The organism is Kitasatospora sp. YST-16 (assembly GCF_026802215.1).
GTDB lineage: Bacteria > Actinomycetota > Actinomycetes > Streptomycetales > Streptomycetaceae > Kitasatospora > Kitasatospora cineracea.
The window spans coordinates 6826817-6941581 of the sequence record NZ_CP113837.1 but is presented as its reverse complement, the minus strand read 5'-3'; the positions used below and the strand labels follow the sequence as shown (position 1 = coordinate 6941581).

Genomic DNA, 114765 nt, shown 5'->3' with positions numbered 1-114765 from the left:
CCGACCACTACGGGCGGGTGCGCACCATGCTGCTCGCCGCGACGCTGTTCGCCATCAGCGGCGTCGGATCGATGTTCCCGCCCAGCATCGAGGTGCTCGGGGTGTGGCGCGTGCTCGGCGGCATCGCCATCGGCATCGCCTCGGTGATCGCCCCCACCTACATCGCCGAGGTCGCGCCGACCGCGTACCGGGGCCGGCTGGCCTCCTTCCAGCAGATGGCGATCGTGCTCGGCATCACCGTCTCGCAGCTCGCCAACTGGGCGCTCAACCAGGCCGCCGGCGGCGAGTCCACCAACCACCTGGCGGGCGTCCAGGCCTGGCAGTGGATGCTCGGCGTGGAGACCGTGCCCGCCCTCGTCTACGGGCTGATGGCGCTGTCCATCCCCGAGTCGCCGCGCTACCTGATCAGCGACGGGCGCGAGGCGCAGGCCCGCAAGGTGCTCGCCGAGGTCGAGGGCTCGGACGTCGACCTGGACGCCCGGATCGCCGAGATCCGGCGGGTGCTGCACACCGAGCACAAGCCGCGGCTCAAGGACCTGCTCGGCGGGCGGTTCGGACTGCTGCCGATCGTCTGGATCGGCATCGGCGCCTCGGTGTTCCAGCAGTTCGTCGGCATCAACGTGATCTTCTACTACTCGTCGTTCCTGTGGCAGTCGGTCGGCATCGACGAGTCCAACTCGCTGCTGATCTCGCTCTCCACCTCGATCGTCAACGTGGTCGGCACCGTGGTCGCCATGCTGCTGGTCGACCGGATCGGCCGCAAGCCGCTGGCGCTGGCCGGCTCCGCGGGCATGGCCGTCGCGCTCGGGCTGGCCGCCTGGGCGTTCTCCTTCCGGCACGGCACCGGCGACAGCGCGACCCTGGCCGACTCGTACGCCACCGTGGCGCTGGTCGCCGCGCACGTCTTCGTGTTCTGCTTCGCCTTCTCCTGGGGCGTGGTGGTCTGGGTGCTGCTCGGCGAGATGTTCCCCAACCGGATCCGGGCGCTCGCCCTGTCGGTGGCCGCCTCCGCGCAGTGGATCGCCAACTGGGCGATCACCGTCACCTTCCCCAACCTCTCCGACTGGAACCTGTCGGCGACGTACGTCATCTACGCCTGCTTCGCCCTGCTGTCCATCCCGTTCGTGGCCTTCTGCATCAAGGAGACCAAGGGCAAGGCCCTGGAAGAGATGGGCTGAGCGGCCCCCGTCGGCCCGCCGACGGAACCGCCCCCGGCGGGTGGCGGCCCCGGTGGCCGCCACCCGCCGCGCCCGGAGTACCAGTCGAACCCCCCGCTGCCCGCCGCGAGCTGCCGCACGCGGCCGTCCCGACGGAGAGGCCATGGGCGCCGCCCGCCAGAACACCAGCTTCCCCGGCCCCGGAAGCACCCTGCACGGCTACCTCGCCCTCCCGCCCGCCGGCACCGGCCCCGGCGTCCTGGTCGTCCAGGAGTGGTGGGGCCTCACCCGGCACGTCGCCGACCTCACCGACCGCTTCGCCGCGGCCGGCTTCGTCGCCCTCGCCCCCGACCTGTACGGCGGCACCGTCACCCACGACCGGGCCGAGGCCGCGAAGATGAAACGGGCCCTGCCGGTGGACCGCGCCGCCGCCCAACTCTCCGCCGCCGTCGACCACCTGCTCGACCACCCGGCGACGGTCGGCGACGCGATCGGCGCCGTCGGCCTCTGCATGGGCGGCGCCCTCGCCCTGCACCTCGCCACCCGGGAAGGCGACCGGATCGCCGCGGTCGTCCCCTTCTACGGGCTGCCGGACCAGGACCACTCCTACACCGGCCTGACCGCCCACGTCCTCGGCCACTACGGCGAACAGGACGCGTCGCTGCCGGTCGAGACCGTCGACGAGGCCGCGATCCGGATCGGCGAGGCGACCGGGCGCCGACCCGAGATCCACTTCTACCCGGCCGGGCACGCCTTCCTCAACGACGAGAAGACGCCCAGTACGTACGACCCGCTGCAGGCCGAGATCGCCTGGCGGCGCACGGTGAGCTTTCTGTGGGGGCACTTGGGGTGAGAGGCGCCTCCGGCGGGGGGTAGGGGTGGGAGCCGCCTCCGGCGAGGAGGGGCGGGGGAAGGGGGAGATCGCCTGGCGGCGCACGGTCAGCTTTCTGTGGGGGCACCTGGGGTGAGAGGGGCGCCTCCGGCGGGGGGTAGGGGGTGGGAGCCGCCTCCGGCGAGGAGGGAGAGGGAACCGCCTGGTGGCGTGGCAGCCTACGGCGGGGGAAAAGTGCTGGACAGTGGGGGTGGGGTGGGGTCATGGTCGGGCGGTGATGTTCCTTGATTCGGCCTGGGCTGGGCGTAATTACCGTATTCAGACTGCGGCGACGGTGGTGAGTGGGCTGGGCAATGCGGCTGCGCCGATTGCCACGGCGTTCGCGGTGTTGCACTCGGGGGCCGGGTGGGGCAGTGCCGAGGTGGGGTACGTGACGGCGGCTCGGACGGTGCCGTTGGTGGTGCTGTTGCTGGTGGGCGGGGCGGTGGCGGACCGGTTGCCTCGGCACTGGGTGATGGTCGGGGCGAACGTGTTCAACGCCGTCTCGCAGGCGGTGCTGGCGGCGTTGGTGCTGCTGGGGCAGCCGAGTCTGTGGGCGTTGATGGTGCTGTCGGCGGCGGGTGGGGCCGGGCAGGCGTTCTACGCGCCGGCCGCGGAGGGGGTGATCCTGCAGGCGGTGCCGGTCGAGCACGCGGCGAAGGCGTTCTCGGTGTTCAAGATGGCGATGAACGGCGCGTCGATCGCGGGCGCCGCGCTCGGCGGGGTGCTGGTCGCGGTGATCGGGCCCGGGTGGGTGCTGGCGGTGGACGCGGCGTGTTTCGCCGTGGCGGCGGCGCTGCGGGTCGGGCTGGAGCAGGTGGCCGTCGCGCGGGAGGCCGGCGGGCCGGGGCTGGTGCACGAACTGCGGGTCGGCTGGCGGGAGTTCCGGGCCCGGCGGTGGCTGTGGGCGATCGTGGTGCAGTTCGGGATGATGAACGCCTGCGTGCTCGCGGTGGAGGCGGTGTACGGGCCGGTGGTCGCCGAGGACCGGATGGGCGGTGCCGGGGCGTGGGGTGCGGCGATGGCCGCGCTGAGCGTCGGCATGGTCGCGGCGGGCCCGTTGATGACGCGCTGGCAGCCGCGCCGGCTGCTGCTGGTGGGCAACGGCGGGGTGTGCCTGTTCGGGCTGCCGCCGCTGGCGCTGGCGCTGGGCCTGCCGCTGGTGCCGGTGGCGCTGGCGATGTTCCTGGCGGGCGTGGGGACGACGGTGTTCGTGGTGGGCTGGATGGTGACGCTCCAGCAGGAGATCCCGGAGGAGCTGCTGTCGCGGATGTCGGCGTACGACTCGTTCGGCTCGTTCGCGCTGCTGCCGCTGGGCACCGCGCTGGCCGGTCCGGCGGCGTCGGCGTTCGGGCTGTCGGGGGCGCTGTGGGGGTGCGCGCTGATCTGTGCGGTGCTGGCCGGGCTGGTGCTGCTGGTGCCGGAGGTGCGGCGGTTGGAGCGTGCGGTTCCCGCGGCGGCCAGCGGGGCGCCCGAACCGGAACCCGTCACTTCCGGGTGACAGTCGCTGACAGCTTGCAACCTCCCGGGGTCCCGGCTCGTCCGATCAGGTAACCGGCCGCGACCCTGGGAGGCCCGGATGGGCAAGCCACTGCTGTACCTCGACGTCGACGGGGTGCTGAACCCGGTGTTCCCGCACCCCGACGGCGACTTCGACACCCACACCCTGCTCGGCTACTCCGTCCTGCTGTCACCGCGCCACGGCGACTGGCTGCGCGAACTGGCCGACCACTACGAGCTGGTGTGGGCCACGACCTGGGAGGAGCGGGCCAACGAGCACATCGCGCCGCTGCTCGGGCTGCCCGAGCTGCCGGTGGTGGTGTTCAGCGGGTACGTGCCGCAGCCGGGCGACCCGCGGGTGCCGCTGATGGAGCTGTTCTCGGCCGCCAAGTGGGCACCGATCCTGCGGCACGCTCAGGGCCGCCCGTTCGCCTGGGTGGACGACTGCATCCCGCCGCGGCTGGTGCGGCGCAGCGTGCTGCGGGCGGACCGGCTGCTGCTGCCGGTCGACCCGGCGCAGGGGCTGCAGCGCGAGCACGTGGACCGGTTGCTGCGGCGGCCCCCGTCGCGGGCCTGGCCGAACCCGTGGGCCTGCTGAGGAGCGGCGCGGTCAGTTCCGGGGCGGGTCGGGGCGGTCGGCGATCTCGACCCAGACGTGCGGCCAGCGGGCGTTGTCGCTGTGGCCGAAGCGGTCGCCGAGGCCGAGGACGCGCAGCACCGCCAGGGTCTGGGTGCGGTCGGGCTGCTCGACCACCCGGACGGAGAGCCGGGTGGCCCCGGTGCGGGTGCGGTCGACGACCGGCGGGCGGCCGGTGAGCTTGTGCAGGGCGTCCGAGATCCGGCGCACCCGTTCGCTGCTGCTGGCCGGTTCCCCGTCCATCCGCCGCTCCCCCGTTCCGCGTAGCCGTCCTCGTCCGGGACACCCTACCGCCGGGCGGTGACGGGGTGTCAGGTCGTAGGCGGCGCGGCGCGGCGGGGGTGGGTCAGGGCAGCCAGCTGACGTGGCCGGCCAGCAGGGCGTAGCCGACGAAGGCGGTGGTGTCGATCAGGGCGTGCGCGGCGACCAGCGGGCCGACCCGCTGCCAGCGGCGGTAGAGCAGGCAGAAGACCACGCCCATCACCATGTTGCCGACCAGGCCGCCGACGCCCTGGTAGAGGTGGTACGAGCCGCGCAGTACCGAGCTGGCGACGATCGTCGCGGGCCAGCTCCAGCCGAGTTGGTGCAGGCGGCGCAGCAGGTAGCCGACCACCACGACCTCCTCCAGGATGGCGTTCTGCCAGGCGGAGGCGACCAGGACCGGGATCCGCCACCAGACGTCGGGCAGGCCGGAGGGGGCGACGGTGAGGTTGAAGCCGGCCGCCTGGGCGCCGAGGTAGAGGGCGAGGCCGGAGCCGCCGATGCAGGCGGCGACCACGGCGCCGCGGCCGAGGTCGGAGAGCTTGTGGCGCAGGTCGAAGCCGAGGACGCGCAGCGCGGCGCCCTCGCGGACCAGCAGGTAGCCGACCAGGACGACGGGCATCAGGCCGCGGGCGACGTAGTAGAGCTGCCAGGCGAGGTCGAGCCAGGGGCGGCCGGGCGCGCGGGAGGCGTTGAGGGTGGCGACCTGGGTGCCGAGCGCGGCGGGTTCGGTGAGCGAGCCGACGAAGCTGATCAGTGAGCTGATGCCGCTGGCGCCGAGGGAGAGGCCGAGGACGATCAGCAGTTCGGCGGCGAGCAGCCGACGCGAGGGGGTCTGGGGCGTGGTGGCGGGCTCGGCCGAGGCGGTGGTCACGGGTCTCCCGGGGGCGGACGATCGGCCCGGGGCATGCTGCTGCCCCGGGCCGATCATCCTTTCACAGGAAGATGAGGCTCCCGTGAAACGCCGCAAGTGGGGGGAGGGAGAGGACCGGGCAGCCCGCGGCGCGAGGGCCGGAGAGAAGAAAGGGCAGGAAGAGGAGGAACGCGGAGGAGGCCGGAAGACGAGGCTCCCGTGAAACGCCGCAAGCGGGGGGAGGGAGAAGACCGGGCAGCCCGCGGCGCGAGGGCCGGAGAGGAGAAAGGACAGGAAGAGGAGAAACGGGGAGGAGGCCGGAAGACGAGGCTCCCGTGAAACGCCGCAAGTGGGGGGGGGAGGGCTGGGGGTCAGTCGAGGGGCCAGGTGTGGACGGGTTCGCCGGTGCGCATGCAGTCGATGTAGCGGCGGGTCATGGCGGCGATGGCCTCGTTGGGGTCGAGGTTGTGGTGTTCGCGCAGGCGGTGGACGGTGGCGGCCTGCCAGGCGGCGCCGTTGGTGCGGCGGAGGCAGCGTTGTTCGATGATGCCGAGGTAGCGGTCGCGGTCGCGGGGTTCGATGCCCCACTCGTCCAGGCCCTGGTGGGCGAGCGGGAGCAGTTCGTTCAGGACCAGGTCGGTGGCCGGGAGTTCGACCAGGCCGCGGGCGCCGCGGCCGCTGCGGGGCCACCACTGGACGGCGTCGATGCCGTGGCGGGCGCCGTTCTGGAAGTTCTGGTCGGCCCGCTCGAAGGGGAGCCTGGTCCAGATCGGGCGGGGCTGTTCGGCGAGCACCCGGACCAGGCCGTAGTAGAAGGCGGCGTTGGCGAGGGTGTCGACGACGGTGGGGCCGGCGGGCAGGCAGCGGTTCTCCACCCGCAGGTGGGCGACGCCGTCGGCGACGTCGTACACGGGGCGGTTCCAGCGGTAGACGGTGCCGTTGTGCAGGCGCATCTCGCCGAGCCGGGGGACGCCGCCGGAGGCCAGCACCTTGACCGGGTCCTCGTCGTCGCAGATCGGGAGCAGGGCCGGGAAGTAGCGCAGGTTCTCGGCGAACAGGTCGAGCGCGGAGTCGACCCAGCGCTCCCCGAACCAGGTGATGGGGCGCACGCCCTGGGCCTTGAGCTCGGCCGAGCGGGTGTCGCAGGCCTGCTGGAAGAGGACCGGGCGGGTCTCGCGCCACAGTTCGCGGCCGAACAGGAACGGGGAGTTCGCGCCGAGCGCGAGCTGGGCGCCGCAGATCGACTGGGCCGCGTTCCAGACCGAGGCGAACCGGGCGGGGGTGACCTGGAGGTGCAGTTGCAGCGAGGTGGCGGCGGCTTCGGCGACCATCGACACCGAGTCGACGGCGAGGCGTTCCACGCCGTCGATGTCGAGGGCGATGTCCTCGCCGCGGGCGGCCAGGATCTGGTCGCTGAGCAGGGTGTAGCGGTTGTTGCGGCTCATCGCGTCCAGCCCGGCGTGTTCGAGGCCGAGGGTCGGCAGGATGCCGACCATCACGATCCGGGCGCCCGCGGCGGCGGCCCGGCGGTCGGCGTAGCGCAGGCCGGTGTCGAGTTCCTCGCGGAGGTCCTCGAAGACGTGGCCGCCGAGCCGGCGCGGGGCGATGTTGACCTCGATGTTGAACCGGCCGAGCTCGGTCTGGAAGTCGGCGGAGGAGATCGCGTCCAGGACCTGTTCGTTGCCGAGCACCGGGAGTCCGCGCTCGTCGGCCAGGTTGAGTTCGATCTCCAGGCCCATCATCGCTTTCGGGCGGTCGAACCGTTCCTCCCTGAGCATCCGCCCCAGCACGTCCTGGCAGGACTGGAGCTTGCGGCGGTACAGCTGCCGGTCGGCCAGTTCCGCCCGGGTCGCCACGACCTTCTCGCCCACGGGTGCCTTCCCCCCCTCGGTCGACAGTGCCTGAGCATCATGCCCAGGTCGAAGATCGATAGCCCGCGATGCGAACACCCGGACGAGACAGGCTTTCTGACGGTGGATCAGGTCGGACTCGAGTTGTGCTGGACAACGGAACGTGATATGAAGGTCACCCTGCGCACCTGTTCGAATGAATTCGCACGCCGCTCAGGCCCGGTCCAGGCCGTCCGAGACGCCCACGATGTCGAGGGAACTCGTCGACGACCCGCCCACCCACTCGGCGCTCATGCACAACCGGACACGGCCAGACCTCCCTCACGTCGGCGCCATGCCGGTATGCCGCATCGCCCGCCGATCTCGCACGGAGAGGCGACTCAGCCATGACCTTGCACCTGTCCCAGCCCCCGGCCGGCGCACTGCGCGCCGCGCTGTCCGCCCTCGCCCCCGAGGCGGCGCTGTCGCCGCCCTCGGCCGCCGTCCTGCGGCGCGGCGCCGGGCGTCCGCGCCCGTTGCTCGCGCTACCCGTCCACGCCCTGCGCGGGCCCGCACCCCGGCTGGCCGGGGCCGACTGCACGGGCTGGCGCTTCCTGCTGGGTGGGGGCGGCGCCGAGGACGCCGCGCCCTCGCCCTGCGGGCACGACGGCTGCACCGGCGGCAGCCGGAGTGCCGACGGCGGGCCGGAGTACGGGCCGCTGGCCGTCGGCGAGTTCACCGAGGACGGACTGGACGGGGTGGTGGCCTCCGCCGAGGTGGTCAACGGGCCGGACGGCCCGGTCTTCTCCCACCTGAGCGCCGGCCCGTTCCTCGACTCCACCGTGCGGGCGCTGCGCCAGGCCTGGCAGCTGACCCACGGCACGCCCGTCCGGTACGAGCCCCGGCTGCTGCCGCTGCCCGAGCACTACGCCTCGGCGCTGTGGCTGCACGGCGGCCAGCCCGGGGAGGACCTGCTGATCCCACTGGCGCCCTCGCCGCTCGGGGTGGCGGCGCACCAGGCGCTGCCCGCCGCCGAGTTGCTGGCCCGGCTGGAGCGCTCGCCGGTGGCGCGGCCGACCGCGCTGATCGGCTGACGTCCGCCGCCGTCCGCCCGGAACCGACCCGTACCACCCGGACGGGCCATGCCGGGCTGATCCGATCGGATCAGCCCGGCATGGCCCGTCTGTGCGTGGATCGGGGCGAATCCCGCCCGCTCGGGTGATCTCGCGCGTTCTTCTGTGGCGCATGTCACCAAATGGCTGCGCGAGCGCCCGTGGAGTCGGACACTGGTGTCGGTTGGGTGGAGGACCCATCGTCCTACCCGGCTGACGCCGTTTCACACCTGATCCGGTGCAAATTTTCAGCGAAGCGAGGTACAAGGATGTGCCAGCACCGAACCGAGTGTCCGTCCTCCGACTCGGCGGACCGTGAGGCGGCCGTCCCGGTCGCCCGCCACCCCGAGCAGGGCTGGAGCCTGCTGTGCAACGGGGTGCTGCTGTTCGACGACACCGGTGAGCTGCTGCCGGACGGCCGGGTGATCGCCCCGCGCCGGAGCCTGCTGATCGCTGCCTGATCCTCCGCTCCGCTCTTCTGGTGCCCGCCCGGAGTTGCGCCCTCCCGGCGGGCACCGGCGCGTCCGGGCGGAGGCGGCGGGTCAGGAGCCGCCGGGCGGGCGGCCGGTGGGGGTGGCGGGGTCGTACCAGAGGCTGGCCATCGGGGAGCGCAGCGTCCAGCCGAGGCTGGTGTAGAGGGCGCGGCCCTCGGTGGTACCGACCAGCAGGGCGGTGCGCGCGCCGGCCGCGTGCGCCTCGTGCTGCAGGGTGCGCATCAGGAGCGAGCCGAGGCCGCGGCGGCGGTGCTCGGGGGCGGTCTCGATCTGGTCGGGGACGGCGACCAGCGGGGCGTCGGTGCGGCCGCCGAGCGGGACGGCGGGGGCCAGGCCGAGCTGGCCGCGGGCGGCGAAGGCGCCGTCGGCGGTGCGGACCAGGGCGCGGACGGTGCCGCCGCGGTGCCAGGTGGTGATCCGGTAGCCGGCCGGGACGGCGGGGTGCTCGGGGCGCAGCGGGAGGGTCATCAGGTACCCGGGGACGTCCTGGTGCCAGCCGGGGCCGACCCAGGGCAGGACGCGCTCCTCCTCGGCGAACAGTTTGAGCCACGTCCAGGGGACGGTGGTGCCCTCGGTGAGCTTGCGGACGTCGGCCTCGGCGGGGGCGGGCAGCACGTGCCGCCACACGTGGCGCGGCTGGCCGACGTCGATGCTCCAGCCCCAGGGTTCGGGGGCGGGGTCGGCGGCGCCGCGGGAGACCGTCCAGCCGCCGATCCAGGCCCGGACGAGTTCGGGGACGGTCGCTTCGTCGGGCACGGGCACGCTCCAGGGCAGGTAAGGGACGCTGACGGAGTTCGGAGCTTACCTGGTCGGATGCGGGCAGGTCACGGGGGTTTCCGCAGTGGCGGTGGCGGGGTCAGATCCGGTGGGCGGCGACGTAGCGGGCCGGATCGGCGCGCAGGTCGCCGTGCCAGCGGGTCAGGCACTGGTGGGCGGAGGTCCGGCCGGTGGCGGCGATCTCGTCGAGCGGGTCGAGGTGGGCGGGGACGTGCGGGGGTTCCAGGCCGGCGGCGACCCGGGCCTCCAGGCCGGCCCGGGCGAGGCGGAGCAGCTCGGCGGCCAGGGCCCGGACGGGGGTGTCGCCGAGGCGGGTGTCCGGACCGCGGGCGGGCAGTTCGGTGCGGGCGGCGCGGTGCTCCTCGGCGGTGTGGTGCCGGGTCGACTCCCAGGCGGCGCGGCAGGATTCGGGGTGGTAGGTGAGGCCGGTCCACAGCGCGGGCAGCGCGGCGAGGTGCGGGGCGGGCGGGCCGTCGGCGCCGCGCGGTTCCAGGGTGCGGCGCACCCGGGTGTCGGTCCACAGCTGGGAGAGGTGGGCGGACCAGTGCGCGGCGGTGGGCCCGGTGCCGTCGGGCAGGCCGTCGCGGAGCAGGTCGGCGAAGGTGCCGCCGGGGGCGCGGTGGTAGCGGCCGTCGGCGGTGCGGTAGTGGATCAGCGGGATGCCGAGCGCCCAGTCGACGAGGTCCCCGGCGCTCACGTCGGCGCGCAGGGCGGGCGGCAGCAGGCCGGTGCGGAGCGGGTCCGTCCGCAGCCAGGCCCAGCCACGGTGGGACAGCAGGCCGCACGGACGGCCTTCCAGCAGCGGGGAGTTGACGAGCAGCGCGGAGACCGCGGGGGCGACGGCGGTCTGCATCCGCAGCTTGCGGGTGAGGTCCTCGGGGCCGAGGAAGTCGAGGGTGGCCCGGGTGGACAGCGAGAGCGCCATCATCTGCGGCGCCCCGCTCCCCCGCCGGTCCGAGGCCGGCGAAGTAGCGGCGCATGGCCGCGCCGCGGGTCATCGGCACCCGTTCGACGTCGGCGAGCCGGCCGAACGGCAGGTTGCCGCCCGGGACGAGGGCCGGGCCGAAGCCGGCCGCCAGGTCGGCGAGGCGCTCCAGTGCCGCCCGCACCTCGTCCACGGCGCCGCCGACGCCGGGCGCGGGCATCGAGGAGTACTCGATCCGGCCGCCGTGCTCCAGGGTGACGCTGCCGCCGCCGGGCAGCCGGACGCCGGTCAACTGCCGGGTGTCGTACTCGGGTTCGCCGCCCCAGCGCTCCAGCACCGCGGCCCGCACGGCCCGCACGCCGCGCGGGCCCGAGTAGCGGGCCCCGATGCCGGTGACCGGGTCGAGCAGGGCGCACTCGACCTCCACGCCGACCCGTTCCGAGGCGTCCGGCGCGGGGGTCAGCGGGGCGAGCAGGTCGGCGCGGCCGAGCGGCTGCGGCCGGCTCACCGGGCCCGCACCGGCCCGGCGGTGCCCGCGCCGATCACGGCGACCCGGCCGCCCGGGCCGGCCACCGGCCGCAGCAGGTCCGCGGGGAAGGCGAAGCCGGTGTCGGACATGGGTGGCGGCCCTTCGGTGGAGCATCGGGGGGATCGGCGGTGGGGGGGCGGTGCGGGGTTTCGCGGAGCGGTGCGGCTGCGCGGGGTCCCGGTGGTGGCGCGGGTCAGGCCTTCTTGTTGAGGGAGGTGTTGTTCCACCGGCCCTGGCGGCCGGCGGCGAAGGGGACCGGGCGGTCGCCGGTCTTCCCCTCGCAGCGGGTGCCGGGGGTCGGCGGGCTCTTCGGGGCGGCGCCGTGCGGGTCCTTGAGCGAGGGGACGGTGAGCGTCGCGGCTGGTGCCAGGTCCGCGGACTGGAAGCCCCGGGGGGCGGGACGTATGACAGGCCGAGGTGGGAGCTGGAGACGGTCTTCTTGCCGATCAGCAGGAGGCGGTGGCCGTGCCGGTCGGCGGCGTCGGTGCTGACGGTGTCGGCGAGGGGTGCGGTGCTCATGCGCGGGCCTCCTGGGGGGCGGGGGTGTGGCGGCGCTGCCAGAACGGCCGGTCGGGCCAGCGCTGTTCGGCGGCGTAGTGGGTGCGGTGGTTGCGCAGGTAGGTGGCGCGGACCTGGTCGACGGTGCGCGCGTAGCCGGGCAGGGCGCCGGGGTCGCCGGCCAGGTGGGCGTGCACGGCCGTGCCCGCGCTCAGGCCGGTGAACAGGGCGGTGAGGATGCCCTGCGAGGACAGCGGGTCGAAGGCGAGGGCGGCGTCCCCGGCGGCGGTCCAGCCGTCGCCGTGGACGGTGTCGAGGCGGGCGGTGTGGGCGGGCGCGCGCCGGGGCGCGGCGGCCGGGGGCCACGGGTGGGCGGCCGCGAGGGGGCCGATGTGCCGGGTGGCCGCGAGGCCGGCCGGCAGGGCGGTCCGGTGGGCGGCGGGCAGGTCGGCGTCGGTGTACCGGGCGAGCAGGCGGCGGCCGGCGGGCAGCGGTGCGGTGTACCACCAGCCGTCGGGGGCCGCCTCGACCGTGGTGGTGGTGTCGGCGGGGTGCGCGGTGGGGCCGAGGGTGAGGTGGACGGCGAGCAGCCGGTCGCTCACCAGCCGGCGCGCCCCGCAGGCGGTGGCGACGGCGGCCCGGCGGCCGGTGGCGTCCACGATCCACCGGCAGCGGACCGGCTCCCGGCCGCCCAGGGCGACCGTCCACCCGCCGTCGGCGGTGCGCTCCAGCGGGCGGGCCGCCGTCCCGGTGGCGAGCGTGACGCCCTGCGCCCGGGCCCGGTCGCGCAGTCGGCGGTCGAACAGCGGGCGGTCGAGGTGCCAGCCGTGGCCGTGCGGGTCGAGGATGCTGTCCGTCGAGCCGAGGGCCGGGCCGCCCCACGCGGAGCGGTTGGCCAGGCACGGCAGGTGGCCGTGCGTCAGGACGCCGTCCGCGCCCAGGTCGCGCAGCAGCACCCGGGCGGCGGCGGGCAGTGCCTCGCCGACCGGGGCCGGGCCGCGTCCGGCGTCGGCCAGCAGCACCGTCCGGCCCGCCCGGGCCAGGGCGAGGGCGGCGGCCGCACCCGCCGGGCCGCCGCCCGCCACGACCACGTCGAAGAGCGGGACGCGGGAGGCGCGGGGACGCGGGGCGCGGCGGGTGCGGCCGGGCTCACGCGCCGCCGTCCGCGGGGCGGGCGCCGCCGCCGTTGGCCGACTCCTCGCCGAACGGGTCGAGCTTGTCGATGTAGCCGACCGTGATCTCCTCGGCGCTGTAGCCGGTCCGTTCGGCGACGCCCCCGAGCACGCCGCTGTAGGCGGCGCTGTCGAGTGCGGTGGCCTCCGGGACGTGCACGGTCACCAGGTTGCGGTCCGGCGAGACGCCCTCCAGCGGGAAGCCGGGGACGGACTCGACCTGGACGGTGGCGGGGAACTTCCCGTCGCCGACCGTGTAGCGGCGGGTCTCCACGATGCCGAAGTGGTACCACTCCTTGGCCGCCTGGGCGAGCTGCTCCTTGTACTCGCCGCGCAGGCCGCGCAGCCAGGAGGCCCGGCGGGCGAACGCGTCCAGCCGCTCGTCCTCCGAACTGCCCTCCCTCCTTCCTGGTTGACGATCCGGAAGTCCTCCTCGGTGAGGACGTGGTTGGGCACCCGGGCGGGCCAGAAGGTCGGCAGGTGCGGGTCGTAGCGGCCCTTGGGGAGGGCGTTGGACTCGTAGCCGGAGCGGCAGCTGGCGGTGTCGGTCTGCCAGGGGATCGCCATCCAGCGGGTCAGCCCGCCGGGCGGCTGGGCGTGCAGCGGGCCGTCGGCGCCCAGGGCCTGCTCGGCGCTCAACTGCGGGCCGTAGTCGGGCTCGGGGTCGTCCTCGGCGCGGTGCAGGATCCGGAACGGCTCCTGGTACAGGCCGGTGTGCCGGATCGGCCAGGTGACCTCGCAGCCGGGGTGGAAGGCGTCGGCCAGGCAGAAGTCCAGGGCGGCGCGGTCCAGCAGGCCGGGCTGCTCGGCGATCGGCGCGTCCTCGATCCGGCTCGGGAAACCGGGCACGGCGGCGGTGCTGAACTCCCCGTTCGCCCACTTCTCCAGCTGCGCGATCTGGGTGTCGGAGAGCGTCATGTACTGCAGCTGCGACTTGGGCTTGCCGGCCATGCCGTCGCCGTAGAACCACGGCCAGGGCAGCGGGGAGCGGCCGCCGTCGCGCTCGTAGTCGCGCATCGCGGTGAACACCTGGCGGCGCAGCTCGCGGTTGCGTTCGGCCTTACTGGCCAGCCGCTCCAGCAGGGCGGGGGCCATGAAGTCCTCGGGGCCGCCGAAGCCGTGGTGGGTGGCGTAGCCCTTGTTGACCCACTGGAGTTCGCAGAAGCGGTGCAGGATCGGCTTGATGTCCCGCTCGAACACCACCTCCTCGCCCGCCCCGACCGGCCGCTCGGGCCGGAAGACGTCGTGCAGCAGGTCCCACAGGGTGCGCGGGGTCTTCACGTCCGGGGCGAAGTTGGGCGGGCCGACCACCACCCAGGCGCCCTTGACCTCGACGTCCCTGCCGTCCAGCTTCAGGGTCGCGGTGACGGGGCCGTCGGAGGTGTCGTCGTACCAGCCGTCGTTGTTGCCGAAGGACACCAGCGGCTCGCCGCCGGGCGAGGCGGAGGTGCCGCTGCCGCCGAGGACGACCAGCCGGCCCTCCTCGTCGGTCCGCATCCGGCCCAGCGGGACGGGGACGCCGAAGCAGGTGCCGCCGGTGAACTCCACCTCCTGCTCGCCGCCGGGGACGAGGGTCTTGCGGCCGGGGTCGATGACCAGGTGCGAGCGGTCCGCGTCGCCGGTCTTGCCGTTGCGGCGCAGGGACGCCTTGCCCTGCATGTCGGGGATGTCGAGGGCGAGGTCGAAGTTGTACCAGGCGGCCTTCCGGTTGGCCACGTGCACGGCCCACTCGACCTCCACCCCGGCCTCGGCGGGCTTCAACTCCCGCACCACCCGGCCCTGGGCGTCGTAGCCGTAGAGCCGGAACCGGGCGGCCTGGCGCTTGACCGCGCCGGTGGCGTCCTTGTAGAAGCCGACCGGCGCCGGCTCGGGCGCGGGCGTCTCGGGGCCGTGGAACCAGCCGTCCGCGGCGGTGCTGTTGCCCACGCGGGCCACCCCGATCGCGGGGTGGATCTTCGCGTAGGCGATCTCGGCTGTCATCGGTTGCGCTGTCCTCTCGTGGACGGGCGGTGGATGGGCGGGAGGGAATCCGCGGGTCGCCGACGGGCCGGCCCGTCGTGGCGCGCTCTCCTCGCCCCCGGAAAGGCCGTGCGTAAACGATCAGCTGGGCGACACCCTGCCGCGACCACCCCTACGGCTATCAGGCGACACCCCCCGCCACCCGCCACCGACTACGCAATGTCATCCCGATGGGCGGCGCACCGGCGCGCGGCCACCTCCGGCACCGCCAGGGCGCGCCCGGGCCGCACTCCCCCGCGAAAAGCGCCGGTCCTCCCCGTGGGGAGGCCAGTTGCGGCAGCCGGGGCCAGAGTCCGCCGCCGCGCGGCTGCCAGCGCTTCGGCGCGGCTAATAGCGCTTCGGCGCGCTCAAGGGCGGCTACCTCTCCGACCCCGGCACCCCGTTCGCCCGGCGCTCGCCGACGCCCGACGTGTCCGGACGAGGGGCGGGGCCGGGCGCCCGGGGCGTCAGGTGTTGGTCGTGACGCCGGTGCAGGCGAGGAACTCGGCGCGGGTGCGGGGGTCGGTGCGCAGGATGCCGAGCAGGGTGGAGGTGAGGGTGCGGGTGCCGGTGGCCTGGACGCCGCGCAGGGTCATGCAGGTGTGCTCCGCGTTGATGACCACGCCGACGCCCTTGGGGTCCAGGTTGTCCTGGAGCCAGTCGGCGATCTGCTTGGTCAGGCGCTCCTGCACCTGCGGGCGGCAGGCGAAGTGCTCGACTATGCGGGCGAGTTTGGACAGGCCCAGGATGCGCGCGCCGGGCAGGTAGCCGACGTGGGCGGTGCCGACGAAGGGGAGCAGGTGGTGCTCGCAGACCGAGCGCAGCGGGATGGCGCGGGCGAGCACGAGTTCGTCGTAGCCCTCGTCGTTGGGGAACGTGGTGAGGTCGAACGGGCGCGGGGTGAACAGTTCGGCGTAGGCGCGGGCCATCCGGCCGGGGGTGCCGCGCAGGCTCTCGGAGTCGGTGGACACGCCCAGGGCTTCGAGGAACTGCGCGGCGGCCCGCTCGGCGGCGGCCAGGTCCCTGCCGCTGGTGTCGCGCACCACGTGCAGGGGCGGGAACGGGGTCGCGCCGTCGCCGGGGACCGGCTCGGTGGCGGGAGTGCTCCAGGGGGACATGTCAGCTGCCTCCGATGCTGAGCGCGGACAGTAGGACCAGGACGACGGTGACGACGGCGAGCAGTCCGTGGCCGAGGACGACGGCGACGGGGAAGCGGCGCTCCGCCGGGACGCCACCGGCCGGGGCGGGAGTCGCGGCCGGGGTCGCGCCGGTGGCGAGGTCGCCGACCGCTCCGACGGCGATCAGCCACATCGACCTGCGGGCCAGGAACCCGGGATCGCCCACGGCGTGGGGGGCGATGTCGAGGACCAGGCTCCCCGCCCAGGCGCCGATCGGCACGGTGACCAGGATCGGGTGGAACGGGTGCCCGTACGGCCCGGTCAGGGCCGCACTGACCGGCTGCTTCGCCTCCTGGCGCCACCGTTGCGCGCTGCTGCTCATGGCGCACCGCCTCCCTTTTCGCCAACAAGTCTTGTCGTTATTCCGGCCACCCGTCAAGCGCAGGACCCTCACCCGGTCGTGCGGGAGTTATCGTGGGAGCGTGACGGACCAGGACACGTCCCCCCAGCAGCCCGAACCGATCGACGGGATCGAGTCGGTGAGCGTGCTCGGCGAGGAGTCCCGCCGCCGGATGTTCGCCTTCATCCGGCGCGCCGGGCACCCGGTCACCCGGGACGAGGCCGCGGCCAGCGTCGGCATCTCCCGCAAGCTGGCCGCCTTCCACCTCGACAAGCTGGTCGCCGCGGGCCTGCTGCGCGCCCGCTACGGCGCCCCCGGCGCCCAGCGCCGGGTGGGCCGCCAGCCGAAGGTCTACGAGCCCACGGACGCGCAGATCGCGGTCACTATCCCCGAACGCCGCCACGAACTCCTCGCCGACCTGCTGCTGGCGGGCGTGCTGGGCGAGGGCGGGGGCGCAGCGCCGCCGACGCGGCGACCGTCGCGGCCGCGGACCGCGGCCGGCGGCTGGGCGAGCAGGAGCGCGAGCGCAGCCGGCCCGGACGCCTGGGCGCCGAACGGGGCCTGACGCTCTGTGAGCGGATGCTCGACGCGTACGGCTACGAGCCGGTCCGCGAGGGCCCGACCGAGGTCCGGCTGCACAACTGCCCCTTCCACCCGCTCGCCGCCAAGGCCACCGACCTGGTGTGCGGACTCAACCGGGCCTTCCTGGACGGCTACCTGGCCGGCCTCGACACCACCGCCGTCCGGGCCGTGCTCGATCCGCGGCCGGGCGAGTGCTGCGTGGTCCTCACCGACACCGGCCCGGGGCCCGGCCAGGATGGGCCCCGGTAGTCGGCGGCGCGGGTATCGGACATCCTGTTTTCCGTTATCCGGACGATGGTGGCGGGCGGCGGGCGGGTCCGAGGGGACCGTAGGGTCAACGTGCCGGCGGGGCAGGAGAGTTGGCGCGCCGGGCGGGGGTCAGCCCTGGCGGCCGGGGAGCATCGACAGAGCACGGGCGCGCTGGGCGACCAGGTCGTCGTAGGTGCCGTCGCGCTCGGCCCAGCGGTGCATCCGGACGCCCTCGACCAGGATCTCGTGCGGGGTGGGGTCCTGGGCGAGCAGCTCCATCACCTCGGTGGCGAAGCCGTCGAGCGGCAGCGCGTGCGGGTTCACCCGCTCCTGCCCGGCGGTGGCGACGGCCGGGGGCACCAGCTCGACCACGTCGACGCCGGTGCCCGCCAGCTGCGCGCGCAGCGCCTCGGTGTAGGCGTGCACCCCGGCCTTCGAGGCGGCGTAGCTGGGCATCGGCGGGAACGGCAGGAAGGCGATGCCCGAGCTGACGGTGACGAGGGTGCCCGCGCCCCGCCGGACCAGGTGCGGGGTGAAGGCGTCGAGCACCCGGACGGTGCCGAGCAGGTTGGTGTCGACGGTGGTCCGGGCCGCCGCGAAGTGCGCGGGGTCGCGCAGGTCCTCCAGCAGCATGACGCCGGACATGGTCACCACGGTGTCCAGTTCCGGGTGGCGGGCGAGCACGGCGTCCCGGGCGGCGGTGACGGAGGCGTCGTCGGTGACGTCGACGGCGAAGGCGTCGAAGCCCTCCCCGGCGAGGTCGGCGAGCGCCTGCGGGTCGCGGCCGCCGACGGCCACGGTGCTGCCCGCGGCGGCGAACCGGCGGGCCAGTTCGCGGCCGATGCCCGAGGTGCCGCCGACGACGAGGACGGTGCGCTTGGAGAGGTCCACGGGGGTCTTCCCTTCGGTGGGGCGCCGGGGCCGGGCGGGCCCGCGGCGCGGGCGGCGGGGTGCCGCCCGGGGTGTCCGCCGCCCCTCGGCCGGGGCGGCTCCGCTCTCCAGCCTGGGCGTGTTCCGGCGGGCGCGGGGAGGCCCCCGTCCTCCCTGGTCCTGACAGGGCCCCCGCTGGACGGCGGGCGCCGCACTACGGTGGCGGTATGAAGGACGAGGAATCCGGCAACCGGCTCGGCCGCTACCTGCGGGCCCGGCGCGAGCTGGTCTCCCCCGCGCAGGCGGGGCTGCCGCCGGGCGGGAACCGCCGGGTGCCGGGCCTGCGCCGGGAGGAGGTGGCGCTGCTCGCCGGGATCAGCCCCGACTACTACCTGCGCCTGGAGCGGGGGCGCGACCGGAACCCCTCGCCGCAGGTCCTCGACGCGCTCGCCCGGGTGCTGCGGCTCGACGACGTCGAGCGGACGTACCTGCTCGGCCTGGTCGCGGCCCGTCCGCGCGCACCGCGGCGCCGGCGGCCCGAGCAGGTGCCGGCCCGGGTGCACCAGTTGCTCGCGCACCTGCCGGTGCCCGCGTTCGTCGAGGGGCGCGCGTTCGACGTGCTGGCCGCCAACCCGATGGCGCTGGCGCTCTCCCCGCGCCTGCGGCCCGGCGAGAACCGGCTCCGCTCCCTGCTGCTCGACCCGGCGGAGCAGTCCTTCCACCAGGACTGGGCGAAGGCCACCGCCGACTTCGTCGCCGCCCTGCGCACCTCGATCGGGGACGACACCGACAACCCCCGGTTCGTCGAGCTGGTCGGGGAACTCGCGCTGTCCAGCCAGCGGTTCCGCACCCTGTGGGCCCGCCACGACGTCCGCGACCTCGGCGGCGGCACCACCACGCTGCACCACCCGGTGGTCGGCGAGCTGCGGCTGCACCGCGACAAGCTGCCCGTGGACGACGTCATCCTGGTCGTCTACTACCCCGACCGGGGCAGCGACAGCGACGGGAAACTGCGGCGGCTGGCCGAGCTGGCCGAGGCTTCCGAGGCGGCCGAGCCCGCCGGGGAGGGGGAGGGCTGACGGCCCGTGCCGGGTCGGGGTGGAGGTGGCACGGGCCGCCGGGCGGCGTGCTGCGGTCAGAGGATCTGGATGGACTTCACCCGGGGCGGGTGGTTGGGGAAGGTGATGTCGTGCCAGCGCTCGATCTTCACCGAGTCGCCGTTGACGTCGTAGTAGACGAGGTCGTTGTTGCCGGTGGAGATCCGGTCGATCCACCAGCCGCCGAAGTCGGTGCGGCCGGCGTTGGCGTAGCAGTCGACGCTCTGCTGACCGTCGAGGTGGGACCAGATCTTGAGGTAGTTCTCGCCGCCCTTGCACTCGATGTGGTCGATGGCGTAGGCGTTGCCGCCGGGCACGGCGACGGTGAAGGCGGCGGCAGCGGCAAAGGCGAGCGTTGCCGAGCAGGCGGCCCGCTTGGTCCTCGAGAACACGGAGTCTCCTTGGGTGCGAGGCCCGCTGACACACCGTCAGCGGGCCTGGGAGACCTCAACGTACCGAGGGGCGGCGACCGTCCGGGCACACCACTCCGAACACGAACCAGGGTTGCGCCACTTCACCCGTTCGTGTTCGCAGCGTAGAACGGCGACTGGTCGAGGGGGCGGGCCAGGAAGGCGAGTTGGAGGCCCTGGTCGAGGCGCAGGCGCAGGGCCTGGTCGGTGGCGAGGGCCTGGCCGAGGCGGTTGGCGAGGGCCTGGACGGCGGCCGGGTCGGTGGCGGGGTCGGCCAGGACCAGGGCCAGGGTGGCGTCGGCGTCCGCGGCCGGGGCGAGGTGGGCGGCGGTGACGGCCGGTTCGGCGGCGAGCAGGGCGCGCAGGGCCCGGTGCACCTCGGGGTCGCGGTGCGGAGGGAGGTAGCGGCGGTTCTCCGCGACGGCGCGCAGCCGGGCGCCGGAGAGCTGGTAGGTGACCGGGCCGGCCGGGTCGATCAGCAGGGTGTCGGCGCGCTCGGCGAAGGCCACCATCGCGGCCTGCGGGGCGACCACCGGGGCCGGGCGGGCGTCCGCGCGCCAACTGGCCATCGCGGCCAGCGAGGTGAACGCGGGCAGGGCGCGCCGGCCGTCCGGGGCCTCGACGAGGGGGACCGCCATGTCGCTGGTCTTCTCGTGCTTGTGCCCGTCGGCGCCCACCTCGACCTCGCCGAGCAGCGCCACGATGGGCACCATCAGCCGGCTCGGGGTGAGGGCGGCGAGCAGGTCGGGCTCGGTGGCCGGGTCCTGCTGCCAGGCGGTGAGGGCCGCGACGAGGGCGGGGTCGGCGGTGCCGTCGTCCTCGGCGAACCCGGGATTGGGGATGTTCTTGCGCTCCACCCCGAGAGCGTATGCCACGTTTACCCCGGGGCCGGTCGGAGTCGCGGTGCGGTGCGAGGCGGTGCGAGGCGAGGCGGTAGCGGTGCGGGGTGGGGTGGGGCGGGGTGGCCGGGATTGGGGGTCCGATGGATCTACCGTCCAGTAGGGGGATGTGGCAGTCTGCGCCCATGGCACTCGTTGAAGCCGCCGCGACCGGTGGCACCGTCTCCGACCGGGCCCGTTACGACCGGGCGACGGCGCACCTGGACACGCCGCTGGCCGTCGTCGACCTGGCCGCGTTCGACGCCAACGCGGCGGACCTGGTGCGGCGGGCGGGCGGGAAGCCGATCCGGGTGGCGTCGAAGTCGGTGCGGTGCCGGGCGCTGCTGGAGCGGGTGCTCGGGATGGACGGCTTCGCGGGGGTGATGAGCTTCACGCTGGCGGAGACGCTGTGGCTGGTGGAGTCCGGGTTCACCGACGTGCTGCTGGCGTACCCCTCGGCGGACCGGGCCTCGTTCGGGCGGCTGACCGCGGACCCGGAACTGGCCCGCCAGGTCAGCGTGGTGGTCGACGACGTGGCGCAACTGGACCTGATCGACGCGGCCCGGGAGGGTTCGGCGACGGTGCGGGTCTGCCTGGAGCTGGACACCTCGCTGCAACTGCTGGGCGGCCGGATCCGGGTGGGGGCGCGGCGCTCGCCGCTGCGGACGCCCGAGCAGCTCGGCCGGTTCGCCGAACTGGTGGGCCGCCGCCGGGGGTTCGAGGTGGTCGGGCTGATGGCGTACGAGGGCCACGTGGCGGGCGTCGGGGACGCGGTGGCGGGGCGGCCGCTGCGGTCGGCGGCGGTGCGGCTGATGCAGGCGAAGGCCCGCGCGGAGCTGGCGGTGCGGCGTGCCGAGGTGGTGCAACGGGTGCGCCAGGTGGCCGAGTTGGAGTTCGTGAACGGCGGCGGCACGGGCAGCGTGGAGTCGACGGTCGCGGAGCGCGCGGTGACCGAGGTGGCGGCCGGGTCGGGGCTGTTCGTGCCCCGGCTGTTCGACAACTACCGCGCGTTCCGGGGCCGTCCGGCGGCGCTGTTCGCCCAGCCGGTGGTGCGGCGGCCGGGGGTGGGCGTGGTGACGGTGCTGGGCGGCGGCTACCCGGCGTCCGGCCCGGCGGGGGCGGACCGCTCCCCCGTCCCGTACCTGCCGGCCGGGCTGCGGTACGACCCGCAGGAGGGCGCGGGCGAGGTGCAGACGCCGCTGCTGGGGTCGGCCGCGGACGACCTGCTGATCGGCGACCGGGTGTGGTTCCGGCACGCGAAGGCCGGTGAACTGTGCGAGCGCTTCGAGCAGTTGCACCTGGTCGAGGGCGACACGGTCACCGAGACCGTGCCGACGTACCGGGGCGAGGGGCACACCTTCCTGTGACGGGCCCCGGGGTGAAGTGACCGGGAGGACGGGAGGAATCGGGGTGCGCCCTCGGCCCTCCGGCTGGGAGGGTGGGCCCGGGCGCCTGGAGGTGGCTGCGCGGTGGCGTGCGCCGGCCGGCGGTGAGGTGAGCCGTGGCGCGGTGCACGCGTGGGCGGTTCCGTGGGTGGAGGGCCCGGGCGCGCGTGCCGACTTCGAGGACCCGCTGGTGGTGACGGCCCTGCAGTACCTGCGCGGTTTCGACCTCTGCCGGGGTCCGGACCGTCCCGGCGTCCACTGGCACGGGAGGCCCGGTGCGGGCGAGTGGCTCCGCTCGCTCGACGAGATCGCCGACGGGCTCGGCCGGTGGCTGGAGGAGTGCGCGCGCCACGACGCGGATCCGCGGGGCTGGATCCGCTCGGCGCGGGAACGGGCGAGGGCGTACGTCCGGGCCGAGGAAGCGGAGCGCGGCCCCTCCTGACCGTTCCCCACGGGCGGAGCCGGTCAGGCGGCCCGGCCGGCGGCCCGTGCGGCGGCCCGGAAAAACTCCGGAAGTTTTTCTCCGCGTCCGTGTCGAGAACCCGCGAGCGGCTCCGTCCCAGGGGTGGAGGCGGCCACAATGGGCCGCACGAGGACCGAGGAGTGAGAACCATGGCGAAGTACCTGCTGCTCAAGCACTACCGCGGCGCGCCGGAGCCCGAGGGGTTCGTGCCGATGGACAAGTGGACGCCGGAGGAGGTCACCGCGCACATCCAGTACATGCGGGACTTCGCGGCGAAGCTGGAGGGGACCGGCGAGTTCGTGGACGCGCAGGGGCTCGCGCCCGAGGGGACGTGGGTGCAGTACGGCGGGGAGGGGAAGCCGCCGGTGACCGACGGGCCGTTCGCGGAGACCAAGGACCTGATCGCCGGCTGGATGATCATCGACGTGGACGGCCGGGAGCGGGCGCTGGAGCTGGCCGCCGAGCTGTCGGCGGCGCCGGGCGCGGGCGGGGAGCCGATCCGCGAGTGGCTGGAGCTGCGCCCGGTGATGTCCGAGCCGCCGACCGTCACGGAGTGAACGGGATGGCGTCCTCGGCCGTGGACGAGTCGCTGCTGCGCGTCCTCACCCCGGAGGTGCTGTCCGTCCTGGTCCGCCGCGGGGCCGACTTCGCGGCGGCCGAGGACGCCGTCCAGGAAGCCCTGGTGGAGGCCGTCCGGCGCTGGCCGGACGAGCCCCCGCGGGACCCGAAGGGCTGGCTGGTGACCGTCGCGTGGCGGCGCTTCCTGGACGCGGCCCGGGCCGACACCGCGCGCCGCCGCCGCGAGGACGCGGTGGAGGAGGAGCCGGGGCCAGGGCCGGTGCCGGACCGCGACGACTCGCTGCGGCTGTACTTCCTGTGCGCGCACCCGTCGCTGACGCCGTCCTCGGCGGTGGCGCTGACGCTGCGCGCGGTCGGCGGGCTCACCACCCGGCAGATCGCCGCCGCGTACCTGGTGCCGGAGGCCACCGTGGCGCAGCGGATCTCCCGGGCCAAGCGCACCGTCTCGGGCGTGCGGCTGGACCGGCCCGGGGACGTGGCGACGGTGCTGCGGGTGCTGTACCTGGTCTTCAACGAGGGCTACTCGGGGGACGTCGACCTGGCCGCGGAGGCGATCCGGCTGACCAGGCAGCTGGCGGCCCGGATCGACCACCCGGAGGTGTCCGGCCTGCTGGCGCTGATGCTGCTGCACCACGCCCGCCGGGCCGGGCGGATTGCGCCGGACGGCAGCCTGGTGCCGCTGGCCGAGCAGGACCGGACCCGCTGGGACACCGCCGCGATCACCGAGGGCGTCGCCGTCCTGCAGGCGGCGCTGGCCCGCGACCGGCTCGGCGAGTTCCAGGCCCAGGCCGCGATCGCCGCGCTGCACGCGGACGCGCCGACCGCCGCCGAGACCGACTGGGTGCAGATCGTCGAGTGGTACGACGAACTGGCCGCGCTGACCGACAACCCCGTGGTGCGCCTGAACCGGGCGGTCGCCGTCGGCGAGGCGGACGGCCCCCGCGCGGGCCTGGCCGCGCTCGCCGCGCTGGACGGGTCGCTGCCCCGGCACACCGCCGCCCGCGCGTACCTGCACGAGCGGGCCGGCGACCTGCCGACCGCCGCCGAGCTGTACGCCCGGGCCGCCGGGGCGGCCGGGACGGAGGCCGAGCGGAACCACCTGATCCGGCAGGCCGCCCGGCTCAACACCCTGCTGCGCGACGGGGGTTGAGCGTCCGGACGGCAAGGCTGCGGCCCGGCGCGGTGCCCCCTCCGGGTGGTGGGGGCGGTGCGCCGGGCCGTGGTGCGGACAGCGTGGTGCGGACAGGGGACCGGTCAGGTCGTGGTGCCGCCGGTCAGGTGGTGGTGCCGCCCGAGCCGCCCGCGAAGGAGCCGGCGTCGACCTTGGTGATGCTCTTCAGGATGCTGTCCATCTGGTCCGGGCCGGGGGCCTTGTCGGCGATGTCGAAGCCGAAGTGGACGGCGGTCAGCGCCTTGCCGTCGGCGGTCGGGAAGACCACCGTCTCCACGTAGCCCGGGTTGCCCTTCGCCGCGTCGACCTGCCAGCGCACCAGGTAGCCGGAGCGGCCGGCCACCGTGACCGCCTCGTTCTTCAGCTCCTTGTGGCCCTTCAGGTCGCCGTAGGAGTCCTTCGCGGCGGCGGCGATGTCGTCCTGCGCGGCCTGCTTGGCGTCGGTGCCGCTGATCTTGCCGGTGGTGACCCCGCCCAGCGAGCAGTTGTCCGCGCCGTCGACGCAGGTGTAGCTGCCGGTGTAGATGCCGGCGTAGCCGTCCTGGGTGGTGCCGCCGGTCCAGCCGCTCGGGATCGGCAGCGAGATGCCGTTGACCATGTCGATCGCGGTCTTGGCGTTCGTCCCGCTGCCGCCGCCGTTCCCGCCCGGACCGCCGCCCAGTCCACCGCCGCTGCCTCCGGTGCCGCCCTTGCCGTTCCCGCTGCCGCCGCCGAAGTCGAACGGGTTGCTGGGGTTGCCGTTCTCGCTGCCGTTCCCGTTCCCGTTCCCGTTGCCGTTGCCGTTCCGGCTGCCGCCGCCCTGGCCGCCGCCGAAGCCGTTGCCGCCGTAGTGGCGCCCGTCCGAGCTCGGGGCGGCGGACTTGGTGCCGTCCCGGTGGCCGTCCATCGCCAGGTAGGTGACGCCGGAGCCGACCGCGAGGCCGAGCACGGCGGCGACCGAGGCGGCCACCAGTACCGGCTTGGACGGCTTGGACGACTTGCGGGGGGCCGGCTCGGCCGCGAACTGCCCGGCGTACGGGGGCAGCGGCGGGTAGTGCACGGTCTGCCCGGAGGCGTCCAGCACGGTGCCCTCCAGGACGGCGGTGTCCTCGGGGCCGGGAGCGCCCGTGCCCGCGGCGGGGCCCGGGGCCGGTGCGGCGTCCGCGGGCTCCGGCTGCGCTGCGGGGGCCGGGCGGGTCTCGGCGGTCCAACCCTTGCCGTCCCACCAGCGCTGGGGGCGGGGGTCGCTGTCGGTGTCGACTGGGTCCGGGTACCACCCGGCCGGAATCTGCTGCTCGCTCACGGTAGAGACCCTAGGGGGCTGCGGATAAGCGGGAAATCAGCGCGGGGCCGCAAACGGGTGTCCGGCGATGAGATTCCGGTGAGAATCGCCCGCTCGCCCCCGCCGGGCCCCGCCGGGCCGTTCCCGGACCGCTCCCGGGGCGGTCCCGAGACGGCCCCTTGTGCCGTCCCGGCTCCAGTGGGGGGCGTGTGCTGTGCTCCACGCGCCTGATGGGGCGCGTGCGGGTGGTGGGTCGCGCGGCAGGGGGCGCGCACGGGCGGCAGAATGCGCGCCATGACTTCTCGCCCCGTGATCGGCATCAGCACCTTCCTCATCGACGCCGGCTGGGGGCGGTGGGACAGCATGCGCTCCGTCCTGCTCCCCGCGCGCTACCCCGAGCTGGTGCGCGAGGCCGGCGGGATCGCCCTGATGCTGCCGCCGGACGCCCCGGAGCACGCCGCGGCCGTGGTGGCCCGGCTGGACGGCCTGGTGATCGCGGGCGGCGAGGACGTCGACCCGGCCCTGTACGGCGAGCGCCCCCACCCGGCGACGGTGGCCTGCGCCCCCGAGCGCGACCTGTGGGAGGCCGCGCTGATCCGCGCCGCGCTCGCCGCCGGCACCCCGCTGCTGGGCATCTGCCGGGGCATGCAGCTGCTGAACGTGGTCTGCGGCGGCTCGCTGTTCCAGCACCTGCCGGACGTGGTCGGCGAGGAGCTCAGCCACCTCGGCGAGCCCGGCGAGTACGGGCGGCACGCGGTCCGCCCGGTCCCCGGCACGCTGCTCGCGGACCTGCTGCCGGAGGAGTCGGTCTCCGTCCCGACCTTCCACCACCAGGCGGTGGCCCGCCTCGGCGAGGGCCTGACCGTCAGCGCGTACGCCGAGGACGGCACCGTCGAGGCGGTCGAGGGCGCGGGCTTCACCGTCGGCGTCCAGTGGCACCCCGAGCAGGGCGAGGACCTGCGGGTGGCCCGCGCCCTGGTGCACGCGACCCGGCTGGCCCCGCTCACCGCCCCGGCCGCCCCGGTCGTCCCGGTCGCTCCCGTGCGCTGAGGCCCCGCCCGCCGGGGCCCCGCGTCCGGTCGGCCCAGTGCGGTGTCCCCCGTTGGGCTGGTTCCCGCCGGGGTGCGGTGCGGGCTGCGCCGATGCGGGGCGCGCGGGAGAACGACAACGGTCACCACTGCAGCCTTTGGATCTTCCTCCGATCTGGGGTTCACTTCCGGTGCGGACACCAGAACGGAGGGATCCCGATGGCCGGGCAGGACCACGACCACGAGCACGAACACGGCGGGCACGGCGGGCACGGCGGGCACAGCCACGCGGTCTCGGCGGACGCGGACCGCAAGTGGCTGTGGAGCGCCCTGGTCCTGCTGGTGGTGTTCATGGCGGGCGAGGTGGTGGTCGGTTTCGCGGCCCGCTCGCTGGCGCTGATCTCGGACGCGGCGCACATGCTGACCGACGCCGCGTCGATCGCGCTGGCCCTGGTGGCGATGCGGCTGGCGGCGCGTCCGGCGCGCGGCGGCTACACGTACGGGTTGAAGCGGGCCGAGATCCTCTCCGCGCAGGCGAACGGGGTGACGCTGCTGGTGCTGTCGGCCTGGCTGGGCTACGAGGCGGTGACCCGGCTGGTCTCGCCGCCCGCGGTGCAGGGCTCGCTGGTGCTGGTGACGGCGCTGGTGGGCGTGGTGGTGAACGTCGCGGCGACCTGGTGCCTGTCGAAGGCGAACCGGTCCTCGCTGAACGTGGAGGGCGCGTTCCAGCACGTGCTGACCGACCTGTACGCGTTCGTGGCGACGGCGGTGGCGGGCGCGGTGGTGCTGTTCACCGGCTTCGTCCGGGCCGACGCGATCGCCTCGCTGGTGGTGGTGGCGCTGATGCTGCGGGCCGGGATCGGGCTGGTCCGGGACTCCGCGCGGATCTTCCTGGAGGCCGCGCCGGCCGGCATCGACCCGGACGCGGTGGCGGACCGGCTGGTGGCCGTCCCGCAGGTGGAGGAGATCCACGACTTGCACATCTGGGAGATCACCTCCAACCAGCCCGCGCTGTCGGCGCACGTCCTGGTCACCCCGGGCGGCGACTGCCACGCGGTGCAGCACGAGCTGCAGCGCCGGCTGCGCGAGGAGTACCGGATCACCCACGCCACCCTCCAGGTCGACCACGTCGGCGAGGACGGCCCGGACGGGCTGCTGCAGATCTCCCCGAACAGCGCGGCCGCCGCGGCCTCGGCCGGGGAGCAGGGCCGCGACCACTGCGGGGACACCCACGGACCGGTGCACCGCTCGGGCCCGCACCCGCACTGACGGCGCACCGCCCCGGGGCTGTCGGCGGGATGCGGCATGATCGGGGGGTGACCGCACCGACCGCTCCGAGCGTCCCGACCGCGCCCCGCCTGATGCTGCTGGACACCGCCAGCCTCTACTTCCGCGCCTACTTCGGCGTCCCGGACTCGCTGCGCTCCCCGCAGGGCGAGCCGGTGAACGCGGTGCGCGGCCTGCTCGACTTCATCTCCCGCCTGGTCCACGACCACGGCCCGGACCAGCTGGTCGCCTGCACGGACGCCGACTGGCGCCCGCAGTGGCGGGTCGACCTGATCCCCACCTACAAGACCCACCGGGTCGCCGAGGCCGCGCAGGACGGCGAGGAGGAGGTCCCGGACACCCTGGCCCCGCAGGTCCCGGTGATCGAGCAGGTGCTGGACGCCCTGGGCATCGCCCGGGTCGGCGTCCCCGACTACGAGGCCGACGACGTGATCGGCACCCTGGCCACCCGCGCCACCGGCCCGGTCCGGATCGTCACCGGCGACCGGGACCTCTTCCAGCTGGTCGACGACGCCCGCGGCGTGCAGGTCGTCTACCCGGTCAAGGGCGTCGGCGCCGCCCAGCTCGTCGACGAGGCCGCCCTGTTGGAGAAGTACGGCGTCACCGGCGCCGAGTACGCCGACATGGCCGCCCTGCGCGGCGACCCGAGCGACGGCCTGCCGGGCGTGAAGGGCATCGGCGAGAAGACCGCGGCCCAGCTCATCCGCGAGTACGGCGACCTGGCCGCCATCCGCGCCGCGGCGGCGGACTCCGCCTCCAAGCTCACCCCGGCCCGCCGCAGGAACCTCATCGAGGGCGCCGCCTACCTCGACGTCGCCCCCACCGTCGTCCGCGTCGCCACCGACGTCCCGCTCCCGGAGTTCGACCCCGTCCTCCCCCGCGAGCCCCGCGACCCCGTGGCCCTCGAAGCCCTCACCGCCCGCTGGGGACTCGGCAGTTCGGTGACCCGCCTGCTCGAAACCCTCGCGGCCGCCCGCTGACGACGCGGTCGGGCAGCGCTCTCCGCGCGCCCGGGAGCACCCGCCCGGATTGCGGCCCGGCGCCGACCTGACGGACGCCCCGCCCGGTCGGCGCCCGGGCGACTGATGATGCGTCAGAGGCGCAGCAGGTTGCGGGCGTTGGTCGAGCCGATGCGGTGTTTGACCTCCTCCGGGAGGCCGGTCCGTTCCAGGGCGGCGACCGCGGCGGCGGTCTTCTCGTAGGGGTAGTCCACGGCGAAGAGCACCGCCTCGGGGCCGAGCACGTGCACCAGCGCCTCGACCGCGGCCGGGGACAGCACCCCGCTGGTGGTGGCCAGGACGTTGCTGCCGAAGTACTGCGAGGGGCGGCGCAGCAGCGGGGCCGGGGGGCTGAGGGTGGCGTACCGCGAGTCGAAGCGGGAGAGCTGGAAGGGCAGGAACTCCCCCGCGTGGCCGAGGATCATCCGGGCCGCCGGGTGGCGGTCGAAGACGCCGGAGAGGACGATCCGCATGGCGTGCCCGCCCGTGGTGGCCTGCCAGCTCCACAGTGCGCCGTCCATCTCCGGGTGGCCGGACAGCACGTGCCAGGAGTCCGCGGGCGGCATGCCCGGGTGCAGGTAGAGCGGCACGTCGAGTTCGGCCAGGGCGGCCCAGAGCGCGTCGAAGGCGGGGTCGTCGAGGTACCTGCCCTGGACGTGGTCGTTGACCAGGGCGCCCTTGAAGCCCAGTTCCCGCACCGCGCGCCGGAGTTCGGCGACGGCGGCGGCCGGGTCCTGGAGCGGCAGCGCGGCGAAGGCGGCGAACCGGTCGGGGTGCGCGGTGACGATCGCGGCCAGCGCGTCGTTGGCGTAACCGGCGTTCGCCACCGCGCGGGCCGGGTCCGGGTCCGCCTCGATGCCGGGGACGGTCAGCGAGAGCACCTGGACGGCGATGCCGTTGGCGTCCATGTCCGGCAGCCGCAGCCCGGTGACGTCGGGCAGCCGCCGGACCACGTCGGCGACGAAGGCGGGGTCCAGGCCGGCCGGCACCGGGAACGGGGGGCGGCGCTCGGCGAGGCCGGGGATCGCGACGGCCTCCTCGATCGCGACGTAGCCCGCCCTCACGCCGCACCCGCCGTCGGGACGAGGATCCCGGCACCGGCCGTCGGCGCCTCGGCCTCGTCCAGCATCAGCGCCGCGACGGTGGCGCGGGAGGCGTGCGGCGGCAGCAGCGGCCTGGGGTACTGCGCCAGCGGGACGTTGCGCCGGGCCGCGCCGACCTCGCCGACCCGCAGGTCGGGCGCGTGGAAGACGGTGGCGCCCCCGGCCAGCACGATCGTGTCGGCCGCGCCCTTCTCCGCCAGCTCCTTGCCGACGAACAGCTTCAGCACCCCGTGGTAGATCCCGCCGCCGGCGCCGGTCGAGGCTCCCGAGCCGAGCGCTCCGAGCCAGAGGGTGCGGACCGGCAGCCCCGCCACCAGCCGGGCGCCGGCCAGCAGGGTGCCCGGGCCGTCGCCCTTGCCGATGCCGAGCGCGGAGACGAGGACGTCCACGTCGGCCAGCTCCGGGAACTCCTGCGGCCTGGTCACGTCCGCCTGCCGGACCTCGACCCCGCCCCGCGCGGGCGGGGCGTACCGCTGCGGGCTGCGAACCAGGGCGACCACCTCGTGGCCCCGGTCGAGCGCCTGTTCCGCGACCAGGCGGCCGACCCGCCCGGTCGCGCCGAGGACTGCGATGCGCATGGCGACTCCATAACTGAACAGGTGTTGGTTAAAGTGAGTGAACACGTGTTGGTGATGGGTGTCAAGGCGGGTCCGGACGGGTTGGGGCAAGGTCAGAACGGGTTGGGGCAAGGTCAGGACGGGTCGGCGGCACCGAAAGGTAAGGTGATCTCCCGTCGCCGACAGGGAGGATCCGGGACATGGGCGGTGAGGAGGCGCCGCGCCGCCGGCGCAACCCCCGCGGGCAGGGACAGGTGCTCAGGGCCGAGCTGATCGAGGCCGCGGCCCACCTGCTGGCCACCCTCGACCAGCCCGAGACGCTGACCCTGCGACAGGTCGCCCGCGAGGTCGGGGTCGCGCCCGCCAGCATCTACAGCCACTTCCCCGACCTCGGGTCACTGGTCCGGCACGTGCTGCGCCTGCGCTACGCGGAGCTGGCCCGCCTGATGGACGAGGCCGCGGCCGCGGCCGCCGACCCCCTCGACGACCTGGTCGGCCGCTGCGCCGCCTACGTGCGCTGGGGCGTCGAGCACCCCGGCGAGTACCGCACGCTCTTCGGCGGCCGGATGCCCGCCGACCTCGCGCTGCTCCAGGACCACGGCGCCGGCGAGGCGCTCCTGGGCTCCGTGATCGCCTCGCTCGCGGCCGTCCGGGAACGCGGCGGCGAGCAGTCCGCCCCCGCCCGGCAGTGGCAGGACGGGCTACTGCTCTGGACCGGGCTGCACGGCCTGGTCGTGCTCTACAACGACCACGGCGAGCTGCCCTGGCCGCCGCTGGACGCGCTGGTCGCCGACCTGCTCGGCCTGCACGCCGGACGGCCAGCGGAGGAGGTCGCGGCGCGCCTCGCGGCGGGCTGAACCCCGGCGGTGCTGCGCAACGCCGGACGCCAGGAACCCTTCACACCCCGCGGGATCGCGAACCCAAACCCTGTTCAATATCAGCCACGGGAAAAGCTCTTGACGGGGCGCCACCGACAGACCCCCAAGTCGCAGGTGGCCTGAACCCGCGATGCAGCTCCTGAAAGGCCGTCGCACCCTGGAGCATCACCCGCGACCGGAACCTCTTTCAGCTGGTCGACGACGCCCCGACGTGCAGGTCGTCTACCCGGTCGAGGACGTCGGCGCGGCCCAACTCATCCGCGAGTGCGCTGAAGGAGGACCGGATCTGCCTCAACGGCTCACTAGCCTCGGGCTTTCATGACGGCTGCCCGGCTGGCTCGTCGTAGATCCTTGGGATAGCCCGTGATCTGGGCATTTCTGTCTCTGGCCAGGTGTCAGCTTGAGTGTGGTGCGAACACCTCTGGGGTGAACTCTCATCTGTCGGACGCAGTAGCTGGCACGCTGTCTCCATGGACATGGAGGCACTCAGCGTGGATGACTACGAGTCGGTGCGTGCGAGTCGGAGATTGGACGCCCGAAGCGGAGTGGTGACGCTCAACGCCATGATGGAGGCGTGGGAGGCATTGGTGCAGGACGTTGAGGAGGGGTTCGACGCCGAACTCGTCTGGGAGTACCCGCAGATGCTTCGCTGCCGTGCCTGGTTGGCAGAGGCATGGCCCGGGTTCACCGACAGGATTCGGGCCGAGCGGCAGGCGGAACTCGAAGCGCTGGACGCCCGCTTCGAGCTGGCTACCGTGCCACTGCACGGCCAGGCCGACAAGGCGAAGTGGCACTCCCGCCGACCGCTGCGGATTGTCGGGGACACTTCGCTGGAACTACCGGCGTCCTGGTGCCTGTGACACGTTCCAGCCGGCGTCCAGGAATCGGGCAGGATCCCGGAGAGTGCCGCTGAGCTGGGAAGACAGGGATTGTCTAGGGTCCTGTCCGACCAGCGAAAGAGGCACTCTCCGGGTGAGTAAGCGTATCGGGTCGTACCCGCGTGTGCGGGTGTCGGATGGCGGCGGTGGGGTGGTCTCGCAGGTCGGCGGGGTGCTGCTGGTGGAAACGGCCCGAAAGACGGGGCTGGCCGATGCGCTGTCGGTGACGCTCGCGCCGTGGCGCAAACCCAGGGCAGTGCACGACCCCGGCAAGATCCTGCTGGATCTCGCGCTGACGGTGGCGCTGGGCGGTGACTGCCTGACGGACGTCGCGATGCTGCGGTCGGAGCCCGGTGTGTTCGGGCCGGTGGCCTCGGACCCCACGGTCTCCCGGCTGGTCGACACCCTTGCCGCAGCCGGACCACGGGCACTGGCAGCCGTTCGGCGGGCACGGGCCGAAGTTCGCGAGCGAGTCTGGCGGTTGGCCGGCCGGGCCGCTCCGGATGCGGGCGGCGACGTGGTCGTGGCCATCGACGGTGTGCTGGTCCTGGCCCACTCCGAGAAGGAGGATGCGGCCTCGATCTGGAAGAAGACCTTCGGCCACCACTCGCTGCTCGCGTTCGTCGACCACGGCCGGGAAGGCCCCGGCGAGCCCGTCGCCGGTCTGCTGCGGCCGGGGAAGGCGGGCAGCAACACCGCCGCCGACCACATCGCCGCCGCCCGTCTGGCGCTGGCCCAGATGCCGAAGAAATATCGGCGCGGACGGCGCACCCTCATCCGGACCGACTCCGGCAGCGGGACCCATGAGTTCCTCAACTGGCTGACAGTGCGCGGGCGGTGGCTGTCCTACTCGGTCGGGATGACCATCACGGAGGCGATCCATCAGGCGGTGCTACTGGTGCCCGCCTCGACTTGGACTCCGGCCGTCGAACCTGACGGCGCCATCCGCGACGGCGCCTGGGTCGCCGAGCTCGCCGGCGATGTCCTCAAAGGCTGGCCAAAGGGCATGCGACTGGTCGTGCGAAAGGAACGCCCGCACCCTGGCGCCCAGTTGCGCTTCACCGACGCCGACGGGATGCGGCTGACCTGCTTCGCCACCAACACCGTCGACGTTCCGATCGCGGCCCTGGAGCTGCGGCACCGCCAGCGGGCCCGCACCGAGGACCGCATCCGCGCCGCCCGCGACACCGGCCTGCGCAACCTGCCTTTGCACGACGCCACACAGAACCAGATCTGGCTGGAGATCGTCCAGCTCGCTCTCGACCTGCTTGCCTGGATGCCGATGCTCGCCCTGGACGGGCCCGCGCGTCGCTGGGAGCCCAAACGCCTGCGACTGCGACTGTTCTCCGCCGCCGCCCAACTCGTGACCACCGGCCGCCGCCGCTATCTCCGGCTCACCCGCCACTGGCCCTGGACCCAGACGATCACCACCGCCTTCGAGCGACTGCAAGCCCTGCCGAACCCCGGCTGACCAGCAACGACGCCCTCTCCCGACGAGTCATCCCCCGGCCGGAGCAGTGGAACCCGGCGCCCAACCGACGCGACAACCGGGTCGCAGACATGCTCACCACCAGCCCGAACACCCGAAACAACCCGCCGGATGAACCGACGGACCGTCACGAAAGATCGAGGCTAGTCTTCCAGCCACTGAGCACCCGCCGCCTGCAGGGGAAGGCCCTCGATGATCCTGCGGTCGATCTCGACTTCAGGATGGCCTTCCCCGTAGCGTTCCATATCGAGGTCCAACGCTTCCCTCCCGCATTCCAGGGCCTGTTCCCCCTCGCCCAGAACGGCATGTACCTGAGCCAGATGAATGAGCGCCGGCGATGCACCCTTCTGCGGTGTCGTTCCATGGGGGCGTAGGACCTCGAGAGCTGCCTGGAGATCAGCCTTGGCTTCTTCCAGGCGGCTCCGGGAGAAGCCCGCTGCGATGAAGCGGCACCTGCCTCGAATCGCCAGGAAAGACGAGTGGAGGTCACTTGCAGGGCTGTAGTGCTCTTGCAGGAGAGCCTCCGCCCGGTCGAGGAATGGAATCGCCTCTGTGGCGTTCAACCGATCCAGTTCGGCATCTGCTGCGGTGAGCAGCCCTTCCACGTAGATCCTGTCGTGGCGATCCCGTTCGCTCTTCCCCAACTCCTCGACCAGAGCCCGCGCGTTTTCCACGCGGGACTCCGGGTCTCCGTTACCAAGAGCGATGTCGGTGGCGTCAAGGAGCAGCGCCCCCTGCCAGGCCGTGTTACGAGCGGAAGGCTCTGCCGCGATCTCGGCAACCGCCCAGTGATGAAGGTCCATCGCCTCTACGGTTCTTCCCACCAGTGCCAGGAGCTTCGCACGAACACGTGCGGAGAAGATGACCTGACTCCCTGTCGGCCGACCGGGCCGAGCGTGGGAACCCCGTGGGTCCGGAAGGTTCTCCAGCACCTCCTTGGCCAGCGGGACAAGCGAGAACCAGTCCGCGACTTGCCCTAGCCAGGCATATGCATGACGCGTTTCCAGGAAGCTGCCGCTCTCTGCAGCTACTTCAACATTCTCACGGGCGATCGCAATTGCATGGTCCTGGTTCCCGGAGATCGCAAGGGCCCTGGCATAGACAGCTCGGGAGCTGAAGCGCGAGACCTTGTCAGCGAGGCCCCGTCGGTGGGCGGACTCCACCAGGTCGTAGGACTGGCGGGCAAGGGGCAGGCCTTCTTCGGCGCCTTTCACGTCGCAAAGCTTGACGGCCAGCTCCATTCCCAGGGCGATAACCACCGGACCGTCGAACCCGACATCACGTGCATGTCCCAAGACCGCTTGTGCATGTCCGACGAGAGCGTGGAAGCGGTTGACGCCTCCGTTCCGCCCCTCTGCCAGGAGTCCGGCGCACAGGCCGATGGCCGCCTCGACCCATGGCTGAGCGTCATCGTGTGCACTCTGAACCACTCGTCGGACGATCGGGTGAACACTCATATGTCCTCGGTCCAGTCCGATCAGACCCAACCCTGCCAGCACGGCGACCGCCCCGTCTCTCCTGACAGGGTTCTCGAGTTCGACTCTCGCCCACAAACCCCGTTCGTCGGAAATCGACCCCCACTCTGCAACGGACACCTCCTTCCGGCGTCGTAGCAACCCGTGCCGAGGGCCCGGGCGCACAGTATGCCTCTCGGTGACAAAAGGCCTGATCGGTGCGGTGTCGAAAATGTGGAGCGGGAACGGTTCAGCCCCGAAGTACGAGCTGATGTCGAGCAGCCGCAGCGCGAGCGCATCACGGCGTTCGACTTCTTGAAGTGCCAGCTGGACCGTCCTCAGTACCGTCTGCGGGTGGCCGCTCGCCTGCCCCTGTCCCATGACCGCGAGAGGGTCCAGGTCCAGCCGCTCCAGAAACTCCGAGAGCTCGATTCCCACCGAATGGCAGTAGTTGACCGCCTGAGCGAGCGCGAGTGGATGGTCGCCGAGCGCCTCCGCCAATCGCTCACCGTCATCCGGCGGGAAGTCGGGAAGGGCCCTCCTGAGGAAATCTCTCGTCTCCAGACGGGACCAGACTGTAAGCGGGACTTTCCGGAAACCTTCATCGAGATTGTTGCTGGTGCTAGTGATGACTACTCGGCACACGGAGCGGCGCGGAATGAGTCCACGTACCGCATCCGGTTCGGTCACCCCGTCGATGATGAGTAGAGTTTCGGGGCCCCTGGGCAGGGCCGCTGCGGCCGGGCCCATCAGTCGGTCGACACCGGATGCGGGCCGGACATCACCCTGCAGGTGCTCCAGACCGGCGATCAGGCTGGCCCTGGTGCTGCCGTCGATCACCACAGGTTTGAGGCACTTCCCTGCCATCGTCGCCGCGAAGTGCACCGCCAGGCTCGTCTTCCCGGTGCCCGACAGGCCGTGGATGACGACGGGCGCGACCGGATCGGCTGTCCCGGGTGCGAGGAGACGGGCCAGTTCGTCGAGTTCGGCAACCCGACCGGTGAACATCGGATCGGCGACCCAACCCGGATCGGGTAGAACCGACTGCCCCGGCGAACCTAAGGCGTCCGCCGTCCCCAGCAGCACCGCGCGGATTTCTTCCGCGCTCAGGTAGCGATCGTGCCGGGTGACCGAATCCTGTCGCTCCGCGCATTCGCGGACCGTGGACGTTACTCGGTGCAATCTCGCTGCTCGTGACTCCGGCAAGTCCGTACCCGCCTGGCGCACCCGTTCCACCAGGGCGCGGTAGCACTGGTCAGCGTGCCGGGTGTCACGATGATGCGTGACCAGGTAGCTGGCCGTTCGCCGCACTCCGATATCGGAGATCTCGTTACGCCGCGGCATGGGGTGCTTGGGCAGCCGGAAGGCTGCGAGAAACTCCGCAGCCTCGGATTCGCTGGTCTTCAACATCCCTGCGACTCGGCGGGTGACGGCCTGGCCGGCTTCACGGCTCGATCCGTTGCACGTCTTCCACAAGTCCTGGGCCGGACCGCTCATACCCGCGTTGCTCAGGAAAGTGGTCGTGCAGATCCGACCCGAATCCGCCCAGGCGGTGAACAGGTCAGCAAGGACGGCGTCCTTCCCCAGGGCACTCCAAGTCCATCCGCTGTCCGTCCGGTGATGCGGCTCGCGGTGTTTGATCGACACCAACTCGGGCCTGCCACGGTCGGGAATCAGGACAAGGTCGGTCGAGTACTCGATCAGGACCCCCACCAAGCCCGATGCCAGATGCTGCAGGATAGTGAGAGCGACGCACTCGTCCTGGTAGTCGTAACGGGCTCTGGTCTGTGGGGCGGTGTTACGGCGGTCGGGCTGCAGGTCCCCGACTGCCGCCGGCAACACCGTGTCGCCGCCGGCCCCGCAACCGTCCGGAGAAGGAACCGGTCCATCGGCTTCGCAGCGGTCTACGACGCCACCCCCTCGTCCGTGGCCAGCGGCAGGACGTACTCGCCTGCCAGCCGCGCGAGGTGAAGCGGAAGGGGACGGGCCAACGGCGGGTAGTCGTCGTGGTACCGGAGTTGGTGGGTCAGGGTGGCCCACTCCGCCGGGTGGTCGGGCGTACCACCGGCCCGCCCGGATTCCGCCAATGCCTGCACCGAGAGGCAACCGAGCACGGTCATCTCCAAGAGTCCCGGATTCCAGGCGGCCTTTCCGGGCGCAGTTCGGGACTTGGCAGTCGGTACCAGTTTCATCAGGTCCTTCGGCACACCTGCCGCCGTGTGCGGCCTGCTCGCGGTGCTGGCGAAAACCCGGTTGTCCGGAGCCCCCGACCCCCAGACTCCCTCCGCGAAGCCGACCTTCTCCAGTGAATCGTGCGCGTACCAGTCCGCCACCTCGTCCCGTCCGTTGGCGTCCCGCACCAGTACGACACGCAGGTCGGCCCCGTAGACCGTGGTCCGCTGGTCCGGTCCCTTTCCGAAGCCCAGCATGTCGCGGCTCAGGGCACCGTTGCGCAGCCTCGGCCAGCACTGGCGGAGGTTGCCCGCGCTGGCCAGGAGCAGCGTCGGCCGCTCACGGAGTTGGAAGAGGACCGCGCGGATCTGGCGTTCCGCTTCGGCCTGCCACTGCTGCTCGGCACCACGATCGCCGCATTCCCGATCGTTCCTGCTCTGTTCCCTTGCTCCGCGGGAGGTATTGGCGAGTGCCAGCAGCAGCTGCGGGTACGGTACCCACTCGGCTCGATCGGCGTCCCATCCCTCAACGGTCCCGACCGATCCAGCCGGCCGCATTCGCACTGCGACAATCTGGCGGGCCGGACACCTCGTCGGCCCCTTCCCGGTGTAGCGGACCATCCAGAGGCCGGCGTACTGGAGGTCTCCCGGAATACCGGCCCCCACCCGGTGCGCAGGAGGCCTGATCGCGCCGAGTTGGCGGAACGCGTCGAGCCAGGTCCACTTCGCCCGGTGTTCCAGGCTGGCCGAATCACCGTCCGGGAGGTTGATGAACTGGGCCAGGCGCCCTTGCCTGGCCCAGGCGATCCGCAACGCGTGTTTGGGGTCCGTGTCCGGTGCGGCGGCGAACCGGTCCTTCCCTGCGATCTCAGCGATCACGACACCGACATCGGCCGACCGCGCACCGGCCGCCTCCGCCACCAGCGCGCAGCGGCCGGTGATCGCCTCAGCCAGCCGGAGGGCCCGGCGCAGCTTCCGGTTGCCGGAGATCGACAGCGCCTCGGCCAGTCCTCCGGCGGGCCGAGTGCGTACCCTGATCCGGATACCGTCGACCTGCCACTGACGGCTGTCGTCCATGGCGACCCCGCCACCGGGGGGCAGCCCGATGACATCCGGCAGGACCGAGAGCAGAGCGTCCCTGATCTGCGATGTCTGCCAGACGATCTCGACATCCAGCGGGCGGCCGTTGAGAGCTCGGGCGAGCGCCGTCCGACGCAGCATGGCCTTCTGCGCCTCACGGGTGTCCGGTTCCCCCGCCTTGGTCGAACGCGGCAGCAGGGACGGGGTGTTGTGCCTGGTGACCCGGGTGAGGTCGCCCACTCTGCGAAGCATCGGCCGCAGTCGTGCTTCCACCCAGGCGTCCAGTTCCGAACGTTCCCGGGGCATCAGCCCGGGGCCGACCCCGTGCGGACCGAGCACCGGGTGGTAGACGATCCCGGCGGCCAGTCCGCGTTGCCCGAGCAACCATTTCTCGGGTGACTCGAACAGTTCGGCCGGCTCCGGGTATTTCCGGATGATGTCCAGTTCGGGCAGCAGCAGGACGGGACTGCCCCGCCGCCAGACCAGTTGCCTGGCCTTCCGGTCGAACCCGAGGGTGTTCTCAACGATCCGGTGGCCACGGTCCTGGTTCTCGGGCCAGGGGAGCGGGGCGTCCAGCAGCACCGTGGCCCCGTTGAGCCCGCGAGGCGCGACTTCGAGGCGGGTGGCCCACCGGCGCACGCCGGTGGCGACGTGCACCCGGAACCGTTGGGCGAACGGCACTGTCTGCACGGTGACGGTCAGACAGGCCGAGTAGTACCAGGTTCGTCCACGGTGCTCGTACTGTTGCGGCGGCCAGGAGACCAGTTCGACGCCCTTCCCGGAACTCACCACACGGAAGTGCAGCGAGGTGCCACCAGTCCGGTACGGGCTGTCGGCGAGACGGAAGGCGATGGCTTCCGGAAGCAAGCTGTAGAGCCGCTGCTGGGGCTCGGCGGTCCCCCCTGCCGAGATCACGGTCTCGGTGAGGTTCACGCACTCGCGCTCCCAGTTCGGCAGCGACACCGTGACAGCCGCGGGGCCTGCCAGCAGCTCGTCCTCCAGTTTCTCGTCATCCTCGTCATCCGGATCGACCAGCCCAGCGGCCCAGGTACCGAGCACTGGGGCCAGGACCTCCTGCGGCACCACCTGCCTGGCGTACAACCACGGCAGCCGACCGTCGGCGCCGGCGTTGCGCCCGGTCGCCAGCACTCCGGGAGCGGTCGCCCTCAGCAGCGAGTTGAGACGGCCCACAGGAAGCCTGACCTGACGGTCTTCGCCCTGGGCCTGCTGCTGGCGGCGGACGAGCTCGGCGTGGAGGTGGTCTCCGAGGCGAAGCACTTGCAGTGACTCCTGCCATGCTCCGTGTGCGGGATCCGGTTCGTACGCCACGGTACGGATCGTTCGGTACACGAATTTCCTTTCTCCGGCTGATCGAGGGTGCGGCCCGCCAGTCACTCTGCGGGCAGGGGTTGGGCCAGGCATCGGGCGAGCATGCTTCGCAGCGGCGCGTAGAGGGCGTGCGCGATGAACTGTTCGTCCCCGGGTCGTGCCCCGTCCTCGAAGTAGGGGTCGAGGACACCGAGGATGCTGTGCAGCAGGCTGGTCTCCTGGCTGTCCGCGACCGGGGGGCTGGCCGCCCGACCGGGCGCGAAGGCGGCATCGACGAAAACGACCCGGGCCGGCACTCCCCCACGGATCAGGCGACCGATCACCTGCCACATCAGCACCAGGATGTCCCAGGTGATCTGCTCCCGGTCGTCACCCAGACGGCTCCAAGCGGTCGAACGCCGCAGCACCTGGTACCAACGCGACCTCGCGCGACGGCGTACCTCCTCGGCGCCCGCCTCGATCGTCGCGGCCGCAGCCACCCAGTGCGCGAAGTCACCGTCCTGCTGCGCCCGGACGATCCAGTCGTTGATGGCGTGGACCGCGAGGGACAGGTCGTCGGGGTGCGGGTTCGGCCGGGCGAGGAAGTAAACGGTCCCGATCGCCGCCACGGCATCGTCGTTGAGGATGTTGTGACCGCGTTCAACGGCCAGCAGCGGTGCGACCAGAACGTCCGCGTTCAGGTCCTTGAGGTACTCGATGTCCCCGCGCCGCAGGACCCGTGCGCGGTGTGCGAACGGGGGTTCGCCGTCGTCCTCGTCGATCTCCTGGTCGTCCGAGACGAGGCACAGCACCCGGTCCCGCCAACGCGGATTGAGGTTGTGCAGGGTGTCGGCCACCACTCTGCCCTCCTCGTAGCTGCCGACCAGCAACAGGATCTGATCACGGCCGGGCGGCAGGGACAGCAGTTCCTTCTCCAGCGGACCACCGTTCTCCTCCTCGTCAGCCCCGGCGCCGAGCCGGCTGACCAGGCGTCGAAGTTTGGCCGGCCGGTCCTCCGGGTCGGTTCCCGAGATCCTCGTCTTCTCGTCGCCGTCTTCGACGAACTCGAATCGCATCTCGCTCTCGACGGCGATCCGCTCCATCACCGCCGGATCGGGTTCGATGACCACGCCGACGGGCACCGCGACGTGGTACCGGCTGGAGCGGCCCGCCCAACTGCTTCCGGACATCAGGAGCACATGAGCACCCGGTCGGTCGTCGACCGAAGGCAACCCGGGCATCGCCCGCAGCAGCTCCCGCCCGACGCCGCTGCACCGGAAGAAGACGAGGTCTCCGCTGCGCACGCCTTCGCTGTCCTTCCCGGAAACCCGGAACTGGAAGCCGAGCACGTTCCCCATCGGCGCTTCCGGAACCATCGGCCCGTAGTCGAACGGCCTGCGGTACATGTCGTTGAAGCCCAGGCTGAGTGCCGCCTCGACCCGGGGCCACATGGTGTTGATGAGCGCGAGCCGCCGTTCGAGGGCGCTCAGGAGCAGTGTGAACTCGAAGCGGTCGGCCAGATCCTCGAACCGCTGCTCAGGCGTCCGCGGTGGTGGCGGGCCGTCAGTCACCCTCTTGCGGTTGCGGTTCCTGCGCTTGTGCTCCGCCGCCTCCTCCTGCCACTTCGCCACGCACTCCTCGTACCGCTCCCGTTGCCCGGCCCTGAAGCGTTCGTCGAGTCGGAAGCGGTCCTCCATGACTTCCAGGAGCGATTCCCTGGTCTTCTCCGGGTTTCCGGTGTTCAGGAGTTCGTTGAGCAACGCCGTGAGGTCGGTGAAGTCTTCTTCGGCATGTCGCGTGCGGTCACCGAAGGGGTTGTCCCGGAACGCGTCGAAGAGGTCCCCCAGCACCTCCCGCGGGGTTCGGCCCGGCTGCGCCGCCCCGTCGCCCTCACCGAGCGGATACCGCTCGTCGAGCAGGGCCAGCTGCAGGGTCCAGGCACTGAAGAAGCCGAAGCGTATCCACTGGCGCAGCCGGTACTGGGTGACGAGCATGGCGTGCAGTCTGTCCGTGGCCGCGACGATGGTGTTGAGCGCGCCGCAGAAGACCGCCACGTCCCGGTCGGAGAGCTGGGTCCTGCCGCTGGCCGTGAGCTCACGGATCTTGTGCCTGTTGAGCCAGTCGATGAATCCGCGCTGTTCGTCCGCGGCGAGCAGCACAGCCGGGGCGAAGGCCTGGTCCAGATTCATCTGCACTCGGTCGGCCTCGTCGACGATCACCAGATCGCTCCGGCGGCAGGCGAGTTCGAGGTAACGGATGCGTTCCCCGTTCTGCGCGCGCGGCGGGGCCGAGTCGAGCAGGCTCGGCATCGTCGCCACCCAGATGAGGGCATCGACCAGCGCCCTGGCCGCGTGGTGCCTGGGGCAGACGGACCAGTAGGGGCAGGCGAGCGGCTGCTTCTGCCATTCCGACCTCAGCGATTTCCTGGGCCCGCGCTCGGGTGGGGCCGGAGGACGCAGCCGGGAGCACGGAGCCTCACCGAAGGCCAGGGGCTCGCCCGAGGATCCACCGAGCCTGGGGTTCAACAAGCACGATGTTCCCAGGTAATCGAAGGCCGGATCGCCGTGGGCCAGCAGTCGCTGCTCGCCCCGTCCGGCCCATCTGCGGTGCAGGCTCTGCGCATGGCGCTCTCGCCCGTTGGCACCGAGCACGGGGGCCGCCGCACCGTCGGTGTACAGGTTGTACAACTCGACCAGTTTCAGTACTTCGGCGACATCGGGGACGACAACGGCCGTCCGCTTCCCGAGCCGGGCCAGGTGGACCGCGATCACGTCGCGCAGTGTGCTCTTTCCTGCTCCGACGATGCCGAGCAGGTGCTGGATGCCGTCCACCGTGAACTCGTCGGCTGGTTGGAACGTGCCGATCTCCGCAGTGGACAGCTCGAAGCTCCGGAGTCTCCGTTCCCATCCCGGCGCCTTACCGGAGCCGATCCGTGCGTGGACGGCGTCCATTTCGGCGGCGGTGCGTCTGAGATCAGCCATCCGGAAGGTCAGGCACACACCGCCCCCGGCCGGCCCGAGGCCGAGGTCGTGGGCGGCCGGCGGGCTCTTGGGCACCTCGGGCAGCTCGACGACTGCCATCGCACGGCTGACCGGGAACCCGAAGCGTCCGGCTCCGGCGACCTTCTGCGGGGAACCCGCCAGTGGCGGAGCCGTTCGCAGCAGACCGTCGTAGACCTGCCAGCGCTCCCGCCCGGTCTCGGGCTCGCGCCGTACGGGCGGGCGTTCCGAATCCGGCACCTCGTAGCCGCGAAGCGCGGGGTCGATGCGCTGATAGTGCTCCAGGGCTTCCCGCCAGGCCCGGCTCCGGCCCAGGGTCCAGAGTGAGTAGCGAGCGACCCGCAGGACCTGCTCGGCGTCCTCCGGCAGGTCGGTCAGGCGGGCCTTTGCGAAGCCGTAGCCGCTGAAGAGCACCCAGGCGCACGTTGCCGGGGTACCCGGCATCAGGCGCTGCTGGAGGTACAGGCCGAGTTCGATCTGGCAGAAGTACTCCGCGGCCGGCCCACTCATGCGTGGGCCCGCGAACTGTCGGATCTCACTGGTCAGTTGATGTAGGGGCTGAGCCAGACTGCGCATGGGATTCCTGCCTGTGATCAGTGGAATGGTCGTGGATCCGCCGCACTAGGTCCTGCGGGCTGCAAAGCAGGACCCTCGGCTTCAACCCGTCGGGCAGCGCCGCCGCGAAAGCCCCGCGAAAATCGGCGGACCCGGCTGATCGTTCGGGGAGGACCACCGCGGCCGTCCCCGCCAGCCGGCCTGCCAGATCGGCGAACCGACCTGCCAGCAGGGCCGGTTGGATCCGGTCGTAGAAATGGACCGAGTACGTCCCCAGACCGGGCAACCGGTACGAACCGAGTTCCTCCGGAACCAGTTCGTAGACAACTCCATGTGCCGTCAGGGCTTCCAGCCCCGCCTGCTCGACGGCGGACGGAAGTGCAAGGAACGCCCGCAGTGAACGCCGCAGCAGCAGCACCTGCTCCGGGTCGCGGACCAGTTCCATCCTTTCCCCCACGGGGCAACGCTCGCCCTCGCACCACGTCTGCGAGTCTGCGACCGGCGCTCCGTGCTCCGGGGCTCGATGCCCGCCGAGCAGGGCCGGCAGCCGGCAGGTGCCGCAGCGCAGGAACTTCCCCGCGACCACCAGGGACTCGGGCGGCGATTGGTACAGGTCCCGGACCCGCGCCCAGACTGCTTTGTCCCATCCCCACTCGAAACGGTCCTTCCGGTGGACCACGATGTTCCGGACGAGGAACTGTCGGCTTCGCCGGTACTGTTCGGCGCTCTTGCACCGCCTCGCCAGCTCGGCCAGCAAGTCCCTGGCCTCCTGCTCGACTCCTCCCGGCTGTTCGTGGGAGGCGAGTTCGAGGCAGGTGCGGGTGGGCATGACTCCCACTGGATGGACCAGCGTCGCCTCGGCGTCCAGCAGGCCTGCGGGCACTCCGAAGACCCGGTCCCCCACCGGACGCCGACGGCACCACTCCAGCAGCCCCGGCACGCTGAACGGCGGTTCCTCTCCCAGGTCGAGGCAGCGCAGCACCATCTGATCGAGCGCCCGCTGCGCCAGTGGCGGATAGGGCAGCGCGAACGAACGGAGGCTGCCCAGTTCACTCGACGAGGCGACGACGGAAGCGAGCCGACAGTACGAAATGAACTCCCTGCTGTCCATCATGATCCTTGTCCAGGATCCGACTTCGAACACCAGCGTGACATCTCGCAGCGCTTACACCCACGGCCGGGGTTCGCCGGGTAGTGATCGTCCCGGAGCCATCCGTCCACCAGATCCCGTACGATCCGCTCCGCCGTGGTGCGAGTGCCCACCGCGAAGGGGTCGATCACTTCCAGGTCCGCACCGTCCGGCCGCAGCACCTCCAGTTCGATCCTCGCCCGGTCCGGCGATCCGCCGAGGTCACCGCGGGCCAACAGCAGTGCTGCCAGGGCGAGTTGCGGATACTGCTCCAGCAAGGGACGGTTCGGAGCACTCCGGTACGACGATGTCTTGGTCTCTCGCCACACCCAGGAGCCGGCGTCCCGGTAGAGCAGGTCGGGTACGGCAATGACGATCACGTCTGCGGCAGTGTCATGGCGGACCACCCGGGGTTCGGGCCGCACATCGGTGCCGTCCCGGGTGAGCCGCAGCGGGCAGACCGCGGCATGGTGGCGCAACAGCCGGGCGCCGAGCCTGCGTTCGGCCGCTGGGAGGTCGTATCCGGGGGGCTCCCATGATTCCGGAATCTCCACCGTGCACGGACGCGCGGTCCCGACTCCGTGGCACTGGGCCAGGTAGGCGTGCAGCGCCCGACCCCGCTCGGCGGTCGGATCGTGTTCAACCGCGTCCACAGCCGGCAGACGGAGTCGACGCATGTAGTCCCGGGCCGGACAGATCCGGTAGTTGCGTCCGTTGGTGACCGACCAGCTGCGCCGGGGCCGCCCGGCCGATCCGACTCCGAGCAAGTTCGGCGCACAACGCAGGGCAGGACAGACAGCGAGGAACGGGCACTCGACGCAGGAGGACCCCGGGCGGTATTCCTGACCGTCCAGCACGGAGGCCAGCGCCGTTCGGCCTTCGGTCCGGTACAGGGCGCGAGCTTCCTCCGAGGTCCCGTCGAACAGGGTACGTGGCGGACCGCCCAGCAGGGCGAACTCCACGATCCGCACCCGTTCCGGACCGGGCCTGGGTCCGCCCTCCGCGAGGACCAGCGCCGCCGCGGCCACGAAGCTCTCGGGCGGCTTCTCCTTTCGCAATCTGGTGACCGGCAGGCGCAGTTCGCGCACCTTGCCGTCGGTGGACTCCAGACGCCGCCCCCACACTGTCAGCTTGTACTCCCGCGCCTGCCACGGATCGCCGTCGCGAGGCCGGTGGCGATAGATCCACGGCTCCACGACCTCGTGCAGCGAAGAACCGTCGGTGTCCGCGGGGAATGCCTCCCGATAGGACGCCAGCCCGTGTGCGGACCACTGCCGCAAGCCGTCGTGCAATTGCCGTTTCGTCCCGGGCCCCGCTCCGGGCGGTCCCTCACCGCCGCGACCGCGCGAGTCGCAGGCAGCCATGAAGGGACCGAAGGAGAAGTGTTCCAATGGTTCACGCGGCTGTTCGACATTCCGGATCGGCCGGTATCCGCGCGCTTTGAGTGCGTCGGCCGCCGGACAACGGAATTCCCCTCCCTTGAACATGCCAACGGATACCGTGATGACATCAGAGGCGCGCCGGACCCCGTCGGGCGGCAACCACGGATCGATCATTCATTCCTCCGAGAAGAAGAGTTGGTTCTTGTTGCCGACTCGACTGAATCCGCCACACACGGCCGGTTGTGTGCTCCCGGCCAGGGGAGTTGCCATGACGGGGAGTTTCGAAGACCCCACCGACATCGAGTCGCACTACGAAATTCTGGACCAGGTCAGTTTCGATACCGGCCAGGGAGACCTCTACGCCGGCCGGGACCGGAAGACCGGCGAGAAAGTGGCCATCAAGGCCCAGAAAGAACGACAGTTCGAATCAACGCAGTGCTTCGCCGTCATGGGCCTCGATCTCACGGACGAGGGCACCCACACCTCCGCCCTGTCGGAGGTGCCGGGTATCCCGAAGCTGATCACGCAGGGCGTCTTCCGCGGACGGCGGTGCCTCGTCATGGAATACGTCGACGGCATCCCCTTGTACGACGTGCTGTCCCTGTTCCGGCCGGTCCGGGAGACCGCCACCGTCGCATCCGTCATCGGCCAGCTCTGCGAGGTCCTGGACGACGTACACCAGCGCGGCTACGTACACCGGGACGTCAAACCCGACAACGCGATGCTGGAGCACTCCGGCCGGCTCCGGCTCCTCGACCTGGGACTGGCGATGCCCGCCCACCAGAAGACCGAATACGGATGCGGCACTATCGGGTACGCGCCTCCCGAGCAACTCGGTCCGAACGACAACGGCGTGACCCCGCAGGCCGACGTCTTCTCGCTGGGCTGCGTCCTGCTGGAGATGACGGTCATGCAGCTCCCGTACGACGGTACCCGCAGCGGTATCACGGCGGAGGATCCGGTGGTGCTGCCGCGCAACCGGATCGACGCGGTCCCGAAGGAGTTCGCCGAAATCGCCCTGGCCATGGTGGAACTGAAGCCGGAGAACCGTCCGGCCTCGGTGCGCGAGGTCTACGAGGAGCTCCGTGCACACATCCCCCCGGTCGGCTCCCCCGCCCCCAAGAAGCCCTTGCACCCGGATCCCACGGAGTACTACCGGAGCATCCCGCACAGGTGGTGACCCTCTTGAGCCCTGTCACCGCAACGGCTCGATTCGCATGCGTGCTTCGGGGACGCCGACGCCCCCCATGCACTCCCTCAGCATGACCACCCGTTCCAGGGCTGCCACCGCCTCCTCCCTGTGCCCGGCCGCCACCAGGACGTCAGCGTAGGTCCACAGCACCTTCTCCTCGTTCGGCCAGTGCTCCTCCCGCCGATAGATCTCGCCGGCTTCCTGGAACAGGGGGAGCGCCAAGTGGCGCTCCCCCCGCGCGAGGTGAACCTTGGCGAGGGTGTACAGCACGTCCGCCAGACCGCTCTGGTTCGAGGTGGACTCGACGACGGTCCGGGCTCCGCGGCAGGCAGCGAGGGCTTCGTCCAGTTCACCCCGGTCGAGGTGGATCGTGCCGATGCCGTTGAGCGCGGCGGCCTCCCCGACCGGATCCGCGAGTTCCCGGTAGAGACCGAGGGCCGTACGGTGGTGCTCCTCGGCTTCCGCCCAGAGCCGCTGCTTGCGCCGGGTGAGCGCGAGGGCGTGCAGGGAACGGGCGAGGCTCAGCCGGCCTGCCGCACTGTCGTCCTCCGAACTGAGGAGAACAGCCCTGTTCAGCTGCCCCGCGGCAAGGTCGTACTCGGCGCGTCGCCAGTTGGTTCCCGCCAGCATTCGGTACACCATCGCCCGGTCCACCATCGTGGCTTCTTCGGAGCGCTCGACGACCTCCCTGGCAGCGCCGAGCCCTTCCAGGGCGGCCGCGAGGTGATGACGGCGCCACTGGTAGGTCATCAGCGCCATCGGCAGCAACCACATGTACCGCTCCGAACCTCGCGCGACCGCGAGCCCGATGCAACTGCGGACCGTGTCGTACTCGATGTCGAGCAGTTCCATGGCCTGGTCCAAGCTGCCGGGCTCGGCCACCGTGACCTCGTCCGGCTCCCCCACCGGCAAGGCCCGTCCTCCGTCGAGCAGCCGGTCGCAGGCCCGGACATTCTGCAGTTGGTGCTCCAGGACCTGGCGCACCGTCGCCTCCTCGAACTCCCGGCACGGGCCGAGAGGAAGCGGTGGGACACGGTAGTGGGCGAAGTTCCTGACCAGATCGTGCAGGCGATAACGGTCACCACGCAGTTCCACGAGGTTCGCCGCGACCAGTTCCTCGACGGCCCGGTCGGCACGGATCGCCTCTCCAGCCAGACCGAGGTCCATCACCGCACCCCAGCCGATGCTGGGACCGGGGTGGATCGCAAGCTGCCAGAGCAGACGCCGGGCCTCTTCGGACAGGGCCCTGACCGAGAGGTTGAGCACCGGCTCGACGGAGAGCTCGCTCTGCGGGTCGTACAGGACGTCCATCGTCCGCCGCTCCTCCTTGAGCTCCCTGGCCAGTTCGACGATCGTCCCGAGCGGACGCCCTTCCAACCGCCCCGCGATCACAGTGAGCGCCAGAGGATGGCCGGCACAGGACTTCACCAGGTCGATGAGCGGCTGCGCGTGAGCCGCCCTACTTCGAGGTTCTACCTGTTCCTGGAGCAGCGTCATGGCGCTCTCGTCGTCCAGGCCCTCGATCTGGCAGAGATGCACATCATGCTTGGCCCGCAGGTCACGAAGCCTGCTCCGACTGGTGATGATCACCACGCTGGCGCCTACGCCGGGAAGCAGCGGCACCACCTGCCGAGCGTCACGAGCGTCATCCAGCACCATGAGAACCGACCGGTAGGCAAGGGCTGATCGCAGTGCGGCGGCCTTCTCCTCCAGGTCGGTCGCCCGCGAGTACGGCGGCAGCTCCGGCAGGAAGCGGTCCAGCACGTGCTCCGGATCGACGGGCGGCATGTCCTCTCCGGCGAAACCGCGGAGCTCGGCGTACAGCGCGCCGTCGGAGAACCGGTCCCGGAGCTGCTGCGCGAGTTGCAGGGCCAGGGTGGTCTTGCCGATGCCGGCCATGCCGCTGATCACGATCACTGTCCCGTGCCCCGCGGCCTGGCGTTCCAGCACGAGTTCCACGGTCGAACGGATCAGATCGCTCCTGCCCAGGACCCGCCTCCCCGGGGCCGGCAGTTGGTTCGGCACCTGAGCCGACCCGGCGATCGACGGGCTGAGTGCTTCCCCTCGAGCCCAGTCGATGACCCGCTGCAGGACCGCATCCGGCTTCTCGAACTGCTCTGTCCACTGCCTGACGATCTTCTCCAGCTCCATCGGCGGCAGTTCCCGGCCGCGAGCGAGTAAGTAGTAGCGAAACGGCCAGGCTTCGCCGGGCAGGCTCCGGTACCACCGCTCGGCCTCGCCGCACAGCACTTTCCTGTCCTGTGCATGCCATGCGGCATCGAGCTGCCGCCGGACCGCGTCCAGCCGGGTCGCACGCAACTCCAGCCGGCGTGTGGCGAACCCCTTACCCGGGATCCCCCTGAGCGGTTCCTCGTCCGGGAACTCTTCCAGAGCGCGGCTCAGCACTTCGACCTGCTCCGGCCAGGGAAGCCGTTCGGATTTCTTCAGCGCGTCGATGAACCGAAGGTAGTCCACGTTCTCACGCGGGACTCGGAGAATGCAGAAACCAGAACTGATGTGCGGGAGATGTTCTTTGCCCAGAACCTTCCGCAAGTCGGACATCGCCCGTTCGACCAGCCCCCGCTCGAAAGCGGTCCGCTCAGGCCACAGGTAACCGAATACTTCTTCGATACTGCATTGACAGTCCGGCGAAGTCGCCAGCAGCCCGAACAACGCCGCCGGCTTGGTCGGTCCGAAGGTCTTCTTGCCGTCAACCTCAAGGTTCACCACACCGAGCACCCGCCCGTACACGTTCGCCCCTCCCTCGCCGCACAACGACCGCAGCCGATTTCCCGGCGTCCGTCGGATTCTGCGCACACCCGGCACCGGCCCCGCATGACTTCACCCCTTCACGCCCCCTCAGTACTGCCTCAGCTCCTCCTCAGTTTCGGCTCCTCCACGATGCTCGACAGCCGGGCACGATTGCACCAGCCGCTCCTCAGGAGAGGCGAAAAGAAACCAACTCCCGTCAAAGAAAAGCGAGTTCATGAGCAACCGTCAGCGAAACCGCCGCCCGGTCCGCCGCAAGCGGTCTTCCGACTACCCGTCCACCAAGCACCGTTCGGCCGGAACGGTTCAGCCGGAGACCATCGCGGAACCGCCCGCGGCGGAACCGGAGGTGCCGTCGCCCGCCGGCAGTTGATCCTCTGACCCCGGGTGCCCTCCTCCGGGCGGGCACCCGGCAGGAGGAGGGCACGACCCGCTTCGGGCGCGCGCCGGATGCGGTCGTGCCATACCGCACCGAGCCGAAACACGGCAAGTCCGTACAAAAGTGGGGCGCATGGGGTGCATGGGGCGTATTCCCGTTATGCCCCATCTTTCCCGTCTTCCGCGTTCCCCGTTCTCCGTTCTCCGTCCAGATCCCACCCCTCAGTGAAGCGAGAAAGGACAGCAATGACGGCTGTCGTTCCCAGCAGCATGTTCGCTGCCGTGGCCAGGTACTTCGCCAACCCCCGAGCCCAGGAGGACGTGCGGTTGACGGTGCCGTCGACCGGTGTCGGCGGACACCCACTCTCCCTCACCCCCGACGACGCCCTGGCAGCCCTCTACGGGCCGGACCCGGAACCCGAGCTGACCACCCAGATCTGGCAGGCGGCCGTACTGTCCGCAGCTACCGACCCCGGGTCGATGGGCAGCCACCAACTCCTGCTGATCTGGCTGATGTTGCCCCGGCTCTCGCGCACCAGCTACCGCATCTGCCGCCGGCTGCGCGCGGACCGGGCCGACATCGAGGCGGAGATGGTGCTCAGCATCCTCGCCGAACTGCGCACCGCCGACCCCGGTGCACTGCCCCTCGCCGAGAACCTGCTCAAGGCCGCGCGCAGCAACGCGTGGCGGCTCGCACGCACCGGGCTCAAGGAGACGCCGTGCACGTTCCTGGAGAACCTCGGGGACGACTCCCGGCTGACTCCGCACGAGGAACCCGAACCCCCGGAACAGCAGAACGGCACGGAGGTGGAGATCAGCCGCCCGGACGGGCCCGACGGCTTGCGCACACCGCTGCGTTTCACCTTCCCGGCCGACCGCCTCGGCCGGGAAGCTTTCCGCCGCCTCACCAGCGGAGCCGTCCTGCGCGAGAACCAGCACCAGCACCGAGTCCCCCGTGCCGCGTCCGTCGTCACCACGCCCGCGCGGCGTACCGGGAGGCACCGGTGAACTCCACTGCCCAGAGCCCTCTCAGCTTCGTCGAGATGTTCGAACTCCCGACCGTGGTGGATGTGCGAACGGCTGCCCGTGCACTCGGTGTCTGCCCCGCCACCGTCTACCGGATGCTCCAGCGCCAGGTCTTCCCCTGCCCCGTGCTGCGGGTGGGCGGGCGCTACCGGATCCCGACCATCGAACTGATGCGCGCGCTCGGGGTGGACGAGCACCCGGTCTACTCCATGGAACTCCACCGTCCGACGGAGTTCGTTCAGGAAGCGTTCGCGTTCTAAGCGGGCACGTACGCAATCGCTCGCCTCCCGCACGGCGTCGGCCCTGCCGCAACGCTCTCTGACACCGTGGTTCCTCGCACCCGTCGCGGCGGGTGCGAGGAACCACGGTGTCCCGGCGTCCAATCGGTCGCCATCCCGCGACGTCACCCGGCACCTCTCGCACCGCCTCCCGGGCCGTGCTCCAACGGTTTTGGGATCCGCCGGTTGTCCGCTTCCGGCGGGATGTCCAACGCGACCGTCCGGAACCGCTCGATGCCCTCGCCGGCGGTACCGAGCCGACGGAAGGTCTCCGGCACGGCCTGTCGGACCGCAGCCGAGCCTCCGCCCTTCAGGACGATCAACCGGATGGTGCAGTTCTCCAGGTCTGAAGGGTCTCCCCGGCCCGGCGAAGGCCGTCGTTGTCGACGTCCGCTCGGAAGCGAACCTCCACGTGGGCGCCGCCGATGCTCGTCACCGCGCCATCATCCACGTGGACCGGCGGGGACAGGATCTCGGAGTGCGGAGAACGGCCGCTCCGGCAACGACCTGTCCGGTGTCGAAGGCATCGATGAGAAGACCGTTGCCCAGCTGATCCGTGGACACGGCGGTCTGGTCGGCATCCGCGCCGCCGTCTCACCGGAAGCCCGAACCCGATCCGGCGCAACCTGCGGTCTCGTCCGAACTCCTCGGTGCCTGTCCGGCTTCGCCGGCACCGGGTCGAGGCTGTCCGGGGCAACGGCGAGGACGGGTTGGAGCGGAGCGAGAGGCCTACCACGCCGGCAAGGTCTGGCCGCCGAACTGGCGCAGCGTCTCCAGGAGGACACCGCTCCAGGTCCAAGGAGGCATTGGGCTGCCGTCCGGGGCACGGCCGTGGAGCGAGCTGCCCTCGGGTCTGTCGAGTCCCGCGTTCTCGGCACGTCGGGTGAGCCGACGAGCTGCTTCCTCGAAGCCCGCCAGGTTCAACTCCTTCACCAAGGGGCCGACTCCGCTGCAGGGCGAGGACAGGTCTGCCCGGGCAGCGGGGTGTCGGGCCAGCAGGGTGGCCACCGCCTCCTCGGCACCGGCGGCCCGTAGTTCGTCCAGCAACCAGGCCACGTCCCCCGGGTCGGTGAGCTCCACCTGGGCCGCAGGGTTGCGGGCCAGCAGGAGAGCCAGGGGCCCGGGTTGGTCGTCCTGCCGGAACTGGCGGGTCAGTTCTGCTACTTGGTGGGTCTTGCTGAGATCGACGTGCGTAGCCGCTCGGACCCTCATGGCCACCGCCTCGTCATGACAGCCCCACACCTCGAGGGCCCACTCGAGGTCCTCGAAGTGCTCTGCCTCGGCGATGTCGGCACAGGCGCCGGGGTCGCGGGCCAGCAAGGCCTCCAGGGCTTCAAACGCCATGCCGTTGCGCAAGGTGTGCATCAGCTGCGCGACGGGACGAGGAACGCTGAGGTCGAGTGCGTCAATGGGAATCCGGGCCAGCATGGCAGCCATGGCCCCGTCCGAGAAGGTACTGCCCAGCTCGTCCAGCGCCCTCACGAAGGCGTCGAGATCGGTGCGGCTGATCGACAACAGGAGCGACGCGCCCCGAGCTCGCAGTGCGGCTGCTGATGCGTCGGCTCCGACGGCCTCCAGCTCTTCCAGCAGGGTGGAGAAGCTGTGGTCGTCCCGGTCGAGCATGTCCAGCGGGAGATGCTGCTCGGGGTTGCGTGCCAGGAGTGCAATGATGTCGACCTGCGCATCGGCTTTGCGAAGGGCCCTGAGCAGTTCGGCGATGTCCATCGGATCGTTGAGGACGACGTGGGTGGCAGGACCACGGGCGATCAGAGCCGCCACCACCCCGTCCGCGCCTGCGATCCGGAAGGTGTCCAGGGCGAGGGCCACGGAGTGCGGATCGGTAAGGTCGACACTGGCTGCAGGGTCACGTGCCAGCAACGTGTCGGCGGCCTCGCTCGCCCCGGCGGCGACCAGTTCGACATAGAGCGACCCGACCTCGGCGGGCCGACGAAGATCGACGTGCGAGGCGGGATCACGAGCCAGCAGTTGCGCAACCGCCTCGTTCTCTCCGGCGATGCGCAGGTGACGGAGCATCAGGGCTACGTTTTGCGGTTCCGAGAGATCGACCTCCGCCACCATGCCACCGGCCAGCGCCGCTGCCAGCGCCTCGTCAGCGACGGCCCGCAGCTCTTGAGGCAATTCGTGCCGTTCCCCGGGCGGCACCTTGTCGAGCCTCGCGCGACGGGACGGAATCTGTGTGGCACCGGGCCCTTCCCGGAACTCCGCCAGAACGTCCAGGAACTCGACCACCGCAGTACTGTCTGCCGGGTCGAGTGCTGCGACGATCCGGGGGAGGATCTCGGCCACTGCCTCCACTTCACCTTCCGTTCGCAGTGCGTCGAGCACCCGCCCCATGCGGCGCAGCTCTCCGTGCGCGGCCTCGGCGACGATCCGGCTCAGCAGTCTCGTGCGCACCTCGGGCACACCCTTCACCCTCGCCTCGCACAGCAGTTGGCCCACCGCGTCCCGGTCGGTGGGATCGACCTGTTCGGTGATCCAGCCGAGACCTTCGTTCTGGGGGTCGCCGAAGGTGGAGATGCCACCGAGCACGCTGCGGATGAAGACGTGGTGACCGGCCATGATGGACTTGATCTCGAACTGGAGCGCCAGCTTCACCAGCCCGCGCCGGCGCGCCGCGTACTCGAGTCGATGCAGGTCGTCGGCTGCGGTGGTGTGCCTGAGCATGGCATCCCACAGTGCCACGCTGCCCAGCTGGTCTGCACGGTGGCTGCGGATCTGCTGCTCCAGGTAGTCAGCGGGCTCGTAGACTGCAGTGGCACCGGAACCGACGCGCGGAGCGGTGAGTGCGGTGAGCGCGCACCGAATGTCGGTACGACTGCCGTCCGCGCGAACTCCCGTTCTGAGGGCCGACAGCGCCTGCTGCGTCCAGGCCGGTTCAGCGGCGCAGTGCCGGGCAGGCAGGGTGCCGTCGGCGGCATCGGCCAGCAGCACCGCTGGGAGCGGCGACTTGTGACCTAGGCGGCGGGCGTCCAGTGCCGCGGTAAGCACCGCGTGCTCAGCATGGGTGAAGAAGTGACCAGGGCCGTCCAGATATGCGGCCAGCAACTCCGGGCCTCCGGAGAGGTGCTGCACGACCCGCCCGTCACTGGCCCCCGCCGCGAGGGCGTGGCTCAGTCTGCCGTCCGAGTGCTGTCGGGCCAGGGCCTCCCAATCGGTCCGGTCGTCGTCCGAGAGCTCGGCTGCCACCGTGATCCGACGAGTGTACGGCCCGGTGAGCAGTGCTCGCGCTTGGCCGTTCGGATCTCCGGGCACGCCCTGCCGCGTGAGCTCGTCCCAGTAAGGGTCCTGCCACAGGGTTCCCACGGCTGCGATTCCGGACTGCCGTTCCAGCAGCCCGCGCAGGGCTGCGGCCGCCCGTGCCCCGGCGGAGCCGTGGAGGAACCGCTGGCTCTCGTTCAGCCACAGCACCGTCCCCGCGGTGATCCGCCCCTCCGTCACCAGAGCGAGCAGGTCGTCAGCGGTGGCGGGGCGGAACAGCGGCCGGGCAGGCGCGAGCTCAAGGATCGCCTCGTAGTTGGCGCGGGTCTTGCCGGTCGAGGACTCGCCGGTCAGCATCGCCAGCACGGACGGCCCACCCGCAAGGGCCGGGGTCAGCACTTGACGCAGGAGGTCATCATGGCTCCGGGTCAAGTACGGGGTCAGCAGTGGGTGTTGTGCCGTACCGGCGTCGACCCCGGGCAGAGCGGCGGGGTGCACTTCCAGTACGGCCGGCCCGACGCTGAGCAGGGTGTCATCTTGGAGGGCCTCGGGGCGGGTGACGGTAGCGACCCGCCCGGCAGGGGAGGGGCCTGGGCTTGGTCGGCCGGCCCTCGCCTGTCGAACTTCCAGGAGGTGCTCCCGGAGAGCGAGGTAGGAGTCGTCCTTGCGGGAGGCCGGCTGAATGATGCCGAAGTGGTCTCCGGGCAGCATCGCCACATCGGGGAACGCGCCCTGGGCCGAAGCTCGAACCACCACGTTGTCCTCAGTCCCGCCGTAGACCCAGAACGGGATCGGACTCGTGGATGGTCCTGACACCGTGGCGTTGACGACCTGCCTGATCACTGTGCGGTGGGCGTCTTTGACCTGCTCGTCGAAGGGCCGCAGCGCGCGCTCCTGCGAGTTCAGCTGCCACCACGATGTGCGCAGCGACAACGCGAACCCCGAGCCGTCGTTCGGGCAGGCGAACAGCAGCACACCCCTGATCCTGGCCAGTTCCTGCCCCCGGCCCTGGGCGAGCATCTGGGTGAGGTAGCGCTGAACCACCAGGCCGCCCTGGCTGTGCGCGACCAGCACCAAACGGTCGTATCCCTTCGTCTGGTGCTCGACGAACGCCTTCAGCTGGCCGGCGAGGTCATTGAAGTTGGGGATGCGCCGGTCGGGCCGGATCCGGAACTTCGGCGAGGCGTAGCCGAACCGCAGGGCCGAGGCGAACGACAACTCCTCGTCCGAATCGAGGAGTTCCACGAACGCGTCCCAGGTCTTGGGAGACGAGAAGAGCCCGTGGACGAACACCACACCGATTCCGTCATGCTCGACCCCCACCATGCCTCCGTGTTCGTCCTCCGTGGCACGTGTCAGGTGCCTGCGCGTCCATTCTCCCGCACCACCTGATCACCTGCCGACGCGACGCCCTGCTCCCCGTCGCACCGACCGGTGGGAACCGGTACGGCGCCGCGACCTGCTGGTGGCAGCGCCGTACCGGGGCGTGGCACCGACGGCGCGGGGTCTAGATGTAGCCCTCGCGCAGGGCGTAGGCCACCGCGTGGGCGCGGTTGCGGAGGTGGAAGCGGGTGGTGACGGTGTGGATGATGTTCTTGATCGTCCGCTCCGAGTAGAGGAGTTTGACGGCGATCTCCCCGGTGTCCATGCCGTCGGCGACCAGGCGCAGCACGTCGACCTCGCGCGGCAGCATGCCGTGGTCGGCGGGGGCGCCGTCCGGGCCGGGGCCGTCGCCGCGCTGGCGGCCCATGCAGCCGATCAGCCGGCCGAGCAGGTCGGGGGGGAGGTCGCCGTGGCCCCGGGCGGCGGTGAGGACGGCTTGGCGCAGGCGCTCCCCCGTCACCTCGCGGCGCCACAGGATCGTGGTGACGCCGAGTGAGACGACGTTGAGCAGTTCCGGCTCCTGGATCCGGTCCAGGACCAGCACCACCCGCGTCCGTTCGGTCTTGACCAGGCGGGACAGGCCGGCCAGGGCCGTCTCGTCGAAGGTGTCGGCGACCAGCAGGGCCACGCCGGTGCCGCCCTGGTGGCCGTCGTCCACCAGCGAGACCTCCGGGCACTGCCGGAGGTAGCTCACCACTCCGGCGCGGGAGAGCGGGTCCAGGGCGTGGACGGCCACCGGGATCGGTCGGGTCGTTGTCGTGGTACGGACGTCGTCGGCGTACTGCAGCACGGCGCGGGGTTCCTTTCGTTGCGCTTGACGGTGCGTCCGCCACCCCCCACAGGCGGCGGCTCGCCGTCAGAACCGGGTCGGCCGGCACCGCCCGCACGCGGCGCCGTCTTTCCTCCTCCTGCGGCCCGGCTGACACCGCGGGAGTTCCCCGTGTCCGCCGAAGGATCGGCGGACACGTGCACCGGGGAACACGCTATCCGCCGCCGATCAATAAAAGATTGACGGATCCGCACCGGCGTCCGCAGCGGTACTCGGGCGGCGGCCGAACGGGTGCGGTTTGCTTTTCCGGCCCCGCTGGGAGGACGATCCCTGGCACGGCCCTTTCCGCGCGCGAGCGCGGCAGATCGAATAGGCGAGGACGCGTGACCGGAAAGCTCCCGTCGACGATTGTTCGTGCACGTTTGACCCGGCGTCGCGGCTCGGCGGGCCGGTCCGTCACCGTCCGCCGATGACGGACGGCGCGGGGCCCCGCGACGGGGCGGGCCCGGATCCGGACGGCCCGGAGCGGCTGCGGCTGTGCCTGCTCGGACCGGTGCAGGCCTGGTGCGGGGAGCGCGAGTTGGACCTCGGCTCGCCGCAACAGCGGGCGCTGCTCACCGCGTTGGCGCTGCGGGCCCGCCGGATCGTGTCCGTGGACGAGCTGCTCGACGCGCTCTGGGAGGAGCCGCCGGCCCGGGCCGCCACCGTCGTGCGCACCTACGTGTCGCGGCTGCGCCGGGTGCTGGAGCCGGACCGGGCGCACCCGGCGGTGCTGGTGTCCTCGGGCAGCGGCTACGTGCTGCGGGTCCCGGCCGAGTCGGTGGACGTCGAGGTGTTCGAGAACCGGGTCGCGGCGGCCGGCCGGGCCCGCGCGCGGGGGGACGCGGCCGGGGCACTCGGGCTGCTGCGGGAGGCCTGCGAGCTGTGGCACGGCGAGCCGCTGGCCGGGCTGCCGGGGCCGCTCGCCCAGGCGCACCGGGCCCGGCTGGTCGAGCGCCGGCTGCACGCCGTCCAGGCGTGGCTGGAGGCGGAGTTGGCGGCGGGCCGGCACGCGGACGTGATCGGCGAGCTGACCGTGTGGGTCAACCAGTACCCGCTGCTGGAGCCGGTGCGGGAGCTGCTGATGCTGGCGCTGTACCGCAGCGGGCGGCAGGCCGAGGCGCTGGGCGTGTACGCGGACGCCCGGCGGACGCTGCTGGAGCAGCTGGGGGTCGATCCGGGGCCGCGGCTGCGCGAGCTCCAGGTGGGCATCCTGTCGGGCGACCCGAAGCTGGCCGCGCCGCCCGTGCCGCCGGCGCCGGGGCCCGGGGCGGGCGGCGGTCCGGCCGGTTCCTCGCCCCTCCCGCCGGCCCAGCTGCCCGCCGACGTCTCCGACTACACCGGCCGGGACGGGCTCTGCGCGGAGCTGTGCGCGGACCTGGCCCCCGGCGGCCCGGCGATGCCGGTGGTGGGGGTGTCGGGCCTGGGCGGGGTGGGCAAGTCGGCGCTCGCGGTGCACGTCGCGCACGCGGTGGGCGGGCAGTACCCGGACGGCCAGCTGTACGTGAACCTGCGCGGGGCCGGGGCCTTACCGGCCGATCCCGGCGAGGTGCTGGCCGGTTTCCTCGGCGCGCTGGGCGTGGCCGACGCGGCGCTCCCGCAGGGGACGGCGGAGCGGGCCGCGATGTTCCGGTCCCGGGTGGCGGGCCGGCGGGTGCTGATCGTGCTGGACGACGCCCGCGACAGCCGGCAGGTCGGGCCGCTGCTGCCCGGCAGCCGTTCCTGCGCGGTGCTGGTGACCAGCCGGGCCTGGCTGTCGGGGATGCCGATGACCCGGCAGGTCGGCCTGGAGCCGCTGACCTCGGAGGAGTCGGTGCGGCTGCTCGCGGCGATCGCCGGGGAGGCGCGGGTGGCGGCCGAGCCGGCGGCGGCCCGGCGGCTGGCGGAGGCGTGCGGGTTCCTGCCGCTGGCGGTGCGGACCGCGGCCTCCCGGCTGGCGGCCCGTCCGGCCTGGGAGCTGGCGCACATGGCGGACCGGCTGGCCTCGGAGCGGCGGCGGCTGGCCGAGCTGGAGACCGGCGAGCTGGCGGTGGCCGCCTCGTTCCGGCTCAGCTACGACCAGTTGGACCCGGAGACCGCCCGGGCGTTCCGGCTGCTGTCGCTGCCGGACGGCCCGGGCGTGTCCTCGGCGGCGGCTGCGGTGCTGCTGGGGCTGCCGGAGCGGGAGGCCGAGCGGCTGGCCGAGTCGCTGACCGACCTGGGGCTGCTGTCCTGCCCGTACCCCGGCCGCTACCAGTACCACGACCTGCTGCGGCTGTTCGCGCGCGAGCTGGTCCGGGAGGTGGACGGGGAGGCCGCCGGGCGGGCCGCCGTGGAGCGCCTGCTGCGGCACTACCTGGCGACGGTGGCGGGCCTGTACCGGGTGGTCCGGCCGGGCTACCCGTTCCCCGACCTGGTGGCGCCGGAGGCCGTCGGGCCGCGGTTCGGCGGGCCGGCCGAGGGGCTGCGCTGGGCCCGGCGGGAGATCCCCGCCGTGCTGGCGGTGGCCGGGCAGGCCGCCCGCGAGCCGGACGGCCCGCTGGCGGTGCTCGCGGACCTGGCGCTGGTACTGATCCAGCTGATCGACCTGGGCATGGCGGTGCCCGAACTGTGCGACCTGGCCGGGCGGTTGGCCTCGGCCGCCCGGGCGGCCGGCCTGCCGGAGAGCGAGGCGCGGGCCCGCTACACGCTGATGTGGGCGCAGCGGGAGTTCCAGCGCACCCGGCAGGCCCGGGACGAGGCGGTCCGGGTGATCGCGCTGGCCCGGCGGACCGGGCAGGCGGTGCTGCTGCCCGGGGCGCTGGCCGCGCTGGCGCTGACCAGCCTGCCGCACTGCGGCGACGAGGAGGTCGCCGCCTGGTGCGACGAGGCCGTCGCGCTGAGCGCCGAGCTGGGCAACCGGTCCGCGCACGCCTTCGTGGAGGGGATGGCGGCGCTGGCCGACGTCGCGGTGGGCCGGCCGGAGTCGGCCCGGCGGCGGGCCGAGCGCAGCCTGGCGACGTTCCGGGAGCTCGGCGACTTCGTCGGGCAGGTCCACATGCTCTACGCCCGGGCGACGGCACTGCACGGGATGGGCCGGTTCGAGGCGGCGTGCGCGGACTACCGGGGGTGCCTGGGCGCGCTGCGGGCGCTCGGCTCCTGGGACCGGATGCCGGGCGTGCTGGTGGGGCTGGCCGAGTCCTGCCGGGCCGCCGGGCGGCCGACCGAGGCGCTGGAGGCGGCCGAGGAGGCGCTGGCGATCGCCCGGAAGGTCGGCCTGGAGCACCGCGAGGCCGGTGCGCTGACCGCGATCGGGCACGCGCTGTTCGACCTCGGGGAGCACCACCGCGGCCGGGCCTGCCTGGCCTAGCGCGCGTCCGTCCGGTCGTGCGGTCGGTTCCGCCCCGCGTCACTCCGTTATCCAACGGAAATCTTCCCGGCAGGGTGCGCAACGACCATCACGGATTGATTTCGGACGGAACGGTAAGCGGGCGGATCGGCGTTGTGGAGTTCTTTCGCCGGGGCGGGGTTGCCATTCGACGGACTTCGGCGGCGCGGGAATTGCTTCGCGGGGCGGCCGGCGGTCCGGGGGCGAATTCGGCGGGACCGTTCCCGATTCGCCGGCGGGGCTCCGGCGGCGGGAACCATTTCGTGCCGGCGGCCGTTCGGGGCGGGCGCTGGCGGTAGGTCGCGGGGCGAGAGCAGGCGGGGCGGCCGAGTGGCGGGGGGCGTGCGGCGGGGCCGTGCCGGGGCAGGGTCCGCTGCCCCATCGGGCAGTGTCGGCGGGTGTCGCGGGCCGCCCGGGGGCGGTGCATTGACACCCCAGTTTGGTCTAGTCCACTGTGGTGAAACCAGGTCGTCCACGGTGCCGCCGCGGCCCTCCGCCCCCGCCGGCGAGCCCGGCCGGGACGGCACGGCGGGCCCGGTCAGGGCACCCTCTCCCCGCTCGACCGCCGGGCGCCGCAACGAATCTGACGATCAGACGGAGATTCCCACACCATGCAACGAGTCTGCCTCGCCCTGCCCACCATGCGGGCCTGTCCCGGCACCATCGTGGACCTCGCCGAGGAGGCGGCCTACGCCGCCCGGACCTTCGGGGTCGAGGTCCACCTCCTCGTCCTGGACACCACCGTGGCCGCCGAGTTCGCCAAGAACGCGGACGCCGTGGCCGCGCTGGCGCCCGCGCCCGGCGTGTTCGTCCACCACCTCGGCAACGAGGCGCAGCACGCGTTCTTCCTGGACGTGGCGCGGCGCTCCGGCGGCGCCGACCCCGGGCTGCTGCTCGACCTGATGCTGCCGCAGGACGTCGCGTACGGCTCCTGCGTGAACCGGGTGTTCCTGGGCGCGGCCGCGCTGGGCTGCACCTCGGCGCACCTGCGCAACGACGACTTCGACTACCAGGTGGTCGACGGCGCGAAGATGTTCCCGATCCACCACGAGCTGCTGTCGCTCGGCAAGCCGGCCGGCGAGGCGGTGGCCGGGGTGGCCCGCTCCGAGCTGGACCCGGCGGACGCGGACAAGCCGGTGATGCTGGTCAGCGCCGCCTTCATGGGCGAACTCAACGTGGACATCGGCGAGATCAACGAGCTGGACCCGGAGGTGTACCGGGACCTGGTGCGGCTGTGGACCCCGCGGGTGTGGACCCGCGAGCAGCAGGACGAGATGGTCGAGATCTCCTTCAAGGGCGCCGAGCACGACTCGTTCGACGCGGCCGACTCGGTGCTCGGCGTGCCGGACATCTGGGACGTCTACATGTGCAACGTCGCCATCGACCACCGGGGTTACGAGGTGCTGCCGCTGGTGCCCTCGCTGCGCACCATCGGCGCCGACTACGCGCTGCTGCACGCCCTGGTGCACGCCAAGCTGCCCGCCGTCATCCACAAGCGGCACATCGTCAACTACTACACGCCCGAGCGCCGGATCGGCGCCGGGTTCGTCTCGTACCAGCTGCGCTTCGTGAAGATGCTGCTCTCGATGCTGTACCTGTACCCGGTGTACGGGCAGATGATCGACCTGGGCACCGGGCTGCTGGACGAGCGGCACGAGTTGCGGGTGGAGCCGATCCTCGGGCTGGTGCGCAGCACCTTCGACCTGGAGCGGGACACCAACGAGACCTGCCTGGACGAGGTGGACCGCCTCTACCGCAAGCTGGGCGGCAAGTACGCCGAGCTGGCGGACGTGGTGGCCGGGCAGCGGCAGCAGCTGCTGGACGAGGCCCGGGAGGACGCCGTGCGCTGGGCGGTGCTGATCGAGAACTGGGCGCCGATGGTGGCCGCGGCCCGCGAGCGGGGGCTCGCCGGGTGAGCGGGGAGTTCCTGATCCGGCAGCTGGCCGACGGGGACTGGGACGCCGTGGTCGCGCTGGAGCACGACGCCTACGCGGCCGACGGCCTCTCCGAGGGCCGGGAGGCGTTGCAGTCCCGGGTCGCCTGCTCGCCGGAGACCTGTTACGTGCTGGAGCAGCGCGACACCGGCGCCGTCCGCGGCTACCTGCTGAGCCTGCCGTACCCGCCGCTGCGCTGCCCGGACCTCGCGGTGGCGGAGGGCGGGGCGTTCGCCTCGGACAACCTGCACGTGCACGACCTGGTGCTGGCCGAGGAGTTGCGCGGCCGGGAGCTCGCCGCGGAGCTGATGGAGCACGCGCAGGCGCGGGCGGTGGAGGGCGGTTTCACGCAGGTCTCGATGGTCGCGGTGCGCGGCTCCGACATCCTGCTGCGCTTCTACGGCTACCGCGCGCACCGGGAGGTGGCCGTGCCCGCGTCCTACGGGCGGCGGGCGGTCTACATGTCGAGGCCGGTGGGCTGACGGACCGTCAATGACCTCGGGCCCGACCGGTGTTGCTGCCGGTCGGGCCCGATGCGTGTGCGCGGCGAGGGAGTTCAGGCGGTCCAGGTGCGGTGGCGGACGGTGAAGGGGCGGTCGGTGTCGGCGGCGACCGCGGCCCGGAACGGGCCGGGCACCGGGACGTCGGCCAGCCAGAGCGGGCCGGGGCCGAGCGGGGCCGCGTCGGCCAGCCGCAGCGGGGAGGGACCGGCCAGCGGGAGGCCGAGGCCCTGGGCGAGCCGGCCGCCGTGCACCTTGACGCAGGCTTCGCGGCGGCACCACAGGCGGGTGAAGCGGTCGGCGCCGTCGGCGGGGGTCGGGGCGTCCAGGACGAGGGCGGCGTCGGCGGCCGGGAAGTGGCGGCGGGCGATCCGCGTGCCGACGCCGGGCCGGGCCAGCTGTTCGACGTCCGCGCCGACCCGGCGGCCGACGGCGAGGGCCAGCAGCGCGAGCGCCCCCGAACCGGACCAGTTGACCTGGAGCGGTTCGGCGGCCGGGGGGAGGACGGGGGCGGGCTTGCCGTGCGGGCCGTAGTGCCACACCAGGTCGGCGGGCGCGACGGCGAGCCGTTCGGCGACCAGCAGCCGGACGGCGCCCCGGACCACGGCGAACCGCCCGCCCTCGACCGGGTCGTGGGCCCGGTCGGCCCGCTCCCGCTCCCCGGGGTCGAGCAGGCCGTACAGGCGGTGGACGACGTCCGGGGGCTGGTCGGTGGGGATGCTCCAGGCGTCGATGACGTCGGCTCCCGGCCCGGCGGTGTGCACGGTGCTCACGGCAGGGGCGGTGTTCACGGCTGGGACGGTGTTCACGGCAGGGTGAGGGTGCTGAGCCGGCCCAGGCGCCGGTCGTGGTCGGCGACCAGCAGCGGGCCGTCGCCGGGGAGGCGGTCGGCGAGCAGGCTCCAGACGCCGGTGAACGGCTGTCCGGGGCGGGCCGCCGCGGTGCCTTCGGCGTGCTCGGGGCTGCCGTGGGAGGCCAGGTCGGCGGCGAGCAGCAGTCCGGCGCCGGGCCCGAGCGCGCGGTGCTCCTCGCGGACGGAGCGCAGCGCCTGCGCGCCGTCCGGCTGGGCCTGCTGGCGGACCCGCATCCCCTCCCCCGGGGCCTCCTCGCAGACCAGCACGACGGCGCGGTGCTCGGCGGGCAGTTCGACGGGCGCGGCGGGCCGGTGGTGCAGGGCGCTCTGTTCGGCGAGCACGACCACGGCCCGCCGGCAGCCGCCGGTGCGGTGGTGGGCGGCGGCGATCCGCAGCGCGGCGAAGGCGGTGGCGCTGCCCTGGTCGCAGACGGCGAAGGCGGTCGGCTGCCCGGGGCAGTGGCGGCTGAGCCGGAGCGAGGCGGGGGCGGCGGGCCGGACGTCCGGGGAGGAGAAGGCGAGGATCAGCAGGTCCGCGGGTTCGCCCCCGGGCAGGGCCCGTTCGAGCAGGCCGGCGGCCATCTCGGCGTAGTCGTGCCCGGCGCCTTCGGCCAGCAGGTCCTCGCGCAGCGGCAGGCCGTACGGGCGGACCAGGTCGGCGGTGAAGGTGCGCAGGTCGGGGTGGAGCGCGGCGGCGGAGCGGCCGTCGATTCCGGCGGCGACCGCCCTGGTCACGCGCAGGCCGCGGGTCTCGGCGGGCATCGGGTCAGTCCTCGTCGGCGTGGTGTCCGACGACGTAGTCGGTGAGGCTGTCGACGGTGCGGACGTCGTCGATGACGAGGTGTTCGACGTCGATCTGGATGGCGAGGGTCTCCTCGATGTCCAGGACCAGTTCGACGATGCCGGAGGAGGTGAGGCCGTAGTCGTCGAAGAAGCAGGCGTTCTCCGGGATGTCGGCGAGTTCGACGCCCAGGACGCGGGGCAGGACGTCCTCGATGCCGCGCCGGATGCGTTCGCGCACCTCGGGGTCGGCCGTCGGTTCGCTCGCGGGCAGGGTGGTTTCTGACATGGGTGGACCGTCCAGGGGTGGGTGGGAGGCGGCGGGTCAGTGCCGCAGGACCATGGCCGCGAAGGTGGCGCCGATGCCGGCGGCGGCGATCAGGTAGTGGTCGCCCGGCCGGAGCGCTCCGCCGGTGGTGGCGGTGCGGAGGTTGACGAAGGCGTCGGCGGCGAAGCTGTGGCCGACCGCGGCCACGTTCTCCAGGACCACCTGTTCGACAGGGTAGCCGAGTTGGCGGCAGGTCATCCGCCAGGAGGCCTGGTTGACGTTGTGCGGGAGCAGCAGCGCGATGTCGGAGAGGTCCAGACCTGCCTGGTCGAGCGCGGCCTCGACCGCCTCGGCCAGGGCGGGCTGGTACTCCCGCTGGTAGCGGACCATCAGTTCCGGGTCCTCGGCGGGTCGGCCGTAGAACTCGGGGCGCTGGCGGACCGCGTAGGAGAGCACCCGGTTGCGGTCGCCGCCGGGGCTGACCAGGCAGGCGGTCGCGGCCTCGGCGAAGATCGTGGTGTCGGGCAGCAGTTGGGCGTCCCGGGTGAAGGTCTTCTCTCCGGCCAGCACCAGGGCCAGCGCCGACGGGTCGCCGTCGTCGGCCAGCAGCCGCCCGGCCAGGTCGATGGCCAGCAGGGAGGCGGCGCATGCCTGTTGGGTGACGGTGAACGCGTCGGCGTGGGTGAGGCCGAAGCGCTCCTGGAGCTGGTGCAGGGGGTTGAGCGGGTAGGGCACGGCGACCGGCGTGTTGCGGGCGTGCAGCAGGTACCGGATCCGGTGTTCGTTGCCGCGCAGTTCGGGCAGGGCCCGGACGGCGGCGTCCAGCAGGTCGAGCAGCGTCCCGTCCGGGTCCAGGCGCACCTGGTCCAGGCCGTGGAAGCGGCGGAAGAGTCGGAGTTGACGTGGGGTAAGGCCGATCCTGGCGCCCACGTCCTCGATCGGTTCGAGTCGCGGGGGGAGGTGGACGGCCACTGCCTCCAGTGCGGTCACCCCGGTTAGTATTCCCACGCTCCGTGGGTCGCACAAGCGATCACCGATCCGGAGCCCTCTCCCTCACCCCGTTGCCGTCGAGCCGGTGGAGCCTTCCGATGACTGATTCCCAGCCTTCCTTCGTGCACCAAGAAACCGCCTCCGGGCTGCCTTCCGGGCCGCCCGCCGCCCTGGACCCGGGGTTGCTGGCCGCGCTGGCGGAGGCCGCCGACGCTCTGCCCGATTGGGCAGAGTCGCTCGCCCCCGCGGACCGACTCGACGGTGATCTCGCCCTGGACGAGAGCGAGTTCGCGGTGCTGGACGTGCTGCTGCGGGAGCGCTTCGGCGCCGACCTGGGCGCGCTGCGGGCCGGCCTGGACGTGGCCGGGCTGGCCGCGCTGACCGTCGGCGACCTGGCGGAGCTGGTGCGCCGGTGAGCCGCTTCCTGCTGGTGGTGCCCCCGCTGGCCGGGCACGTCAACCCGGCGGCCGGGATCGCGGCGGAGCTGGCCGCGCGCGGCCACCGGGTGGCCTGGACCGGCACCGAGACGATGCTGCGGCCGCTGCTCGGCCCCGACGCCCTGGTCTTCGGCACCGGCAACCGGATGTTCCGGGCGATGGGCGGCCACGGCCTGGCCTCGCTGCGCTCGCTCTGGGAGGGCTTCGTCGTCCCGTACGCCAGGTTCACCCTGAAGCCGCTGGACGCGGTGGTGCGGGAGTTCCGGCCGGACGCGCTGCTGGTGGACCAGCACACCCCGGCGGGCGCGCTGGTCGCGCACCGGTACGGGCTGCCGTGGGCGACGCTGGCGCCGGGGGCGATGGAGCTGGGCCGCCCGTACCGGCACCTGCCGCGGGTCGAGGCGTGGACGGCGGGGCTGCTGGCCGGGCTGTGGGAGCGGGCGCAGCTGCCGGCCGGGGAGTTCACCGATCCGCGCCTGTCGCCGCACCTGGTGCTGGCCACCTCCGGGCGGGCGCTGCTCGGCGAGCCGGAGCCGCTGCCGCAACTCGCCGCGGTGGGGCCGGTGCTGACGGCTCGGGCGGCGGATCCGGCGTTCCCGTGGGAGCGGCTGGCGGCCGGGCGGCGCACCGTGCTGGTCACCATGGGGACGATGTCGGACACGGTCGGCGCGGACTTCCTGCACCGCACCGTCGATGCGCTGGCGCGGCTCGGCGGGGACGGCGTGCAGGCGGTGGTGGCGGCGTCCCGCGGGGCGCTGCCGGCTGCCCTTCCGGACTCCGTCACGGTGGTCGATCGGGCACCCGTACTGGAGCTGCTGTCCACCGGCCGCTTGGACGCGGTGCTCTGCCATGGTGGGATGAACACCGTGGTCGAGTCGCTGGCGCACGGCGTCCCCGTGCTGGCGGCGCCGATCCGCAACGACCAGCCGTTCGTGGCGCAGCGGGTCGTGGAGGCCGGGGCCGGCCTCCGGGTCCCGTTCGCCCGGGTCGGTCCGCCGGTGATCGCCGAGCGGCTCCGGCGGGTGCTCGACGAGCCCTCCCACCGGGCGGCCGCCGAGTCGATCGGGCGTCAACTGCTGTCCGGCGGCGGGGCGTTGACCGCCGCCGACCGGATGGAAGCGCTGGTCGCCCCCTGATACCGCCTCGTGCCGCCAACTCCCTTCATCCGCAAGGGGGTTGGCTGGCGCGAGCCCCCGCACCCCATCCCAGCCCGGGAGTTCTGGTTGATCGAGACCAAGGGACTTCGCAAGTCCTACCCGTCCGGAAAGCACGGCCGCACCGTCGTCGACGCCGTCCGCGGCATCGACCTGGACGTCCAGGCCGGTGAGATCTTCGGCTTCCTCGGCCCCAACGGCGCCGGGAAGACCACCACCCTGCGCATGCTCGCCACGCTCATCCGCCCGGACGGCGGCGAAGCCCTGATCGCCGGCGCCGACCTGCTGGCCGACCCGGCCGGGGTCCGCCGCCGGATCGGCTACGTCGCCCAGGGCGGCGGCACCGCCGACGCGGTCACCGGGCGGGAGGAGCTGGTCATGCAGGCCCGGATGTACGGCGCCCGCAAGGCCGAGGCCCTGCAGCAGGCCGCGGACGCCCTGAAGGCGTTCGACCTGACCGAGTTCGCCGACCGCCACTGCAGCACCTACTCCGGCGGCCAGCGCCGCCGGGTGGACATCGCCCTCGGGGTGATCCACTCCCCCGGGGTGCTGTTCCTCGACGAGCCGACGGTCGGCCTCGACCCGGCCAGCCGCGGCCAGGTGTGGGCCGAGATCAAGCGGCTGCGCACCGAGGGCATGACGGTGGTGGTGACCACCCACTACCTGGACGAGGCCGACGCGCTCTGCGACCGGGTCGCCATCGTCGACCACGGGCAGGTCGTGGTCGAGGGCACGCCCGAGGCGCTCAAGCGCGAGATCTCCGGCGACGTCGTGCTGCTCGGCCTCGCCGCCGGGGACGCCGGACCCGCGGCCGACGCGCTGCGCGGGCAGCCCTCCCTGCACCGGCTGGAACCGGGCGAGGACGGCCTGCGGCTCTACCTGGACGACGGCGCGGCGGCGATCCCGCAGCTGCTGAGCGTCCTGAACGGGGCGGGCATCGTCCCCGGGACGGTGCAGCTCCAGCGGCCGAGCCTGGACGACGTGTTCCTGGCCCGCACCGGCCGCTCCATCGAACAGTCCTGACGAGAAACCCCTGGGGTCCCTTCCGTGAAGCTCGCCCGTGACACCTGGCTGGTCTTCCAGCGGCAAGTGCTGCTGATGTGGCGCACACCGATCTGGATCGTGATCGGCATCACCCAGCCGGTCTTCTACCTGCTGCTGTTCGCCCCGCTGCTGAAGCAGGTGCTGGGGCCGATGGGCGCCACCAGCTACGCCGAGGCGTACCAGATCTACGTCCCCGGCCTGCTGGCGGTGCTCTGCATCTTCGGCGGCCTCTTCACCGGCTTCAGCCTGCTCGGCGAGCTGAAGGCCGGCATCATCGAGCGCTCCCGGGTGACCCCGGTCAGCCGGCTCGCCCTGCTGCTCGGGCGGGCGCTGCGCGAGACCCTCGGCCTGCTCGTCCAGGCGGTCATCATCACGCTGGTCGCGCTGCCGTTCGGCCTGCGGGTCGACCCGGCGAGCCTGCTGCTGGCGTACGTGCTGCTCGGCCTGCTGGCGCTGATGACCTCGGCCATCTCGTACGGCATCGCCCTGGCGCTGCCCAACGACGCCGCGATGGCGCCGGTGGTGAACACCATCGCCCAGCCGATCGGCCTGCTCTCCGGGACGCTGCTGCCGATGGCGCTGGCGCCGATGTGGCTGCAGCGGGCGGCGGAGTGGAACCCCTTCTACTGGGCGGTCGAGGGCATGCGGGCGCTGTTCTCCGGGCACCCCGGGGACAGCGTGGTCTGGCAGGGGCTGCTGATCGTCGCGGTGCTGACGACCGCGGCGGTGTTCTACTCGGCCCGGCTGTTCTCGGCCCGGATCCGGTAGCCGGACGGGTGGGAGCGGGGGGAGGGGCTGCGGCCCCTCCCCCCGCTCCCGTGCGGTCGTGCGCGTTCAGCTCGCGGCGGACCGGACGAAGTCGGCCAGCCGGGCCACTCCGGCCGCGATCTGACCCTCGCTCAGGGCGCTGATCGACAGCCGCAGCCGGCGCTCGCCGCCGCCCGCCGGGTAGAACGGGGCCATCGGGGTCCAGAGCACCCCGTGGTCGCGGGCGCAGCGTTCCATCGCCGCCTCGTCGGCGGTGAACGGCACCTGGAGCACGGCGAAGAAGCCTCCCTCCGGCTCGTTCCAGGACACCCCGAGCCGGTCGCGTTCGGCCGCCGGGAAGTGCCGCTCCAACTCCCGCAGCAGGACGGCCAGGTTGGCCGCGTAGTGGGCGCGCGCCGGGGCGTTGGCGGCGCGCAGCCGGCAGGCGTGGCGCAGCAGCATGCCGCCGATCACGGCCTGGCTGAGCGCCGGGGTGTTGACCGTCGTCATGCTCTTCAGCTTGGCCAGCTCGTCGGCGAGCAGCGTCGCCCGGCCGTCCGGGGCGAGCACCCGCTGGTCGGCGACCACGTAGCCGAGCCGGGCGCCCGGGAAGCAGGTCTTGGCGAAGGAGCCGAGGTGGACCACCCGGCCGCGGTTCCCGTCCAGGGCCTTCAGGGTGGGGCGTCCGCCCGGCTCGCGGGTGAAGAAGCCGTACGGGTTGTCCTCGATCACCAGCAGCCCCTCGTCGGCCGCCACCTCCAGCAGCCCGGCCCGCGCCTCGACCGGCATGCTGGTGCCGGACGGGTTGGCGAAGTCAGGGACGACGTAGAGCGCGCGCGGGCGGCGGCCGGCCGCCCGGACGGCGCGGGCCGCCGCGCGCACGGCCTCCGGGTCCGGTCCGCCGGCGGGCCCCTCGGGGACGGGGACGGTCGCCAGGTCGAGCAGCCGGGCCGCGCCGGTCACGCCGACGTAGCAGGGCGAGCTGACCAGCAGCACGTCCTCGGGCGTGGCGCACAGCGCGCGCAGCACCAGCAGCATGCCCTCCTGGGCGCCGACGGTGAGCACCAGCGCCTCGGGGTCGGCGTCGATGCCCTCGTCGTTGGCGAGGGTGCGGGCGACCAGGTCGGCGACGATGCCCTTGGTCGGGCCGTACTGGAACAGCGCGGTGCGCACCGCGCTGCGGCTCAGGCCGCGCTCGGCGAGGTGGGCGAGGTAGGTGTCCAGGTAGGTGTGGACGTCCTCGGGCGCGAAGAAGCCCTCGTGCGGGCGGCCGGGGGCGAAGGAGAGCGCGTCCGGGTAGCGCTCGGTGACCTCGTTGAGGAAGGTCATCGCGTCCAGCAGCGGGTCGGCGAGGCTGGCGTGCAGGTCGCCCAGCGGGAGCGTGGTCACAGCAGGAGCGGTCGTCATCGGAGGGCCTCGCGGAGTCGGGCGGCGGCGTGCTGCTGGGCGTCGCGGCCGCCGTCGAGGACGCCGGACATGGCGAAGAAGCCGTGCGGCATGCCGTCGTAGCGGCGCAGTTCGACGGGCACTCCGGCGGCGCGCAGGGCTTCGGCGTACTGCTCGCCCTCGTCGCGCAGCGGGTCGTACTCGGCGGTGAGCACGGTGGCGGGCGGCAGGCCGGCCAGCGAGGGGGCGCGCAGCGGGGAGGCCAGCGGGTTCGCGCCGTCGGCCGGGTCGGCCAGGTAGTGGCCCCAGTACCAGGCCACCGAGCGGCGGTTGAACAGCAGCGGGTCGTCGTCCGTCCCGGGGGGCGGGACGCGGTGGTCGGTGTTCGGGTAGACCAGCAGCTGGTGGCGGATCGCGGGGCCGCCGCGCTCGCGGGCCAGCAGGGTGAGGGCGGCGGCCAGGTTGCCGCCCGCGCTGTCGCCCGCGACGGCCAACCGGGCCGGGTCGGCGCCCAGTTGGGCGGCGTGCCCGGCGATCCACTCGGCGGCGGCGGCCACGTCGTGCACGGCGGCCGGGAAGGGGTGCTCGGGGGCGAGCCGGTAGCCCGCCGCGACGGTGACGCAGCCGACGGCGTTGGTCAGGCGGCGGCAGATCGCGTCGCCGGTGTCGAGCGAGCCGAGGGTCCAGCCGCCGCCGAACAGGTAGAGCAGGACGGGCAGCGGGGCGGCGGCTGCGTTTTCGGCTTCGGCTTCGGGGGCCGGGTGGTAGACCCGCAGCGGCAGCGGGCCGCCGGGGCCCGGGACGGTGAACTCCTCGACGGAGCCGACCGGTTCCGGGTTCCCGGCGGCGGCCCGGATGTCGGCGAGGTCGGCGGCGCGGGCCTCGGCGAGGGTGCGGGTGTAGAGCGGGGGCGTACCGGCTTCGGCGCGCTGCCGGCGCAGGGCCTCGGCCTGGGGGTGCAGTGGCAAGGGAACGTTCCTGGGATCGGGCCGCCGGTCGTCGGCGACGACGGGGCGGCGGCGGTGGTGACGGTGGTGACGGTGGTTCAGGGGCGCTGGGACCGGGGCGGTGGCCGCCGGTCGGCAGGCCGGGGTCGGTGGTCGGGGGCAGCGGTCAGGGGGCAGCGGTCAGGGATCGGCAGTGGGTGACGGCAACCGCTGGTCCGGGGTGCGTGGTCGACCACCGGCAACCGGAGGTCCGCGGGCGGCGGCCGGGCCCTACCGGACCACCGCGGTGGGGTCGAGGTCGGCCAGGCGGGGGCGGCCCAGCAGGGCCAGGGTGTCGTCGAGTTCGGCCTTCAGGAGGTCGAGGACGCGGGCGACGCCGTTCTCGCCGTCGGCGGCCAGGCCCCACAGGATCGGGCGGCCGATCAGGACGGCCCGGGCGCCGAGGGCGACCGCCAGGGCAACATCCGTGCCCGTCCGTACCCCGCCGTCCAGGAGGACGGGCAGATCCGGTGGCACTGCGGCGACCACTTCGGGCAGCGCCGAGAGGGTCGGCAGGGCACCGTCGAGCTGGCGGCCGCCGTGGTTGGAGACCACGACGGCGTCGACGCCGTGTTCGGCGGCGAGCCGGGCGTCCTCGGCGGTCAGGATGCCCTTGAGGACGATCGGCAGGCTGCTGCGTTCGCGCAGCCAGGCGAGGTCCGCCCAGGTCAGGGTGGGGTCGAACTGCTCCTTGGCGTGGTCGGCGATGCCCGAGCTGCCCGTGTCGGCCCGGTGGCTGGCGGCCATCAGGGACGGGTCGAGGTTGACGGCGCGGATGTGCGCGGGGACGGCGAAGCCGTTGCGGGCGTCGCGCAGGCGGCGGCCGATCCGGGGGGCGTCGACGGTGAGCACCAGGGCGCGGAAGCCGGCGGCTTCGGCGCGTTCGACCAGGGCGGCGAGGGCGTCGCGGCGGCGCAGCCAGTAGAGCTGGAGCCAGAGCGGGCCGGTGGCGGCTTCGGCGATGGATTCCAGGGTGCGGCTGGCGAAGATCCCGGCGACCATGAGCGCTCCGGCGCGGCCGGCGGCGCGGGCGGTGGCGGTCTCGCCCTCGGGGTGGAACAGCTGGTGGTAGGCGACCGGGGCGATGCCGATCGGGGTGCTCAGCGGGCTGCCGAGCAGGGTGAGGCGCTGGTCGGTGGTGGAGACGTCGACCATGGTGCGCGGGCGCAGGCGGGCCTGTTCGAACTGGGCGCGGTTGGCGGCGAGGGTGCGTTCGGCGCCGCTGCCGCCCTGCACGAAGTCCCAGGTTTCGGCGGGGAGTCGGGCCCGGGCCGCGCGTTCGAAGTCCGCCGGTTCCAGTGCGTCCAAGAGTCTGCCTTTCCGGGCAGGCCGCGCGCGGGCCCGCTCCGGCCCGGCAGCGTAGGAGGCCACCCGCCCAATGGTCTAGACCTTGATTCGGCTCGAACGCCTGTGTAATCGTCAGGAAGCCGAACCGACCCCGTTCGTCGTGGACGGCGTCCTTCCAACCTCCCCTTCGTGGAGCGGCGTTGACCGGATCTTCCTCTCCCCCCGCCCTGCCCTGCGGTGCCCCGCACGACTGGGTGGACCGCTACCTGCTGGCCGGCCCCGACGACCAGGAGTGCCTGCGCTTCGGCACCCCCGTGGACCGCGCCACCCTGCGCGCCCTGGTCGCCGAGCAGGCCGGACGGCTCGCCGCCGCCGGCCTGGCGCGCGGCGGCACCGTCGCGCTGCGGCTGGCGCCCTCGCTCGGCTACACCGCCGCGCTGCTGGCCTGCTGGCAACTGGGCGCCCAGGCCGTCCTGCTGGACCACCGGCTCACCGACCACGAGGTGGCGCTCGCCGTCGAACGGCTGGCGCCCCAGGTGCTGGTGGAGTCGGCGCACGGCCCCGCGGCGGCGATGCGCGGCTTCGCCGAGACCGACCCGGTACCGGCGGCCCGGCCGGACGGCCGCCCGGCCGCGACCGGCCACGCCCTGGTGCAGCTGAGCTCGGGCTCGACCGGCCCGGCCAAGGTGATCGCCCGCACCGCCGCCGACCTGCTGCGCGAACTCGACTGCTACGCGCGGCTGGCGGCGTTCCCGAAGGCCGGGGAGCGGGTCGTCCTGCTCTCCTCGATGGTGCACGTCCTCGGCCTGGTCGGCGGCCTGCTCAACAGCCTGCACGCCCGGGTGCCGCTGACCGTGCCCGTCCGGATGACCACGGCGGGCATCCTGGCCGCGGTCGGCGAGGACGACCGGCCGACCACCGTGATCGGCGTCCCGTTCCACGCCGAGCTGCTGGCCGGTGCGGCCGCTCCCCCGCCGCTGCCGCAGCTGCGCCGGATGATCGTGGCGGGCGAGCTGGTCCGCCCCGGGCTGCCCGCCGCCTTCACCGCCCGGTACGGCGTGCCGCTGGGCACCATGTACGGGATGACCGAGCGCGGGGTGATCGCCACCGACCTGGACGGCACCCTGCACCCCGAGGCCGCGCCCGTCCACGGCACGGAGCTGCACGAGGACGGCGGCGAACTGCACATCGCGATGGCCGCCTCCCCGTACCCCGGCCTCGACGACCCGACCCGCTGGTCGGACGGCCGGCTGCACACCCGCGACGCCGGCCGGGTCGACCCGGCGACCGGCCGGGTCACCGTGCTCGGCCGGCGCGACTCCCAGGTCTCGATCGGCGGCCTCAAGGTCGACCTGAACGAGGTCGAGCACACCCTCGCCGCGCTGCCGGAGGTCCGCGAGGCCGTGGTGGTCTTCGCGGACGGCGCCATCGAGGCGTACCTGGCCACCGAGCGCGCCGACACCGCTGACACCGTCGGGGCCAACGGGGCCGACGGGGCCAACGACCGGGCGGACGCCGTCCGGGAGGCGCTGACCCGCGAGCTGGCCCCCTTCAAGCGGCCCCGGCAGCTCACCTTCCTCCCGGCGCTGCCCCGCACCGCCACCGGCAAGCTCGTCCGCGACACCGCCGCGCTGCGCGCCACCGCGGCCGCCGCCCCCTGATCCACCGCACCGCCCGCACCGAACCCCGACCCAGCACGAGGAGCACACCATGCAGGAGCGCATCCGCGCCTTCGTCCTCTCGACGCTCGCCGAGATGAACTACGACACCGACGGGGTCACCGGCGACACCGACCTCGGCCCGGCCGGCCTCGACCTCGAGTCGCTGGCGCTCGCCGAGCTGTCGGTCCAGGTCGAGGACGAGTTCGGGATCAAGTTCGACCTGGACGAGCTGGAGACCACCGCGCTGATGACCCTCGACCAGTTCACCGCCGACGTGGCCCGCCGGGTCGCCGCCGGTACCGCCACCGCGGCCACCGCCGGCAGCGCCGCGTGAGCACGCCCGTGCTGCCGGGCCGGGCCGAGGTCGTGCAGATGCTCGCGGCCTTCGGCCAGCGCCCCGGGAGCAGCGTGCCCGAGACCCTCGGCTCGCTCGAACTCACCTGGCTGACGGCCGAGTTCGAGCAGCGCTACGGCATCGAGCTGGAACTCTCGGACGAGCAGTTCGCGGCCGTCCGCACGGTGGACGACGCCGTCGCGGTGCTGCGCGCGGCCGTCCTCGCCGCCGCCCCGGCCGGGGCCGACGGGGCCGCCCGGTCATGAGTCCCAGCGCACCGCCGGCCGACCGGCCGGTGTTCACCGGCCTCGGGGTGCTCAGCGCCTTCGGCACCGGTCTCGCCCCGCTGGCGGCCGCCGCCGCCCGGGGCGGGACCGGCTTCGCCGAGGTGACCCGCTTCGACGTCGGCCGGCGCGGCACCCGGCGGGCGGCCCTGCTGCCCGACCCGCCGCCGCTCGCCGACGCGGTGCTCGGCGCCGTCGCCGACGCCTGCCGGCAGGCCGAACTGCCGTCCGGCGCACCGCTGTTGCTCGCCCTGCACAGCGACCTGGACACCCGCGGGACGGCCACCGCGGTGTCGTCCGGCGCCGCCGCCCTCGGCCTGGCCGGGGTGGCCCGGGTCTACACCGGCGCCTGCGTGGCGGCCGCCACCGCGGTGGCCGACGCCGCCGCCCTGGTCGGCTCCGGCCGCCACCCGCGGGTGGTGGTCGCGGCCGGGCACCTGGTGGAGCCGGGCGTCTTCGCGGCCTTCGACGCGGGCCGGGCCCTGGCCCGGGACGGCGAGCTGCGGCCGTTCAGCGCCGGGCGCAGCGGCACCCTGCTCGGGGACGCCGCGGTGGCCGTGGTGGTCGAGGCGGCGGACGCCGCCGCCGGGCGCGGCGCCCGTCCGCTGGCCCGGCTGGCGGGCTGGGGCCGCTCCGGGGACGCGCACCACGTGTGCCGTCCGCGGCCCGACGGCGCGGGCGTGGCCCGGGCCGTCCGGTCCGCGCTGGCCCGGGCCGGGGTCGATCCGTCCGAGGTGGACTACGTCAACGCCAACGGCACCGGTTCGCCGATGTCGGACCTGGCGGAGGCGCGGGCGCTGCGCGAGGTGTTCGGCGCGGGTCTGGACAGGCTGCCGGTGAGTTCCAGCAAGTCCGTGCACGGCCACGCCCTGGAGGCTTCCGCGCTGCTCGAACTCGCGGTCACCGTCGGGGTGTTGGGCGACGGCCAGCTCCCGGTCAACGCGGGCTGGCTGGGTCCGGACCCGGAGGTCGGGCTGGACCTGGTGCTGGGCCCCCGCGCGGACGCCCGTCCCCGCTGCGCGCTGAGCCTGAACTCGGCGTTCGGCGGCGCCAACACCGCACTCCTGGTGGCCGCCGCGTGAGCCCGCTGCGCACCCTCGCCACCGTCCACTGGCCGCCCGGCGAGCCGCCGCCCCCGCTGCCCGGCTTCTCGGCCTCGACCTTCAACCCGCTGGTCGCGGCCGTCGCCGAACGCTGCCTGGCGGCGGGCTACGGCGAGCCCGGGGAGCCGCGCCGCACCGGGTTGCTGCTGGCCAGCGCCGGGGGCGACCGGGCCACCGCGCTGGCCATCGACACCGGTGCCGCGGGGCACCGGATGCCGCCGCTGCTGTTCTTCCAGTCCAACCCGAACGCCGTCCTCGGGCACGTCGCCGCCCGCTGGGGCCTGACCGGCCCGGTCGTCGCGATCAGCCCGCCGGAGGCCGCCGGGCCCGGTGAAGTCCCGCCGGACGCCCTGGAGTTGGCCGCGCTGCTGCTGGCCGACGGCGACGCCGACCAGGTCCTGGTGATCGCCGCGGAGCAGGCCGAACCGGCCCGCGACGCCGACCCGGCCTGCGACGCCGACCGGGCGGGCGGCACCGACCGGGCCACCGCCGTCCTGGTCACCGCCGCCTGAGCCGCGCGCCCCCGCTTTCCGCCCCCCGTCCGTACGCGTCCCCGGACGCCGCACCGCACCCGCACGGCCAGCGCCGTGGTCCGTGGGAGGGATCCACACCGTGAGCATCCGCAGTATCCGCAGCCTCCTGGCGAACGACCCGGACGTCGGCGCCGGAAACGTGCTGACCAGCAGGATCGCCCTGGGCATCGGCCTCGACGACCCGCTGCTGACCTTCGACACCGCGGTGGACGACCACCCCGCCGGGGCGGCGCTCACCCTGCGCGAGGCCGACCGCGCCGTCCGGGCCCGGGCCGCCGCGCTGCACGCCCTGGGCGTCGGCCCGCGGGACGTGGTGGCGGTGTACGTGAGCGCCGCCGCCGACCAGGTGCTGTCGTTCCTGGCGCTGGCCCGGCTCGGCGCGATCCCGGCGCTGCTCAACCCCGGCGTGGAGGGCGAGCGCGCGGCCCGCTACATCGCCCGCCTCGGCGCCGTCGGCCTCCTCGCCGACCCCGCGCACCGGGCCGAACTGGCCGGGTACGACCCGGCGGCCCCGGTGCTCGCCGACGCCGCCGGCCTCGGCTCCGCCGACCCGGACGCGGCGCCCGCCCCCTACCGGCACCACGCGGACGACCCGGTGGCGATCACCCACTCCTCCGGCACCACCGGGATGCCCAAGGCCGTGGTGCACTCGCACGCGAGCCTGTACGCGTCGATCCGGCACCGGGCCGCGCTGCCCCGCCCGCAGGGCATCGACCGGGTGCTCAGCGCGCTGCCCGCCGCGCACGCCGCGACCCTGATCGCGCTCAACCTGGCGCTCAGCTTCGACTCCCGGCTGCACCTGATCTCGCAGCAGACCGGCCCGGCCGTGCTGGACGCGATCGAGCAGTGGCAGCCGCAGAGCGTGTTCGGCTTCGCCACCACCTGGGCCGACCTGGCCCGGCAGGACCTCTCGGCCCGCGACCTGTCCTCGGTCGGCCTGTGGTGGAACACCGGCGACTGCGCGCACGAGGCGCACATCCGCCGCCTGATCGCCCGGGGCTCGCGCGAGAGCGTCACCCGCGAGGGCCGCGGCCGCCTGCCGGGCTCGGTGTTCGTCGACGGCCTGGGCTCCTCCGAGATGGGCCACTCGCACTTCCACATCACCCACGCGCCGGGCACCGAGAAGTACGGCCGCTGCGTGGGCCGCCCGCACACCTTCGTGGACTGCGAGGTGGTCGGCCCGGACGGCGAGCCGCTCGGCCCCGGCGAGGTCGGCGAACTGGCCACCGCCTCACCGACGTTGGCGCTCGGCTACTGGAACGACTCGGTCACCACCCACCGCACCCGGCTGCGCGGCCGCTTCCTCACCGGCGACCTGATGTACCGCGACGAGGACGGCTACTACTACCACGTGGACCGGCTGGTGGACGCGGTCGACCTCGGCGGCGGCCGGCGGCTGTACACCGCGATGTCCGAGGAACGGGTGCTGGCCCGCGTCCCCGAGGTGCTGGACTGCACCGTGGTCGCCTTCCGCGACGGCGACCGGGTGGTCACCGACGTGCTGCTGCTCCTCGCCGACGGCGCCGACCCGGCCGCCGACCGCACCGCCGAGGTGCTGGCCGCGCTCGACGGGCCCACCGCCGCGACCGTCCGCTCGGTCCTGGTGGTCGGCGACGAGGACCTGCCGCTCGGCCCGACCGGCAAGGTCCGCAAGGTCCTGCTGCGCGAGCGCCACCTCGCCGCGATGACCTCGGCGGCCGCCCGATGACCCGGGTCGGACGGCCGGGCGCCGTCGTCACCGGCATCGGGATGGTCACCTCGCTGGGCCGCAAGCCCGGCGAGGTGTTCGAGGCGCTGGCCTCCGGGCTCAGCGGCATCACCGCCGTCCCCGAGGGCCACGTCGCGCACGGCTGGCTGACCGCCGCCGGGATCGCCCCGCACGTCGACGGCCGCGAGGTGCTGCCGCCGACCGAGACCCGCTGCGTCGACCGCTTCGCGCTGCTGGCCCTGGCCGCCGCGGACGACGCGCTGGCCGACGCCGCCCTGGTGGTCGGCCGCGACGTCGACGCCCGCCGCACCGCCGTGGTGCTGGGCACCGGCGGCGGCGGCCTGGAGACCTACGAGCAGCAGGCGGTCCGCCGCCGGGAGCGCGGCCGCCCCGGCGTCAGCCCGTACCTGCTGCCCGGGATGCTCTCCAACATGGCGACCGCCCGGGTGGCGATCAAGCACGGCATCCGGGGCTTCAGCACCGCGATCGTGACGGCCTGCGCGGCCGGCGCCCAGGCGGTGGCCGAGGGACTGCGGCTGATCCGGGCCGGCGACGCGGACGTGGTGGTGTGCGGCGGGACGGACGCCTCGCTGCACCCGACGATCATCTCCGCCTTCGCCAACGCCCGTGCGCTGTCCCAGGGTTGGGACGACCCGGCGCAGGCGTCCCGGCCGTTCGACGCCCGCCGCAACGGCTTCGTGCTGGGCGACGGCAGCGCCGTCCTGGTCCTGGAGAGCGCCGAGCACGCGGCGGCCCGCGGCGCGACCGGGTACGCCGAGCTGATCGGCTGGGGCTCCAGCACCGACGCCCACCACCCGACCATGCCCCGCCCCGACGGCGCGGGCGCCGCCGACGCGATGCGCGCCGCCCTCGCCAACGCCGGGCTGGACCCGTCCGACATCGGCTACGTCAACGCGCACGGCACCGGCACCAAGCTCGGCGACATCGCCGAATCGGCCGCGCTGAACGCGGTGTTCGGCGCGCACCGGCCCGCCGTCAGCTCCACCAAGGGCGCCACCGGCCACCTGCTGGGCGCGGCCGGCGCGGTGGAGGCCGCCGTCACCGCGCTGGCCGTGGCCCGCGGCCTGCTCCCGCCGACCCTCAACCTGGACGAGCCCGACCCGGCCTGCGACCTGGACCACGTCCGCGGCGCCGCCCGGCCGGTCCGGCTGCGGGCCGCGCTCAGCAACGCGTTCGCGTTCGGCGGCCACAACACCAGCCTGGTCTTCGGCCCGACGCCGACCGGCACCGTCAAGTAGGCCCCTCGCGGCCCGCTCCCTCCGCCTTCGACTCCCCCTCAGGAGCCCCGTCTTGTCGATCCAGACGATCACCCACGTCGAGTACCACTGCGCGGACGCCGCGCAGAGCGCCACCGAACTCCAGCGCGGCTTCGGCTTCCGGCGCGACGCCGAGCAGCCGGTGTGGAAGCCCGGGGTGCGGTCCGTCCACCTGCACCAGGGCAGCATCCGGCTGCGGCTGCACTCCAGCGAGAACACCGACCACCCGGTGGCCCGCTACGTCGAACGGCACGGCGAGGGCGTCGCCGTGCTCGCGCTCGGCTGCACCGACCCTCAGGACGCCCTGGAGCGGGCCGAGCGGCACGGCGCCGAGGTGCTGGACCGGGACGGCGCCCTGGTCGCCGGGTTCGGCGACACTGCGCTGCGGTTCGTCCCGCTGCCGGACGGCGCCCCGGGCCCGGCCGGCGGCGAACTGCTGGACGCCCTCGACCACGTCGCGATCTGCGTGCCCGCCGGGCAGCTCGCCGCGTCCGTCCGGTTCTGCGAGGCCGCGCTCGGCATGCGGCTGATCTTCGGCGAGTACATCGAGGTCGGCGAGCAGGCGATGGACTCCAGCGTGGTGCAGAGCCCCTCCGGGGACGTCACCTTCACCCTGATCGAGCCGGACACCGGCCGCCGGCCCGGCCAGATCGACACCTTCCTCGCCGACCACGACGGCGCGGGCGTCCAGCACCTGGCGCTGCGCACCGGCGACATCGCCACCGCCGTCCGCACCGCCCGCGCGCACGGCGTCGAGTTCCTCACCACCCCCGGCACCTACTACGACGGCCTGGCCGAGCGGCTCGGCGGCACCGCGATCCCGGTGGAGACGCTGCGCGAGCTGGACGTGCTGGTCGACCAGGACCACGGCGGCCAGCTGTTCCAGATCTTCGCCCGCTCGACCCACCCCCGGCGGACCTTCTTCCTGGAGCTGATCGAGCGCCAGGGCGCGGGCACCTTCGGCACCGCCAACATCAAGGCCCTGTACGAGGCCGTCGAGCGCCAGCGCGCCACCGCCTCCGCCTGACCCCGCCCCCGACCGCCCCTCCGAGGAGGCACGCCCCGTGACCACCGTGACCGAGTTCGAGCTGACCGCGGCCGAGACCGCCCTGCTGCCCACCCCCGAGGAGGTGGCCGGCTACCGCGAGCACGGCTGGTACCTCTCCGGGAAGCTGTTCACCGACCAGGAGATCGACACCCTCCAGGCCGCCACCGACGCCTACTACGAGGGCCACCGCGACCGCACCCTCGCCGTCCGGCCGCCGAACCTGGCCGCCTGGGAGCCCGCGCACGGGCCGGTCCAGCGGCACAACGACTACGTGCACCACGAGAGCGACGCGATCGCCGCGATCCTGCGCAAGCCGCTGGTCGGCGCCGTGGCCGCGGTGCTCGCCGGGGCCGAGGAGATCCGGATCTTCCAGTCGACCCTGATCCTCAAGCCGCCGGTGCCCGGCGAGCCCTCCAACCAGGTGCCGTGGCACTTCGACAAGCACTACTGGCACACCTCCACCTCGGAGGACATGCTGACCGCCTTCATCCCGTTCCACGACTGCGGGGTGGAGAACGGCACCATCACCATGGTCGACGGCAGCAACCGCTGGCAGGAACTCCCCTCCCGGGAGGACGCCACCCGGCACTTCGCCCAGCGCGACCGCTCCGAACTGGAGTCGATCCTCGCCGCCAACGCCGCCCACAACGGCGCCGAGGTCCGCAAGGTCCCGGTGGTCATCCCGAAGGGGCACGTCAGCTTCCACCACTGCCGCACCTACCACGGCAGCGGCGCCAACCTGGCCGACTTCCCGCGCCGGGCGATCTCGCTGCACCTCCAGGACGGCGCCAACGAGTACCGGCACGCCACCCGCCCGGACGGCACCGCCGCCTCCTACAACCACGACGTGCTGGTCCGCCGCACCGCCGACGGCCGCCCCGACTACGCCGACCCCGAGATCTGCCCGGTGATCTGGCGGGGAGCCCGGTGACCCGGCCGGTGACCCGGCACGATCCGACCGACCTGGGTACCCCCGCCGGGCGCTACCGGATGCTGCGGCTGATCCGCGGCTTCGAGGAGCTCGCCCTCGGCCTGGTGAGGTCCAAGGAGATCACCGGCGGCATCCACCCCTACATCGGGCAGGAGGCGGTGGCGGTCGGCGTCTGCGCCGCGCTGCGCCCGCAGGACCGGATCACCTCCACCCACCGGGGCCACGGCCACGTGCTCGCCAAGGGCGCGGCCCCGGACCGGCTGCTGGCCGAACTCCTGGGCCGCACCGGCGGGTTGAACCGGGGCCGGGGCGGCTCGATGCACGCCGCGGACTTCTCGCTCGGCATCCTGGGCGCCAACGGCATGGTCGGCGCGGGCGGCGCGATCGCGGTCGGCGCCGCCTGGGCCGCCCGGCAGGCCGGCGAGGACCGGGTCGCCGTCGCGTTCTTCGGCGACGGCGCGCTCAACCAGGGCGTCCTGCTGGAGTCCTTCAACCTGGCCGCGATGTGGCGGCTGCCGGTGCTGTTCGTCTGCGAGAACAACGGCTACGCCACCACGCTGCCGGCCGCCACCGCGGTCGCGGGCAGCGCCACCGGCCGGGCCGCCGCCTTCGGGATCCCCGCCGCCGAGGTGGACGGGATGGACACCGAGGCCGTCCGCGCGGCGGCCGCCGCGGCCGTCGAGCGGGCGGCGAACGGCGGCGGCCCCGGCTTCCTCGAGTGCCGCACCTACCGCTTCGAGGGCCACCACACCATGGAACGGCTGATGAGACTGCGCTACCGCACCCCCGAGGAGGTCGCCGACTGGCGCACCCTCGACCCGCTGCCGCGCGCCGCCGCCCTCCTGCCGCCCGGCCTGGCCGGGCAGTTGGACGCCTCGGTCGCCCACCAGCTGGACGCCGCACGGGAGTTCGCGCTCGGCTCCGAACACCCTTCGCCGGAAGGCGCGTCGGACCACCTGTACGCGGACGGGCTGCGCCCCAGGGCGGGGGCGTCGGCATGAGGCTCTCCTACACCAAGGCCCTCAACCGGGCGCTCACCGACGCGCTCGCCGCCGACCCGGCGGTCTGCGTGTTCGGCGAGGACATCGGCGCCGGCCTGGCCGGCCCCACCCTCAACCTGCTGGACCGGTTCGGCTCCGGCCGGATCGTCGACACCCCGCTCTCCGAGCAGGCGTTCACCTCGATGGCGATCGGCGCCGCACTGACCGGGCGGCGGCCGGTGATCGAGTTCCAGATCCCCTCGCTGCTGTTCCTGGTCTTCGAGCAACTCGTCAACCAGGCCCACAAGTTCTCGCTGATGACCGGCGGCCAGGCCAGTGTCCCGCTGACCTGCCTGGTGCCGGGCTCCGGCTCCCGGGACGGCTGGGCCGGGCAGCACTCCGACCACCCGTACGGCCTGTTCGCGCACGCCGGGGTGAAGACCGTCGTCCCGGCCACCCCCACCGACGCCTACGGGCTGCTGCGCTCGGCGATCGCCGACCCGGACCCGGTGGTGGTGTTCGCCCCGGCCGCCGCCCTGCCGGTGCGGGAGACCGTCACCTGGGAGCTGGCGCCGATCCCGCTCGGCCGGGCCCGGATCCACCGCGAAGGCACCGACGTCACCGTGGTCGCCGTCGGCCACCTGGTGCACGACGCGCTGGCGGTCGCCGAGGAACTCGCCCCGGAGGTCTCGGTCGAGGTGTTCGACCCGCGCACCCTGCACCCCTTCGACTGGACCGCGCTGGCCGCCTCGCTGGAGCGCACCGGGCGGCTGGTCGTCATCGACGACTCCAACCGCAGCTGCGGCATCGGCGCCGAGATCCTCGCCACCGCCGCCGAGGAGATGCGCCTGCTCGCCCCGCCCCGGCGGATCACCCGGCCGGACGGCACCGTGCTGCCGTTCGCCCCCGCGCTCGACCGCGCCCTGCAACCGCACCGCGACCAACTCCGCGACGCCATCCGCGCGGTGACGAAGCAGCGGATCCCGACGCCCCCGCACGACGAGGACCGGGGCCGTTGAACCTGACCGCCGAACTCACCTCCCTCAGCCCAGCGCTGCGCTCCGCCCTGGCGGCGTCCGGCGACGACCGGATCTTCTACGACCTGGCCGGCATCACCCGCTGCTACCGCGCGCTGCAGGACGAACTCCCGGGCGTGGCAATCCGGTTCGCCATGAAGGCGTGCCCGGTGGACGAGGTGCTGGCCGAACTCGCCACGCTCGGCGCCGGTTTCGACGCCGCCAGCCCGAACGAGATCGTCCAGGCACTGCGCACCGGCACCGCGGTCGAGCAGGTGCACTACGGCAACACCGTCAAGTCGGACCGGGGCATCGCCGAGGCCCACCGCCTGGGCATCCGGGACTTCGCCACCGACAGCCTGGCCGACGTCGCCGCGATCGCCGAACACGCCCCGGGCGCCCGGGTGTTCTGCCGCCTGGCGACCAGCGGCGAGGGCGCGCTCTGGGGCCTGAGCCGCAAGTACGGCTGCTCGGCCGCGGACGCCGTCCGGGTGATGTCCGCCGCCCGGGACGCCGGACTGACCCCGGCCGGGCTCTCGGTGCACGTCGGCTCGCAGCAGCTGACCTCCGGGGCCTGGGCCGCCGCCTTCGACCTGCTCGCCGACGTCATGGTCGAGCTGGAACGGGACGGCATCCGGCTCGGCCACGTCAACCTCGGCGGCGGCCTGCCCGCCCTCGGCTACGCCGACCGGTACGGCACCGCCCTGGAACCGCCGCTCGACGACATCTTCGGCACCGTCCGGCAGGGCATCGACCGGCTGCGCCGACTGCACGGCGGCCGGCTGGACTTCGTCCTGGAGCCCGGCCGCCACCTGGTCGCCGACCAGGGCGCGATCCGCACCCACGTCTACCGGCTGACGGACCGTCAGCAGCCGGACGGCGAGCGGGAGCACTGGCTCTACCTGGGCTGCGGCAAGTTCAACGGCCTGTACGAGATGGACCAGGTGCAGTACCGGCTGGTCTTCCCGACCCATCCGGACGAGGACCGCGTCCCCGCCGTGATCGCCGGCCCGACCTGCGACAGCGACGACACCTTCCCGCACGGCGGCGCCACCGGCCTGGTGCCGGTGCCCCGGGCGGCGGCCTCCGGCGACCCGGTGTGGATCCTCTCCACCGGTGCGTACGCGGTCAGTTACCTCACCCAGGGGTTCAACGGCTTCGACCCGCTGCCCTGCACGGTGCTCCCGGCCGGGGCCTGACCCGGCCGGGCTCAGGGTCGGCGCCGGTCGCCGGTGCCCGCCCGGCAGATCAGGATCTGCTTGGGCGAGGCGCCGGTGAACGGGGAGCGGTCGTAGTCCCCGTGGCGCTCCAGCACGTCGAGGCCGGCCAGCCGGCACAGGGCGAGCAGTTCCTCGGGGAAGAAGCAGCGCATGCTGACCTTCTTGGTCCGGACGGTGGCGCCCTCGCGCAGGTAGTCGAGGGTGAAGTGGAGCACCTGGGTGGCGGCGTCGTAACCGGTGGCCGCGCGCACCTCCAGCTCGGCGCCGTCCAGGTCGGTGACCGACTTGTGCCGGTAGGGCGCGTCGGGGCGCCGGGCGAGCTTGGCCGGGGAGGGGTTGAAGACGTCCAGCACCAGCGTGCCGTCCGGGCGCAGCGCGTCCCGGGCCGAGGTGAGGAAGGCGAGCACGGAGTCCAGGTCGTGCAGGTGCTGCATCGCGTTGGTGGCGGAGAAGACCAGGGCGAAGCGGCGGTCGGTGCGGATGTCGCGGCAGTCCTGTTCGAGCCACTCGACGGGCAGGCCCTCGGCGGCGGAGCGGCGGCGGGCCAGGGCGAGCATGCTGGGCATCACGTCGAGGCCGGTGACGTCGACGCCCGCGCGGGCGATCGGCAGGGTGATCCGCCCGGTGCCGCAGGCCACCTCCAGCACCGGGCCGCCGGCCCGGACGGCCTGCTCCAGGAAGAACGGGACGTCGTGGTCGCGGGTGGCGAACTCGCGGTCGTAGAACTCCGCGTCGTCGTACACGGCCAGGTCCTGCAGCGGTTTCATCGGGCGTTCTCCGGGGCGGGGACGGCGGCGGGGGCGGCGATGGGTGCGGTGGCGGGCGCGAAGGGGGCGGCGAGGCTGGTGAGGACGGAGCCGGTCCAGGGGGTGTCGCCGAAGACGGTGGCCGGGATCGCGAGCAGCCCGTGTTCGGCCAGCAGGGTCTCGGCCGGGGTCTCCACCGGGAAGAAGTAGTTGCCGGGGCTGGTGCGGGCGGCCTCGGGGATCCCGGCGCGGACGGCGTCGGGCAGGCGGGCCAGGAGCCGTTCGGCGCGGTCGGCCAGCGCGGCGGCGACCTGCCGGGGGGTGTCCGGGTGGTCGGACAACAGGCTTTCGGCCAGCCGGAGTTGATCCTGACTGGGCGGGTCGCCCCGGAAGGCTTCGGCCGCGGCGGTGTCGTCCGGGCCGAGCAGGACGATGCCGAAGCTGCGGGGGTGCAGCCAGCCCTTGGTGACCGAGTGCAGCAGGACGGCCCGGCCGGTCTCCAGCAGCCGCCGGGTGCCGGGGGCGAACGGGGTGTCCAGGTCGTAGACGGCGTCGATCAGCAGGCGGCGGTGCGCGGAGCGCTCCAGCCAGCCGGTCAGATCGGCGCACTCGGCGTCGGTGAGGTGGCGGCCGAGCGGCTTGCTGGGGTTGGCCAGCAGCAGGTACTCGGGGCGCTCGCCGTCCGGCGGGTCCGACGGCAGGTCGGGGGCGGGCAGGGTCGGGTAGCTGCCGGGGTCGAGTCCGGCGGCGCGGGCCAGCTCGAAGTAGACCGGGTACACGTCGGCGGGCAGCCAGAGCCGGGCGCCGGTGGCGCGCAGGTGCCGGAACAGCAGTTCGAGGCCGTGCCGGACGCCGCGGCCGACCATGGCGCGGCGCGACCACGGCTCGGGCAGGCCGTAGCGGCGCAGCCAGGCGCGGGCCAGGTCGCACCGGTACGCCGTACGGGTCTCGTCCCCGTCCGCCGGTTCGGGGCGCAGCGGGGCGAGGGCCCGGTAGACGTTGGTCTCGGCGGCGTCCAGCAGGGACGGGTCGGCGGCGAGCTGCTGCTGCCGGTACGCCTGGAACTCGTCGAACCTCATGCCGGCGCGCCTTCCGCAGTGGGACGAGCCGTCATCGGCAGGGCCGTCACCGGGAGGGCGCCGGGCCGGAGGATCTCGCTGGCCCGGTCCTCCAGGGAGGCGTAGCAGCGGCCGTCGGCCAGGACGTTCCAGCTGCGGGCGACGCCGTGGGTGCGTTCCCAGAGCAGGCTGGGTTCGGTGTAGGCGGCGATCCGCAGCGGGCGGCCGTCCCAGCTGCCGTCGAAGACCGGGGCGCCCCAGGGCAGGCTGCTCGTCCCGGTGAAGCCGTGCCGTTCGGCGAAGCCGGTGACGACGGAGAGCGAGACCTGGTGGTCGCGGCTCCAGCGGTTGGCGGCGTGGTCGTGGTAGAGCGATTCGGTGCTGGTGGAGACGTAGAGCTCCTTGAAGCAGACCTCCTCCACGCCGTGGGCGACGGCCCAGGACAGGTAGGCGCCGACGCCCTCCTGGTCGGCGACGCCGCCGTGCTGGAGCACGCAGATCAGCCGCAGCCGCAGTCCGGGCCAGCGGTCGCGGCCCGCGCGCCAGGTGTCGGCGACCTCGGCGACCGGGGTGCGCAGGGACATCAGCCGTTCGCTGATGTCGTCGTCCTGGTGGTGCCGGGAGACGGCCAGCACGCTCAGTCCGGCGGCGGCCAACTCGGCCAGCCGGTCGGCCCGTTCGGCGGGGGCGAGCTTGGCCAGGGTGTGCGCGTTGCTGATCAGGACGGTCTTGGGGAAGGCGGCGGCGCAGGCGGCGACCAGACGCAGCTGCTGGTCGAAGGGGAGCAGGGTGGGTTCGCCGCCGCCGGTGATCACGGCCCGTTCGGCGCCCGCCGTGCGGCCGCGCTCCAGCCAGGCGGTGACGGTGTCCCACGGGACCCGGGCGGGGGGCTGGTCGCTGGAGATGGAGGCGGCGGAGAAGCAGAACGCGCACTTGGCCTGGCAGGCGGCGGCCACCGGCAGGACCGAGACCGAGCGCGGCCGCAGGTCGGCGTAGGCGGCCAGGTCGGGGTTGAGCCGCAGCGAGGCGGCCATCGCGTCCTCGACGGTGGTCGGGCGCAGGGTGATCCGCCCGTCCGGTTCCGTGGCGGGCTCGTGGACGGCCGCCAGCCGGATCCGGTCCCGGTGCAGTTCCGCGCCGAGGCCGGTGGCGGTGTTGGGCCGCAGCTCGGCGGGGTCGACCGCGGTCTCCAGCACCAGCAGCCGGTCGCCCGGTATCGCCAGCCGCTCCAGCAGGCGGCCCGCCTTGGCGGTGCCGATGCCCAGTTCCGCGCGGGTCAGCAGGTGGAACCGGTCCGGGAAGGTGCTCTCCGGGATGCCGGCCTTGCCGTAGGCGAGCGCGTACTTGTCGAATCCCCGGGCGAAGTTCGACAGCACGATGACGTGGAAGCGCTGGTCGGTGCGGTTCATCCCGCCATCATGCCTCCGACCGCGCCGCCCGGGGAACGGCATTTGTCCTGCTGGCGCCGTTGCCGGGCCCGCCGCGGGCGCCGTTGCGGGCGCCCGCGGCGGGTGTCGGGTTCCGGCCGGACGTCAGGAGACGTTGACGTTGACGTCGTCGAGCACGAACGAGGTCTGCTTGGTGTAGTCCTCGGTGCCGGTGAACTTCAGCGTCACGCTCTGGCCCGCGTAGGCGGCCAGGTTGACGGTGCGCTGCTGGTAGCCGGCGGCCGCGTTGGTGTTGTTGTAGCCGGCCACGGTGGTGCCGTTGGCGGTGACGGTGAGGGTGTCGAAGACCGTGGTGGTGGAGGAGGCGCTGTCGATGTGCAGCCAGAAGCTCAGGTTGTAGTTGCTGCAGCCCGCGGGGAGGGTGACGGTCTGGGCGAGGGTGTCGGTGTTGGCGGCGCCGTAGCCGTCGAGCCAGGCGTCGTAGCTGCCGCTGTGGGCGGGCTCGCTGGAGCTGGAGTTGATGGTGCTGCTGCCGCCGCTGTTGGTCTCGGTCCAGCCGGAGGTGGAGCCGGTCTCGAAGCCGGGGTTGGTGATCAGCTGGGCGGCGGTGCAGCCGGTGCCGCCGCCGGCCGGGTTGACCGTCCAGGTGAAGGCGGCGGTGGCGGACGGGCCGGTGGAGTCGGTGGCCTTGGCGGTGACGCTGTAGCTGCCCGCGGTGGTCGGGGTGCCGCTGATCAGGCCGGTGGTGGCGTTGACGGTCAGTCCGGCGGGCAGGCCGGTGGCCGAGTAGGCGAGGGTGCCGCCGGCGGTGTCGGTGGCGGCGAGCTGCAGGCTGGTGGCGGTGCCGGCGGTGGCGGTGCGGGTGCCGGGGTTGGTGAGCGAGACGCTGCCGGTGGTGCCGCCGCCGCTGCCCTGGGCGAGCCAGGCGGTGGCGTTCAGGGCGAGGGCGGCGTCGGTGCCGGCCGGGTCGTCCCAGCCGTTGTAGAGGGTGTTGCCGGACTGGCCGGTGCCGTCGTCGATCGGCGAGGAGTCGCCCCAGATGGCGACCCGGCCGCTGCCGAAGGTGGAGGTGGCGAAGGCGGCGCCGGTGCTGCCGCTGTAGCCGGTGCGGTAGAGCAGGCCCTTGACGTTGGGGTTGTCGGCGGGCTTGAGGGTGAAGGTGGTGCCGTTGCGGATGATCGAGCCGGTGACCTTCCCGAACGGGCCGTTGAGCACCGGGTCGGTGCTGTCGGTGATGGCGCGCGGGTTGTCGGTGGTGATGTTCAGCAGGTCGACGGAGAAGCCGAACGGGTCGGTGCTGTCGACGCTGTTGGTGGTGAGCAGGTCGTTGATGATGGCCGGGGAGTCCCAGCCGTCGTTGTTGCGGTCGCTCTGGGTGTGGTCGGAGATCAGGAACAGGCCGCCGCCGTTCTGGACGAACTTCATCACGGCGGTCTTCTCGGCGTCGCTGAGCCGGATGTTGGGCTCGGGCAGCACGAACTCGTCGAAGTTGGCGAGGTCGAGCGCGCCGCCGGTGCCGTAGGTGATGGTGTTGCCGGCCGGGAGGGTCTTGAGGCTGTAGTTGCCGGTCTTCTGCAGGGCGACGCCCCAGGCGGAGATGGCGCCGGTCCAGGAGGTCTCGGTGCTGGGGTTGGCGTTCTGGGCGAGCGGGTCGGGCTGGCTGGTGGAGATGATCCAGTCCGCGTTGCCGGCGGTCTCGCCCTTGGTGTTGTCGAACAGCACCCGCTTGGGGGTGGCGACGGCCGCGGTGGTGGCGGTGGTCGCCGCGGCCGCGCCGGGCGACGGGACGGTCGCGGCCATGGCGGCGAGCACCAGGCCGGTCGCGGCGAGGGCGGCCGGACGGGCGGCCTTCGAAGCCCTGATCATCTGTTGATCTCCTCGTACCGTGGTTGGGGCGTCACTGGGGTGCGCCTACGCGCGTAGGCACGACACGTGCACGTGCCGGTGCACCCGGGTGCTACGCGCGTAGGTGCGCGGGACACCGTCCCATGGTGGGGTAATCGGAGCTTGAACGGAACACGTCGAGTCGGCGCGGTGTCAGCTGACCCGGAATCAACACATCCCGGAGCGACGGGGCGCGGACGGCGGAGTGCCCGCCGCGGGTGCTCAGGCACACCTGCGACGGGCACTCCTGGGGCGGCCGGTCCACCAACCGTCCGCCCCGGCTCGGAAGGCGGCCGGGTCAGCCGGTCGCGGTGAGGCGGAAGGACTGGGCCGGGCCGCCGGTGCAGGTCCACTGCTGGAGGCGGGCGCCGTCGGCGGTGGAGACGTCGGTGACGTCCAGGCACTTGCCGCTGTTGCGGTTGACCAGCGTCCAACTGCCGTCGGTCCGCTGGACGGGCTTGAACTGCTGGTTCGCGCCGCCGGACCACTGCCAGGTCTGCAGCTCGGCCCCGTCCGCGGTGGCCGCCCCGGTGACGTCCAGCACCTGGGCGGCCGCGGCGGCGTTGCGGTTGGTGACCCGGTAGTAGCCGCTGTCGGTGGGGGTGAACTGCCACTGCTGGTTGGCGCCGGTGCCGCAGGTCCACTGCTGGACGGCGGTGCCGTTGGCGGTGCCCCAGCCGGTGGCGTCCACGCACTTGCCGGAGTTGGCGTTGGCCAGCGCGTACCAGGCCGCGCTGTCGACCGTGCCGCCCGTGCTGCCGCCGCCGGTGGGCGCGCCGGGCCAGGTGAAGGTGGCGACCGCGCCGGCCGGGAGGTCGTAGACCAGGGAGCGGCCGCCGTCGCTGATCGAGAAGTGCTGGGAGCCGCCGGTGGCGTTGAGCACCACCGCGCCGCGCGAGCCGTCCGGGTTCAGGAAGGCGACGTCCTGCAGGCCGCCGCTGCCCTGGCTGGTGGAGCCGATCCGGTGGGCGCCCGGCTGGGCGAACTTCGAGACGTGCCCGAGCACGTAGTACTCGGCGTTCTTGCGGTACGTGCCGCCGCTGACCTCCAGCACGCCGTTGCAGGTGGTGGAGCAGTTGCCGTACTGCGGGCCGCCGTTGGCGTCCAGCGCGACGTTCCACAGCACGGCGGTGCGGCCGCCGCTGCGCAGGTTGCGGATGACCAGGTTCTCGGTCTGCCACTTCAGCGTGTTGCTGAAGGTCTGCGCGGGGGTGGCGGAGTCGGTGCCGGTGCACTCGGTGAAGAACACCGCCTTTCCGGTGGCCGCGACCTGCTGCTCGGCCTCCGGCTGCCCGCCGTAGCAGTGGAACGCGGCGCCCTTGAGCCGGGCCACCGAGGCGTCCTGGGAGAGCACGCCCAGCGGGAAGGCGGTGTCGTCCCAGTTGTGGTCGTAGGCGTAGAGCTCGGTGGGCAGGCCCGCGGCGGTCAGCTTGCCGTCCAACACCTTGACGAAGTCGGCCTGTTGGGCGGCCGTCATCCCGGTCGAGGGGTAAGTGGTCTGGAACTTGGGCTCGTTGGCCACCGTCAGGTCGCTGATCGGGGCGCCGGCCGCGCCGTACGCCTGGATCGCCTTGACCAGGTAGTCGGCGAAGTCGCCGTAGTTCTCCGGCTTCAGGCTGCCGCCGTTCAGCGAGTTCGAGGTCTTCATCCAGGCGGGCGGCGACCACGGGGTGCCCATGATCCGGATGTTCGGGTTGACCGCGCGGGCCTGGGTGATCGCGGGCAGGATCTCCTGCTGGTCGCGGGCGATCGAGAACGCGCCCTTGGTGTCCTCGTACGAGTAGAACGGCAGGTGGGAGACGAAGTCGGAGGCGCCGAGCGGCTGGCGCAGGTAGTTCAGGCCGATGCCGCCGCCCGCGGTGGAGAACAGGTCGTTCATCAGCGCGGCCCGGGTGGTGGCCGACAGGCCCGCCACCAGGTGCGCGGAGGACTCGGTGAACGCGGCGCCGAAGCCGACCAGCGGCTGCTGCACGTCGGCCGCGTCGATCGAGATGTCCTGGGCCTGCGGGGAGGTGGCGGAGAACGGGACGGACGCGGCCTGGGCGAGGCGGCTGCTGCCGTCGGCGGTGGTGATCCAGACCTGGGCGGTGGTGTCGGCGGCCCGGGCGGCCGTCCCGCCGACGGTGGCCAGGCCGGCGGCGGCCAGGGCGAGCGCCACGGCGGCGCGGGCGGAGCGGGCGGCGCGGTGCGGTCCGTGCATGGGGCGGCTCCTCGGGTGGGGGTCCTGCGGTGGGGGTGGCGGTGCGGGGGTGGCGGTGCGGGGGCGGTGCGCGCGGAGGGTCGGGGCTGCGCGCGCACCGCCGGGCGGGGGCGGTTCAGCGGTAGAGGCGGACGTCCGCGAGGCTCCACCAGTGGGGGGCGGTGGCGGTGCCGGTGATCCGCAGGTAGCGGGCGCGGGTGTCGCGCGGCAGGTCGACGGTGGTCAGCTGGCCGGTGCCGGGCCCGTCCGCCAGGGGGTGCCAGCGGGTGCCGTCGTCGCTCGCCTCGATCTTCCAACTCCGGGCGTAGTCACCGAGGTTGTCGCCGCTGTCCAGGGCGATCCGGTCGAAGGCGGTGCGCCGCCCGAGGTCGAGCTGCAGGTACTGGCCGGGGGTCTGGGCCGTTCCGCTGGACCACCGGGTGGAGCCGTCCGCGTCGATCGCCGCGCGGGCGTCGGCGGCGGCCGGGAGGGCGGTGGCGGTGGCGCCGGTGAGCGGGACCTCGCGCCGGTCCGGCTTCGGCGCACCGGACTCGGACCACCGGAAGGTGGCCAGCGCGCCGCCGGGCAGCGTGTACGCGAAGCTCTGCCCGCCGACCGCGACCGCGAAGTCGCGCGGCGCGTCGTTCTCGTTGTGCACCACCAGCACGGTCGAACCGTCCGGGTCGGTGAACGCGACGTCGGTCAGCTGCCCGTTCCAGCCCGGCGTGCCGAAGCTGGTGCTGGCGATCCGGACGGCGCCGGGGCGGACGAACTTCGACAGGTGGCCGATCGTGTAGTACTCGGCGCCGGTGGTCACGCTGTGGTCGTCGTGCACGGTCAGCAGCGCGGTGCAGGTGCCGCAGCCGCCGTTGTGCGGGCCGTCGTGCTCGTCCAGCGCGATGTTCCAGTTGAGCACGGACCTGGCCCAGTTGCGGGTCGCGCCGACGGTCAGGTTCCGGGCGTGCCAGGTCAGCGTCCCGCGGAAGGTCTGCGCGGGGGTGTCGGTGGGGCCGTGCGAGCCGGAGCACTCGGTGAACCAGATGCCCTTGTCCGGGTGCGCGTCGTGCAGCGCGCTCTGCGCGGCCGGGTCGCCCGCGTAGCAGTGGTAGGCCGTCCCGGCCAGCCACTGGGCGGCGTCGCTGTCCAGCAGCCGGTACGGGTAGTCGGTCTCGGGGTCCTCGCCGGGCGGGGTGTTCTTCACGTCGTCGGGGTGGGTGGCCCAGTTGTGGTCGTAGCCGAGGATCTTCGTCCGCGGGCTGGCCTTCTTCAGCAGCGGCCCGAGCGCCTCGACCACCTTCTCCTCCTGCTCGGCCGTCAGGTCGGTGCCCGGGTACGCATTGGGCTTGCGGTTCTGCGGCTCGTTCTGCACCGTCAGGTAGTCGACCGGGACGCCGGCCGCCGCGTACGCCTGCACGAACTTCACCAGGTAGCGGGCGTACGCGTCGTACACCGCCGGGTCGTCCTTGAGCTTCCCCTCCAGCAGCGAGTCGCCGGTCTTCATCCAGGCGGGCGGGCTCCACGGCGTCGCCACCACCGTCAGCTCCGGGTCGAGCTGCCGGGCCCGGCGCAGCAGCGGGAGGATCTGCTGCTCGTCGTGGGCGATCGAGAAGCGGCTCAGCGCGAAGTCGCTCTGCCCGGCCGGGACGTCGTCGTAGGTGTAGTGCGCGGCGGCGGCCGTGAAGTCGGAGGAGCCGATCGGCTGGCGCACCATGCTGATGCCGATGCCCTGCGCGGGGTCGAAGAGGCGGCGCAGCGCGGCGTCCCGGTCGGCCGGGGGCAGGCCGCTCAGGACGGCGGCGGAGGAGTCGGTGATCGAGGCGCCGAAGCCGTCCATCCGCTGGAAGGTCCGGGTCGGGTCGACGGTGATGGTGGTGCGGACGGAGGCGCCCGGCCGGAACGCCACCGACGGGCGCTGGTGCAGCAGTTCGGCGCCGTCCGGGGTGGTGACCCAGACCTCGACGGCGGCGGCGGGCCGGTGCGGGGACGCGGGGGCCGCGCCCATCAGGCCGAGGGCCAGTGCGGTGGCCGTGGCGGTGCCGAGCACGCGTCGGTACATCGAGTTCCTCTCCCCTTGCCTTCATGAAACAAAATGAAACGTTTCTGACATATCTGCGTGCGTTCAGGAAACGGCACCGGCTTTCCCGCTGTCAAGATTCCTGCACCCCTTGCAAGTTGGGAGTTGTATGATCGCTTCCATGAAACGAAACGATGAAACACATGGGTAGGCCGAAGTCGACGCGGGTCACCGTCCGGGACATCGCCGCGGCCGCCGGGGTCTCCCCCGCCACCGTCTCCCGCGTCCTGACCGGGCAGGCCGTCGTCGCCGAGGAGACCAGGGCCGCCGTCCGCACCGCGATGGAACGCCTCGGCTCCCCCGAACCCGCCGCCCCCCGGCGGACCGCCCGGCCCGGCGCCGTCTTCGTCCGCTGCCCCTACCTGCTCACCGACTACTTCGGCACCATCGTCACCGCCGTCGCCGAGGCCCTCGACCGGCACGGCCGGGAACTCATCCTCAGCGCGGGCAGCTCCGCCCAGCACAACGGGGCGCTCACCGGGCTGGCCCGCCGCCGCGACCTGGCCGGCGCCCTGCTCGTCCTCCCCGTCGAGGACAGCGCCGCCCTCGAACAACTGCGCCGCCAAGACCTCCCGTTCGTGGTCATCGACCCCCGCACCCCCGTCCCCCGGGACATCGCCGCCGTCTCCGCCTCCCACTTCACCGGCGCCCGCAACCTCACCGCCCACCTGGTCGCCCTCGGCCACCGCCGGATCGGCTTCATCAACGGCCCCGACGACTGGCTCGCCTCCGCCTCCCGCCACGCCGGCCACGCCGCCGCCCTCGCCGAAGCCGGCGTCCTCATCCCCCCGGACCTCGTCACCCACATCGAACCCACCAGCGACTGGGGCCACACCGCCGCCGCCCGCCTCCTCGACCTCCCCCGACCCCCCACCGCCCTGGTCGCCTTCAACGACAAGGCCGCCGTCGGCGCCCTCCGCGCCGCCCACGAACGCGGCCTCCGCGTCCCCACCGACCTCTCCATCGCCGGCTTCGACGACGACTACCTCAGCCGCACCTCCATCCCCACCCTCACCACCGTCCGCCAACCCCTCGAAGAACTCGGCGGCCTCGCCGTCAGCCTCCTCCTCCGCCTCATCGAAGGCACCGCCCTCGAAGCCCTCCACGTCGAACTCGCCACCGAACTCATCGTCCGCGACTCCACCGGCCCGGCCCCGGACGGCCGGAACGGAACGGCCTGACACCCGCAACGGACGGGGTCACGATTCGGTCCCGGCAGCCGCCGCACTCCGCCCGAACCGGGATGCTCGCGGGCATGACCGACCAGACCATCGCCCAGTCCCCGCAGCCCTCGGATCAACCGGCAGCCTCCCCGCTGCTCACCGCTGCCCAGAGCCGGCCCGCACGGACGCTGTCGGTGCCGGTCTGGCTCGTTGCCGGCCTGACGGGCTTCGCGGCCGGCGCAGCAGCGGTCGGCCTCGCCTGGGGGCTGTCCTCCGACAGTTCCTCCGCACCTGCCGGCGCCTCGACGAATACCGAGACGTTCACCCTCGTCGGGTCGATGACGTTGACCAGCGGAGCTGTGGACACCAAGAGCGGCTGCGCCGGCTCGAGCGGCTACAGCGACATCCGCACGGGCGCCGGGGTCACGGTCTACGACGAGAGCGGAAAGGTACTGGCCATCGGCGCTCTGGGGCCCGGCATGACGCAGGGGGTGGACGGTTGCGCGTTCACGGTGAACGTGGCCAAAGTCCCCAAGGGGTCGAAGTTCTACCAGGTCGAGATCAGCCACCGGGGGAAGATCAACCTGTCGAGCAACGATGCGGAGGCCGGCCTGTTCGGAGCCACCTTGGGCTGATCCGCCCCGTCCGCGAACGTGGGGGCGGACCTTGCGACGGCCCTCTTCCGGAGGTCGGCAGCATGACGCCCCGCACAGTTGGAGGTCGACCAGCTGACGGCGAGTCACGATCCGGACACACCAACCACACCACTTCTCCACCGGCGCTACGGTCCCCTCCAGATGACCGACACTTCCGGGGACTTCGAACGTGCGCCGAGCCACCATTGCCATCTGGCTGCTTCTCGCAGCCGCCGCCACCACTGCCTGCGACCCCACTCCGGTCGCCACCGGCCCCACCGCGCCGGCTCCTCCCGTGGCCACCCCGGCCGGTGGGACGGCACCCGCCCCGGCTGGTGGGACGGCACCCGCCCCAGCCGGTGGGACGGCACCCGCCTCGGGAGGGGAGGCGAAGACCGCCGCCCTGCCTGACTTCACCGGCATGGGGCTGCAGGCCGCGCAGGACCGGGCCCAGGCTGCCGGTTTCCACCTCTTGCACTCGCACGACGCCCTGGGGCGGTCCCGGTCCCAGATCGACGACCGGAACTGGAAGGTGTGCTCGCAGGCCCCGGCTGCCGGTCAGCAGCCCACTGGCACGACGGTCGACATGGCTGCGGTGAAGCTCGACGAGCAGTGCCCCGCGACGGACCAGGGCGGGTCGACGCCGCAGGCCGGATCGGTGATGCCGGACGTGAAGGGCAAGTCGGTGGCGGCGGTGCGGGACATGATGCCGAAGAACACGTCGTTCTCGGTGAAGGACGCGGCGCAGTCGCGCATGGTCCTGGTGGAGTCGAACTGGCAGGTGTGTTCGCAAGGCCCGGCGGCCGGCACGGCGTTGAACGGTCAGCCGGTGACGTTGGGGGTCGTCAAGTTCGGCGAGGCCTGCCCCTGACCCGCTCGCCCTCCCGCCATCGGGCCCGGCCGCTCCCCTCGACGGAGCGGCCGGAGCCGTTTGACGGGCCGTCAGGAAGTCGGAGGTGTTTGGGGAGCCGTACACGGGTCACCCGATGCCGGGAGCGAACCGAAGCGGGGTGGCCCCGGACGGGCGGCCTCGGGTCAGGAGGCAGAGGATGTCCAGCGGTCTGATCGTGGCGATCGTCGTGATCGCCGTGGTGGTGGCGGCACTCGGTGCGTTCGCCGTCCGCCACCGGCAGCAGCGCCCCGGCCTGAGCCGCCGGTTCGGGTCCGAGTACGAGCGCACCGTCGCCCGGCACGGCGGTGACACCGCCGCGGCCGAGCGCGAGCTCGCGCTGCGGGTGGAGCGCCACCGGGAGCTGACCCTCACGCCGTTGAGCGGCGCCGAGCGGGCCCGGGCCGAGGAGCAGTGGGCGCAGGTGAAGGCGCGTTTCGTCGACGACCCCCGGCAGGCCCTGGCCAATGCGGAGGCGCTGCTTGCCCGGGTGGCCCGCGACCGCGGCTACCCCGACTCCGACGTGGACGCGCAGATCGACACCATCTCGGTGGACCACGGCGAGCACGTCGAGTCCTACCGGGAACTGCACGCGCTCTCCCTCCCGGACGCCGCCGGGCGGCCCGCGGACACCGAGGAGCAGCGCGCGGCCCTGCTCCGGGCCCGGGGGCTGTTCACCGCCCTGGTCGGCGCCGGCGGCGAGCCGGAGCGCGCCCACGCCCGCGGCCCGGCCAAGGCCCCGGTCGGCCGCCGCGCCGGACGGGTGCCGACCCGGCGCGAGCACCACGCCTGAGCACGGACCGGACTCCCGCGCCGGCACCGCCCGCCCCACCGTTCCCCGAGGAGGACAGCATGACCACCAACGACCCCGTCACCAACCGCGGCCGCTTCGTCTCCGGCACCGGCACCGGTCAGGTCCCCGGCCGGACGCCCGCCGCTCCGCCCCGTCCCGCCCCCGCCGAGCGCCCCGGCGCCCTGGACTCCGCCCTCGATCCCGCCACCGACGACCGCGCCGCCGACACCGCCCGGCACCCCGCCGACCCGGCGAAGGCCCCGGGGCCCGCCCGCCCGCGCTCCACCGCCGGGAACCCGCCGGCCCTGGCCGACGCCGGCTCGGACCTCGGCTCCGGCCCGCTGCTGCCGCCGGAGTTGGCCTCGCGGCTGACCGGCCGGCTGGAGCACGCGGTGGGCAGCTTCGTGGACGACCCCGGCCGGGCCGTCCAGGAGGCGGACGAGGCGCTGGACGAGACGGTGCGCCGGCTGACCGACGGCCTGCACGAGCGCCGCACCGCCCTGCGCGAGGCGTGGCACGCCGACGGCGACGGCTCGCACCGGAACGACCCGGACGACCCGGCCCGCACCGAGGAACTGCGCCTGTCCCTCCGCGCGTACCGCGAGCTGCTCCAGCACCTGCTGGCGGCCTGAGGGCCGGTGACGGACGCGAACGGGCCCGGCCGCTCCCCTCGGTGGAGCGGCCGGGCCCGTTCGCCGGAACGGCTAGCCCACCGACGAGTACGCGATGATGCCGCGCCGCATGCCGTCGACCGCCTTGCGGGCGGTCTTGCGCAGCTCCGCGTTGTCGCCGGCGGCGTCCTGGATCTGGCCGAGGACGTCGATGAGCTGCTTGGTCCAGCGGACGAAGTCGCCGGCGGGCATGTCCGCGTCGCGCAGGACGGCGTCGAGGTCGTGGCCGAGGGCCCAGCGGTAGGCGGTCCAGGCGAAGCCGAGGTCGGGTTCGCGCTGGCCGACGCCCTCGGCGGTGGAGATCTTGTGCTGCTCCTCCAGGTCGTCGAGCCGGCTCCAGATCCGGACCATCCTGCCGAGCGCCTCCTTGGCGCCGCCCTCGGGGACGCGCGGGGCGGTGGCGTCGTCGGACTGGCGGGCCTCGTAGACCAACGCCGAGGCGCAGGCGGCGAGTTCGGCGGCGGCGAGGCCGTCCCAGACGCCCTCGCGGATGCACTCGGAGGCGAGCAGGTCGAGTTCGCCGTAGAGCCGGGCCAGGCGCTTGCCGTCGGCGGTGACGGTGTCGCCGCTGAGGTAGCCGAGGTCGGCGAGCAGGCCGCAGACCCGGTCGAAGGTGCGGGCGATGGTGTGGGTGCGCGAGCGCATCCGGCGTTCGAGGAGTTCGGTGTCGCGGTGCAGGCGGTGGTAGCGCTCGGACCAGCGGGCGTGGTCCTCGCGCTCGTCGCAGCCGTGGCAGGGGTGCTGGCGCAGGGCGGTGCGCAGCCGGCTGATCTCGGGGTCGTCGGCGGCGGCGGCGCGGCCCTTGCGGTGGCGCTCGGGTTCGAGGTGGCCGGCCTTGGTGCGCAGCGCGGAGGCGAGGTCGCGGCGGGACTGCGGGCTGCGCGGGTTGAAGGACTTGGGGATCCGCATCCGGTCCACGGCGGCGACGGGGTACGGGAAGTCGATCATCGCCAGGCGCTTGACCTGCCGTTCGGCGGTGAGCACGACGGGGCGCGGCCCGTCCTGGAAGTCGGGGTGCCGGTGGTGCCCGCCGCGGCCGCTGCGGCCGTCCGGCGGCAGGCCGGGGTCGAGGACGAGCGCGAGGCCGGCGAACTTGCCGGTCGGGACGTGGATGATGTCGCCGGGCCTGAGCTGTTCGATGGCTTCGACGGCGGCGTTGCGGCGCTGGTTGGAGCCCTCGCGGGCGAGCGCGTTCTCGCGGTCCTTGAGGTCGCGGCGCAGCTGCATGTACTCGTCGAAGTCGCCGAGGTGGCAGGTCATCGACTCGCGGTAGCCCTCCAGGCCCTCCTCGTTGCGCTGCACCTGCCGGGCGATGCCGACCACCGAGCGGTCGGCCTGGAACTGCGCGAAGGAGGTCTCCAGCAGTTCGCGGGAGCGGTGCCGCCCGAACTGGCCGACCAGGTTGACGGCCATGTTGTACGAGGGGCGGAAGGAGGACTTGAGCGGGTAGGTGCGGGTGCCGGCCAGGCCGGCCAGCGCCTCCGGGTCGAGTCCGCGCTGCCAGAGCACGACGGCGTGGCCCTCGACGTCGATGCCGCGGCGGCCGGCCCGGCCGGTGAGCTGGGTGTACTCGCCGGGGGTGATGTCGGCGTGGGTCTCGCCGTTCCACTTGACCAGCTTCTCCATGACCACCGAGCGGGCGGGCATGTTGATGCCGAGGGCGAGCGTCTCGGTGGCGAAGACCGCCTTGACCAGGCCCTGGACGAACAGCTCCTCGACGACCTCCTTGAACCGGGGCAGCATGCCGGCGTGGTGGGCGGCGATGCCGCGCTCCAGGCCGTCCAGCCACTCGTAGTAGCCGAGGACGTGCAGGTCCTCGTCGGGGATGTCGCGGCAGCGCTCCTCGACGAACTGGCGGACCTTGAAGCGGTCGGCGTCCCGGTTCAGCCGCAGGCCGGAGTTGAGGCACTGCTGGACGGCGGCCTCGCAGCCGGCCCGGCTGAAGATGAAGGTGATGGCGGGCAGCAGGCCCTCGGCGTCGAGCCGGTCGATCACGTCGACCCGGTTCGGCGTCCAGACCCGGCCGGGGCGGCCGGTGGGCATCGAGCGGCCCCGGCCGCGGGCGAACCGGTCCCGGCCGCGGTCGGCCTCGGAGCGGGCCAGGCGCACCAGTTCGGGGTTGACGGCCTTGGCGGGGTTCTTCAGGCTGCCCTTGGGGCGGCCGTCCCGGTCGGGGCTGGCGAACAGGTCGTACATCCGGTTGCCGGCCATCACGTGCTGCCAGAGCGGGACGGGGCGGTGCTCGGAGACGATCACCTCGGTGCCGCCGCGGACGGTGTCCAGCCAGTCGCCGAACTCCTCGGCGTTGGAGACCGTCGCGGAGAGCGACACCAGCGTCACCGACTCGGGGAGGTGGATGATGACCTCCTCCCAGACGGCGCCGCGGAACCGGTCGGCGAGGTAGTGCACCTCGTCCATCACCACGTAGCCGAGGCCGTCGAGGGCGTTGGAGCCCGCGTACAGCATGTTGCGCAAGACCTCGGTGGTCATCACGACGATCGGCGCGTCCCCGTTGACCGAGTTGTCGCCGGTCAGCAGGCCGACCTTGGCCTGGCCGTAGCGCTTGACCAGGTCGCCGTACTTCTGGTTCGACAGCGCCTTGATCGGCGTGGTGTAGAAGCACTTGCGGCCGCCGGCCAGCGCCAGGTGGACGGCGAACTCGCCGACGATGGTCTTGCCGGAGCCGGTCGGCGCGGCGACCAGGACGCCCTTGCCGTCCTCCAGGGTGCGGCAGGCGCGGACCTGGAAGTCGTCGAGCGGGAAGTCGTACAGCTGCTGGAACCCGTAGAAGGCGGTGGCCTGCTCCTTGGCGCGCGCGCGGGAGGCCGCGTAGCGCTCGGCGGGGCTGAGCTGCTCCTCGGCGGCGGGGTCGAGCTGCTCTTCGGGCATGGGCTTGCCGGGCACTGGCGTCACCTGTTCTTCCCGTGGGTGTGGCTGGACGAGAACGCAGACGGCGACGCCTGCGGCTGCGGGGCCGTGGCCCGGAGGGGCGACGGGGCGCAGCGGGTGCGTGGGGTGTGGTGATCGAGCATCTCAGCCTGAGATTACCCGTCTGGAGTGACATCAACATCAGACTTTTCCGGCACTTCGCGGAGCCGTCACCGGGAGCGTCCCGGCCCGGCCGTCAGCGCGACATCAGCGACACCAGCCCGACGACGGTGCCGCCGAGGACGAGCAGCGCGAAGATCACCGCGGACGCCAGCGCGGGCGTGCTGACCGGCTTGCCGGCGGGGGCGACCACGACCCGCCCGGCCGGCGGCGGCATCGGCGACGGCACGGCGTCCCGCGGCGCGGCGTCCTGCGGCGCGGCGGCGGGGGCCGCCACCGGGGCTGACACCACCGGGACGGGCACCATGGGGGCGGACAGCACGGGGACGGACCACACGGGAGCGGGCACCGGAGCCGGAGCGGGCACCGGAGCCGGGGCAGGCGCCGGAGCGGGAGCCGAAGCCGGATCGGGAGCAGCGGTGGACGCCGCGGTGGGCAGCGGCGGGTGCGGCTGCCGCTGGGCCGCGGCGGCCAGGTCGAGTTCGGTGGCGAGGCCCCGGGAGAGCCAGTCCTCGCCGCGGCTGAGCCCGCCGGGCCCGGCGGCCCGGGCGCAGTGCGCGATGACCTCGGCGGGGGCGGGGCGGTGGGCGGGGTCCTTGGCCAGGCAGGCGGCGACCAGATCGCGCAGGGCGGGCGGGCAGTCGGCGAGGTCGGGCGCCTCGTGGATCATCCGGTAGTGCAGGACGTGCGAGTTGCCGTCGCCGAAGGGGTGCCGGCCGGTGGCGGCGACGTGGGCGAGCACGCCGAGCGAGAAGACGTCGGCGGCCGGGGTGACGGCGGAACCGAGGAACTGTTCGGGGGCCATGAAGCCGGGGGTGCCGGGGCCTTCGCCGGTGCGGGTGAGCGTGGTGCCGTCGGCGGCGCGGGCGATGCCGAAGTCGATCACCTTGGGGCCGTCGGCGGCCAGCAGCACGTTGCCGGGCTTGAGGTCGCGGTGCACGATGCCGGCCTCGTGGATGCTCTGCAGGGCCTCGGCGATGCCGGCGGTCAGCAGCAGGCAGGCGTGCGGGGGCAGCGGGCCGTGCGCGCGGAGCATGCGTTGCAGCGAGGGGGCGGCGACGTAGGCGGTGGCGAGCCAGGGCTGCGGGCCGGTGGTGCTGCCGGCCACCACGGGCACGGTGTACACGCCGTGCACCCGGCGGGCGGCGGCCACCTCGTGGGCGAAGCGCTGCAGGAAGGCCGGGTCCTCGGCGTAGTCGGGGCGGATCACCTTGAGCGCGAGGGGCTGTCCGGCGGGGCTGTGGGCGAGGTAGACCACGCCCATGCCGCCCGAACCGAGCCGGGCGGCGAGCCGGTACCCGGCGACCTGGACCGGGTCCCCGGGGTGCAGGGGCTGGAGCACCGGCCCTTCGTACGGTCCGTCGGACACCTGTGTCCCCCTCGTCTCCCGGGCGGCCCGGCGCCGCCCGCAGCTTGACGGTGGATCAGGTTAGCGGGCCGGGGCCCGGTGCGGGCCGGGCGGTTCCCCGGGGGCGGGGGCCGGAACCGCGTCCGGGCGAACTGTTCACATCCGGAGTTGCAAATGTCTTCAAGTGGTCGGCAGTTCGGTGCTTCCCGGCCCCGTTCCGGGCAGATCCGAAAGATTGCGGTCAACACCCGGCCGCAGTGCGGTCCCGTTCCTACAGTCGTGCCGATCGACCCGGCCGGCCGGCCACGGCGGTGCGCAACCGCGCACGACGGCACACGACAGCAGGAGGACAGGCGATGGCGAATCTCGAAACCTCGCTCAAGGAAGCCATGACCATCGAGGGCGCCATGGGCGTGGCCCTGGTGGACTACGGGAGCGGCATGGCGCTCGGCACCCTCGGGGACAGCGGCGAGCTCGACATGAACGTCGCCGCGGCCGCCAACACGGACCTGGTCCGTGCCAAGATGCGGGCCATGGAGATGCTCAACCTCCACGACGACGGCATCGAGGACATCCTGGTCACCCTCACCGGCCAGTACCACCTGATCCGGCCGCTCACCACCGCCGGCGGGCGCGGCCTGTTCCTGTACCTCGCGCTGAACCGCAGCCGGTCCAACCTCGCCATGGCCCGGCACCAGTTGAAGCGGATCGAGGCGTCGCTGGAGGTCTGAGCGCGGGAGCGGCGGCCTGCGTGCCGCCGGAGAGGGGAGGAAGCATGCCCGTACCGCTGTACCAGGCCAAGGCCGAGTTCTTCCGGATGCTCGGCCACCCGGTGCGAATCCGGGTCCTCGAACTGCTCCAGGCCGGCCCGACGCCGGTGCGGGGGCTGCTGGCCGAGCTGGACGTCGAACCGTCCAGCCTCTCCCAGCAGCTCGCCGTCCTGCGCCGCTCCGGCCTGGTCACCTCGACCCGCGAGGGGTCGACGGTGGTGTACGCCCTGGCCGGCGCGGACGTCGCCGAGCTGCTGCGGACGGCCCGGCGGATCCTGACCGAGCTGCTCGCCGACCAGGGCATGCTGCTGGCGGAGCTGCGCGCCGCGCGCTAGCTGTTCTGTCCTGTGAGGTTGGGGACGCGGCTGGCGGGCGAGCAGGCCCGTCAGCGGGTGAGCAGGCGGGCCAGGCCGTCGGCCAGCCGCCGGTACTCCTCGGGGCGGTTGTAGAGCTGGGCGCTGATCCGGAGGATGCCGCCGCCGGGCCAGGGGCGGACCGCGACCCGGGTGTCGAGGGTGCGGCGGACGGCGGTCATCAGGGCTTTGGCGGCGTGCTCCTGCTCGGCGGTGCCGGGCGGGAGCCGGACGGCGCGCATGCCGAGGCCGGGCAGGGCCGGGAGGGCCCGCAGGCCGGCCCGTTCGACCAGCAGCCGCTGTCCGTACGCGGCGAGCCGGTCGTTGTGGTCGCGCAGCCGGTCGGCGCCGATCCGGTGGAGCAGGGCGAGGCCGGCGGGGGCGGCCAGCCACGGGGTGTAGTCGAAGGTGCCGCGCCACTCGACCCGGCGGGGGAAGCCGCGGTCGTGCTCCCAGGAGAGGGTCAGCGGGCGGACCCTGGGCCGCCAGGGCCGGTCGACGGCGAGGACGGCGGCGGCGCGCGGGGCGAAGGCCCACTTGTGCAGGTTGCCGGCCCAGAAGTCGGCGCCGCCGGCCGCGCCGCCGAGGTCGACGGGCAGGGCGCCGGGGGCGTGCGCGGCGTCGACCACGGTGGTCACGCCGCGTTCGCGCAGCGCGGCGAGCAGGGCGGGGGTGGCGACGGCCCGGGCGGTGGGCGAGCTGACCAGGTCGAGGACGGCGACCCTGGTGTGCGGGGTGACGGCGGCCAGGACGCGTTCGGCGACGGCGTCCTCGTCGGGGGCGTGCGGGGAGATCCGGACCCGGCGCACCACGGCGCCGGTCTCGGCGGCGCGGCGTTCGCAGGCGCGGGTGACCGCGCCGTAGCCGTGGTCGGTGACCAGGACCTGTTCGCGGGCGCCGAGCGGGACGGAGTCCAGGGCGACGGCGACGGCCTCGGTGACGTTGGTGGTCAGGGCGAGCCGGTCGGGGTGGCCGCCGAGGGCGGCGGCGATCTCGGCGCGGGCCCGGGCGATCCGGTCGGGGGCGTCCTGGAAGAAGCCGTCGGGGTCGCGTTCGAGGGCGGCGCGGAGTTCGGCCTGCCGGCGCTGGACCGGGACGGGGACGGCGCCGTAGGAGCCGTGGTTGAGGTGGGCGGTGCCGGGGTCGAGGGTGAACAGGGTGGTGCTGCCGGGCAGTGGCGCGGGCGGGTCGGCGGCCGGAGCGGTCCGCGGGTTCCCCGGATCCTTCATGCGCACCCTCCAAATGCTGTGTGACATTTCACACTGCATACTTCTAGCCGACCGGGGCCGGGCACGGCAACCATCGGCGGGTGACTCACACCGACCCCTACCTCGCGCTGAGCGCCGCCACCGGCCGCTTCAGCTACGGCGCCCCGCGCGCCGTCACCCTGTCCGCCGACGCCGGCCGCGCCCTGTTCCTGCGCTCGACCGGCGCCACCGACCCGGTCGAGCGGCTCTGGCACTACGACCTGGCCACCGGCCGGGAGCGGCTGGTCGCCGACCCGGTGGCGATCGCCCCGGGGCGCACCGGCGCGGCCGCCGAACTGCCGCCGCTGGAGCGCCGGTTGCGCGAGCGGATCCGGCTGTGGGCGCCCGGCATCGGCTCGTTCGCGGCCACCGCCGACCTGTCCCGGGCCGTCTTCGCGCTGGACGGCCGGGTCTTCCGGTGCGACACCGAGGCCGGCACCAGCACCGAACTCCCGGTCGCCGGGCCCGCGTTCGACCCCCGGCCGAACGCCGACGGCTCGGTGGTGGCGTACGTGGCCAGCGGGGCGCTGCACCTGACGCCGGGCGGGCGGATCAGCCCGGCGGACGGCGCGCTGTGGGGCGTGGCCGAGTTCGCCGCGCAGGAGGAGCTGGGCCGCACCCGGGGCCACTGGTGGGCGCCGGACGGCAGCGCGCTGCTGGCCGCCCGGGTGGACGAATCCGCCCTGCCGCTGCGGCACTTCGCCGACCCGGCGCACCCGGAGGCGGCCCCGGAGTCCTTCGCCTACCCGCAGGCCGGCGGCCCGAACGCGGACGTCCAGCTGTGGGTGCTGCGCCCGGGCGGCGCCCCGACGCAACTGCGCTGGGACACCGGCGAGTTCCCGTACCTGACGGCAGCGGGTTGGGAGGGCGGCGGCGAGATCCTGCTGACCGTCGCGGACCGGCTGCAGCAGCGCGTGCTGCTGCTGAGCGCCGACCCGGCGACCGGCGCCACCCGCGAACTGAGCCGCACCGAGGACGAGTTCTGGGTCGACCCGCTGCCCGGCACCCCGCTGCGGCTGGCCGACGGCCGGGTGCTGACCTCCGCCGACACCCCGGCCGCCCGCGGGGTGGCGCTGGACGGCAAGATCCTCACCGACGAGCGCCTCCAGGTGCGCCGGGTGGTCGGCCCGCGGCCCGACGGGCGGCTGCTGCTGGAGGCGGGCGACGGCGACCCGGCCGACCAGCACGTGTTCCTGCTCGACCCGGGCACCGGGGCGCTGGAGAAGCTGACCGCGGGCGCGGGCGTGCACGCGGTGGCCGCCCACGCCGGGGACGTGCTGCTGCTCACCTCGGCCTCGCTGGACGGCGTCCGCCGCGAACTGCGAACTCCCGCGGGCCGCACGGACTTCCCCGACCTGACGGCCGAACTCCCCTACCGTCCGCGCCCGTTGCTGTCCCGGGTGACCGAACTCGCCCTGCCCGCCGCGGTGCTGTACCCGCGCAGGCACGTGCCGGGCCGCCGGCTGCCGGTGCTGCTGGACGTGTACGGCGGTCCGGGCTTCCAGGTGATCGCCAACGAGCCGCGCCGCTGGCAGTTCAAGCAGTGGTGGGCCGACCGGGGCTTCGCCGTGGTGACGGTGGACAACCGGGGCACCCCGTTCGTCTCGCCGGACTTCACCCGGGCGGTCTTCCGCCGCTTCTCGCAGGTCGCGCTGGACGACCAGGTGGCCGCGCTGCGGGCGCTCGGCGCCGCGCACCCGGACCTGGACCTGTCCCGGGTCGGGGTGCGCGGCTGGTCGTACGGCGGGTACTTCGCGGCGCTGGCGGTGCTGCGCCGCCCGGACGTGTTCCACGCGGCCAGCGCGGGCGCCCCGCCGACCGACTTCCGGCAGTACGACACCGCGTACACCGAGCGCTACCTGGGCCTGCCGCAGGACAACCCGGAGGGGTACGCGGCGGACTGCCTGCTCGGCGACGCGCCGGGGCTGCGCCGGCCGCTGCTGCTCGTCCACGGCCTGGCGGACGACAACGTGCACCCCTCGCACACCCTGCGGCTGTCCGAGGCGCTGACCCGGGCGGGGCGGGCGCACACCGTGCTGCCGCTGCCGGGGGTGAGCCACATGCTGCCGGACGGGGCGCTGGAGCGGGTCGCGGTGCAGGAACTGGCCTTCTTCCGCGAAAAGTTGGGCCTGGGCCGGGAGGCGGGCGCACCCCCTTCCCCGTAGTGGATGACATGTGAAATATTACCGGCCATCCGTTTACCCACCCTTGAGAGAGGACCGGGTCACTTGCGCAGACTTCCCACAGCCCTCATGGCTGCGCTGACCACCGGTGCGATAGCACTGACCACCACCCCCGCGTTCGCCCAACCTCACGGGCCCGCCGCCGAGTTGACGGCCCAGCAGGCCGCGGACGGCCGGGAGGCGCCGCCCTCCCCGCTGCCGCCGCAGGAGAAGGCCCGGCAGGCCCTCAAGGCCCAGGCCCTGGCGCAGGTCAACCAGGGCAAGGTCGCCAAGGACGGCAAGTCGGCGCCGGCCAAGGTCAAGGTCGGCAACGACTACGTCCAGCTGGCCAACAAGCGCACCGACAAGGTGTTCGTGATCCTGGCCCAGTTCGGCGACCAGGTGGACGACACCACCCAGTACAACGGCCAGGCCCGCTACGGCGGCACCCCGGGCCCGAAGCACGACGCGATCCCGAAGCCGGACAGGAGCGACACCCACACCTACTGGGAGAGCGACTTCAGTCGCGACTACTACCAGAAGATGTTCTTCGACCCGACGCCCGGCGCGAACTCGATGCGCAACTTCTACCGGACCCAGTCCTCGGGCCGGTACGACATCCAGGGCACCGTCACCGACTGGGTGACCGTGCCGTGGAACGAGGCCCGCTACGGCTCCAACAAGGGCCCCCAGGGCGGCGGCGCGTGGACCCAGGCCCAGGAGTTCATCCGGGACGCCACCAAGGCGTGGTACGACGGCGAGATCGCCAAGGGCCGCACCGCGGCGGACGTCAAGGCGGAACTGGCGCAGTACGACACCCAGGACCGCTACGACTACGACAAGGACGGCGATTTCGACGAGCCGGACGGCTACCTCGACAACCTGGTCGTCGTCCACGCCGGCGTCGACGAGACCTGGGGCGGCGGCGCGCAGGGCGGCGACGCCCTGTGGGCGCACCGCAGCTGGGCCTTCTCGGACCCGACCGGCCGGACCGGCCCGGCCGGCAACAAGATCGGCGGCGTCCCGCTGGGCGACTCCGGCCTCTACGCCTACGACTACGTGCAGGCGGGCGAGAACAGCGGCGTCGGCCTCTTCTCGCACGAGTACGGCCACAACCTCGGCCTGCCCGACCTGTACCCGACCACCGGCGGCGACAACTCGGTCAGCTTCTGGTCGCTGATGTCCTCCGCCTCGTACCTGGGCAAGGGCAAGAACACCACCGGCGAGTACCCGGGCGACCTGGACGCCTGGAGCAAGCTGCAGATGGGCTGGCTCGACTACGACGAGGCGCAGGCCGCGACCCGCTCCAGCCACACCCTCGGCGTCAGCGGCTACCACACCGACCAGGCGCAGGCCGTCCTGGTGCACCTGCCGCCGAGCACCACCACCACCTCGCTGGCCGACCCGTACGAGGGCGGCAAGCAGTGGTGGAGCGACACCGGCGACAACCTGGACGCCGTGCTCTCCCGCACCGTCGACCTGACCGGCGCCACCGACTCGGCCGCACTGGACGCGGCCGCCTGGTGGGACACCGAGCAGGACTACGACTTCTTCACGATCGAGGGCTCGACCGACGGCGGCCGGACCTGGACGCCGCTGCACGGCACCGTCGACGGGCAGCCGATCGGCGACACCCCCGCGCTGACCCCCGGCCTGAGCGGCACCTCCAACGCCTGGCAGCAGCTGCACGTCCCGCTCGACGCCTACCTCGGCAAGAGCGTGCAGGTGCGCTTCCACGTCACCTCCGACTCCAACACCCACGGCAAGGGCGTGCTGGTCGACGCGGTGCGGCTGACCGCCGACGGCTCGGTGCTGCTGAGCGACGGCGCGGAGAACGGCGACAACGGCTGGACCGAGGTCGGCTTCTCGGCCATCCGGGGCAAGGACGCCGTCCAGCAGCACCCGCGGGCGTACCTGGTGGAGAACCGCCGCTACGCCGGCTACGGCGCCTTCCTGAAGACCGGCCCGTACAACTTCGGCTACTCGGGCGTGCCGGGCAAGGCCAACGTGATCGACACCTACCCGTACCAGGAGGGCGTCCTGGTCTGGCTGTGGGACACCGGCTACGGCGACAACAACACCGCCGACCACCCGGGCGGCGGCCTGATCCTGCCGGTGGACGCGCACCCGAAGGCACTGCGGTTCGCGGACGGCTCCGTCACCAACGGGCGGTCGCAGCCGTACGACGCGCCCTTCTCGCTGAAGCCGACCACCGGCTTCACCCTGCACAAGGCGGGCGCGGCAACCGAGGTGCCGTCCGAGCCCGCGGTGCCCGCGTTCGACGACCACTCCGGGGTGTACACCGATCCGGCGCTCCCGCAGCTCGGGGTGAGGGTGCCGGACACCGGCACCCGGATCGAGGTGGTCCGGGAGACCCAGGGCGGCAGGCTCACCACCGTCAAGGTGGGTCCGGTCTCCTGACCGGAATGTGATCCGCCGGAACCCGCAGGCCGGCAGCTTGTAAAGAGTTCTTTCTAAAGATAGCTTTAGAACATGAGCGAAGAGCTGCCGGCCATCCGGCTCACCGATCCGCGCGCCCTGCGCGCCTACGCCCATCCCACCCGGATGGCACTGGTGGGCCTGCTCCGCCTGCACGGGCCGCTGACCGCGACCCGGGCGGCGGAGCTGCTCGGCACCGAATCGGTGGCGAGCTGCTCCTTCCACCTGCGCCAGCTCGCCAAGTACGGCCTGGTCGAGGAGGCGGGCGGCGGGCGCGGCCGGGAGAAGCCCTGGCGGGCGACCGCCGCCTTCACCAGCTGGGACGCCTCCCCCGCCGACCCGGAGCAGGCCGCCGCCACCGAGGCCCTGCAACGGGCCGTGCTGGACGGCTACTTCGCCCGCGCCACCGGCTGGCTGCTGCACCGCGGCACCGACGCCCCCGAGTGGCGCGAGGCCGCCTCCTTCGGCGACAGCGCCGTCCTGGTCACCGCCGAGGAACTCACCGAACTCACCGCGCGCATCGAGGAGTTGACCCGCCCCTACACGGAGCGGCTGGGCCGCCCCGGCCCGCCCCCCGAGGGCGCCCGGGCCGTCCAGCTGATCCGGCTCGCCGTCCCCACCGACACCCCGGAGGGCACGGCGCCGTGAGCCTCCTCGACACCCGCCCGGCCGCCGCCGTCCGCCGCCGGATACCCGCGCTGCTCCACGAACCGGCCTTCCGCCGCTACTGGACCGGCCAGACCGTCTCCTCGCTCGGCGACCAGATCACCCTGCTGGTCGTCCCGCTGATCGCGGTCTCCACCCTGCACGCCACCGCCGCCCAGATGGGCTACCTGACCGCCGCCGGCTACCTGCCCTACCTGCTGCTCTCGCTGCACGCGGGCGGCTGGGCCGACCGCTACGGGCGCCGCCGCCGGGTGATGATCGCCACCGACCTGGGCCGCGCCGCCGTCCTGCTGACCGTCCCGCTCGCCCACGCGGCCGGGGTGCTGACGCTGACCCAGCTGTACGCAGTGGTGCTCGCCGTCGGCGCGCTGTCGGTGTTCTTCAACGTCTGCAACCCGCCGCTGTTCGTCGCCCTGGTGCCCGCCGAGCAGTACCTCAGCGGCAACGCGCTGATCAACGGCAGCCGGGCCGCCACCTACGTGGCCGGCCCCGGCCTCGGCGGCCTGCTGGTCCAACTGCTGGCCGCCCCGCTGGCGCTGGTGGTCGACGCGGCCTCCTTCCTGGTCTCCGCGCTGTTCCTGCGGAGGATCGACCCGGCCGAACCGCCGCGCGCCGAGAAGGAGCACAGCGGCGCCGCGGAGGGCCTGCGCTGGATCCGGCAGGACGCGGTGGTCCGGGCCTCGCTGCTCGGCACCGCCACCGTCAACCTGTTCACCTTCGTCATCGGCGCGCTGTTCGTCCTCTACGCCACCCGGGAACTCCACTTCAGCGCCGGACTGCTGGGCGCGGTGATGGGCGCCGCCGCCGTCGGCACCCTGCTCGGCGCGGCCCTCACCGGACGGCTCGCCGCCCGGATCGGCATCGGGCCCGCGTTCCTGCTCGGCCTGGTGCTCTTCCCCGCCCCGCTGCTGCTGGTCCCGCTCGCGGGCGGCTCGGTCGCCACCTCCGCGGCCCTGCTGTTCGGCGCCGAGTTCCTCTCCGGCGTGGGCGTGATGATCCTGGACATCTCGGCCGGCACCATCTTCGCCGCCTGCATCCCCGACGCCCTGCGCTCCCGGGTCTTCGGCGCCTACCAGGCCGTCAACTACGGCGTCCGCCCGCTGGGTTCGCTGCTCGGCGGCCTGCTCGGCAGCACCATCGGCCTGCGCCCCGCGCTGTGGACCGCCGCGGTCGGCGCCACCGCCTCCGCGCTCTGGGTGCTCTTCTCGCCCATCCCCCGGCTGCGCGAACTCCCCGTCCAGACGCCGGAGAAGGGGCCGGAGAGCTGAACCGCCCGCGCCCCGCCGCCTTCACCGGGACGCTTCAAAATCCGCGAACCATAGCGCATTCGTGCATATGCCCGAGGGATATGACGGAAAGTCTCGCTCTCCCGTGGCAGCGCCGGTAGCGTTGCGTCCCGGTCAGACTACCGCAGGTGAAGGCGGTGACGGCGACGCACCGTGCCCCGCACGGTGGGGAGGGAACGCGGTACGTGCCCGGGATCGAGGAGTGCCTTGCGGAAGCCATGGGGATCACCGGCGCCCTGGGGGTCAGCCTGGTCGACTGGACCAACGGCCTGGCCATAGGCACCGCCGGTCTCGGCCCCGACGGCGACCACGAGGTCGGCGCCGCGGACGCCACCGAGCTCGCCCGGGCCGTCACCCAGACCCCGTCGTTCGCCGACCCGGACAGCGGCGCCCCGCCCGCCGAGGACGTCATCGTCACCTCGGCGGGCAACTACCACCTGCTGCGCTTCGTCCCCGCGGCCTTCGACGCCAACGTCTTCCTCTACCTGCGGCTGGACCGGGACCTCGCCAACCTGGCGATGGCCCGGCTCCGGCTGGCCGCCATCGCCGACCGGCTGGTGCTCTCCTGATGCGGCCCACCGACACCCTCGCCCCCGCACCGGCCCCGGCCCTTTCCCCAGCCCCGGCCCTTTCCTCGGCCCCGGAGCCGCCACCGGCCGTGCCGCCCATGCCGACGGTGCCGCCGCTGCTGGTCGCCTCGCCGGTCTCGGTGCACCGACTGGTGCCCGCCGCCGGGCAGTTCGGCCCGGCCGCCGAGGTCCCCGGCCCGTACCTGACCGCGCTGCCCCCGGCCGCCGGGCCCGCGACGCCCCCGGCGCCCCGGCCGCGGGCCCACGCCGCGCCGCTGCCGCGCCGCCGGCGCTCCAGCTGCGCGCCCGCCACCACCTTCGAGGCCGCGCTGACCGACCTCGCCGCGGAGGGCTCCACCGGCGCCCTGCACGGCCCGGACGGCGCGGTGCACCTGTCCGGCGGCCTGGTGGTGCACGCCGAGGCGCCGGGCGCGGCGACCGTCGGCCACCTGCTGACCGGGGCCGGGCGGATCACCGTGCGGGAGTGGGAGGACAGCCTGCTGCTGGGGGCCGGGCGGCTCGCCGAGTACCTGCTGGGCAGCGGCCTGGCCGGGGCGGGCGAGCTCGAACTCGCCCGGCTGGCCGCCACCCTGGACGGCGCGCAGGACGCGCTGGCCCAGCACGGCGGCGAGCTGCGCTTCGACCCGGCCGCCCGCCCGGTGTTCGCCCTGGCCCGCCCGCTCTCGGTGCTGGAGCTGCGCGGCGCGATCGGCCGCCGCCGCTCGCTGCTGGACGGCTGCTGGCCGTCCGCCGAGCTGGACCGGGCGCCGCTGCTGGCCACCGGCGCCGCCCCGACCCGCCGCACCGCGGTGCCGCACCGCCGCCGGCAGGCGCTGCTGGCCGCCGCCGACGGCACCCGCACCGCGCCCGAGCTGGCCCGGCTGCTGGGGCGTTCCACCTACGGCACGCTGCTGGACGTCCGGCAGCTGGCCGCCGCGGGGCTGCTCGCCGTCCCGCGGCCGGCCGCCGTCCCCGACCCGCCCCCGGCCGCGGTGTCCCCGGCCGCCGTGCCGCCGGCCGCGCCACCGGACGTGCTGCTGCCGCCCGGTCCGCGCTCCTACGACTCCGCGGACCCGGAGGTGGGCCTGCTGCTCCGACTACGCGCTGCCCTGGAGGCCCTGTGACCGCCCCGCCCGCCCGCCCCGTCCCGCCGACCGAGTCATGAAGCGGACCTTTCGACAACTGACCGCGAGGAGGATCCCCGTGCTGCCGGAGGCCGAGGTGCAGGCCGAGCTCCAGGGCCTGCGGGCGCGGGTCCCGCACCTGACCGGTTCGCTGGTGGCGACCATCGACGGCCTGGTGGTGGCGCACGACGCGGCCGCGCTGGAGCCGGAGGGCGTGGCCGCGCTGACCGCGGCGGCGCTGGGCGTCGGCTCCCGGCTGACCGAGGCGACCGGGCAGGGCGCCTTCCGGGAGCTGATCGCCCGCGGCGAGCGCGGCTACACCGCGACGTACGCGGCCGGCGCGTACACGGTGCTGACCCTGCTGGCCGGTCCGCAGGCCAACGTGGGCCGGCTGCACCTGGAGGCCCGCCGGGCCGGGGCGCGGATAGCCGCGCTGGCCGACACCGACCTCGACCGGACGTCCTTCTGACCCCTGACGCTCATCTCACCCTGCGGTACACCCGTCGCTCCAGAGATCTGACGGGTCGTCAATTCCTTTCACGGAAGAGGTACTTGGAAAAAATGGCTGCTGTGGAAACCGCGCTCAAGGACATCATGGGTTCGATCGAGGGCACCATCGGCGTCGCCCTGGTCGACTACAACAGCGGGATGGCGCTGGGCACCGTCGGCGGCAACGCGGACCTGGACCTGAACGTCGCGGCCGCGGGCAACACCGACGTGGTGCGGGCCAAGCTGCGCGCGATGGAGCTGCTCAACCTGAACGAGGCGATCGAGGACATCCTGATCAGCCTGTCCACCCAGTACCACCTGATCCGGCCGCTGACCTCGCGCAGCGGCAAGGGCCTGTTCCTGTACCTGGCGCTGGACCGGAACCGGGCCAACCTGGCGATGGCCCGGCACCAGTTGAAGAAGGTCGAGGCCGAGCTGGAGGTGTGACGCGCCCTCAGCGCCGCAGGGTGAGCAGGCCCCCGGTCGGGACGCGGACGGACAGCTCCGTCCCGCCGACCGGGGTCCGGGCCCGGGCGACGGTGCCGCCCAGGCAGTCCTGCACCAGCAGGTCGACGGGGCCGGGCGGGCGGTCGAAGTCGATCCGCACCAGGGTGTCCTGGTCGGCGTTGGCGACCAGCAGCAGTTCCCACCCGCCTTCGGCCCGCAGCGGCAGCGGCGCGTACCGGCCGAAGGCCAGCCGGGCGCCGCTGCGGGCCTCGATCAGCGGGTAGGCCAACTCGGGCCGGTGCGGGCGCAGTTCGCCGCGCTGGAGCAGCTCGCGGTGCTCCTTCATGACGCCCAGCCAGAACGCCAGGGCGGTCAGCTGGTCGGCGCTCTGGGCGGTGAGGTCGACGGAGACCTGGGCGGTGGCGAACAGCACCGACTGGAGCAGGACGGCGATCCGCTCGGGACGCTCCTGCGGGTGCCAGGTCAGCGGGTCGGCGTGCACGGCGAGCGGCCCGGCGGTGAGCCGCAGGTCGGCGGTGCGGACCCGGTTCTCGACCGCGCCGAGCGGGCAGTCGGTGGCCCGGACCATGGTGGCGTAGGGCCACAGGCCGGGGCCGACGTAGTCCTGGCGGTGCTCGACCAGCACGTCGGGGCGGGCGGCCCGCAGCCGGGCGTCGAGTGCGGCCAGCAGTTTCCGCACGCCCTCCGCGACGGTGGCGCAGTCCGCTTCCGGGGAGCCGGTGCGGGGCGCGGCGCCGGGCACCGGTCCGCGGGCGAAGGTGTCGACGAAGTCGAGCTTGAGGCCGTCGACGCCGTGCTGTTCGACGGCGGCGGCGAGCCGTTCGACCTGGTGGGCGCGGACGGTGGCGCTGCGCGGGTCGAGCAGGAAGGTCTCCAGTTGCGGCAGGTGGGCGAGGGTGTGCCCGGCCAGCCGCTCGGCGGCGGCGCTGCGGTCGCCGACGAACGGGACGGCGTGCCAGAGCAGGTAGTTGAGGCCGAGGTCCTGGATCCGGCGGACGTGTCCGGCGAAGTCGGGGAAGTCGTGCGGGGCGGGCTGCCAGTCGCCGGTGGTGGCGTAGGAGCGGGTGCGTTCGTCGGTCTGCCA

The 114765-nt window shown here is 73.4% G+C and carries 98 protein-coding genes and 1 pseudogene (2 of these 99 only partly in view); 56 read left to right on the top strand and 43 right to left on the bottom strand.

Features of this window, described 5'->3' with window-relative positions; all coding sequences use genetic code 11:
- From OU787_RS31200 to OU787_RS31185, 4 genes are all read left to right on the top strand, one after another.
- Positions 1 to 1178 carry the 3' portion of a sugar porter family MFS transporter gene (locus OU787_RS31200; RefSeq protein WP_327059437.1) on the top strand. Its footprint begins 184 nt before the window's first position, so 1178 of the gene's 1362 nt are visible here — the last part of the coding sequence; the start codon falls outside the window, past its left edge; the stop codon is at positions 1176 to 1178.
- 142 nt (positions 1179 to 1320) lie between these two features.
- Entirely contained in the window at positions 1321 to 2010 is a 690-nt protein-coding gene (locus OU787_RS31195) for a dienelactone hydrolase family protein (protein ID WP_198545026.1), read from the top strand.
- A 256-nt stretch (positions 2011 to 2266) separates the two neighbouring features.
- Positions 2267 to 3529, top strand: a complete 1263-nt coding sequence (locus OU787_RS31190) for an MFS transporter (RefSeq protein ID WP_030461568.1) — start codon at positions 2267 to 2269, stop codon at positions 3527 to 3529.
- A 78-nt stretch (positions 3530 to 3607) separates the two neighbouring features.
- Positions 3608 to 4126 (top strand): HAD domain-containing protein, encoded by a 519-nt coding sequence (locus OU787_RS31185; RefSeq protein ID WP_030461567.1) that lies wholly within the window; start codon positions 3608 to 3610, stop codon positions 4124 to 4126.
- 12 nt (positions 4127 to 4138) lie between these two features.
- Here the strand turns inward: OU787_RS31185 and OU787_RS31180 are convergent, their stop codons facing one another.
- The 3 genes from OU787_RS31180 to OU787_RS31170 all read right to left on the bottom strand — a co-directional run bounded on the left by OU787_RS31180 (position 4139) and on the right by OU787_RS31170 (position 7150).
- The gene (locus OU787_RS31180; RefSeq protein ID WP_268661365.1) at positions 4139 to 4408 is read right to left on the bottom strand and encodes a hypothetical protein; all 270 of its coding nucleotides are present in this window, start codon (positions 4406 to 4408) and stop codon (positions 4139 to 4141) included.
- Between the two features lie 103 nt (positions 4409 to 4511).
- On the bottom strand, positions 4512 to 5300 hold the full coding sequence (locus OU787_RS31175; protein ID WP_268661364.1) for a CPBP family intramembrane glutamic endopeptidase: 789 nt from the start codon (positions 5298 to 5300) through the stop codon (positions 4512 to 4514).
- A gap of 350 nt (positions 5301 to 5650) precedes the next feature.
- Positions 5651 to 7150, bottom strand: coding sequence for a hypothetical protein (locus tag OU787_RS31170; RefSeq protein ID WP_030461564.1), 1500 nt, complete (start codon positions 7148 to 7150; stop codon positions 5651 to 5653).
- 365 nt (positions 7151 to 7515) lie between these two features.
- On the opposite strand from OU787_RS31170, the gene OU787_RS31165 reads away from it, so the two are divergent.
- The gene (locus OU787_RS31165) at positions 7516 to 8202 is read left to right on the top strand and encodes a hypothetical protein (RefSeq protein ID WP_268661363.1); all 687 of its coding nucleotides are present in this window, start codon (positions 7516 to 7518) and stop codon (positions 8200 to 8202) included.
- 287 nt (positions 8203 to 8489) lie between these two features.
- A complete protein-coding gene (locus tag OU787_RS31160) occupies positions 8490 to 8681 on the top strand; it encodes a DUF5999 family protein (RefSeq protein ID WP_030461562.1) in 192 nt (63 codons plus the stop codon).
- A gap of 81 nt (positions 8682 to 8762) precedes the next feature.
- Here the strand turns inward: OU787_RS31160 and OU787_RS31155 are convergent, their stop codons facing one another.
- The 8 genes and pseudogenes from OU787_RS31155 to OU787_RS31125 form a co-directional block, all read right to left on the bottom strand.
- Positions 8763 to 9470, bottom strand: a complete 708-nt coding sequence (locus tag OU787_RS31155) for a GNAT family N-acetyltransferase (RefSeq protein ID WP_268661362.1) — start codon at positions 9468 to 9470, stop codon at positions 8763 to 8765.
- Between the two features lie 100 nt (positions 9471 to 9570).
- Positions 9571 to 10419: a glutamate-cysteine ligase family protein gene (locus OU787_RS31150; protein WP_442788589.1), complete on the bottom strand. Its 849-nt coding sequence runs from the start codon at positions 10417 to 10419 to the stop codon at positions 9571 to 9573.
- A 97-nt stretch (positions 10420 to 10516) separates the two neighbouring features.
- A pseudogene (locus OU787_RS34930) lies at positions 10517 to 10753 on the bottom strand (glutamate-cysteine ligase family protein); the annotation flags it as partial.
- A gap of 707 nt (positions 10754 to 11460) precedes the next feature.
- Entirely contained in the window at positions 11461 to 12534 is a 1074-nt protein-coding gene (locus OU787_RS31145; protein WP_268661361.1) for a tryptophan 7-halogenase, read from the bottom strand.
- Between the two features lie 58 nt (positions 12535 to 12592).
- Positions 12593 to 12775 carry a hypothetical protein gene (locus OU787_RS31140; RefSeq protein ID WP_268661360.1) on the bottom strand — a complete coding sequence of 61 codons (183 nt, stop codon included), beginning with the start codon at positions 12773 to 12775 and terminating at the stop codon, positions 12593 to 12595.
- Between the two features lie 2 nt (positions 12776 to 12777).
- Complete coding sequence (locus OU787_RS31135) at positions 12778 to 14595, bottom strand: LodA/GoxA family CTQ-dependent oxidase (RefSeq protein WP_268661359.1); 1818 nt, start codon at positions 14593 to 14595, stop codon at positions 12778 to 12780.
- A gap of 485 nt (positions 14596 to 15080) precedes the next feature.
- Entirely contained in the window at positions 15081 to 15731 is a 651-nt protein-coding gene (gene folE / locus OU787_RS31130) for a GTP cyclohydrolase I FolE (RefSeq protein ID WP_081967053.1), read from the bottom strand.
- A 1-nt stretch (position 15732) separates the two neighbouring features.
- Positions 15733 to 16113 (bottom strand): DUF2231 domain-containing protein, encoded by a 381-nt coding sequence (locus tag OU787_RS31125; protein WP_051817200.1) that lies wholly within the window; start codon positions 16111 to 16113, stop codon positions 15733 to 15735.
- A gap of 100 nt (positions 16114 to 16213) precedes the next feature.
- Here OU787_RS31125 and OU787_RS31120 point away from each other — a divergent pair, with 100 nt between their 5' ends.
- Positions 16214 to 16696, top strand: coding sequence for a helix-turn-helix domain-containing protein (locus OU787_RS31120; protein WP_268661358.1), 483 nt, complete (start codon positions 16214 to 16216; stop codon positions 16694 to 16696).
- Positions 16697 to 16710: 14 nt separating this feature from the next.
- Complete coding sequence (locus OU787_RS31115; RefSeq protein ID WP_268661357.1) at positions 16711 to 16962, top strand: hypothetical protein; 252 nt, start codon at positions 16711 to 16713, stop codon at positions 16960 to 16962.
- A gap of 129 nt (positions 16963 to 17091) precedes the next feature.
- Here OU787_RS31115 and OU787_RS31110 read toward each other — a convergent pair whose 3' ends face one another.
- Positions 17092 to 17853 carry an SDR family oxidoreductase gene (locus tag OU787_RS31110; protein ID WP_030461553.1) on the bottom strand — a complete coding sequence of 254 codons (762 nt, stop codon included), beginning with the start codon at positions 17851 to 17853 and terminating at the stop codon, positions 17092 to 17094.
- Between the two features lie 206 nt (positions 17854 to 18059).
- Here OU787_RS31110 and OU787_RS31105 point away from each other — a divergent pair, with 206 nt between their 5' ends.
- The gene (locus OU787_RS31105; protein ID WP_030461552.1) at positions 18060 to 18911 is read left to right on the top strand and encodes a helix-turn-helix transcriptional regulator; all 852 of its coding nucleotides are present in this window, start codon (positions 18060 to 18062) and stop codon (positions 18909 to 18911) included.
- Between the two features lie 56 nt (positions 18912 to 18967).
- On the opposite strand, the gene OU787_RS31100 is transcribed toward OU787_RS31105, so the two are convergent.
- The gene (locus tag OU787_RS31100; RefSeq protein ID WP_030461551.1) at positions 18968 to 19321 is read right to left on the bottom strand and encodes a beta/gamma crystallin domain-containing protein; all 354 of its coding nucleotides are present in this window, start codon (positions 19319 to 19321) and stop codon (positions 18968 to 18970) included.
- 122 nt (positions 19322 to 19443) lie between these two features.
- Positions 19444 to 20196 (bottom strand): SseB family protein, encoded by a 753-nt coding sequence (locus tag OU787_RS31095; RefSeq protein WP_030461550.1) that lies wholly within the window; start codon positions 20194 to 20196, stop codon positions 19444 to 19446.
- Between the two features lie 167 nt (positions 20197 to 20363).
- Between OU787_RS31095 and OU787_RS31090 the strand changes: the two genes are divergently transcribed.
- The 4 genes from OU787_RS31090 (at position 20364) to OU787_RS31075 (ending at position 23794) form a co-directional block, all read left to right on the top strand.
- On the top strand, positions 20364 to 21584 hold the full coding sequence (locus OU787_RS31090; RefSeq protein ID WP_268661356.1) for an amino acid deaminase/aldolase: 1221 nt from the start codon (positions 20364 to 20366) through the stop codon (positions 21582 to 21584).
- Positions 21585 to 21726: 142 nt separating this feature from the next.
- A complete protein-coding gene (locus tag OU787_RS31085; protein ID WP_268661355.1) occupies positions 21727 to 22044 on the top strand; it encodes a hypothetical protein in 318 nt (105 codons plus the stop codon).
- 170 nt (positions 22045 to 22214) lie between these two features.
- Positions 22215 to 22622: a YciI family protein gene (locus OU787_RS31080; RefSeq protein ID WP_268661354.1), complete on the top strand. Its 408-nt coding sequence runs from the start codon at positions 22215 to 22217 to the stop codon at positions 22620 to 22622.
- A gap of 20 nt (positions 22623 to 22642) precedes the next feature.
- Entirely contained in the window at positions 22643 to 23794 is a 1152-nt protein-coding gene (locus OU787_RS31075) for an RNA polymerase sigma factor (RefSeq protein ID WP_030461544.1), read from the top strand.
- A 124-nt stretch (positions 23795 to 23918) separates the two neighbouring features.
- On the opposite strand, the gene OU787_RS31070 is transcribed toward OU787_RS31075, so the two are convergent.
- The gene (locus OU787_RS31070) at positions 23919 to 25097 is read right to left on the bottom strand and encodes a DUF2510 domain-containing protein (RefSeq protein ID WP_051817198.1); all 1179 of its coding nucleotides are present in this window, start codon (positions 25095 to 25097) and stop codon (positions 23919 to 23921) included.
- 273 nt (positions 25098 to 25370) lie between these two features.
- Between OU787_RS31070 and OU787_RS31065 the strand changes: the two genes are divergently transcribed.
- From OU787_RS31065 to OU787_RS31055, 3 genes are all read left to right on the top strand, one after another.
- Positions 25371 to 26126, top strand: coding sequence for a gamma-glutamyl-gamma-aminobutyrate hydrolase family protein (locus OU787_RS31065; protein WP_030461541.1), 756 nt, complete (start codon positions 25371 to 25373; stop codon positions 26124 to 26126).
- Positions 26127 to 26323: 197 nt separating this feature from the next.
- Entirely contained in the window at positions 26324 to 27373 is a 1050-nt protein-coding gene (locus tag OU787_RS31060) for a cation diffusion facilitator family transporter (RefSeq protein ID WP_030461540.1), read from the top strand.
- A 92-nt stretch (positions 27374 to 27465) separates the two neighbouring features.
- The gene (locus OU787_RS31055; protein WP_030461539.1) at positions 27466 to 28371 is read left to right on the top strand and encodes a 5'-3' exonuclease; all 906 of its coding nucleotides are present in this window, start codon (positions 27466 to 27468) and stop codon (positions 28369 to 28371) included.
- Between the two features lie 113 nt (positions 28372 to 28484).
- Here the strand turns inward: OU787_RS31055 and OU787_RS31050 are convergent, their stop codons facing one another.
- Both OU787_RS31050 and OU787_RS31045 read right to left on the bottom strand, forming a co-directional pair.
- Positions 28485 to 29453, bottom strand: coding sequence for an amidohydrolase family protein (locus OU787_RS31050; RefSeq protein ID WP_051817197.1), 969 nt, complete (start codon positions 29451 to 29453; stop codon positions 28485 to 28487).
- Positions 29450 to 30070 carry an NAD(P)-dependent oxidoreductase gene (locus OU787_RS31045; RefSeq protein ID WP_030461537.1) on the bottom strand — a complete coding sequence of 207 codons (621 nt, stop codon included), beginning with the start codon at positions 30068 to 30070 and terminating at the stop codon, positions 29450 to 29452. Before OU787_RS31045 ends, OU787_RS31050 begins: the two co-directional genes overlap by 4 nt.
- A gap of 179 nt (positions 30071 to 30249) precedes the next feature.
- Between OU787_RS31045 and OU787_RS31040 the strand changes: the two genes are divergently transcribed.
- From OU787_RS31040 to OU787_RS31030, 3 genes are all read left to right on the top strand, one after another.
- Complete coding sequence (locus OU787_RS31040; protein WP_051817196.1) at positions 30250 to 30906, top strand: TetR/AcrR family transcriptional regulator; 657 nt, start codon at positions 30250 to 30252, stop codon at positions 30904 to 30906.
- A gap of 491 nt (positions 30907 to 31397) precedes the next feature.
- Entirely contained in the window at positions 31398 to 31787 is a 390-nt protein-coding gene (locus OU787_RS31035) for a hypothetical protein (protein WP_268661353.1), read from the top strand.
- 112 nt (positions 31788 to 31899) lie between these two features.
- Positions 31900 to 33276 carry an IS1380 family transposase gene (locus OU787_RS31030; RefSeq protein WP_268661352.1) on the top strand — a complete coding sequence of 459 codons (1377 nt, stop codon included), beginning with the start codon at positions 31900 to 31902 and terminating at the stop codon, positions 33274 to 33276.
- Between the two features lie 161 nt (positions 33277 to 33437).
- Here OU787_RS31030 and OU787_RS31025 read toward each other — a convergent pair whose 3' ends face one another.
- The 5 genes from OU787_RS31025 to OU787_RS31005 all read right to left on the bottom strand — a co-directional run bounded on the left by OU787_RS31025 (position 33438) and on the right by OU787_RS31005 (position 45546).
- On the bottom strand, positions 33438 to 36461 hold the full coding sequence (locus tag OU787_RS31025) for a hypothetical protein (RefSeq protein ID WP_268661351.1): 3024 nt from the start codon (positions 36459 to 36461) through the stop codon (positions 33438 to 33440).
- Positions 36462 to 36652: 191 nt separating this feature from the next.
- Complete coding sequence (locus OU787_RS31020; protein WP_268661350.1) at positions 36653 to 39328, bottom strand: pPIWI_RE module domain-containing protein; 2676 nt, start codon at positions 39326 to 39328, stop codon at positions 36653 to 36655.
- A 62-nt stretch (positions 39329 to 39390) separates the two neighbouring features.
- Entirely contained in the window at positions 39391 to 42882 is a 3492-nt protein-coding gene (locus tag OU787_RS31015; RefSeq protein WP_268661349.1) for a hypothetical protein, read from the bottom strand.
- A complete protein-coding gene (locus OU787_RS31010) occupies positions 42842 to 43972 on the bottom strand; it encodes a restriction endonuclease-related protein (RefSeq protein WP_268661348.1) in 1131 nt (376 codons plus the stop codon). Before OU787_RS31010 ends, OU787_RS31015 begins: the two co-directional genes overlap by 41 nt.
- Positions 43972 to 45546: a PD-(D/E)XK nuclease family protein gene (locus OU787_RS31005; RefSeq protein ID WP_268661347.1), complete on the bottom strand. Its 1575-nt coding sequence runs from the start codon at positions 45544 to 45546 to the stop codon at positions 43972 to 43974. The genes OU787_RS31010 and OU787_RS31005 overlap by 1 nt, the downstream gene beginning before the upstream one ends.
- Before the next feature lie 94 nt (positions 45547 to 45640).
- Here OU787_RS31005 and OU787_RS31000 point away from each other — a divergent pair, with 94 nt between their 5' ends.
- Positions 45641 to 46552 carry a serine/threonine-protein kinase gene (locus OU787_RS31000; RefSeq protein ID WP_268661346.1) on the top strand — a complete coding sequence of 304 codons (912 nt, stop codon included), beginning with the start codon at positions 45641 to 45643 and terminating at the stop codon, positions 46550 to 46552.
- Positions 46553 to 46567: 15 nt separating this feature from the next.
- Here the strand turns inward: OU787_RS31000 and OU787_RS30995 are convergent, their stop codons facing one another.
- Positions 46568 to 49315 carry an AfsR/SARP family transcriptional regulator gene (locus tag OU787_RS30995; protein WP_268661345.1) on the bottom strand — a complete coding sequence of 916 codons (2748 nt, stop codon included), beginning with the start codon at positions 49313 to 49315 and terminating at the stop codon, positions 46568 to 46570.
- A 642-nt stretch (positions 49316 to 49957) separates the two neighbouring features.
- Between OU787_RS30995 and OU787_RS30990 the strand changes: the two genes are divergently transcribed.
- Both OU787_RS30990 and OU787_RS30985 read left to right on the top strand, forming a co-directional pair.
- Positions 49958 to 50719, top strand: coding sequence for a hypothetical protein (locus OU787_RS30990; RefSeq protein WP_268661344.1), 762 nt, complete (start codon positions 49958 to 49960; stop codon positions 50717 to 50719).
- Positions 50716 to 50997: a helix-turn-helix domain-containing protein gene (locus tag OU787_RS30985; protein ID WP_268661343.1), complete on the top strand. Its 282-nt coding sequence runs from the start codon at positions 50716 to 50718 to the stop codon at positions 50995 to 50997. Before OU787_RS30990 ends, OU787_RS30985 begins: the two co-directional genes overlap by 4 nt.
- 143 nt (positions 50998 to 51140) lie before the next feature.
- Here the strand turns inward: OU787_RS30985 and OU787_RS30980 are convergent, their stop codons facing one another.
- From OU787_RS30980 to OU787_RS30970, 3 genes are all read right to left on the bottom strand, one after another.
- Complete coding sequence (locus OU787_RS30980; RefSeq protein WP_268661951.1) at positions 51141 to 51293, bottom strand: hypothetical protein; 153 nt, start codon at positions 51291 to 51293, stop codon at positions 51141 to 51143.
- 451 nt (positions 51294 to 51744) lie between these two features.
- Positions 51745 to 55560: an alpha/beta fold hydrolase gene (locus OU787_RS30975; protein ID WP_268661342.1), complete on the bottom strand. Its 3816-nt coding sequence runs from the start codon at positions 55558 to 55560 to the stop codon at positions 51745 to 51747.
- Between the two features lie 181 nt (positions 55561 to 55741).
- Positions 55742 to 56407, bottom strand: a complete 666-nt coding sequence (locus OU787_RS30970) for a helix-turn-helix transcriptional regulator (RefSeq protein ID WP_123560967.1) — start codon at positions 56405 to 56407, stop codon at positions 55742 to 55744.
- 448 nt (positions 56408 to 56855) lie between these two features.
- Here OU787_RS30970 and OU787_RS30965 point away from each other — a divergent pair, with 448 nt between their 5' ends.
- From OU787_RS30965 to OU787_RS30955, 3 genes are all read left to right on the top strand, one after another.
- Positions 56856 to 59753: an AfsR/SARP family transcriptional regulator gene (locus OU787_RS30965; protein WP_268661341.1), complete on the top strand. Its 2898-nt coding sequence runs from the start codon at positions 56856 to 56858 to the stop codon at positions 59751 to 59753.
- 629 nt (positions 59754 to 60382) lie between these two features.
- Positions 60383 to 61687 (top strand): DUF6271 family protein, encoded by a 1305-nt coding sequence (locus tag OU787_RS30960; protein ID WP_268661340.1) that lies wholly within the window; start codon positions 60383 to 60385, stop codon positions 61685 to 61687.
- Complete coding sequence (locus OU787_RS30955) at positions 61684 to 62187, top strand: GNAT family N-acetyltransferase (RefSeq protein ID WP_030463847.1); 504 nt, start codon at positions 61684 to 61686, stop codon at positions 62185 to 62187. The genes OU787_RS30960 and OU787_RS30955 overlap by 4 nt, the downstream gene beginning before the upstream one ends.
- A 74-nt stretch (positions 62188 to 62261) precedes the next feature.
- Here OU787_RS30955 and OU787_RS30950 read toward each other — a convergent pair whose 3' ends face one another.
- The 4 genes from OU787_RS30950 to OU787_RS30935 are packed head-to-tail and all read right to left on the bottom strand — an operon-like array spanning position 62262 to position 65096.
- Positions 62262 to 62996 carry a 4'-phosphopantetheinyl transferase family protein gene (locus OU787_RS30950; RefSeq protein WP_268661339.1) on the bottom strand — a complete coding sequence of 245 codons (735 nt, stop codon included), beginning with the start codon at positions 62994 to 62996 and terminating at the stop codon, positions 62262 to 62264.
- Between the two features lie 14 nt (positions 62997 to 63010).
- Positions 63011 to 63820, bottom strand: coding sequence for a hypothetical protein (locus tag OU787_RS30945; RefSeq protein ID WP_268661338.1), 810 nt, complete (start codon positions 63818 to 63820; stop codon positions 63011 to 63013).
- Between the two features lie 4 nt (positions 63821 to 63824).
- Positions 63825 to 64127 (bottom strand): acyl carrier protein, encoded by a 303-nt coding sequence (locus tag OU787_RS30940; RefSeq protein ID WP_030463844.1) that lies wholly within the window; start codon positions 64125 to 64127, stop codon positions 63825 to 63827.
- A gap of 36 nt (positions 64128 to 64163) precedes the next feature.
- Complete coding sequence (locus tag OU787_RS30935) at positions 64164 to 65096, bottom strand: 3-oxoacyl-[acyl-carrier-protein] synthase III C-terminal domain-containing protein (protein ID WP_268661337.1); 933 nt, start codon at positions 65094 to 65096, stop codon at positions 64164 to 64166.
- Between the two features lie 98 nt (positions 65097 to 65194).
- Here OU787_RS30935 and OU787_RS30930 point away from each other — a divergent pair, with 98 nt between their 5' ends.
- The 4 genes from OU787_RS30930 to OU787_RS30915 all read left to right on the top strand — a co-directional run bounded on the left by OU787_RS30930 (position 65195) and on the right by OU787_RS30915 (position 68499).
- Positions 65195 to 65512: a hypothetical protein gene (locus OU787_RS30930; RefSeq protein WP_268661336.1), complete on the top strand. Its 318-nt coding sequence runs from the start codon at positions 65195 to 65197 to the stop codon at positions 65510 to 65512.
- The gene (locus OU787_RS30925; protein WP_268661335.1) at positions 65509 to 66669 is read left to right on the top strand and encodes a glycosyltransferase; all 1161 of its coding nucleotides are present in this window, start codon (positions 65509 to 65511) and stop codon (positions 66667 to 66669) included. Before OU787_RS30930 ends, OU787_RS30925 begins: the two co-directional genes overlap by 4 nt.
- An 87-nt stretch (positions 66670 to 66756) precedes the next feature.
- Positions 66757 to 67710: an ATP-binding cassette domain-containing protein gene (locus OU787_RS30920; RefSeq protein ID WP_268661334.1), complete on the top strand. Its 954-nt coding sequence runs from the start codon at positions 66757 to 66759 to the stop codon at positions 67708 to 67710.
- A gap of 24 nt (positions 67711 to 67734) precedes the next feature.
- On the top strand, positions 67735 to 68499 hold the full coding sequence (locus OU787_RS30915) for an ABC transporter permease (RefSeq protein ID WP_030463839.1): 765 nt from the start codon (positions 67735 to 67737) through the stop codon (positions 68497 to 68499).
- Between the two features lie 66 nt (positions 68500 to 68565).
- On the opposite strand, the gene OU787_RS30910 is transcribed toward OU787_RS30915, so the two are convergent.
- The 3 genes from OU787_RS30910 to OU787_RS30900 form a co-directional block, all read right to left on the bottom strand.
- A complete protein-coding gene (locus tag OU787_RS30910; RefSeq protein WP_268661333.1) occupies positions 68566 to 69867 on the bottom strand; it encodes an aminotransferase-like domain-containing protein in 1302 nt (433 codons plus the stop codon).
- Positions 69868 to 69881: 14 nt separating this feature from the next.
- Positions 69882 to 70832, bottom strand: a complete 951-nt coding sequence (locus tag OU787_RS30905; RefSeq protein ID WP_268661332.1) for an alpha/beta hydrolase — start codon at positions 70830 to 70832, stop codon at positions 69882 to 69884.
- A 249-nt stretch (positions 70833 to 71081) separates the two neighbouring features.
- Positions 71082 to 72158 (bottom strand): alpha-hydroxy acid oxidase, encoded by a 1077-nt coding sequence (locus OU787_RS30900; protein ID WP_268661331.1) that lies wholly within the window; start codon positions 72156 to 72158, stop codon positions 71082 to 71084.
- A 179-nt stretch (positions 72159 to 72337) separates the two neighbouring features.
- Between OU787_RS30900 and OU787_RS30895 the strand changes: the two genes are divergently transcribed.
- From OU787_RS30895 to OU787_RS30840, 12 genes are all read left to right on the top strand, one after another.
- Entirely contained in the window at positions 72338 to 73798 is a 1461-nt protein-coding gene (locus OU787_RS30895; RefSeq protein WP_268661330.1) for a class I adenylate-forming enzyme family protein, read from the top strand.
- Positions 73799 to 73847: 49 nt separating this feature from the next.
- Positions 73848 to 74132, top strand: a complete 285-nt coding sequence (locus OU787_RS30890; protein WP_030463834.1) for an acyl carrier protein — start codon at positions 73848 to 73850, stop codon at positions 74130 to 74132.
- Entirely contained in the window at positions 74129 to 74398 is a 270-nt protein-coding gene (locus OU787_RS30885) for a hypothetical protein (RefSeq protein WP_030463833.1), read from the top strand. Before OU787_RS30890 ends, OU787_RS30885 begins: the two co-directional genes overlap by 4 nt.
- Positions 74395 to 75498: a beta-ketoacyl synthase N-terminal-like domain-containing protein gene (locus OU787_RS30880; RefSeq protein WP_268661329.1), complete on the top strand. Its 1104-nt coding sequence runs from the start codon at positions 74395 to 74397 to the stop codon at positions 75496 to 75498. Before OU787_RS30885 ends, OU787_RS30880 begins: the two co-directional genes overlap by 4 nt.
- Complete coding sequence (locus OU787_RS30875) at positions 75495 to 76031, top strand: beta-ketoacyl synthase N-terminal-like domain-containing protein (protein WP_268661328.1); 537 nt, start codon at positions 75495 to 75497, stop codon at positions 76029 to 76031. The genes OU787_RS30880 and OU787_RS30875 overlap by 4 nt, the downstream gene beginning before the upstream one ends.
- 100 nt (positions 76032 to 76131) lie before the next feature.
- Positions 76132 to 77760 carry a class I adenylate-forming enzyme family protein gene (locus OU787_RS30870; RefSeq protein WP_268661327.1) on the top strand — a complete coding sequence of 543 codons (1629 nt, stop codon included), beginning with the start codon at positions 76132 to 76134 and terminating at the stop codon, positions 77758 to 77760.
- Positions 77757 to 79019 (top strand): beta-ketoacyl-[acyl-carrier-protein] synthase family protein, encoded by a 1263-nt coding sequence (locus tag OU787_RS30865; RefSeq protein WP_268661326.1) that lies wholly within the window; start codon positions 77757 to 77759, stop codon positions 79017 to 79019. The genes OU787_RS30870 and OU787_RS30865 overlap by 4 nt, the downstream gene beginning before the upstream one ends.
- A gap of 52 nt (positions 79020 to 79071) precedes the next feature.
- Complete coding sequence (gene hppD / locus OU787_RS30860) at positions 79072 to 80064, top strand: 4-hydroxyphenylpyruvate dioxygenase (RefSeq protein WP_030463829.1); 993 nt, start codon at positions 79072 to 79074, stop codon at positions 80062 to 80064.
- Positions 80065 to 80101: 37 nt separating this feature from the next.
- Positions 80102 to 81016, top strand: coding sequence for a phytanoyl-CoA dioxygenase family protein (locus OU787_RS30855; RefSeq protein ID WP_268661325.1), 915 nt, complete (start codon positions 80102 to 80104; stop codon positions 81014 to 81016).
- The gene (locus tag OU787_RS30850; RefSeq protein WP_268661324.1) at positions 81013 to 82017 is read left to right on the top strand and encodes a thiamine pyrophosphate-dependent dehydrogenase E1 component subunit alpha; all 1005 of its coding nucleotides are present in this window, start codon (positions 81013 to 81015) and stop codon (positions 82015 to 82017) included. Before OU787_RS30855 ends, OU787_RS30850 begins: the two co-directional genes overlap by 4 nt.
- The gene (locus tag OU787_RS30845; protein WP_268661323.1) at positions 82014 to 83015 is read left to right on the top strand and encodes an alpha-ketoacid dehydrogenase subunit beta; all 1002 of its coding nucleotides are present in this window, start codon (positions 82014 to 82016) and stop codon (positions 83013 to 83015) included. Before OU787_RS30850 ends, OU787_RS30845 begins: the two co-directional genes overlap by 4 nt.
- Positions 83012 to 84211 carry a type III PLP-dependent enzyme gene (locus tag OU787_RS30840; protein WP_268661322.1) on the top strand — a complete coding sequence of 400 codons (1200 nt, stop codon included), beginning with the start codon at positions 83012 to 83014 and terminating at the stop codon, positions 84209 to 84211. Before OU787_RS30845 ends, OU787_RS30840 begins: the two co-directional genes overlap by 4 nt.
- An 11-nt stretch (positions 84212 to 84222) precedes the next feature.
- On the opposite strand, the gene OU787_RS30835 is transcribed toward OU787_RS30840, so the two are convergent.
- The 6 genes from OU787_RS30835 to OU787_RS30810 all read right to left on the bottom strand — a co-directional run bounded on the left by OU787_RS30835 (position 84223) and on the right by OU787_RS30810 (position 93543).
- A complete protein-coding gene (locus OU787_RS30835; RefSeq protein WP_268661321.1) occupies positions 84223 to 84999 on the bottom strand; it encodes a class I SAM-dependent methyltransferase in 777 nt (258 codons plus the stop codon).
- Entirely contained in the window at positions 84996 to 86057 is a 1062-nt protein-coding gene (locus tag OU787_RS30830) for an aminotransferase class I/II-fold pyridoxal phosphate-dependent enzyme (RefSeq protein ID WP_268661320.1), read from the bottom strand. Before OU787_RS30830 ends, OU787_RS30835 begins: the two co-directional genes overlap by 4 nt.
- On the bottom strand, positions 86054 to 87445 hold the full coding sequence (locus OU787_RS30825; protein ID WP_051817950.1) for a radical SAM protein: 1392 nt from the start codon (positions 87443 to 87445) through the stop codon (positions 86054 to 86056). Before OU787_RS30825 ends, OU787_RS30830 begins: the two co-directional genes overlap by 4 nt.
- A 123-nt stretch (positions 87446 to 87568) precedes the next feature.
- Positions 87569 to 89290 (bottom strand): putative Ig domain-containing protein, encoded by a 1722-nt coding sequence (locus tag OU787_RS30820; protein ID WP_030463821.1) that lies wholly within the window; start codon positions 89288 to 89290, stop codon positions 87569 to 87571.
- A 316-nt stretch (positions 89291 to 89606) separates the two neighbouring features.
- A complete protein-coding gene (locus OU787_RS30815; protein ID WP_030463820.1) occupies positions 89607 to 91508 on the bottom strand; it encodes an RICIN domain-containing protein in 1902 nt (633 codons plus the stop codon).
- Positions 91509 to 91623: 115 nt separating this feature from the next.
- Positions 91624 to 93543, bottom strand: coding sequence for a discoidin domain-containing protein (locus tag OU787_RS30810; protein WP_268661319.1), 1920 nt, complete (start codon positions 93541 to 93543; stop codon positions 91624 to 91626).
- 161 nt (positions 93544 to 93704) lie between these two features.
- Here OU787_RS30810 and OU787_RS30805 point away from each other — a divergent pair, with 161 nt between their 5' ends.
- The 5 genes from OU787_RS30805 to OU787_RS30785 all read left to right on the top strand — a co-directional run bounded on the left by OU787_RS30805 (position 93705) and on the right by OU787_RS30785 (position 97673).
- The gene (locus tag OU787_RS30805) at positions 93705 to 94742 is read left to right on the top strand and encodes a LacI family DNA-binding transcriptional regulator (protein WP_030458411.1); all 1038 of its coding nucleotides are present in this window, start codon (positions 93705 to 93707) and stop codon (positions 94740 to 94742) included.
- 74 nt (positions 94743 to 94816) lie between these two features.
- The gene (locus tag OU787_RS30800) at positions 94817 to 95359 is read left to right on the top strand and encodes a hypothetical protein (RefSeq protein ID WP_268661318.1); all 543 of its coding nucleotides are present in this window, start codon (positions 94817 to 94819) and stop codon (positions 95357 to 95359) included.
- Between the two features lie 421 nt (positions 95360 to 95780).
- Positions 95781 to 96230 (top strand): PASTA domain-containing protein, encoded by a 450-nt coding sequence (locus OU787_RS30795; RefSeq protein WP_268661317.1) that lies wholly within the window; start codon positions 95781 to 95783, stop codon positions 96228 to 96230.
- Between the two features lie 178 nt (positions 96231 to 96408).
- Positions 96409 to 97041: a hypothetical protein gene (locus tag OU787_RS30790; RefSeq protein WP_268661316.1), complete on the top strand. Its 633-nt coding sequence runs from the start codon at positions 96409 to 96411 to the stop codon at positions 97039 to 97041.
- Between the two features lie 59 nt (positions 97042 to 97100).
- Positions 97101 to 97673, top strand: a complete 573-nt coding sequence (locus OU787_RS30785; protein WP_268661315.1) for a hypothetical protein — start codon at positions 97101 to 97103, stop codon at positions 97671 to 97673.
- A gap of 72 nt (positions 97674 to 97745) precedes the next feature.
- On the opposite strand, the gene OU787_RS30780 is transcribed toward OU787_RS30785, so the two are convergent.
- Complete coding sequence (locus OU787_RS30780) at positions 97746 to 100601, bottom strand: DEAD/DEAH box helicase (RefSeq protein WP_030458408.1); 2856 nt, start codon at positions 100599 to 100601, stop codon at positions 97746 to 97748.
- Positions 100602 to 100836: 235 nt separating this feature from the next.
- The gene (locus OU787_RS30775; protein ID WP_051816598.1) at positions 100837 to 102129 is read right to left on the bottom strand and encodes a serine/threonine-protein kinase; all 1293 of its coding nucleotides are present in this window, start codon (positions 102127 to 102129) and stop codon (positions 100837 to 100839) included.
- A gap of 335 nt (positions 102130 to 102464) precedes the next feature.
- On the opposite strand from OU787_RS30775, the gene OU787_RS30770 reads away from it, so the two are divergent.
- Positions 102465 to 102839: a hypothetical protein gene (locus OU787_RS30770; protein WP_030458406.1), complete on the top strand. Its 375-nt coding sequence runs from the start codon at positions 102465 to 102467 to the stop codon at positions 102837 to 102839.
- 44 nt (positions 102840 to 102883) lie between these two features.
- Positions 102884 to 103213 (top strand): ArsR/SmtB family transcription factor, encoded by a 330-nt coding sequence (locus OU787_RS30765; RefSeq protein WP_030458405.1) that lies wholly within the window; start codon positions 102884 to 102886, stop codon positions 103211 to 103213.
- A gap of 50 nt (positions 103214 to 103263) precedes the next feature.
- On the opposite strand, the gene OU787_RS30760 is transcribed toward OU787_RS30765, so the two are convergent.
- Positions 103264 to 104460, bottom strand: coding sequence for an aminotransferase class V-fold PLP-dependent enzyme (locus OU787_RS30760; RefSeq protein ID WP_030458404.1), 1197 nt, complete (start codon positions 104458 to 104460; stop codon positions 103264 to 103266).
- A gap of 80 nt (positions 104461 to 104540) precedes the next feature.
- Between OU787_RS30760 and OU787_RS30755 the strand changes: the two genes are divergently transcribed.
- From OU787_RS30755 to OU787_RS30720, 8 genes are all read left to right on the top strand, one after another.
- Positions 104541 to 106643 carry a S9 family peptidase gene (locus tag OU787_RS30755; protein WP_030458403.1) on the top strand — a complete coding sequence of 701 codons (2103 nt, stop codon included), beginning with the start codon at positions 104541 to 104543 and terminating at the stop codon, positions 106641 to 106643.
- Positions 106644 to 106730: 87 nt separating this feature from the next.
- On the top strand, positions 106731 to 109061 hold the full coding sequence (locus OU787_RS30750) for an immune inhibitor A domain-containing protein (RefSeq protein ID WP_030458402.1): 2331 nt from the start codon (positions 106731 to 106733) through the stop codon (positions 109059 to 109061).
- A 72-nt stretch (positions 109062 to 109133) separates the two neighbouring features.
- Positions 109134 to 109727 (top strand): winged helix-turn-helix domain-containing protein, encoded by a 594-nt coding sequence (locus tag OU787_RS30745; RefSeq protein ID WP_030458401.1) that lies wholly within the window; start codon positions 109134 to 109136, stop codon positions 109725 to 109727.
- Complete coding sequence (locus OU787_RS30740; protein ID WP_051816597.1) at positions 109724 to 111013, top strand: MFS transporter; 1290 nt, start codon at positions 109724 to 109726, stop codon at positions 111011 to 111013. The genes OU787_RS30745 and OU787_RS30740 overlap by 4 nt, the downstream gene beginning before the upstream one ends.
- Positions 111014 to 111216: 203 nt before the next feature.
- Entirely contained in the window at positions 111217 to 111600 is a 384-nt protein-coding gene (locus tag OU787_RS30735; protein ID WP_030458399.1) for a hypothetical protein, read from the top strand.
- Positions 111601 to 111698: 98 nt separating this feature from the next.
- Complete coding sequence (locus tag OU787_RS30730) at positions 111699 to 112724, top strand: hypothetical protein (RefSeq protein ID WP_051816596.1); 1026 nt, start codon at positions 111699 to 111701, stop codon at positions 112722 to 112724.
- Between the two features lie 79 nt (positions 112725 to 112803).
- Positions 112804 to 113193, top strand: coding sequence for a roadblock/LC7 domain-containing protein (locus OU787_RS30725; RefSeq protein WP_030458397.1), 390 nt, complete (start codon positions 112804 to 112806; stop codon positions 113191 to 113193).
- Between the two features lie 92 nt (positions 113194 to 113285).
- Positions 113286 to 113660 carry a hypothetical protein gene (locus OU787_RS30720; protein ID WP_030458396.1) on the top strand — a complete coding sequence of 125 codons (375 nt, stop codon included), beginning with the start codon at positions 113286 to 113288 and terminating at the stop codon, positions 113658 to 113660.
- Between the two features lie 7 nt (positions 113661 to 113667).
- On the opposite strand, the gene OU787_RS30715 is transcribed toward OU787_RS30720, so the two are convergent.
- On the bottom strand, positions 113668 to 114765 hold the 3' portion of the coding sequence (locus OU787_RS30715; protein ID WP_063759553.1) for a glycoside hydrolase family 36 protein. Its footprint extends 699 nt past the window's final position; 1098 of the gene's 1797 nt are visible here — the last part of the coding sequence; the start codon falls outside the window, past its right edge — the gene reads right to left on this strand; the stop codon is at positions 113668 to 113670.

Bases quoted from the DNA above. Each gene is read 5' to 3' on its own strand.
- OU787_RS31195 (WP_198545026.1), top strand. From the start codon at position 1,321: ATGGGCGCCGCCCGCCAGAACACCAGCTTCCCCGGCCCCGGAAGCACC.
- OU787_RS31190 (WP_030461568.1), top strand. From the start codon at position 2,267: ATGTTCCTTGATTCGGCCTGGGCTGGGCGTAATTACCGTATTCAGACT.
- OU787_RS31185 (WP_030461567.1), top strand. From the start codon at position 3,608: ATGGGCAAGCCACTGCTGTACCTCGACGTCGACGGGGTGCTGAACCCG.
- OU787_RS31180 (WP_268661365.1), bottom strand. From the start codon at position 4,408: ATGGACGGGGAACCGGCCAGCAGCAGCGAACGGGTGCGCCGGATCTCG.
- OU787_RS31165 (WP_268661363.1), top strand. From the start codon at position 7,516: ATGACCTTGCACCTGTCCCAGCCCCCGGCCGGCGCACTGCGCGCCGCG.
- OU787_RS31160 (WP_030461562.1), top strand. From the start codon at position 8,490: ATGTGCCAGCACCGAACCGAGTGTCCGTCCTCCGACTCGGCGGACCGT.
- OU787_RS31150 (WP_442788589.1), bottom strand. From the start codon at position 10,419: ATGATGGCGCTCTCGCTGTCCACCCGGGCCACCCTCGACTTCCTCGGC.
- OU787_RS31135 (WP_268661359.1), bottom strand. From the start codon at position 14,595: ATGACAGCCGAGATCGCCTACGCGAAGATCCACCCCGCGATCGGGGTG.
- folE (WP_081967053.1), bottom strand. From the start codon at position 15,731: ATGTCCCCCTGGAGCACTCCCGCCACCGAGCCGGTCCCCGGCGACGGC.
- OU787_RS31125 (WP_051817200.1), bottom strand. From the start codon at position 16,113: ATGAGCAGCAGCGCGCAACGGTGGCGCCAGGAGGCGAAGCAGCCGGTC.
- OU787_RS31115 (WP_268661357.1), top strand. From the start codon at position 16,711: ATGCTCGACGCGTACGGCTACGAGCCGGTCCGCGAGGGCCCGACCGAG.
- OU787_RS31105 (WP_030461552.1), top strand. From the start codon at position 18,060: ATGAAGGACGAGGAATCCGGCAACCGGCTCGGCCGCTACCTGCGGGCC.
- OU787_RS31090 (WP_268661356.1), top strand. From the start codon at position 20,364: ATGGCACTCGTTGAAGCCGCCGCGACCGGTGGCACCGTCTCCGACCGG.
- OU787_RS31080 (WP_268661354.1), top strand. From the start codon at position 22,215: ATGGCGAAGTACCTGCTGCTCAAGCACTACCGCGGCGCGCCGGAGCCC.
- OU787_RS31065 (WP_030461541.1), top strand. From the start codon at position 25,371: ATGACTTCTCGCCCCGTGATCGGCATCAGCACCTTCCTCATCGACGCC.
- OU787_RS31060 (WP_030461540.1), top strand. From the start codon at position 26,324: ATGGCCGGGCAGGACCACGACCACGAGCACGAACACGGCGGGCACGGC.
- OU787_RS31055 (WP_030461539.1), top strand. From the start codon at position 27,466: ATGCTGCTGGACACCGCCAGCCTCTACTTCCGCGCCTACTTCGGCGTC.
- OU787_RS31045 (WP_030461537.1), bottom strand. From the start codon at position 30,070: ATGCGCATCGCAGTCCTCGGCGCGACCGGGCGGGTCGGCCGCCTGGTC.
- OU787_RS31040 (WP_051817196.1), top strand. From the start codon at position 30,250: ATGGGCGGTGAGGAGGCGCCGCGCCGCCGGCGCAACCCCCGCGGGCAG.
- OU787_RS31035 (WP_268661353.1), top strand. From the start codon at position 31,398: ATGGACATGGAGGCACTCAGCGTGGATGACTACGAGTCGGTGCGTGCG.
- OU787_RS31015 (WP_268661349.1), bottom strand. From the start codon at position 42,882: ATGCGCAGTCTGGCTCAGCCCCTACATCAACTGACCAGTGAGATCCGA.
- OU787_RS31010 (WP_268661348.1), bottom strand. From the start codon at position 43,972: ATGGACAGCAGGGAGTTCATTTCGTACTGTCGGCTCGCTTCCGTCGTC.
- OU787_RS31005 (WP_268661347.1), bottom strand. From the start codon at position 45,546: ATGATCGATCCGTGGTTGCCGCCCGACGGGGTCCGGCGCGCCTCTGAT.
- OU787_RS31000 (WP_268661346.1), top strand. From the start codon at position 45,641: ATGACGGGGAGTTTCGAAGACCCCACCGACATCGAGTCGCACTACGAA.
- OU787_RS30990 (WP_268661344.1), top strand. From the start codon at position 49,958: ATGACGGCTGTCGTTCCCAGCAGCATGTTCGCTGCCGTGGCCAGGTAC.
- OU787_RS30975 (WP_268661342.1), bottom strand. From the start codon at position 55,560: ATGGTGGGGGTCGAGCATGACGGAATCGGTGTGGTGTTCGTCCACGGG.
- OU787_RS30965 (WP_268661341.1), top strand. From the start codon at position 56,856: ATGACGGACGGCGCGGGGCCCCGCGACGGGGCGGGCCCGGATCCGGAC.
- OU787_RS30960 (WP_268661340.1), top strand. From the start codon at position 60,383: ATGCAACGAGTCTGCCTCGCCCTGCCCACCATGCGGGCCTGTCCCGGC.
- OU787_RS30945 (WP_268661338.1), bottom strand. From the start codon at position 63,820: ATGCCCGCCGAGACCCGCGGCCTGCGCGTGACCAGGGCGGTCGCCGCC.
- OU787_RS30940 (WP_030463844.1), bottom strand. From the start codon at position 64,127: ATGTCAGAAACCACCCTGCCCGCGAGCGAACCGACGGCCGACCCCGAG.
- OU787_RS30930 (WP_268661336.1), top strand. From the start codon at position 65,195: ATGACTGATTCCCAGCCTTCCTTCGTGCACCAAGAAACCGCCTCCGGG.
- OU787_RS30890 (WP_030463834.1), top strand. From the start codon at position 73,848: ATGCAGGAGCGCATCCGCGCCTTCGTCCTCTCGACGCTCGCCGAGATG.
- OU787_RS30880 (WP_268661329.1), top strand. From the start codon at position 74,395: ATGAGTCCCAGCGCACCGCCGGCCGACCGGCCGGTGTTCACCGGCCTC.
- OU787_RS30865 (WP_268661326.1), top strand. From the start codon at position 77,757: ATGACCCGGGTCGGACGGCCGGGCGCCGTCGTCACCGGCATCGGGATG.
- OU787_RS30845 (WP_268661323.1), top strand. From the start codon at position 82,014: ATGAGGCTCTCCTACACCAAGGCCCTCAACCGGGCGCTCACCGACGCG.
- OU787_RS30835 (WP_268661321.1), bottom strand. From the start codon at position 84,999: ATGAAACCGCTGCAGGACCTGGCCGTGTACGACGACGCGGAGTTCTAC.
- OU787_RS30830 (WP_268661320.1), bottom strand. From the start codon at position 86,057: ATGAGGTTCGACGAGTTCCAGGCGTACCGGCAGCAGCAGCTCGCCGCC.
- OU787_RS30825 (WP_051817950.1), bottom strand. From the start codon at position 87,445: ATGAACCGCACCGACCAGCGCTTCCACGTCATCGTGCTGTCGAACTTC.
- OU787_RS30820 (WP_030463821.1), bottom strand. From the start codon at position 89,290: ATGATCAGGGCTTCGAAGGCCGCCCGTCCGGCCGCCCTCGCCGCGACC.
- OU787_RS30815 (WP_030463820.1), bottom strand. From the start codon at position 91,508: ATGCACGGACCGCACCGCGCCGCCCGCTCCGCCCGCGCCGCCGTGGCG.
- OU787_RS30810 (WP_268661319.1), bottom strand. From the start codon at position 93,543: ATGTACCGACGCGTGCTCGGCACCGCCACGGCCACCGCACTGGCCCTC.
- OU787_RS30805 (WP_030458411.1), top strand. From the start codon at position 93,705: ATGGGTAGGCCGAAGTCGACGCGGGTCACCGTCCGGGACATCGCCGCG.
- OU787_RS30800 (WP_268661318.1), top strand. From the start codon at position 94,817: ATGACCGACCAGACCATCGCCCAGTCCCCGCAGCCCTCGGATCAACCG.
- OU787_RS30795 (WP_268661317.1), top strand. From the start codon at position 95,781: ATGGGGCTGCAGGCCGCGCAGGACCGGGCCCAGGCTGCCGGTTTCCAC.
- OU787_RS30790 (WP_268661316.1), top strand. From the start codon at position 96,409: ATGTCCAGCGGTCTGATCGTGGCGATCGTCGTGATCGCCGTGGTGGTG.
- OU787_RS30785 (WP_268661315.1), top strand. From the start codon at position 97,101: ATGACCACCAACGACCCCGTCACCAACCGCGGCCGCTTCGTCTCCGGC.
- OU787_RS30780 (WP_030458408.1), bottom strand. From the start codon at position 100,601: ATGCCCGAAGAGCAGCTCGACCCCGCCGCCGAGGAGCAGCTCAGCCCC.
- OU787_RS30770 (WP_030458406.1), top strand. From the start codon at position 102,465: ATGGCGAATCTCGAAACCTCGCTCAAGGAAGCCATGACCATCGAGGGC.
- OU787_RS30765 (WP_030458405.1), top strand. From the start codon at position 102,884: ATGCCCGTACCGCTGTACCAGGCCAAGGCCGAGTTCTTCCGGATGCTC.
- OU787_RS30760 (WP_030458404.1), bottom strand. From the start codon at position 104,460: ATGAAGGATCCGGGGAACCCGCGGACCGCTCCGGCCGCCGACCCGCCC.
- OU787_RS30750 (WP_030458402.1), top strand. From the start codon at position 106,731: ATGGCTGCGCTGACCACCGGTGCGATAGCACTGACCACCACCCCCGCG.
- OU787_RS30745 (WP_030458401.1), top strand. From the start codon at position 109,134: ATGAGCGAAGAGCTGCCGGCCATCCGGCTCACCGATCCGCGCGCCCTG.
- OU787_RS30730 (WP_051816596.1), top strand. From the start codon at position 111,699: ATGCCGACGGTGCCGCCGCTGCTGGTCGCCTCGCCGGTCTCGGTGCAC.
- OU787_RS30720 (WP_030458396.1), top strand. From the start codon at position 113,286: ATGGCTGCTGTGGAAACCGCGCTCAAGGACATCATGGGTTCGATCGAG.